Raw genomic sequence first — 110,081 nt, 5'->3', positions numbered from 1 at the left:
GTGAGCGAACCGCGCAAACTCGAAGTGCTGCGCGCCATCGTGGAGGACTACGTCCATTCGCGTGAGCCCGTTGGTTCCAAAGCGCTCGTTGAGCGGCACCATCTTGGCGTGTCCAGCGCCACGATCCGAAATGACATGGCGGCGCTGGAGGACGAAGGCCTGATCACGGCACCGCACACTAGCGCAGGCCGGATCCCCACCGACAAGGGCTACCGGCTTTTCGTTGACCAGATTTCAGCGGTGAAGCCATTGTCTTCGGCCGAGCGCCGGGCCATCCAGGCGTTGCTGGAAGGATCCGAGGACCTCGACGACATCCTCGACCGGACCGTGAGGCTCCTCTCCCACCTGACCAACCAGGTCGCCGTCGTGCAGTATCCGCTGCTCAGCCGAGCCAAGGTGCGGCACATAGAATTCGTGCTGCTGGCCCCCCGGAAGGTGCTGATTGTCCTCATAGCGGACACCGGCAAAGTGGAGCAGCGCGTCATCGACGTCGGGCAGGACCTTCCCGACGACGCCCTGGCGGAGCTGCGTACACGGTTCCTGGCGAGCCTCTCCGGAACGCCGTTGAGCCTGCTGCCCCAGCTTCTGCCCACGGTCGTCGCCAGTGGCGCGCCGGCGAGCCGCGGAGCGGCCCAGGCCCTGGCCCGCGGCCTTGAAGCCCTGGCCACGAGCAGTCGCGAAGAGCGGATGGTCATGGCCGGTACCGCGAATCTGGCACGCTCCAATGTGGACTTCCCGCTCAGCATCGGCCCCGTGCTGGAGGCGCTCGAGGAGCAGGTGGTCATGCTCCGCCTGCTCAGCGAAATGGCCGAAGACCCGCGCGGCGTAACCGTCAGCATCGGCCGGGAGAATCCGTACGTCGGTCTTGCCGAGGCCTCGGTCGTGGCCACTGCCTACGGGCCGGACGCCACGGCCAAGGTCGGCGTCCTTGGACCCACCCGGATGGACTATCCCACCACCATGGCCGCCGTCCGCGCGGTGGCCCGTTACCTTTCGAGGATCCTGGGGCCCTGACGGGCCCGGGACCGAACGCGACTTCTTGCCCCACAGGCAGTGCCCCACCGGCAGTATGAAAAGGAAGAGATACACACTTTGAGCAGCCACTATGACGTTCTTGGAGTCTCCCGCGACGCAACGGGGGAGGAGATCAAGAAGGCCTACCGGAAACTGGCCCGGACCCTGCACCCGGACGTGAACCCAGGAGAAGACGCCTCGGACCGGTTCAAGGCCGTCACCCACGCCTATGAGGTCCTCTCCGATCCGCAGAAACGCCGGGTGTATGACACCACCGGCAACGAGAACGGCACCGACAACGGCTTCGGTGGCGGCAGCTACTCAGGCCAGGGCTTCGCCTTCCAAGACATCTTCGAGACCTTCTTCGGGGCGGGCGGCGGCCAGGGCGGCCCGGCGTCCCGTGTCCGCCGCGGCCAGGATGCGCTGATCAGCGTCCGGATTGACCTGCGCGACGCGGTGTTCGGCGTGAACAAGAAGCTTGAGGTCGACACGGCTGTCGTCTGCCCCACCTGCGAAGGCTCCTGCTGCCGCGAGGGCACCCACCCGGTGCGCTGCGACATCTGTGGCGGCAGTGGCCAGGTCCAGCGCGCTGTGCGCTCCATCCTGGGCCAGGTCATGACCTCGGCGCCCTGCGGGTCCTGTGAGGGCTTCGGCACCGTCATCAAGGACCCCTGCAACGAATGCAGCGGCCAGGGCCGGATCCGCAGCCGCCGCTCGCTGACCGTCAAGGTACCGGCCGGCGTCGGCACCGGCACCCGCATCCAGCTGTCCGGCCAGGGCGAGGCAGGGCCCGCCGGCGGTCCGGCGGGGGACCTGTACGTGGAGATCCGGGTCAACAACGACGCCACGTACGTCCGCGACGGCGACGACCTGCACGCGAGCCTCAACATCCCCATGACGGCCGCCGCACTCGGCACCGAAATTAGCCTCGACACCTTCGACGGGCAGCAGGAGATCGACGTCAGGGCCGGCACCCAGTCGGGCGAGATCATCACACTGCGCGGCCTTGGTGTCACCCACCTGCGAGGCCACGGGCGCGGTGACCTGAAAGTGCACCTGCAGGTCGAAACACCGGGCAAGCTCGACGCCGCCCAGGAAGACCTGCTCCGCCAGCTGGCCAAGCTGCGCGGCGAGCACTTCACGGCCGGAAAGCTCGCGGCCAGCGGCGGCGTCTTCGCTAAACTCCGGGACAGGCTCGGTAACCTGTAGCGGTGAGTAACCCGGTCTTCTTCACCGCCCCCGGCACCTTGGACCAGCAGGTCCCCGGCTCCGCCTTCGTCCTGGAGGGCCCTGAGGCCCGCCACGCCGTCACCGTCAAGCGGATCGCCGTCGGCGAGGCCGTCGACATCGCCGACGGCGCGGGCAAGCGGCTGACCGGCACGGTGACCGCCGCCCTGCCCGGCGAGCTGACCGTCGAGTGCCTCGAGGTTGCCAACGAGCCGCGGCCCGGGACCCGGCTGGTCCTGGTCCAGGCCCTCGCCAAAGGCGACCGTGACGAACTTGCGGCCGAAACGGCCACCGAGCTGGGCATCGACGCCGTCATTCCCTGGCAGGCGGAGCGGTCCATTGTGCGGTGGAAGGCTGAACGGGCCGCGAAGGCGCACGCCAAATGGCAGTCGGTGGTGACAGCAGCAGCCAAGCAGGCGCGCAGGGCCTGGATACCGGAGGTCCGGGCGGCAGTGGACGGCGCCGGTCTGCAGGCGGCCGTGGCGGCCGCAGATCTCGCGGTCATCCTGCACGAAGATGCCGTCCGACCGCTGCGGCACGTACTCGAATCATGGCTGGCAACCGCGCAGCCCGGCGACAGCGGGTCCCGTGAAGTGCTGCTGATCGTGGGCCCTGAAGGCGGCATCAGCCCGCGGGAGGTGACCCGGTTGTGCGACGCGGGGGCGGTCACGGCCCTGTTGGGCCACCATGTGCTGCGCTCGTCCACCGCGGGGCCCGCCGCCACCGTACTGGCCAGCGACATCCTCGGCCGCTGGTAACCGGCGGCCGGCGTCGTCGCTTCTTGACGCGCAAGACCATTTGACGCGAAAGACTATTTAACCGTGAAGCCGCGGGTGTCCTGGAACACTTCCTTGGCGCTGTCCGACGCGTCCACCTGGGACACCCGGACCTCGTAACGGCCCGGGCCGAGGTTCACGGACAAGGTAAACAGCCCGGACTTGACGGAGTCGGCCGAGGCCGTGGCGTTGCCGTTGAGATAGGCCGTCTTGTCGTTGTCGCCGTCACCGTCGACTTTGAGGATCGCCCAGCGGAGCTTCCCGCCCTGGACGGTGCTCCGGCCGCTGATCTTGACCGAACCGTCAGCCACGGAGGTGCCTTCCTGCGGATCAATGATCCACACAGGTGCCACCATCCCGGCGCTGCGGGACGTCGGCTCGCCCAGCCGGACATGGTTGAAGGCCACGTAGTCCGTGTGACCGTCAACCAGCACAACCACCTGGATCTGCTGTCCGGCATCGATAAGGCCTGCGCTGGCCGCGGCAGCCGTCGCCGTGTAGACGAGCTGCTGGATGGCGCGCTCGGCCATGGCCGCATCCACGTTGCTGTTGAAGGCATCCGCCGAGACATCCACCGTGATGACATTCTTGCCGGAAATCGACGTCGCGAGCTTCTTCGGGTTTTGCCAGGGCGTGAAGAAATCCGGGTCCAGCGGCTTCTGGGACATCATCACCCGCAGGGCGCGGGTGACGGGGTTGTCCTGGTCAGGGACGTCACGGAACTCGCGGTAGAGGAACGCGTTGTCATTGCTCCGGCCGATCCAGTACACCGGAGCCTTGTTCGACGTCTGGGCTGTTTCGAGCGGAGCGCTGGTGGTGGGCACACCCGACGCCGGGACGGGAATGAGCTCCGACGGGCTGCTGGAGTTCGTGATGCCGCTCTGCGGCGTCGCCACGCAGCCGGACAGGAGGAGGGCGGCGGGCAGCGCCAGCGCCAGCGCGGCGCGGCGGACGCGCCCCACCGATGAGTGCTGAACTTCACGCTTCCTGATGCCGCTGTCCCTTCTTATGCCCCGCGTTCCGCGGCGATGATCCGTTGTAGCCGTCGTAGACCGCTCGTGACCGCCCCATCCTTCACCTGCCGGAGAGCAGCCCGGCGATCCTGGGACAGCCGGATTCCAGCATGGCACACCGGCACGGCGCGACAGCCGGGTTTCGGTCCCGGCGCCGGAACTGCAACGGGAACGATATGAGGCCGATACAAAGTTGATACCTAATTCGTTCGGTTCTGTCCTGCAATGAGCTCCCGGACTGGCCCCTCGTGCAGGGCCAGATAAACATCGTCCCGGATCTGATTCGCCTCTGCATCCGTCATGGTCCGAGCGAGGGGACGCAGCACCAGACGTATTAGTGCGTTGGCCTGCCCATCGCAGATGCGAAGTCGTTCCTGCGCTTTTACCGGAAGGTCTCCATACGAAGTTAGGGCCAAGAGTTCGACGCTTTCCAGGTCCTCGGCCTTTTCGCCTAATGCTGTTCGCACTCGGTCACCGAGCACTTCGGTATCCATGTCCGCGGGAACCACGATGGAGATGTCCCTGCGGATGGATGGCATCTGGGAGACCGGTTTCCACCGGGACAGGTCCAGCATCTGCTGTTCGATTCTCTCGTCCGTCGACCTAAGCAACCTGATGTCGGGGATGCCTTTGCGGAGCATCAGGGCCCGGTCCAAACCCATCCCAAGAGCCAGGCCAGACCACCTTGTGGGATCCAGGCCGGCTTCGGAGAACAGATGAGGTGCCATGAGCCCGCATTCTGCGAGTTCGAGCCACTCTCCCTCCATGAGGACATCGACCTGCAAGCCTTCTCTGGTGTAGGGATGAACGGCTGGAACTGCGCGCCATCGTGCCCCTGGAAGCACCGCCTTCACCAGCGATCCGATCATGTCCTGCAGGTTCTCTGCGTCCAGTCTTTCTAGCGAGCTGACGCGCCACAGGTCGACCTGGTGGGGAGTTCCCACGTGGGTGCGGTCGACGCAGTCGCGTCGATAGACCAGACCGGGGACGGCCCAGAGTTCGTCCGTGGATGCGTCGTCGTCCAGTGCCCGCAGCTGCGACGGGATGGATGCCGACGTGTGGCTGCGGAGCATGACCGTTGGACTGAGGTAGCGGGAGTACCTTTGGTCCCGCGTGACGTCCGATGCGTTGAACCCCAAACGATCGTAATTGTCGGCCACACTCACGAGGGGGCTGTGGCGGACGATTCGTCCTGGCACTGCCCATTCATGGCAGAGAGCGTCGATGATGCCCTGCAACAGCGGCTGCATCGCATGGGGCCGGCCGTCCGGATCTGAAAGATCGCGGATGGTCAAAGCGTCGTGGAGCTCGGAGGGACGGAGATGTGCTCTGTCTGGCTTGAGCAGCCCTCGAAGGCCCGGGCGAATGGATCACTTTCGCGGCAGCCGGCACAGAGACGATCCGCAAGAATGTTCAGGGGGCCTGGGTAGCCCCGGTTCTGGGAGGCGCGTCTTTCCGAAGAACAATGGCTGCGACTGCGCCGGCAGATGCGATGAGGACCAATGGAGTTTGGAAGACGGCGGCCAGAATGGCGAAGCCTGAATCTGCTGCGGGTTCCGACGACGAAAATATCGACGCCACGTCGATCATCAACGCAACCGCATATCCGGCGTAGAAGCAAAGCCGGATGGCCATGGCGTCAGTATGGCATTGCTCGTAAAGTGGCTTCCCTCGCGGCCCTACTTTTACTGCGGGTCCCGGCCACGGAACAACAGGGTCAAAGCTAGGCTGGGCAGATGGAATACCAGATCCGCCAGGCCGCGGTTGAGGATGCTGATGCCGTAGTTCGGATGCACACCCTGGCCCATGAGGAATGCTACGGGCACCTTTTGCCCTCGGAATTCTTCGATGCGCGCCGTGCCAGCATCCCGGAGCGCGTGGAAAAACGTCGAGCGTATCTGGACAGCGCTCAGCCTCGAATCATCGCCTTGGACGCGAGCGATGAAATCGTTGGATTTGCCGACGCAGGTACGGGACGTGACCATGACTTGCCCGGAGAATTTGAGCTTTACTCCATCTACACTCTGAGGCGCACGCATGGCACTGGGCTCGGTGTCGCGCTGCTGAAGGCCGCACTCGGCGATTTACCCGCCTATCTGTGGGTGCTCGAGGCCAACGCCCGCGCCCGGGCCTTCTATGCCAAGAACGGTTTTAGGCCCGATGGGAAACGCAAGTTGCTTTCACCCGACTGGGAGGAACTACCTGAGATACGGATGGTCCGGTCTGACATATAACCGGGCAACGTGCCACGCTGGGCGTCAACTGAGGTCACCCGCCGTCCCGTGCGTTACCAGGTGGTGTTGACCGCTGAAAAGACGAGAGAATCCCGCCAATGCCCACGAATGATTTTGTCCGCCCTCCGCAATCCGACCTGGACCATACCCATCTTTTCCAGCACCCTCGCCGAAGCGGTGGTCTGCAGGTTGCGGTAACGTCCCGCAGTCTGAGGGTTTCTTTGCCGAATCTGAGGAGGGAGGCTGCGGCCTCAGTGGCATACCCGCGGCCCCAGTGGTCAGCATCAATCACGTACCCGAGTTCGCCCCGGCCCTGATCAACGGCGAGCCCGACAGAACCAAAAGGGTAGCCACCCGGAAAGGTGACAGCGAGAGTGAAGTTTGTCCGGCTCGCGCCGCGTTGCGCCCCCACGCACATTTCGAGGAATTCCTGAGTTTCGCCGGTTGTATTCGGTCCCCAGTCCACGAAATCGGCGATTCTCACATCAGAAGCGAACGAATGTACCGCTGCGAAATCATCCATCGTGTACTCGCGCAGCAGGAGACGCTCAGTCTGCAATTCCATGTCTTCATCATTCCGTAGCCGACGCATCGGCCTCGCTGAAGGGGAGCAGGTCTGGATTCACACGGACTTGCAACCAGGAAACCTTATGATTGCCGACGCGCGGCTCGCCGGTGTCCTCGACTGGGGAGGCCATTGGCGATCCGGCGGTCGACCTCATCGTCGCTTGGAACCTGCTCGAGGATAAAGGACGCGCCGCATTTCGCGATGCAGTAGGCGTTGACCAGACGACGTGGGAACGCGGCCGCGCTTGGGCACTGTCGATTGGAATCATCACCTATCCCTACTATGTCCACACCAACCCGGCCCTTGCGCGGGTTTCCAGGTATCAAATCGATCAGGTAGTTGCGGACATCTCGCGAACGGCGTGAGGCCGGGCACCTGCCAGCCGAGTGTCAAGGAAGGTAGCCAGCCGGTTTGGGCATCAGCTAGCACTCCGTAGCCGGCGCCTTCGTCTTCCTGGAAGCAAGGACCCCTCCAAAGGGTTCGCCAATTCCTTATTGGAGGGAGGCTGTCAGGCGCGCCAGGTTGTCGAATACTTTTTGGGCTATGGGCCGCCGGAGCCAGTCCGCGAGCTGCAGCTCACGGCTTTCCACGCGGTACCCGTCTTCGATCCCTCGAATTGCGTCCACAAAACCGCGCCCGTGCACAAGTACGGATACCTCCATGTTGAGGCTGAAGGAACGGACATCCATGTTGCTGGACCCAATTACCGCAACCTCCTCATCGATGGTGAAGTGCTTCGAGTGCAGCACCTTGGGCGACCGGTATAGGTAGATCCTGACGCCGGCGCGGAGCAGTGCCTCGTAGTAGGAACGCTGAGCATGGTAGACCATGCTCTGGTCTCCGACCTCGGAAACAAAGAGCTCGACGCTTAGCCCCCGCGCGGCTGCCGTGACAATAGCCATCAGGATGGATTCGTCCGGGACAAAGTATGGACTGGTGATGCTGACACGCCGCTCAGCTTTGTGGATGAGCGTCGCGTAGAGCTTCAAATTGTTGTCGTTGTCGAAGCTGGGACCGCTGGGCAGGACTTGTGCGTCAATGAGTGCAGAACCGTGGCTGGCGCCTATGGGGCTTGAATCCAGTGGCAGTATCACATCCGTTTCGCTGTACCAGTCCGTCGCGAAGACCGCATCCAGTTCCCGGACCACAGGTCCCTCAACGCGCATCATCAGCTCGTGCCACTGGAGCCCGCGCTTCAGGTTGGCCTTCGTGTCGTAGCTCGCGTCGATGACGTTCTGGGATCCAGTGAATCCCACGCGGCCATCGACGACCAAGATCTTCCGGTGATTGCGCAGGTCAGGCCTCTGCCATTCGCCGCGCCATGGCCGCACCGGCAGCATGGGGCGATATTCCGCCCCTATCTCCTGGAAGAAGTCCAGGGTTTCTTTCCGGCCGGGGAACTTCAGGCCAGCCAAATGATCGGACAGAACCCGGACGTCGACGCCGCGTCGTCTTGCCCGGGCCAACGCTTGAAAATACGGCGTCGTCGTTGCGTCCAGCACCAGGATGTAAAACTCCACGTGCACGTAACTGGTGGCCGAATCAATCTCAGCGATCATGGCATCGAAAGTGCCGTTGTAGTCGCCCAATAGGGTCGCACTATTGCCCGACACCATAGGGAGCGCCCCAAGGTTGCTGTTCAATACCACCGCAGAATGCAGCCACTCCGGCCAGTCAAGGCCGCGGCTAACCAGCGGGCTGCCTTCAGTCCGCGCCAGGACCAGATTGTTGACTTCGCGCTGTTTGTCCCGGCGCGCCTTGGGCAGTTTCGAGTAACCGACAAAGAAAAACGCGATTGCACCAAGGATCGGTATGAAGATTATGGCGAGCACCCAGGCAATAGCAGAGGATGGACGGCGATTCATCGACACGAGGACAGTTGCGACGGTCACGAGCAGTATGTGGGCCGCCAGCAGGAGCAAGGCGAACGTTTCAATATCCTGGAAGAATCCGCGCACTGCTGCCTCAACGTTCTTCGATGCCGCGAACGCCGTCAGACGAGCACACGGTTCTTGATTCTTTCTAACTCTTCAGCGCTGCCGGTTCCAGCGTCCAGGAGTTCCTTGGCTTTGGAATGGTTCAATTCCTGAGCGCGAAAGAGGTCACCGATGAGCGCAAAAACACCAAACAGGCAGGCAAAGAATACGGACGCTGTGAGGAACCACCAGAAAATATCCCAAAAGTTTCCCGGGAGACTCATTTGTGATTCCTGCTCTCAAAGTTGCGGCGTCTCGGTGCGACGCCTTCTCGTTTCCGGGACGGTCCGTCCTTCAGCCCTGCCAGTGGAAGGTATGACTATTGTTGGCGTCATGCGTGGCATGGGCCTCACCCGCTGCGGGTGAAATCCCTACGAGGGGACGGAGGGCTTGTCGACGAGGATGGCGGCCTGAGGGTCTTTCTCCATGGCTCTCGGCGAACGCACAAGCTGGGCGCGCATCACAAAACCTTGCTCGGTGAACCGCAGCGCCACGTCGTCGGGGGCGTGCCGTTCTGCACGGAGTTGGACGTCGTGTCCGTAGGCACGGTCAATAGTGCGGTGGCCGCTGCCGGCGTGGAATCCGATGAGGGCCGAGCCGCCTGGGCGGAGCGTTCTCCAGAACTCGCGCGCGATCGCCGGCAGGGCCGTCGGGGGAGAGTGGATGATCGAATACCAGGCCAGGATGCCGTCTGCAGCGGCGTCGGCTGCCGGCAGGTCAGTCAGCTCTCCGACTTCGAACGACAGCTCGGGATGCAGCTGCTGCCCGACCCGGACCATTTCGGGCGACAGGTCGACGCCGCTGACGTTCAGCCCGGCGTGGCTGAGGTAGCTGGTCATTCGTCCGGCACCGCATCCGACGTCGATCAACTGTGTCATACGCGGATCTGACGTCCAACAGGTTCTCGGAGTTTGGCATCGACCGAGCCTAGCGGCCATGGCCGGCGAACCCCAGTTACCCGGATGCCGCCGGCAGCCCGCGGTCCAGGTCCCTACGGTCCGCAAGGTTCCCAGGCGGTGCCGAATTTTTACGTCATGCAACGGGTCCGTGACGCGCTGTGTCGCTGCGCGACTGTGCGTTGCAGCCGGGCTTGGGAAGCCGGGTCCGCGGTGGTTGATTGGGGTTTCCAGCGTCGAAAGGACCCGCCATGACGGAACAAACTGATCTCAGCCCGAGGACACTCCGCCACATTCTCGGACACTTCGCCACCGGCCTGACGGTGATCACGGCAGCAACGAAGCACGGGCCGGCCGGGTTCACGTGCCAGTCCTTCTCCTCCCTGTCCCTGGAGCCGGCCCTTGTCACCTTCAGCCCGGCACGGACGTCCACCACCTGGCCGCTGCTGCGTGAGGCGGGCCGGTTTACCGTGAACATCCTGCCCGCAGAACATCAGCATCTCGCGGGGCAGTTCGCGCGGTCGGGAACGGAGAAGTTCGCCGGCGTTGAGCACTCGCCCTCGCCCTTGGGCAACCCCGTCCTGGACCAGGCACTGGCCTGGGTGGATTGCGAACTGCACCAGGAGTACGACGGCGGGGACCACACGATCGTCGTCGGCGCCGTCCGCGCCCTGGGCGCACGACCCGGCGCCGAGCCCCTGCTCTTCTACAAGGGAGACTACGTCGGTGTCCGGTCCGGCGCCGGCGCGCTGGAGAGCGTGGCATGACCATGCTGCAGTCGCTGTCCCGCTTGTGGGCAGCCTGGGCCTTGACGGCGGCACGGCCGGCTCGGCCCGGCCGCGGGGACGATGCGGAGCGGGGGAGCGCTGTACAGCCGTTCCCGGTTACCGGCGCCCACTGGCTGGATGGGTGGGTCGGCTTCGGAAACACCGACGTGTAACGCCCGACGCCGGTTCCCCGTACGGCGTCGGGCGCGCCGCGCTGGCGTAAGATGGAAGCACCCGTTGACCCGGGCCGCGGGCGGTGCGAACCGCCGTCGGTACGGATCACGGCGACCGACCATATTCATACTGGAGGGGACCAGAGGCCCGCGGGCCAACACCATGACTGAAGCAGCGAACGGCAAGGCCCGGTTCAGCGCCCGAGAACGCACCGCAGGGGAATTCCCCCACTCCCTACCAGGGCTGCGGACGGAGGTGGTCGTGTTCGACGACTCAGAACAGATGGTCCAGTCGCTGGGCAGCCATGACGAAGCCTTAAGGTTCATCGAAAACCAGTTCCCCGCCGTCGATTTCCATGTCCGCGGGAATGAGCTTGCCATCAGCGGTCCTGCCGCCGACGTGCCGCGCATCATGCGCCTGCTCAACGAGGTGCGCGGGCTGGTGGCCAGGGGCACCGTCATCACCCCGGCCGTCCTGCAGCAGCTCGTCTCCCTGCTCCGCAGCCAGTCACTGCAGAACCCCGTGGAAGTGTTGACCACCAACATCCTCTCCACCCGCGGGAAGACCATCCGGCCCAAGACGCTGAACCAGAAGAACTATGTGGACGCGATCGACGCGAACACGGTGATCTTTGGGATCGGGCCGGCCGGTACCGGCAAGACCTACCTGGCGATGGCCAAGGCGGTCCAGGCCCTGCAGCAGAAGGAAGTCAGCCGCATCATCCTGACCCGTCCCGCCGTCGAGGCGGGGGAGCGGCTAGGCTTCCTGCCGGGCACCCTGAGCGACAAGATCGACCCCTACCTGCGGCCCTTGTACGACGCCCTGCACGACATGATGGACCCCGAATCCATTCCGCGCCTCATGGCCGCCGGCACCATCGAAGTCGCCCCGCTGGCCTACATGCGCGGCCGGACGCTGAACGACGCCTTCATCATCCTCGATGAGGCCCAGAACACCACGCCGGAACAGATGAAGATGTTCCTGACCCGTCTGGGCTTCGGCTCCAAGATGGTGGTCACCGGGGACATCACCCAGGTGGACCTGCCCTTCGGCACCCGCTCGGGGCTCAGGATCGTCGAGGAGATCCTGCAGGGGATCGAGGACGTCAACTTCTCGATCCTGGATGCCTCCGACGTCGTCCGGCACCGCCTGGTCGGGGATATCGTCAACGCCTACAGCATCTGGGACGAAGTCCAAAGGAACCGGGTCAAGCACTCCGTTGCCCGGGAAACGCGGGGAGAACACGCATGAGCATTGAGGTCAACAACGAATCCGGCGTCGTCGTGGACGAGTCGGAGCTCGTGGCTCTGTCGCGTTTCATCTTCGAAAGCCTCTACATCCACCCGCAGGCGGAACTGTCCATCCTGCTGGTGGACGAACCGGCCATGGAAAAGCTCCACCTTGAACTGATGGACGAACCCGGCTCCACCGATGTCCTTTCCGTGCCTATGGACGAGCTCACCCCGGGCACGCCGGACAAGCCGACGCCCCAGGGCATGCTCGGCGACATCGCCATCTGCCCCCAGGTGGCCGAGGTCCAGGCCCGCAACGCCGGCCACTCCACCCAGGACGAGATGCTGCTGCTGACCACGCACGGCATCCTGCACCTGCTGGGCTATGACCACGCGGAGCCGGAAGAGAAGGAAGAGATGTTCGGGCTGCAGCGCGAACTGCTGACCGCCTTCACCGGCAAAGCGGCCCCGTCCGAGACGGTTCAGTGACCCCACTGATCCTGGCCGGCATGGCGCTGGTGTTCCTTAGCTTTGCCGCGGTGCTCACCGCTGCCGAGTCCGCTTTCAACTTCCTGCCCCGGCATGATGCCGAGCAGGCGGTCCTGCACAGCAGGGGCACGTCGCTCAAACGCATCCTGGCGCAGCCCGTGGGGCACATGCGCGCCCTCCGGTTCTGGCGGGTCTGGTTCGAGATGGCAGCCGCCGTCGCCGTGACCGTCCTCCTCTACAGCATGCTGGACAACGTCTGGCTCGCCGGCCTGGCGGCCACCGGCATCATGGCGGTGGTCGGCTTCGTGATCGTGGGGGTGTCCCCGCGGCAGCTCGGCCGGGTCCACTCAGCCGCCCTGGTCCGGTTCAGCGCCCCGCTGGTCCGGTCCCTCTACGCCGTGCTCGGCCCGATCCCGGGCTGGCTGGTGCGGCTTGGCAGCGTCGTCGCCCCCGGCGCGCCGGCCGACAGCGAGGCGTTTTTCAGCGAAGAGGAATTCCGCGAACTTGTGGACCGGGCCACCGAGTCCGACGTGATCGAGGACAACGAGGCCGAGCTGATTCAGTCGGTCTTCGATTTCGGGGACACCCTGGTCCGCTCAGTCATGGTGCCGCGGACCGACATCCTCACGATCGACTCCGGGTCCAGCCTGCGGCGTGCGATGTCGTTGTTCCTGCGCTCCGGGTACTCGCGGATCCCGGTCATCGGCGAAAACACGGACCAGATCCTGGGCATTGTGTACCTCAAAGACGTCGCCGCCTGCCTCCACAACCTCGGCCCGGACGAGGACCCGCCGGCGGTGGACGAACTCGCCCGCGAGGTCCGCTACGTGCCGGACTCGAAGCTTGTCAGCGACCTGCTCCGCGAACTCCAGAAGGAATCCACGCACGTTGCGATCGTCATCGACGAATACGGCGGAACGGCAGGGCTGGTCACGCTTGAGGACCTCATCGAGGAGATCGTCGGCGAGATCGTGGACGAATACGACACCGAAAGCGCCGAGGCCGTGGCCCTGGGCGACGGAAGCTACCGGGTCAGCGCCCGGATGAGCATCGATGACCTCGGAGAGCTCTTCGACCTCGAGCTCGACGACGACGAAGTGGACACCGTGGGCGGCCTGCTCGCCAAGGCCCTCGGGCGGGTGCCGATTGTCGGCAGCGCCGTCCAGGTCCACGGGCTGTCCCTCCGCGCCGACCGGCTCGAGGGCCGGCGGAACCGCGTCAGCCACATCATTGCGGCCGCCGTAGCAAAAGAACAAACTGACCTTGAAGACCTTCTCGACGAGGCCGCACCAATCCAACAGGGAGTCTCACGTGAGCAAGCAGAATAAGTCCGACGGCGAAGCAGCCTACGGCGGCTACCGGGCCGGGTTCTCGGTGCTGGTGGGGCGGCCCAACGCGGGCAAGTCCACCCTCACCAACGCCCTGGTCGGCCAAAAGGTCGCGATCACCTCGGCCAAGCCGCAGACCACCCGGCACACGATCCGTGGCATCGTGCACCGGGATGACGCCCAGCTGATCCTCGTGGACACCCCGGGCCTGCACCGCCCGCGCACGCTGCTGGGGAAGCGGCTGAACGAACTCGTCGCCGACACCCTCGCCGAGGTTGACGCGATCGGTTTCTGCCTGCCGGCCAACGAGAAGATCGGCCCGGGAGACAAGTTCATCGCCGCCCAGCTCGCCGCCCTCGGCAACAAGCCGATCATTGCGATCGTGACCAAGGCCGACACCGTGGACCGCCAGGGCCTCACCGAGCAGCTGCTCGCCGTCGCCGCCCTGGGCCGCGAGGTCCTCGGCGAGGACGGCTGGAAGGACATCGTCCCGGTCTCCGCCACCGACGGCTTCCAGGTCGAAACCCTTGCCGACGTGCTGATCAGCCACATGCCGGCGTCGCCGCCGCTGTACCCGGACGGGCACCTGACGGACGAACCCGAAGCGGTGATGATCGCCGAACTCATCCGGGAAGCCGCCCTCGAAGGCGTCCGCGACGAATTGCCGCACTCCTTGGCCGTCGTCGTCGACGAAATCGTTCCGCGGGAAGGCCGGCCCGAAGACCGGCCGTTCCTGGACGTCCGCGTCAATCTCTACGTTGAGCGGCCCTCCCAGAAAGCCATCATCATCGGCAAGGGCGGCGCCCGGCTCCGCGAGGTCGGGACCAACGCGCGCAAGGCGATTGAGGCGCTGCTCGGTGCCCGGATCTACCTCGACCTGCATGTGAAAGTCGCCAAGGACTGGCAGCGGGACCCGAAGCAGCTCGTCAAACTGGGCTTCTGAGCCGGGTCCCGTTTAGGCCCTATTTCGGCCGTCGGCAGGCTCCGCCGCTCCCAAGGCGGGGCCCATCGGCGTTTTCTCAGATTCGGACTCTAAAATGGGCTGACTCCCCGTTCGTTTAGGAAGGCTCAACAAGTGGTTCGACCCCGTGACAACCGTGCCGACGGATCCGCCCCGCCGGCTCGGTCAACCGCCGCTGCCCGGCACACGGCCGATCCCGCCGTTGGTCCGGCCCGCCACCTCGGCGCTGCCCGCCGGACCCCCACCTGGCTGAAAGTCTTCACGGGCGTGGTGGCCGTGCTCCTGGTCGGCGTGATCGCTTTCGGCGCCTACTGGGCCCTCCGGCTCCAGGGCAACCTCACCAAGGCCCCGCTGAGCGCCGGCAGCACCAAGACCGAGAACGCCGTGAACGATTCGACGGACCGGATGCAGATCCTGGTCCTTGGTTCGGACACGCGCGACGGGAAGAATGCGCAGTACGGAACCAGCGATGACGCGACCGGCTATGGGCACTCGGATGTGATGATGCTGATGGACATCTCCGCGGACAACAAGCGGGTCAATGTGGTCAGCTTCCCCCGGGACCTGCTGGTCGACATTCCCAAGTGCAAGGATCCGAAAACCAACAAGGAGTACCCGGCCCAGACGGGTGTCATGATCAACTCGGCCATGTCCGAGGCCGGCATCGGCTGCGCCGTGGACACCGTCAACAAGCTCACCGGCCTGGAAATCGACCACTTCATGATGGCCGACTTCAACGCCGTCAAGGAACTCTCCAACGCCGTCGGCGGTGTGTCTGTGTGTGTCAGCGACGCCGTGTACGACCCCGACTCGAAGCTGCGGCTGCCCAAGGGCACGTCCACCGTCCAGGGCGAGCAGGCACTGTCCTTCGTCCGCACCCGGCACGCCTTCGGCGACGGCGGCGACCTCGGCCGCATCAAGGCCCAGCAGGGCTTCCTGTCCTCCCTGACCAGGAAAATCAAGGACGACGGCACCCTCACCAACCCGGCCCGGATGCTCGGCATCGCGGACGCGATCACGAAGAACCTGACCATCGACGACGGTCTGGCCTCGGTGCCGACGCTGCTGACCGTGGGCAACCGGCTCAAAAACATCGACGTTGGCAAGGTGGCTTTCGTGGCCACGCCCACCGTCCCGGCCGAAGCGGACCCCAACCGGCTGCAGCTGGCCGAGCCCGCGGCATCCCAGCTGTTCAATGCCATGCGCAACGACGTCGACCTGACGGATCCCACCGCAACGCCGAGCGCTTCCCCGAGTGCCAGCGCCACGCCGACGCCCAGCGCCACGGTACCGGCCTACGACAAGACGCTGCAGCCCGTCACTGTGGCCAACGGCTCGGGCGTTCCGGCCCGGACCCAGGAGATCATGCAGGCCATCAAGGGCGCCGGCTTCACACAGGTGGGACAGTTGACGGCTCCGCCCGTCGCGGCGACGGCTGTGTACTACGGTGCGGACTACGCTGACGTGGCCGCGGACGTCGCGGCGGCGCTGGGTGTGGCGCCGGGCCGGGTGCTCCCGGCCGCCGGAGTTGCGGGAGTCCAGGTTTACCTGGGCAGCGATTTCGCGAACGGGACACCGACCGCAGACACCACGCCGCAATTGCCGGCGGACATCGTCAACCAGACAGCCGGCGACACCGTCTGCCAGCAGGCGAACCCGGCGCTGATCACCGGCTGACTATGCGCTGAAGCGCAGGGTCCCGGCAGTGACTGAAACCTGCGGCGACAAACTGGCGCCAACGACGGAGGGCCGGCCCGGGAAACCCCGTGGCCGGCCCTTTTAGCTTTGACAGCCGCCGGTCACCAGATGCTGACGCGCTCCTGCGGTGGCATCCACATGCCGTCCTGATCGGTGACGTCGAACGCTTCGTGGAAGGCATCGAGGTTCTTGGCGATCGAGTTGGTGCGGAACTCGTTGGGGGAGTGCGGGTCCGTCGCCAGCCGGCGGACGGCCTCTTCAGTCCGGATGACCTGCCGCCACCCCGCGGCCCAGGACGCGAAGAAGCGCTGGACCCCGGTCAGGCCGTCGAGCACCGGGGGCTCCTTCCCGTCGAGGCTGATCAGGTAGGCCTTGTAGGCGATTGTGAGGCCGCCGAGGTCGCCGATGTTCTCGCCCAGGGTCAGCTTGCCGTTGACGTTGTGGCCGGGGGCGGCCGTGGGGGAGAGCGCGTCAAACTGCGCCACCAGCCGGGAGGTCAGCGCCTCGAAGGCGGTGCGGTCGTCCTCGGTCCACCAGTTGCGGAGCAGGCCGTTGCCGTCATACTGCGAGCCCTGGTCATCGAAGCCGTGGCCGATTTCGTGGCCGATCACGGCACCGATGCCGCCGTAGTTGACGGCGTCATCGGCGTCGGCGGTGAAGAACGGAGGCTGCAGGATGGCGGCGGGAAAAACGATCTCGTTCAGCAGTGGGTGGTAGTAGGCGTTGACCGTCTGCGGGGTCATGAGCCACTTCTCGCGGTCCACGGGCTTGCCGACCTCGTCGAGGTGGCGGTCGACGTCGGCGCTGTGCGCGCGCTCCACGTTCCCCAGCAGATCGGCGGGATCGACCTCCACGGCGGAGTAGTCGATCCACTTGTCCGGGTAGCCGATTTTGGCGCGGAAGGTGTCCAGTTTCTTCAGGGCCTCGAGCTTCGTTGCCTCGCCCATCCAGTCCAGTCCCAGGATGGAGTCCCGGTACGCCGCGATGAGGTTGGTGACAAGGGTCTGCATGCGTGCCTTGTTGCCTTCCGGGAAATGTTCGGCCACGTAGATCTGGCCGACCGCCTCACCGAGGCCCGCCTCGACCACCGCGACGCCGCGCTTCCAGCGGTCTTTGATCCGCGGCGTACCGCTCAGGGTGGTGCCATAGAACGCGAAGTTCGCGTCCACGAACGCCGCGGACAGGTAGGGGGCGGCCGCGCTGACCACGCGCATGGCGAGCCATTCCTGCCATGTGGCCAGCGGTTCGGTGGCCAGCAGGGAGGCCGCGCCGGAGAAGAAATCTGGGGTGCTCATCACGAGTTCGGCGCGCTTGTCCGGCTCGATGCCGGCGGCGTCGAACCAGTCGGCCAGCAGCGGGAACAGCTCCGCGGCCTCACCGGCTGACTTCAGGTTGTACGTCTTTTGCGGATTCCGCAAAGTCACGTTGTCCCAGTGGTGCGAGGCGAGCGAAGTTTCCAGCGCCACCACGCGTCCGGCCGCGCCCTCCGCGTCCGCCACATCGGCGAGGCCCAGAATGGCCTGAACGTGTTCCCGGTAGGCCCGGACCATCGGGGCGAACTTCTCTTCCCGGTAATAGGACTCATCCGGCAGGCCGAGGCCGCCTTGGCCGGTGTAGAGCAGCACCCGGTCCGGGTTTCCGGCGTCCGGGGCGGGGTAGATATAGAAAAGCCCCGAGACATCGGCGCGGAACAGGCGTCCGGCCAGCGTCACGAGTGCGGGCACCGACGTCGTGGCAAAAACCTCCGCCAGCCGCGCGCGGAGCGGGTCCAGGCCCTTGGCTTCCACCGCCGCCTCGTCCATGAAGCTGTTGTACAGGTCCCCGATCTTCCGCTCGATGCCGGTAGCCTCGGAACCACGCGCGGCGGCCCGCTCGATAATTTCCTTCACGGCGAGCTCCGAAGCGTCGCGCAGCGCAGTAAACGTGCCCTCCAGGGGCCGGTCGTCCGGAATGACCGTGCTGTCGAGCCAGCCGCCATTCACGTGCTGGTACAGGTCATCCTGAGGACGGACGTTGGCGTCGATGGTGGACAGGTCGATTCCCGAAAGTGGCACGGATGCTCCTTTGAGAGGCAGTCCGGCGCCGGAGCGTTTGTCGGCGCACAGTCTGCATGGTGGACGTTACGGTGGTCTGGCTCCTTCATCTTACGCACCCGTGTTACTGTGAAATTGTGCGCGCAGAACTGCTTCTTCTTAGCTGCCGCGGCGAGGCCTCAGACGCGATCTAGCGCAAGGCCCACCCTCGCTGCGGAGTTTGTGTTGCCCGGCCACCCTTTCACCAAGAACCACAGAAAAGGCCCCGATTGTAATGCAGAACGCACAGAAGCCCTCAGGAATGCCGGTCCACCGTTACATCCCGTTCCAGGACCAGATCACCGTTGAACTGCCGGACCGCACCTGGCCCGACAAAGTCATCACCAAGGCCCCGCGCTGGTGCGCCGTGGACCTGCGCGACGGCAACCAGGCCCTCATCGATCCCATGAGCCCGGCCCGCAAGCTGAAGATGTTCCAGCTGCTGGTCCGGATGGGCTACAAGGAGATCGAAGTCGGTTTCCCCTCGGCGTCGCAGACGGACTTCGATTTCGTCCGGCAGCTGATCGAGGGCAACCACATCCCCGACGACGTGACGATCCAGGTGCTGACGCAGGCCCGTGAGCACCTGATTGAGCGGACCTATGAGTCCTTGGTCGGCGCGAAACAGGCGATCGTCCATCTCTACAACTCCACGTCCGTCCTGCAGCGCCGCGTGGTCTTCAACCAGGACGAAGACGGCATCCTGGACATCGCCCTTCAGGGCGCTCGGCTGTGCAAGAAGTACGAGGAAACCCTCGTCGATACGCACATCACCTACGAATACTCGCCCGAGTCCTTCACCGGAACCGAGCTGGAATACGCCATCCGCGTCTGCAACGCGATCGCCGACGTCTTCGAGGCGTCCGCGGACCGGCAGGTCATCATCAATCTGCCCGCCACGGTGGAAATGGCCACCCCCAATGTCTACGCCGACTCCATCGAGTGGATGAGCCGGAACCTGCACCCCCGGGAGGGCATCATCCTCTCCCTGCACCCGCACAATGACCGCGGCACCGGCGTTGCCGCCGCCGAGCTCGGCTACCTGGCCGGCGCAGACCGGATCGAGGGCTGCCTCTTCGGCAACGGCGAGCGGACCGGCAACGTGGACCTGGTGACCCTGGGCCTGAACATGTTCGTCCAGGGCATCGATCCGATGATCGATTTCTCCGACATCGACGAAATCCGCCGCACCGTGGAGTACTGCAACCAACTGCCCGTGGCCGAGCGCTCCCCGTACGGCGGAGACCTGGTCTTCACCGCGTTCTCCGGCTCGCATCAGGACGCGATCAAGAAGGGCCTGGAGGCCCTCGAAAAGGATGCGGCCGCGGCGGGCAAGGACGTGGCCGACTACACCTGGCAGGTCCCGTACCTGCCGGTCGACCCGAAGGACCTTGGCCGCAGCTACGAGGCGGTCATCCGCGTCAACTCGCAGTCCGGCAAGGGCGGCGTCGCGTACCTGCTCAAGAACGAACACAGCCTGGACCTGCCGCGCCGCGCCCAGATCGAGTTCTCCGGCGTCATCCAGAAACGGACCGACACGGTGGGCGGGGAAGTCAGCGGACCCCAGCTGTGGCAGGTCTTCCAGGACGAATACCTGCCCTCGGGTTCGGCCGACACGCAGTGGGGCCGCTACGCCCTCGGCTCGATCAGCACCGAAACTGACGAGGACGGCGCCATGACCCTGACCGCCGCCCTGAAGGTCGACGGAAACCAGGTCCGCCGGACCGGGACCGGCAACGGCCCCATCGCGGCCCTGCTGAGCATCCTGCGCGAGGACGGCGTGGACGTACGCGTCCTGGACTACAGCGAACACGCGCTCTCCGAAGGCGGCAGCGCCCTGGCCGCCGCGTACGTCGAATGCGCCGTGGGGGAGCGCGTGCTCTGGGGTGTCGGGATCGATGCCAACACCAGCACGTCCGCCCTCAAAGCCGTCATCTCGGCCGTGAACCGCGCCATTCGGGACGCCCGCGCCTGATCCGTCCGCCGGCACGGCGTCCGCCAGAACGGCAGACACAGCCACGGAAGACACTGACCTGAGACACACTGCGCCGCCGGAACACTCCGGCGGCGCAGTGTTTTACCTCGGCGGTGCTGCCCATGCCGTGATTCCGTAAAGACAGTGCGAAGATTAACTGTGGCCCAACAATCCTTCGCAGCGCGCGCCTACCGTGATGACGCCGTCGTACTGCGCACCCATAAGCTGGGCGAGGCCGACCGGATCATCACCCTGCTGACAAAGCACCACGGCCAGGTGCGAGCGGTGGCGAAGGGCGTCCGACGCACCAGCAGCCGATTCGGCGCCAGGCTGGAACCGTTCATGGTGGCCGATCTCCAGCTGATTTCCGGGCGCACGCTGGACGTCGTCACGCAAGCCGTGGCCAAAGGCGCCTACGGCGGAAACATCGCGGCGGACTATGGCCGCTACACGGTGGCGGCCGCCATGACCGAGACAGCAGAGAAGCTCACGGACGTCGACGGCGAAGCCGGAACCGCCCAGTACAACCTGCTGGTTGGTGCACTCGCGTCCCTGAGCCGGGGTGACCACGCCTCCGAACTGATCCTGGATTCGTACCTGCTCCGCGCCCTTGCGACCGGCGGCTGGGCGCCGAGCTTTACCGACTGCGCCCGGTGCGGTGCGCCCGGGCCGCACACGGCCTTTTCCGTGCCGCTGGGGGGCATGGTCTGCCCCGAGTGCCGGCCGCCGGGGTCCCCGGCGCCTGCCCCGGAAACCGTGGTCCTGCTTGGTGCCCTGCTCACCGGGAACTGGACGACGGCGGATGCCTCCGAATCCGTTCACCGCCGGGAAGCGGCCGGCCTGGTGGCCAGCTACCTTCAGTGGCACCTGGAGCGAGTCCTCAAATCCCTCAAACATGTGGAGCGAACGTAAAAGTGGCATTGGGAAGAAGCTTGGGAAGAAACCTGGAGAAGAGCCAGGGGAAGCAGGCCATTGTCCGGCGGCGGACCGCCCCGGTGGTGGCTCCCTATCCGCATCCATCCGGCGCTGTTCCGCCCGCGATTCCCGCGGAGCTCATTCCGAGGCATGTAGCGATCGTCATGGACGGCAACGGACGCTGGGCGAACCAGCGCGGCCTGCCGAGGATCGAGGGCCACAAGGCGGGGGAGCCCGCCCTGCTGGACGTCATGGCCGGCGCGATCGAGCTGGGAATCGAGCACGTCAGCGTATACGCCTTCTCCACCGAGAACTGGCGGCGGTCCCCCGAGGAGGTGCGCTTCCTGATGGGCTTCAACAAGGACGTGCTGCGCCGTCAACGGAACCAGCTCGATGACTGGGGGGTCCGGATCCGCTGGTCCGGGAGGCGTCCGAAACTGTGGGGCTCGGTGATCCGCGAACTCGAAGAGGCCGAGGACTACACCCGCGGCAACAGCACCTGCACCTTGAACATGTGTGTCAACTATGGCGGACGCGCCGAGATCGCCGACGCCGTCGCCGCGATCGCGGAGGAAGTGGCGCAGGGCCGGCTCAAACCGGGCGCCATCACCGAACGGACCATCCAAAAGTTCCTGGACGAGCCGGACTTGCCCGACGTTGACCTGTTCCTGCGCAGCTCCGGCGAGCAGCGGCTGTCCAATTTCATGCTGTGGCAGTCGGCCTACGCCGAGTTCGTGTTCATGGACACCCTGTGGCCGGACGTGGACCGCCGGACGCTGTGGGACGCCGTCGAGATCTATGCCCAGCGGGACCGCCGCTACGGAGGAGCGGTCGACGCCGCTCCCGTCGCAGGCAATCAGGGCACCTGACCGGCCGGCCGGACCGGGCTTCTGCCTGCCGGAGGCGGGCCGCTGCCGCCGGCGCCTAGTTCGCGTCAGCCGAATACGTACGCCCTGAGCCACCGGGACAGCCGGGCATAGGCGTCCGCGCGGACCCGGGGTGCGGAGAGGAAGACGTCATGCAGGGCCCCGTCAATCCGCTCCAGCGTGACGGTCCGGCCCAGGCTAAGCGCTCGTAGGGCGATCGTGTTCACGTCGAGGACCGCGTCGGTGCGGCGCATGGACTCCTTCCAGAACATCCCGTTGGCGCTGGCGCCCGAAATCAGCACGAGGATGGGCACATCGATGTTCAGGCCGCGCGCCACCTTGGACTGACCGCTCAGCACGGCGCTGAGCCAGCCGGCACGGACCGGAAAGGCATGCGGCGGACGGTAGGCATCGTCCAGCGCCCATTCGCCCTCCGCCGCGCTGCTGATGCTGCGCCAGTAGAAGGCACGCTCTGGCAGCCGGATCACCGACTCTGGCCAGAACCGGGCGAACGGCTCCACCATGGTCCGCGCGGCCCGGCGCAGGGCGGGGCTGCCGTGGACCTCCAGCCACGGGCTGTCCAGAACCAGCTGCGATGCCACCCCCGGGTGCCGGTCGGCCCACAGCGCCGCGATGAGGCCGCCGGTGGAGTGGCCCATGAGTATCAGCCGCGGCGCCGCGCCGGCCGGCCGGAGCGAGCCGATGATGCCGATCGCTGCTGTGATTTCGGCGTCGTAGTTGTCCAGGTCCGCGACGTAGCCGCCGTGGGTGCCCGGCCGCAGGCTGCGGCCGTGGTTGTGCATGTCGAGTGCGAAGAACTCAAATCCCTGCCGGGCCCAGAATTCCGCGAGTTCCTCGTTGAAGAAGTAGTCACTCCAGCCGTGCAGGAACAGCACGGCCCGGGCCGGCAGGGCAGATGGTGCCGGTCCCAGCGGGGTATGGCGGACCAGGGTGGCCGTGCGCAGCACGCCGTCAGGTCCGGTGGCCTCGAAGGCGCACGCCTGGAAATCATCCCCCAGTATGTCGGTCCGCCACTGCATCGACTTTCCTCCTGCGCTGTTGCCTGCGCCGCTGACTATGCTGCGGACGCCGCGGAGCGGCCGGCCGAACGTCCGGAGAAGAGGCACCCGCCCAGGAATGTCCCCTCGAGGGCCCGGTAGCCGTGAATTCCGCCGCCGCCGAACCCTGCGGCTTCACCGGCGGCGAACAGCCCGGGTACGGGCTGCCCGGTCACGTCCAGGACCCGCGACTGCAGATCCGTGTGCAGGCCGCCGAGGCTCTTGCGTGTCAGGACGGAGAGCCGGACGGCAAGCAGCGGACCGTGGCGCGGATCCAGCAGCCGGTGCGGTGGCGCCACCCGCATGAGCTTGTCGGTGGCGAAACGGCGCGCGGCCCGAATGGCCGCCAGCTGCGGATCCTTGCCCAGCCCGCTGGAAAACTGCCGGTCCCGGTCGCGGATCAGCTGGTCCAGGGTCCCGGGGTCAATGAGCTGTCCGCCAGTCAATTCGTTCATTTGGCCGGCCAGCCCGGCGGGGTTGTCCGCCTGCAGGAAGTCGACTCCGCGGTCCAGGAAACGCTGCAGCGGCGTGTCGCTGCCGGGCTTCAGCCTGGCGGCCAGCAGGCGGACATCCTTGCCCGTGAGATCCGGGTTCTGCTCTGATCCGGACAGGGCGAACTCCTTCAGGGCGATGGTCCTGTTGAGGACGAACCAGGAATGGGCATGTCCGGTGGCCAGAATGTGGCGGAGGGCGCCGAGGGAATCGAATCCGGGAAACAGGGGAGGGGGGAGGGCCCGCCCCGTAGCGTCCAGCCACAGGGCCGACGGCCCTGGCAGGATCCGGATGCCGTGCCGCGGCCAGACCGGGGCATGGTTGTGGATGCCCTCCGGATAGTGCCACATCCGGTCGCCATTGATGAGGTTCCCGCCGGCCCGACCCACGGCCTGCAGGAAGTCCCCGTCCACGGAAGCGGGTACGCCGCTCAGCATCCGCTCCGGCGCAATGCCGCCGGGCCACTGCCTGCGGACCGAATCGTGGTTGCCGCCGATCCCGCCGCTCGTCACCACCACCGCCGCGGCCATGGCCTCGAAACTGCCTGCCGGGCGCCTTGAGGATCTTTCGCCCCGCCCCGCGCTGCTGGCCTCGAGCAGTTCGCCGCGCACGCCGCTCACCCGGCCCGCGGTTTTCACAAGCTCAGTGGCGCGGTGTCGGAAATGAAAGGACACGCGCCCGGCGGCTTCGCCCTCGCGCAGTTTGGCAAGGAAGGGAGCCACCAGGGCAGGTCCCGTGCCCCATGCGACATGGAAGCGCGGGACAGTGTTGCCGTGGCCGTCCGGGCCGTAGCCGCCGCGTTCGGCCCACTGCACCAAGGGAAACAGCCGGACGCCCAGCGACGCGAGCCACGCACGTTTCTCCTCGGCGGCAAAGTTCACGTACGCCGCCGCCCACTCCTTCGCCAGCGCGTCCGCCGGCCTGTCGAATCCTGCGGACGCATGCCAGTCGGTGAGGGCCAGTTCTTCGCTGTCCCGCACCCCGAGCCGCCGCTGTTCCGGGGAGTTGACCAGGAAGAGGCCGCCGAAGGACCAGTGCGCCTGGCCGCCGACGGAGGCCTCGGGTTCCTGATCGAGCACGGCCACCCGCCGGCCGGCGGCATAGGCCTGGGCCGCCGCGACGAGCCCGGCCAGGCCCGCCCCGACCACCACGACATCGGCCTCGATCCCGCGCGCCGGCGCCCCGCGGCCGTCCGTTCCGACACCATCATTGCTGGTCATGGCTTCATGCTAACTCTCCCCGGCGCTGTTCGGCCGCCGGGTCCACGGCGCTGGGCGCCGCAGTCACAACCGCAGTCACACCGACAGTCACAACCGCAGTCACAACGGGCGTCCGCCCGAGCGCTGGTTTGGTCTGCGCGGCCCGAACCGGAAAACTAGAGGCATGCGCGTATATCCCACATTCTTCCGGCTGGCCTTCTCATGGATGGACGCCGAACGCGCCCATAAGATCGGTTTCAAGGCCATCCGGCTCGCCCACAGTTGCGGCGCCGGGCGGCTGCTGCAGAAGGTCACGGCCCCCGCAGCATCCCTGCAGACCCAGGCGTTCGGCCTGACCTTCCCCTCCCCGTTCGGACTCGCTGCCGGCTTCGACAAGGAAGGCCACGGCATCGAGGCGCTGACCGAGCTCGGCTTCGGCCATGTGGAAGTCGGCACGATCACCGGTCAGGCCCAGCCCGGGAACCCGGCGCCGCGGCTGTTCCGCCTCGTGGAGGACAGGGCCGTCGTCAACCGGATGGGGTTCAATAACGACGGCGCCGCGGCGGTGGCCCCGCGCCTGAAGTCCGCCCGCGCCGCCCTGCAGCGCCACCAGCCCGGCGTGCGGCCCGTGATCGGGGTGAACATCGGCAAGAGCAAGGTGGTTGGGCTCGAAGATGCGGTGTCCGATTACCTCATCAGTGCGCGCAGCCTGGCCCCGGCCGCCGACTATCTGGTGGTGAACGTCAGCTCGCCCAACACGCCCGGCCTCCGGCTGCTTCAGGACGTGGAGACGCTGCGCCCGCTGCTGACCGCAGTGGGCGAGGAAGCGGACAAGGCCGCCGGCCGCCACGTTCCCCTCCTGGTCAAGATCGCGCCTGACCTCAGCGATGAGGACATCGACGACGTCGCGCGCCTGGCGCTGGACCTCAAGCTGGACGGCATTATCGCAACCAACACCACGATCGCCCGCACCGGGCTCGTCTCCAGCCCGGACAAGGTTGAAGCGTGCGGGGCCGGTGGCCTTTCCGGCGCGCCCCTCAAGCAACGGTCCCTGGATGTCCTGGCCCGGCTCAAGTCCGTGACGGGCGGAGCGCTGACGCTCGTCTCAGTGGGCGGTGTCGAAACCGCGCAGGATGTGCAGGAACGGCTGGACGCCGGCGCCACCCTCGTCCAGGGCTACACGGCATTCCTCTACGAGGGACCCTTCTGGGCCGCCCGGATCAACCGGCTGCTGGCCATGCACCCGAGCCGGCGCTAGGCATCACGGGGCGATCAGGCCCCGGACAGATCGCAGCAAACGAGAAGCCCCCGGCAGATGACTGCCGGGGGCTTCTCGTTTGAAGACGACTGGGAGGGAATGTCAGACGGGGAACTGGCCGCGGTTGACCTGGGGCTTGGGCAGGCGCAGGCGGCGGAACTGAAGGGAGCGCATGGAGCCGTACCAGACGGTGCCGCGCTCGACGTCGCCGAACTTTTCGCCAAGACGCTTCTTGAGTTTGCGGGAGAGGATGAAGACGTCCACGAAGACCGCGAGGAACATGACCCAGAAGCCGCCCAGGACGTAGACCATCTGCGCGCTGGAGGCCGGCACGAGCAGCGAGATGATGACGAAGAGCAGGGCACCGAACATGAGGTACTCGCCCAGGCTGAAGCGTGCATCGACGTAATCACGGGCGAAACGCTTCTGCGGACCCTTGTCGCGCAAGGGCAGGAACTTCTCGTCACCGCTGTCCATGGCTTGCCGCATCTTGAGCCGCTGCTCCGCGACGGCGGCGCGCTCGGCCGCCTTGGAGGCCTTGCGGTCCTCCGGCACGAGGGGCCGCTTGCGGGCCGCTACCTGGGCGCTGCGCTTGGGCGTGGGTGCGCCCTTGCCGGTCACGGTGCCCCGGGCTGCTGCCTCGGCTGCCTGCTGGTCAACTATTTCCTGCGCCGATGGCGCTTCCTTTTTACGTCCAAACACCCCTAAAGAATACCCCGCAGACACGGGTCCGAGACCCAGCCCACACGGCGCAGGCCCGGCGACGATGCTGTTTGTCGTGATCCAGCGCACGGGTAGTCTTTTGGCCATGACTTCATCAACCGCGGGGAACCCGCTGACCACTATGGACCACGACGGCACCATCGATGCCGAGGCCCTCCGCCAGGCCGTTGCCGAATCGTTCGACGAAACGATCGGCCAGCTGACGGACCTTGTTGCCATTCCGGGCATCGCCTGGCCAAGCTTTGATCCTGCCCCGCTGAACCGCAGCGCCGACGCCGTCGCCGCCCTCGTGCGGGCCAGCGGTTTCGACGACGTGCGGATCCTGCGCTGCGACAAGGAAGACGGGACACCCGGCGGCCCCGCCGTCGTCGCGCGCCGTCCAGCTGCCGAGGGCAAGCCGACAGTTCTGCTCTACGCCCACCACGACGTCCAGCCCACGGGTGATCTGGCGCTATGGGAAACCGACCCCTTCACCGCCGTCGAACGCGACGGGCGGCTCTTCGGCCGCGGTGCCGCCGATGACAAGGCCGGCATCCTCGCCCACATCGCCGCCTACTCGGCCGTGACGCGCGTGCTCGGAGACGAGCTGGGCCTCGGCGTGACGTTCTTCTTCGAGGGCGAAGAAGAGGCCGGCTCGCCAACGTTCCGGCAGTTCCTCGAGACGCACCGCGAGCTTCTCCGCTCCGACGTGATCGTCGTGGCCGACTCCAGCAACTGGAAGGTGGGCATTCCTGCCCTGACCACCAGCCTGCGCGGCCTGGTGGACGGCACCATCGAGGTCAAGGTCCTGGACCACGCGGTGCACTCGGGCATGTTCGGCGGCCCGGTGCTGGACGCGCCGACCCTGCTGGCCCGCCTGATCGCGACCCTCCACGACGACGAGGGCAGCGTCGCGATCAAGGGCCTGGTGAGCCGCGACGACGTGGTGGTCGACCTCACCGAGGAGGAGTACCGCGCCGATGCCTCCGTGCTCGACGGCGTGAAGCTCGCCGGGACCGGGAGCATTGCCTCGCGCATGTGGACCAAGCCGGCCTTGTCCATCATCGGTTTTGACGCCCCGGCCGTGGACGTAGCCTCCAACACCCTGCTGCCGCGGGCCCGGGCCAAGTTCAGCCTGCGCCTGGCCCCCGGGCAGGACCCCGCAGCCGCCATGGATGCTGTCCGCAAGCACGTCGAGGAGAACGCGCCGTTCGGCGCGCAGGTGGTGTTCACCCCGGGGGAGAGCGGCAGCTCCTTCCTGACGGACACCAGCTCGAAGGCCGCGTCCGTGGCCATGTGGGCGCTGGGCGAGGCCTGGGGCGTACCCGCCGTCGAAATGGGGATCGGCGGGTCCATTCCGTTCATCGCGGATCTGACCGAGCTCTACCCGGACGTGCAGATCCTGGTCACCGGCGTCGAGGATCCCGATTCCCGGGCCCACAGCGCCAACGAATCGCTGCACCTGGGCGACTTCCGGAACGCGATCGTCGCCGAGGCCCTGCTGCTCGCGCGCCTCAACGACGAAGGTGCGCTCTAGCCGCCCGGCCCCTCCGGCCCCCGGGGGAACATCCAGCCGTCTCACACGGTTACGTCAGAAGTTAGAGCTAGAAGGCTGCGCGAAGTAGCATGTAGCTATAGCCCATACCGTTTAAGTAGGGGCGGGCACCGTGCTAGCGGGGCCGCCACCACCGTTGCAAGAAGGTAGGCCATGAGCACTACAACCAATGAAAACAGCGCCGACACCACAGCCGCCCAGGCCGGCGAGCTGGCCACGCACGAGGTCAAGCTGACCGACGTCGCGGCCGGAAAGGTCCGCAGCCTCCTGGAGCAGGAAGGCCGCACCGATCTGCGCCTCCGCGTTGCCGTGCAGCCTGGCGGTTGCTCCGGCCTGATCTACCAGCTCTACTTCGACGAGCGGCTGCTCGACGGGGACGCGGTGCGCGACTACGACGGCGTTGAAGTCGTCGTCGACAAGATGAGTGTTCCTTACCTCAGCGGTGCCAGCATCGATTTCGAGGACACCATCGCCAAGCAGGGCTTCACGATCGACAATCCCAATGCCGGCGGGTCCTGCGCCTGCGGAGATTCTTTCCACTAATTCCTTCCACTGAGGCCGGGCATTTTGCCCGGCCTCAGTGCCGCAGGATCCTCAACGAGCGGCACCGGCAAAAAGCTCCCGACGCACGGTGCGGACATGTGGGCGAAAACTCCTGGAGAGCGGTAAGCTCTACACCGAGTAGTAAAACTTTTCGTTTGCCCTGCCCGTAATCTGCGGGGCAACAGCAACAAGTAGGAAGGGCCGTCTGTGAGTTCGCAGAACCGAACCGGCAGCCGACGCAAAAAGATCACTACGATCACTGGCTTGGCACTAGCCGGCGCGTTGGCTTTGACTGGATGTTCACCAGAGGTACAGAAGGGCTGGTTGCCCACCGAGCGTGGCACCACCAATCACACTGACCTCATCATGGACCTCTGGGTCAACTCATGGATTGCCGCGCTGGTCGTCGGCATCATCACCTGGGGCCTGATGATCTGGTGCGTCGTCGCTTATCGCCGCCGCAAGGGCACCGTGGGCTTCCCCCGCCAGAACAGCTTCAACCTTCCGCTTGAAGTGTTCTACCTGACGATCCCGCTGTTCATGGTCCTGGTGTTCTTCTACTTCACCGACCGCGACCAGGCATCGATCGATGACCGCTCACAGCCGGCCGACGTCGTCGTCGACGTCCGCGGCAAGCAGTGGGCATGGGACTTCAACTACCTGAAGGGCGACGTCGTCACTGAGGACGTCCACGAAGCAGGCGTCCAGGCGCACCTGACCGGTAACGACGTGGACAAGGAAAAGCTGCCCACCCTTTACCTGCCGGTCAACAAGTCCGTTGACCTCGAGCTCAACGCACGCGACGTCATCCACTCCTTCTGGGTGCCGGCCTTCCTGCAGAAGCGGGACATGATTCCCGGCAAGACCAACTACATCCGGTTGACTCCCACCCGGGAGGGCACCTACGACGGCAAGTGCGCCGAACTTTGTGGCGAGTACCACTCCGAAATGCTGTTCCGCGTGAAGGTTGTCTCCGAGTCGGAGTTCCAGGCGCACATGAACAAGCTGCGCCAGGACGGGAACACCGGCCTGCTCGGTGAAGAGTACGACCGCAACCCGGCCCCGACCGAAACCAAGTAAGGGGAGCGACGTGGCAACTTACACTCAATCCGCCGGGACCCTCGAGGCTCCCGTTGTACCGAAGTCCAAAGGACGCATCGTCGTCAACTGGATCACCTCGACCGACCACAAAACGATCGGGTACATGTACCTGATCGCGTCGTTCATCTTCTTCTGCTTCGGCGGCATCATGGCGCTGCTGATCCGTGCCGAGCTCTTCGAGCCCGGCATGCAGATCCTGCAGACCAAAGAGCAGTACAACCAGCTGTTCACCATGCACGGCACCGTGATGCTCCTGATGTTCGCGACGCCGCTGTTCGCCGGCTTCACCAACGTCATCATGCCGCTGCAGATCGGTGCCCCCGACGTCGCGTTCCCGCGACTGAACGCACTGGCCTTCTGGTTCTTCCTCTTCGGCTCCACGATCGCCGTATCCGGCTTCATCACCCCGCAGGGTGCCGCGTCCTTCGGCTGGTTCGCTTACGCGCCGCTGTCCAACACGACGTTCAGCCCCGGCGTGGGCGGTGACCTCTGGGTCTTCGGCCTGGCGCTCTCCGGCTTCGGCACCATCCTTGGTGCGGTCAACTTCATCACCACCATCATCTGCATGCGCGCCCCGGGCATGACCATGTGGCGGATGCCGATCTTCACCTGGAACGCCCTTGTGACCTCCATCCTGGTCCTGATGGCCTTCCCGCCGCTGGCCGCCGCGCTGTTTGCCCTCGGTGCCGACCGCCGCTTTGGTGCGCACATCTTCGATCCTGAGAACGGCGGTGCCGTCCTCTGGCAGCACCTCTTCTGGTTCTTCGGCCACCCTGAGGTCTACATCATCGCGCTGCCGTTCTTCGGCATCGTCTCTGAGATTTTCCCGGTCTTCAGCCGCAAGCCGATCTTCGGCTACAAGGGCTTGGTCTACGCGACCATCTCCATCGCCGCGCTGTCCGTGACCGTGTGGGCACACCACATGTACGTCACCGGCTCGGTCCTGCTGCCGTTCTTCTCCTTCATGACGATGCTCATCGCCGTTCCGACCGGCGTGAAGTTCTTCAACTGGATCGGCACCATGTGGCGCGGTTCCATCACCTTTGAGACGCCCATGCTGTGGAGCATCGGCTTCCTGGCGACGTTCCTCTTCGGTGGGCTCACCGGCATCATCCTGGCCTCGCCGCCGCTGGACTTCCACGTCTCGGACTCCTACTTCGTGGTGGCGCACTTCCACTACGTGGTCTTCGGTACTGTCGTGTTCGCCATGTTCGCCGGCTTCTACTTCTGGTGGCCCAAGTGGACCGGCAAGATGCTCAACGAGCGCCTCGGCAAGATCCACTTCTGGATGCTGTTCCTCGGTTTCCACGGCACCTTCCTGATCCAGCACTGGCTGGGTGTCGAGGGCATGCCCCGCCGTTACGCCGATTACATGCCGCAGGACAACTTCACGTGGATGAACCAGTTCTCCACCATCGCCTCGTTCGTCCTCGGCGCCTCGCTGATTCCGTTCTTCTGGAACGTCTACATCACCTGGCGCAGCAACGAGCGCGTGGAAGTTGATGACCCGTGGGGCTTCGGTGCCTCGCTCGAGTGGGCCACGTCCTGCCCGCCGCCGCGCCACAACTTCACGTCCCTGCCCCGCATCCGCTCCGAGCGTCCTGCCCTGGACCTGCACCACCCGGAGCTCTCCCAGTCCTACACCGCGGATTCGCCTGCTCCAGCAGCAGCGGCCCTCGGTAACGCCGACCAGAAGGACACTGCCAAGTGAAAATCGAATCAAGGATCTTTGGCTACGGCGTCTTCTTCTTCGTGCCGGTGGCATTCATCTACGGTTACCTGACTAACTGGACCGAATGGGTGGGCGCGCTGGCCATCCTGCTGGTTGGCGGGCTCGCCGGCATGATCGGCGCCTACCTGGGCTTCACCGGCCGCCGCGTGGGCATGCGCCCCGAGGACCGCAACGACGCTGAAATCCACGAAGGCGCCGGCGAACAGGGACACTTCAGTCCCTGGAGCTGGTGGCCGCTGATGCTCGGCCTGTCCTGCGCCGCCGGGTTCCTCGGCCTGGCCGTGGGCTGGTGGATCGTCTTCATCGCCGGCGGAATGGCAGTAGTGGCTCTCGTCGGCTGGGTCTACGAGTACAGCCGCGGTGACCACGCGCACTAGCGTCCACGTCCACCCGGACTAAAATTCAGATTGCACGACGGCGGGCCCCACCATTGGTGGGGCCCGCCGTCGTTTGTGCCCCAGTACGGGCCGCGGCGCGCGCCTGCGCGGGTCTAGTGTGCCTGCTGCGCGGGCGTGTGGTGCGGGAGCGTGGTGCGGTGCGGGTCTGGAAGGCTCAGGCTGCGGCTGCCGACTCCAGGAGGATCCGGAGGTCCTCCAGCGCACCCTCGGCCTCCGAAAGGCTGCAGAACGCCGGGAGGGCCTCCGCCGCGACGGCCAGTTCCACTTCGCAGCCGCACTCGAAGTCTTCCGTCATGACCTCCAGCAGCGAGCGGGCGTCGACGCCGGGCCTGCCGTCCTTGCTGATGGTCACCGGGAGGCCGGTGGCCGTGACGGCCCGGACAAATACTGCCGCCGGCCGGGCGTGGAGGCCGATGGCGGCCGTGACAATTGCCTTGCGAACTGGCAACGGGACTCCCTCATGCTGGTGTTGGTTCAGTAGGTGGTGCTGGTCTATAGGTGGTGCTGCGGGACGGGCTGTTCCCTACGGCAGGCGTCCGGTTAGGCAGGCGTGCCCAGAACTGGCGTTCCAGCAGACTGGGCGGGCGCCATTGCCCCGGTTCCGGTCTGCAACTTCAAGGGTAGCCGCGGGGGCGGGGCCCGCACGACTTGAGTCGACAGTGGTCTAGACCTGCCGGGCCGCGGGCTTACCCTTGAGATATGAGTGTTTTTCCCGCGTCGTGCCCCAATCGGAGGCTGAACCATGGCGTCCTCTAACGCATCCAAGATGATCGGCGAGATCGACCGTCAGAGCGGGGTGCCGATCTACGTGCAACTCCGGGAAATCCTGCGGGCGCACATCGCTGCCGCCTGCCCGCCGGGATCCGCGCTGCCGTCCGAACGAGACCTCGCCCAGCGCTTCGGCCTTGCCCGGATGACCGTCCGCCAGGCAATCGATGCCCTCGTGGGCGAGGAAGTCATCGAGCGCGTCGTTGGGCTGGGCACGTTCGTGCGCAAACCCAAACTGGATCTCCAGGTAAAGCTGACCTCCTACAGCGAAGAGATGCAGCGCCGCGGCATGGTCCCGGCCGCCAAAGTGCTGAGCTTTGAGCAGATTAGCGCCAGCGCCTTCCTGGCCCGGGAGCTGCAGTTGGAGGAGGGGACGCCCCTGGTCCGGTTCCGGCGCCTCCTGCTGGCCGACAGTGAGCCAATGAGCGTGGACGAGAACTTCATCCCGGCCCACCGGGTCCCCGGCTTGCTCGACGGCGAGCCGCCCACATCCCTCTACAACGTGCTGAGCGAACGCTACGGGCTGGTGATGGAATGGGGGGAGGACATGATCGAGGCGACGGCCGCATCCCCGTCGACAGCCCGGCTCCTGAATGTCGAGGTTGGAACTCCGCTGCTGAAGATCCAGCGCCATGCGTTCGTGGCCCGCGCCATGGTGGACTACTCCGTGTCCTATTACCGGGCTGACCGCTACAAGCTCTGGGTGCCCCTGCAGCGCCCCGGCGTCCGGCCCACCCGCAACTACGCCTCGGGGTACCGTCCGTAGCCACAACAACGCAGCTGTTCGATAGGCAGCAGAAACACAGGAAGGCCCGGTCCCCAAGGGGACCGGGCCTTCCTGTCTAGCTGTCTTGCTTGGTGCTGCTTAGTGGCTCAGCGTCTTCTGAGACTCTGCCGCCTCGACGGCCTCGTGGGCGCCGTGGTGGCCGTGAGCGGCCTCCAGTTCTGCGGGAGTGGCCGGGGCAACACGGTCTTCGAAGAACCAGCGGGACAGCTTCGCGCGGCGCTTTTCCTTGCGGTCCACGACGCCGTGCTCGTTCGGCACCGCGGGCAGCGGGGCCGGCGACTCGAAGCCGACCAGCTTGTAGCGCTTGTATTCATCCAGCGGGGCGTGGACCTCGATGAACTCTCCGTGCGGCAGGCGCACGATGCGGCCGGTTTCGCGGCCGTGCAGGGCAATCTCGCGGTCCTTGCGCTGGAGCGCCAGGGCAACGCGCTTCGTGACGATGAAGGCGATAACCGGGCCGATGAAGAACAGCGCGCGCAGCCAGTAGGTCACATCGTTCAGGGCCACGTGGAAGTGGGTGGCGATGAGGTCCGAGCCGGCGGCTGCCCACATGACGCAGTACCAAACGAAACCGGCCATGCCGATTGCCGTACGGGTAGGAGCATTGCGGGGACGGTCCAGGACGTGGTGCTCGCGGTTGTCCTTGGTGATCCAGCGTTCAATCCACGGGTAGGCGAACATGACGGTGAAGAGGATGCCCGCGGGGACGAGGGCCGGCAGCAGCACGTTGAAGGTGAACATGTAGCCGAACCACACCTGCTCGACCTTCCAGTCACCGATCGTGCCCGGCATCAGGCGCAGGGCGCCGTCAACGAAGCCGATGTACCAGTCAGGCTGCGTGCCTGCAGAAACCGGGGAGGGGTCGTACGGGCCGTAGTTCCAGATCGGGTTGATGGTGAAGAACGCCGCCATGATGGCAACGACACCGAACACGATGAAGAAGAAGCCGCCGGCCTTCGCCGCGTAAACAGGTCCCAGGGGGTAACCGACGACGTTGCCGTCATTGCGGCCGGGGCCGGGGTACTGCGTGTGCTTGTGCACAACCACCATGAAGAGGTGCATCACGATCATCAGCAGGATGAGCGCGGGAACCAGGAGGATGTGGAGCATGTACAGGCGGCTGATGATCATGGTGCCCGGGAACTCGCCGCCGAAGAGGAAGAACGAGGTGTACGTGCCGATGACCGGGATGGACTTGATGACGCCGTCGATGATGCGCAGGCCGTTGCCGGAGAGCAGGTCATCGGGGAGTGAGTAGCCGGTGAAGCCTGCGGCCATGGACAGGATGAGCAGGACGCTGCCCACCACCCAGTTCAGTTCGCGGGGCTTACGGAATGCGCCGGTGAAGAACACACGGAGCATGTGCACGGACACGGACGCGACGAACAGCAGGGCTGCCCAGTGGTGTACCTGGCGCATGAACATCCCACCGCGGACATCAAAGGAGATGTTCAGGGAGGAACTGTACGCCACGGACATTTCGACGTTCTTCAGCGGTGTGTACGAACCCGCGTAGTGCGTCTCCGCCATGGACGGGTCGAAGAAGAACGTCAGGAACGTGCCCGAGAGGAGCAGGATGACGAAGGAATAGAGCGCCACTTCGCCGAACATGAACGACCAGTGGTCCGGGAAAACCTTCCGGCCGAATTCGCGGAGGATTCCGGAGCCGCCAACACGCTGGTCGACGAAGTCGGTGATGCGGCCGCCCGACGTCTTGGCGACGAAGACAGAGGCATCAGGCGTTGCGTTCGAGGACATGCTGCTCACGCTCCCAGTAGGTCGGTCCGACGGGTTCATGGAAGTCGCTCGTGGCGACAAGGTAGCCCTCGGAGTCCACTGCGATAGGCAGCTGGGGGAGAGGGCGGCTGGCAGGGCCGAAGATAACCTTGCACTGCTGAGTCAGGTCGAAGGTTGACTGGTGGCACGGGCACAGCAGGTGGTGGGTCTGCTGTTCGTACAGGGCAACAGGGCAACCAACGTGGGTGCAGATCTTCGAGTAGGCAACGATTCCGTTGTAGGCCCAATCTGCGCGGCCAGGGGAGGGATTGAGCAACTCGGGGTCCAGACGCATGAGCAGGACGACCGACTTGGCCTTCTCGTTCAGCTTTCCCTCGCTCAGTTCGTTCAGCCCCTCAGGGATGACGTGGAACGCAGAGCCCATGGTGACGTCCGCGGCCTTGATGGGTGTGCCGTCGGGGTCGCGGGCCAGCCGCTTGAGCCTGCCGTCCGGGGCCGGTGCCCACAGGGTGTGGGCCAGCTTGTCGTCCGGCCGGGGGCCGAGGTCACCGAAGATGGCCAGGGCCGGCAGGGGGGCGAGGGCGACGGCGCCGAGCAGGGTGTTGCGGATCAGTGGCCGGCGCTTGATACCGGTTTCCTCGACGATGTCATCGACGATGCGCACGGCAGCCTGGCGGTCTTCCTCGGTGCGGATCGCGTGGCGCTCTTCCGAGACCTCGTGGTCCGGCATAAGTGCCTTGGCCCAGTGGACGATACCGGTGCCGATGCCCAGCATCGCGAATGCGGTGCCGATGCCCAGCAGTGCATTCTGGAGACGGATCGTGGCGATCGGGGAGTCGTGCCCCAGATCGATCGCGAAATACGCCACCAGGAATATCAAGGTGCCAACGACCGAGATGCCGAACAGAAGGGCTACCTGCCGTTCTGCTTTCTTGGCGGCCTTCGGGTCCGTGTCAGCCAGGCGCAAACGGTGCGGGGGAATTCCAGGATCCTGGAACTTCTCCACCTCATTCTGACCAGCCGTAGCTACGGTGCCCGAGTCGTTCGGACCGCCGTCACTATGGTTGCCCATAATTCGCCTCATCCTTCTCTCGTCTCGGCGAGTGCCGAGTTAGGTTTCAATTCAAACTGCTGACGGGTCAGCAGAAAATTCTTACAGGTGCAAGGTCCGCCTATGACGTGCGGGATGTCAGCCAAATGGTGAACGCGATGATGACGCCCAGCCCGGCGATCCAGACAAAGAGACCTTCGGAGACCGGTCCCAAAGCACCAAGATCGGCGCCGCCGGGTGAACCGTTGGCCTCAATCTGCTTCAGGTAGGTGATGATGTCGCGCTTTCCCTCGGGGGAGATGTTCGCGTCACTGAAGACCGGCATGTTCTGGGGGCCGGTGACCATCGCCTCGTAAATGTGCTGCCCGGAGACACCTGCGAGGGCCGGGGCAAACTTGCCCCGAGTAAGTGCACCGCCGGCGGCGGCAGCGTTGTGGCACATGGCGCAGTTGGTGCGGAAGAGCTCCCCACCGTTGGCGGCATCGCCCTTTTCGTCGAGCACACCGGCCTCGGGGATGGCCGGGCCGGGGCCGAGGGAGGCAACGTAAGCAGCCAGCTGCTTGGTCTGTTCCTCATTGAACTGGGCGGGCTTCTTGTAGGCCTGCGGGCCGTTCATCTGCATGGGCATGCGGCCGCTGCCGACCTGGAAGTCAACAGCGGCGGCGCCGACGCCCACAAGCGACGGCCCGGCCTGCGAACCGCTGGCACCCATGCCGTGGCAGGTGGCGCAGTTGGCGGCAAAGAGCTTGCCGCCTTCCTCTACGTCGCTTGCGCTGTAGGTGGTGGTGTCGGCCTTGGCCTGGTTGACGGTGGTGGCAACGGCGTACAGCCCACCCGTGACCAAGAGGCCCATCAGCAGCAGTGCAATTGCTGCCAGTGGGTGACGTCGCTTCTGCGAGAGTGCCTTCACGTGGTGGTTCCTTTATTCGATCCTGCGGTGGCTCCGGGAGCCGCTTCTTGAAATTCTGCCTCTTGTAGAAAAAGAGTCAAGTCTGACTACTTGAGGACGTAGATGACCAGGAAGAGGCCAATCCAGACGACGTCCACGAAGTGCCAGTAGTACGAGGTGACAATCGCCGAGGTTGCCTCAAAGTGTCCGAACTTCTTCGCGGCGAAGGAGCGGCCAATGATGAGCAGGAAGGCAATCAGGCCGCCGATCACGTGCAGGCCGTGGAAGCCCGTCGTTATGTAGAAGGCTGAACCGTAGGCGTTGGAGGACAGCGAGACATGCTCGGAAACGAGCATGGCGTACTCGGTCGCCTGGCCGGCGACGAAGAAGGAACCCATGAGGAACGTCAGGATGAACCATCCGTTCATCCCCCACTGGGTAAAGCTGAAGCGTCCGCCGGTTCGGCGCGGCTGGAGCCGCTCGGCAGCGAAGACGCCCATCTGGCAAGTAAAGGAACTTGCCACGAGGACGATCGTATTAACGAGCGCAAACGGGAAGTTGAGCTTGGCTGTCTCTTCGGCCCACATCAGTCCGGAAGTCGAACGGAGTGTGAAGTACATGGCGAAGAGACCGGCGAAGAACATCAACTCACTGGACAGCCACACAACGGTTCCAACAGAAACCATGTTCGGGCGGTTCAGCGTCGGGTGCGCCGGGGTACTGGGGGCATGGGTCGCAGATGTCACATAGACATTATGTCTATAAAAGTCCGTACTGCCCAACGCAAACCGCGTTTTCGGAGGACTTTTTCTACAAAGACGCGAATTCGCGCGGAAAAGTTCCCGGAGGGGTTCACATTGGTCTTTGCGGGGCGGACCTCGATAGCATCGGGAGGTGACTTCACAGGCATCTGCACAGGCGGCAGGCAACACCTGGCCGCGGCTCATCAACGCGCTCATCAGCGGCGCAGACCTTACTGCCGGGAGTACTGAGTGGGCCATGAACTCCATCATGTCCGGCGAGGCGACGCCGGCCCAGGTGGCGGGATTCCTGGTGGCGCTGCGCTCCAAGGGCGAGACCGTGGATGAGCTGGCTGGCCTGGTAGAGGCGATGATCGCCAACGCCAACCCCATTGACATTGCCGGTGAGAAGCTGGACATCGTCGGCACAGGTGGCGACCAGCAGAACACCGTCAACATCTCCACGATGGCCGCCCTTATCGCCGCCGGCGCGGGGGCCAGGGTGGTCAAGCACGGCAACCGTGCGTCGTCGTCCTCGTCCGGATCCGCCGATGTCCTGGAGGCCCTCGGTGTCAGGCTGGATCTTCCCATTCCCCGCGTGGCGCTCAACGCCGAAGAGGCGGGAATCACGTTTTGCTTCGCCCAGGTGTTCCACCCCTCGATGCGTCATGCTGCCGTCGCCCGCCGCGAAATCGGCGTTCCGACGGCGTTCAACTTCCTGGGCCCCATGATCAACCCGGCACATGTCCAGGCCTCGGCCGTGGGCGTCGCCAATGAGCAGATGGCGCCCCTGGTGGCCGGGGTGCTGGCCAAGCGCGGCAGCCGCGGCCTGGTTTTCCGAGGGAATGACGGCCTGGATGAGCTCACCACCACCGGCCCGTCGCGCGTGTGGGAGATCCGCAACGGCGAGGTCACGGAAGAGATGTTTGATCCGCGCGACCTCGGCATCCGGACGGCCACGTTGGAGGAGTTGCGCGGCGGTGACGCCGTGGCCAATGCCGCCGTCGTCCGCGCTGTCCTTGGCGGTGCGCCGGGGCCGGCCCGTGATGCTGCGCTGCTCAACGCCGCGGCCGGGCTGGTCGCGTTCGACCTCGACGCCGTGGGCCCGCTGGCGGAGCGGATGGCCGCGGCGTTCAAACGCGCCGAGCAGTCCATTGAATCCGGTGCCGCGGCCGCGGTGCTGGACAGGTGGGTCGCTCTGTCGCAGACCGCCTAGGCGCCGCCAGGCTGGTACAGAAGGCACAGACCAAGAAGGACGGGCCCGGCAGATTATGCCGGGCCCGTCCTGCGTAGCGCTGAAGCTGCTTGGTTGCCCGCTACTGCTCGAACCCGAGGGCAAAGGCGGCGTCGAGGTCGTGCTGTGAGTAAGCGCGGAAGGCGATCTGCGTGGTGGTGTGGGCGACGCCCCGGACCTTCGAGAGCTTGTCTGCGATGACTTCTGCCAGGTCTTCATGCTTGGCGACCCGGGCGATGGCGATCAGGTCCCACTCGCCCGTGACGGAATAGACCTCGCTGATACCGGCGATGGCGGAGATTTCCTCGGCGGTCTCCGGGATGCGTGAAGCGTCTGTCTTGATCAGGACGAATGCGGTGACCACGTGTGAGCCTTTCCGGATCGGTTGCGCCGTTTGCGGGCCTGTCGGCGGCCCGTGTCCGGGCGCTGCCATCTTCTGCAAGCCTAGTGCATCAGCCCTGGCGGCGGCGTGAACGCAACCGCCGCACCCCTGCGGCCACAAGGCGGTAACCCAGGAGGAAAACGCCCAGGCTCACCAGGGCGACGATGATGAAAGGCAGCACCACTGTCTGCCCGGTGACGGCTCGCAGGATCATGCCGACGCCGACAGTTCCGAGCCAGACGGCGACGCCGGCGGGCCACACCCGCAGGGGGTCATGCCACAGCCGGAGGGCGAGCCATGCCAGTGCCGCGCCCACCAGGAACGGCCACGCCGTCGCAAAGACGCCGGTGATGATTTCCCCCCGCTGGTGCGCGTCGCGCCCAATCGCCGCGAAGAGCAGGATCAGGAGCGCATCAGCGGAGGCGGCCAGTGCGGCTGTCTGCGCGGGCCGAAGGCCCGTACTGGAAGCATCCTGGGCGGACGGACGGGGGAGTCTGGGTGTTGGAGAAGGCATACAACCAAGCCTAGTCCCGTCCGGATGACGTCCGGCCGGCGGAAGTCGTTGTGCGTGAAATCACCGTGGGGCTAGGCTCGGTCCCATGCCGCTGATCGCCGCCGGAGCCAGCCGGTGGCACGGGCGAACGCAAGGGGAGCGCTGTGAGCGAAAAAATCACCACCTGCCTGTGGTTCGACAGCCAGGCCGAGGAAGCCGCCGAATACTACGTCTCCGTCTTCGACGGCGGCAAAATCCTCGACGTCTCCCGGTATGGCGAGGGCGGTCCCGGGCCGGCCGGCCAGGCGATTACCGTCCGTTTCCAGGTTGACGGGCGTACCTTCACGGCATTGAACGGGGGACCGGCCTTCACCTTCACGGAGGCGGTGTCCTTTGTCATCGACTGCGCGTCGCAGGAAGAAGTGGACCGGTACTGGTCGGCCCTGACCGACGGCGGCCAGGAAAGCCAGTGCGGTTGGCTCAAGGACCGGTACGGGGTCTCGTGGCAGGTTGTGCCGGCCGTGCTGGGACAACTGATCGGTGGCCCCGACCCCGACGGCGCCCAGCGCGCCATGCAGGCGATGCTCGGAATGCGCAAGCTGGACATCGCCGCCCTTCAGTCCGCTTACGACGGCGACTGACGCCACTTATGCCCCCGGCGCCCGGCGCCGGTTGGTCCGCCGCGCCGTATTCCGGTGCGGCGGACCGGGCCAGGCCCGCCCTGACCCCCGGTCGGCGTGGCCCGCGGGCTCCGGGGCGGTCCGCACATATGATCGTGGCATGAGTAGCGACGCCGTTCCGGAGGCTGTTGTCCCGGTGCAGCTGGATCCTCAGCTGGACGGCCAGCTGAGCATTAACGACATCCTGCTCGAACTGGGCCAAGCTCCCGTGGTGCATCCTTCCCCGGACGCGGCCAGTGAGCTGCACTTCTTCTAGGCCCGCCACCTCGGCAAATTCAGGCCTTATGGTCCTTACAGCGGATATGCCGGCGGACTACCTTGGCGCGTAAGGAATGCCAGCAGGGCTTCCTCAGAACGAAAGGATGGCTCCCGTGGAGCAATTCTGGAGCGTCATTTGGCTGTTCTTTTGGGGATTCGCGTTCGTCGCCTACCTTTTCGCGCTGTTTGCAGTTATCACCGACATTTTCCGGGACCACGAGCTCAACGGCTGGCTCAAGGCCGTGTGGATCATTTTCCTCGTCTTCGTGCCGTTCCTCACGGTTCTTGTGTACCTGATCGCGCGGGGCCGCAGCATGGCCGAGCGCCAGGCCAGGAGTGCACAACAGGCCCAAGCCGCCACTAACGAGTACATCCGCTCCGTCGCCACAGCATCCCCCACCCAGGAAATCGCCAAGGCCAAGGAGCTCCTCGACGCCGGCACGCTGACCCAGAGCGAGTTCGACGCTGTCAAGGCCAAGGCGCTGAGCCAGGCCTGACCGGCCGGCCGTCCTGAGGGCGCATTTTCGCCCGTGTCATCGCCCGACGAGGCCCATATGGAGGTCGTTGTAGCGGTTCCCCTGCACACCGATCCGGCGTGCCACCGCATTCAAGTCGGCGACCTCGTCGGCAGAGAGCGCGACGGCGGTAGCGGCCGCGTTTTCCTCGAGGCGCCCGCGCCGCCTGGTCCCGGGGATCGGGACGATCCACGGCTGCTGGGCCAGCAGCCAGGCCAGTGCCACCTGGCCGGGGGTTGCACCCTTGGCGCCGGCGAGACCGGCGACGTGGTCCACGAGGGCCTGGTTCGCGGCCCGGTTCTCGGCGGTGAAGCGGGGGATAGTGCCCCGGATATCGCCGTCTGCGAATGACGTCGAGGGGTTGACGGTGCCGGTGAGGAAGCCCTTGCCGAGCGGGCTGAAGGGTACGAACCCGATGCCCAGTTCGGCCAGCGTTGGCAGCACCTCCGGTTCCGGATCCCGTGTCCACAGGGAGTACTCGCTCTGCACGGCCGTCACCGGGAAGACAGCATGTGCAGCCCGGATGGTGGCGGCGGAGGCTTCGGAAAGGCCGAAGTGGCGGACCTTGCCGGCCTCGACCAGTTCGCCGACGGTGCCCGCGACTTCCTCGATAGGCACATTCGGGTCGACCCGGTGCTGGTAGAAAAGGTCGAGGGTGTCGACGCGGAGCCTGCGCAGCGACTCGTCGGCGACCCGTTTGATCCGCTCGGGGGAGCTGTCGAGTCCTACCGATTTGCCGTCCTCGATCCGCCAGCCGAACTTGGTCGCTATCACCACCTCGGCCCGCACCGGGGCGAGCGCCTCGCCGACGAGTTCCTCATTGACGAAGGGCCCGTATACCTCTGCGGTGTCGAAGAAGTTGATTCCGATCTCGACGGCGTTGCGGAGCACCTCGAGCATCGTCTGGCGGTCTCCGGGGTTCGGACCGTAGCCCTGTGACATGCCCATGCAGCCAAGACCGATGGCCGAGACCTGCAAGCCCTGTCCGAGAGTTCGCGTGTGCATCTTGTCTCCTTTGATCGTTGTGCGGGGAGTCGGGTTCAGCGTCTCCAGTCAACTTGCCGTTGCGGCCACGTGGGAGACCCTGGTGAAAGGTGTACCGGCAGGGCACCCCTCAAGGGATCCCGCAGCCCCAGGCCGGAGCTCAGTGAAGTGCAAGGACCAGGTAGGTGGCTGCGAGGGCCAGCGCTGTGGGGGTCATGACGAGGCGTTCGGGTTTGCTGCGGGAGATCCCGTTCATGACGACGCCGAGCGCGAAGTATGCCGTCATCACCCACACAGTGATTGAAGTAAAGGCTTCGCTGACCAACGGCAGGACAAGGCCGGCCTTGGCCAGCGCTACATAGGCGAAAAGGGCATACGCAGCTATGGACAGGGCGCTCCCGATTCTGAGTTTGGCAGGCAGGATACGGTGTTGTCCGCCCCACGCCATCCTCCCGAGCGGAGCTCCACCGATGAGTGCGGCCTGGAAGATGGCCAAGCCGGCTAGAAGGGCGCAGGCGAGTGTTGCGAAAAGCTGATCAACTGCCATCAAAAACCAGTCCCCTGTCCAGTCCCAAGCAATCTCGCGAGCGGCGGGCACACGGCTGTCACTGCCGGTTCGTCCCGGGAAGCGCGTCTTGCGGCAAAACTAGCACTCCCATCACGAGATCGAAGGAACGCCGTCCCGAATTCCTCGACTGATCCCCGGCCCCCGTGCGTACGTGCAAACCGGGGTACTGTAAGGCGCATGGAGATGCGCCTCGAGGTCGTGCAAGTACCCGTCAGTGATGTGGACAAGGCCAAGTCGTTCTACACAGACCGGCTCGGGTTCGCCCTGGACCATGATGTCGAATACATACCGGGCATGAGGGTTGTCCAACTCACGCCGCCCGGCTCCGCCGCCTCCATCGTCATCGGCACGGGAATGACCAGCATGCCGCCGGGCAGCCTGGAAGGACTGCAGTTGGTGGTCCCCGACATGGCATCGGCACGGGCTGAGCTACTCCGGCGGGGAGCAGAGATCAGCGACGTCCAAGACATCGGTGGAATCGCCTTCGCCTACTTCAGCGACCCGGACGGCAACCGCTGGGTGATACAGGAAGCTACGCCGCCGGACGTTCGGGAAGCCTTTCAGCGCTAGGCGGCTGGAAGCGGACGCGGCCGGCGCGCTCGACGGCGTGCTTCTGCCTTTCCTTCTGCCGCTACGCGCCGACCGTTAGTAGGTGATGGCGCGGGAGCGCGTCGGCCGCCAGCGTCCTTCCTGCTTCGCGAACGGCGTCGTCATTTCCAGGGGCCACGTCGCCCGTGACCCCCAGATCGTTGCGTCGACGAGATTTCTGGCGACAAGGACGGCCGTATCGCCGTGGACCTCAACCTTGACCGACTGCTCACGGATGCCGTGGTAGGTCATTTCGCCGGAGTCAATCTGCGCCAGCCACTCGGCCTTGGACTGCACGTACCCGGTGATATGTACAAGGACGAAGCCGTCGTCGAGCAACTCCTCGAGCCGGTCAGTGCGTCCCTGGACCATCCAGCGGTTCAGATCAGCGTTGGCCTTCTTGATGGCCGCTGCGGCATCCGAAGGCTCGTAGTTGCCAGTGTCGTTTGTCATGGTGTGCTCCGGTTTGATTGAACGGGTGTCAGCAAGGGGCCCTTGGAAGGGGCGGACCTGGCACGGGCGGCGCGCCGGGCCGATCGCTCGGCCGGGACGATGAGGATGAGGACGGCCGCCAGGGCCGCTGCCAGCATGCCGGAACCGCCCGTGTAGGCGACCGCCGCGCTGGCGGCGAGCGAGCCGGCGTTGGCCGAGAGCGCGACGAGGACACCGACGCCGAGGGCGCTGCCGAGCTGGTGCGAAGTGTTGACGAGCCCCGAGGCTGCTCCGGCGTCCTTGGCGGTGACTCCCGCGAGCCCCGCGGCCGTGAGCGGGGCGAAGGCGAGGCCCTGGCCGATTCCGATCAGCACCAGCGGCATTGCAACCCCGGTGAGGTACGGGGTCGCGGCGGTGATCCTGCTCAGCCAGAACACGCCGCCAAGGGTTACGGCAAGCCCGGCAGCGAGCAGAATCGCGTTGCCGAACCGGTGGGTGAGCCGCGGGACGCCCAGCGCGACGAAGAAGTTCACGATCGTCATGGGGAGGAATGCGACGCCGGCCTGGAGCGGGTTGTAGCCGTAGACGCCCTGCAGGAACTGGGTGGTGAAGAAGAAGAAGCCGATCATAGTGCCGGCGAAGAGGAGGCGCGCTGTGTAGTAGGCGCCGGCCCGTTCCCGGCTGGCGAAGAGGTGCAGCGGCATGATCGGCTGCTTGACCTTCCATTCGTTGAGGACCAGCAGGCCTAGCAGCAACGCTGCCACGATCAGGGCCGTGGCCGTTTCGGGCGCCGCCCAGCCGGCGTCGACGGAGTTGACGATCGCGAAGACGAGGGCGCCCATGCCAAGGGTCGACGCCACGGCGCCGGTGAAATCGAAGCGGCCGGAGGCCCGCGGGGATTCCGGGATGAACCTGACCGCGGCGATGATCATGGCGATTCCGATGGGCACGTTCACGTAGAACCCCGCCCGCCAGGAAACCCATTCGGCAAGCGCGCCGCCGACGACGAGGCCCAGGCTGGCCCCGATTCCCGCGACGGCGCCGTAGGATGCCACGGCGCGGGTGCGCTCCCGGCCGGCAGCGAACGTAGCCGTCAGCAGAGAGAGCGAGGAGGGGGCCACGACTGCTGCGCCAATTCCCTGGAGTGCCCGAGCAGTAATCAGCCACTCGTCGCTGGGGGCGGCTGCGACCAGAAGGGACGCAAGGGCGAAGACCGCGAGAGCGCCGATGAACACGCGACGGCGGCCCAGAATGTCGCCGAGGCGGGCCCCGAGCAGCAGCAGTCCGCCGAACACCAGCGTGTACGCGTTCTGGACCCAGGACAGTGCGGTGGCCGAAAGGTCCATTTCAGCCTGGATTCTGGGCAGGCCTGTGAAGATGATCGAGTTGTCCAGGATGATCATGAAGTAGCTGACAAGGATGATCGCCAGGATCGCCGTCGGGCGGACCCGGGTGGCGGACGCGGCTGTGGTGGTGGGCACGGTGGTCCTTCGTGGTCGGATGGTGTGGTGTTTCTGAGAGTCAGTCAGGCGGCGGCCCGCACTATCAACAACACCGCAGAAAGCCACGGAGCGGGAGTCACTGCTGGTCCACGCACTCCCAGACCACCCTTCAGCCCCGGTTCCCGCGCCGAGAGGTGTACTGACAGGCCCTCCCACACTTCCATCACCGGCCGTAGCCTGAGAGCATGGAGAGCCGAAATGACGTGAGTGAATTCCTGCGCACGCGCCGCGCGAAAGTGACACCGGAACAGGTCAATCTGATCGTCGGGAGCAACCGCCGCGTCCCGGGGCTGCGCCGCGAGGAGGTGGCGACCCTGGCCTCGGTCAGCGTCGACTACTACGCGCGTTTGGAACGCGGAAACCTCAGCGGGGTCTCCGATGAAGTACTGGAATCCATTGCGCACGCCTTGAGGCTGGACGAAGCCGAGACTGCACACCTGTTCGCTCTCGCCCGTGCCGCGCAGCCCGGGCCGGCCCGCCGCCGGCGTCCGGCGAAGCCGCAGGAGGTGCGGCCCAGCCTGCAACGGTTCGTGGACTGCATTACCGGTGCGCCCGTCTGGGTGCGCAACGAACGCATGGACTTCATCACCGCCAACGCGCTCGGCCGTGCACTGTACGCGCCCCTGCTGACCGGCAGTGCCCGGCCCGCCAACAGCGCCCGCTTCGTGTTCCTCGATCCGGAGGCCCGGAGCTTCTTTCCCGACTGGGAGCGGAGCGCCAACGATATCGTCGCCGTCCTGCGCAGCTCCGCGGGCCAGGACCCGCACGACAAGGGACTCTCGGATCTGGTCGGGGAGCTTGCGACGCGCAGCGAGGACTTCCGTACCCGCTGGGCAGCCCACAATGTCCGGCTTCACAGAACCGGCTTCAAACGTATCCATCACCCCGTGGTCGGCGATCTCGAACTCACGTACGAGGCGATGGAGCTGCCGACCAACCCCGGCTGGACAATGTTCGCTTACACCGCCGAACCCGGCTCCGCGACCGAGGAACGCCTGAAACTGCTGGCCAGCTGGGCTGCGACGTCCACCGCCGAGATTCCCGTCGTCGCCTCCCACTCCGACTGAAGGAAAGATCCCGCGTTGCGGGACGCGGGTGTTGGTTTCCCCAGCAACTCGTCGCACTATTCATGTTTGACCCCTAAAATCTAAATAGCTAGGGTGGCTATTTAGACTTCCGGAGGATCCATGACCCGTTGGCCCGCGCACGGCAGCAAGACGATGCCGTGGAAGTCGTCCGGGCGGCCGCCGCGCGAAGACCGGGAATTCACCGAGGTTGTCGTCTCGCTGCCACCCATGATCGCCCGGAGCTGGTTCGATCCGGGGCGCGAGACCATTGTCGCCCTTGAAGAGGCCGCCGTTGCCATAGCGTCCCTGGACGTCACGGCCGGCACCCGGATGGCCGCCATCAGCGGGTTCCTTCTCCGCAGTGAGGCCGTTTCCTCCTCTAAAATCGAGCACGTCAACGCCAACCGTGACGACTACGCCCGGGCCATGATCGGGCTCAAGGCCAGTGATGACGCCCGCTCCATGGTAGCGGCAGCCGACGCCGTACAAGGGATGATCGACGACGCCGGGCGAACCGGGGAGATCCGGCTGGAGGCAATGCTGGGTGCCCATCACACGCTCATGAAAGACGACCCGATGGACGGCCCACACGCCGGCAAATTCAGGGACGTTCAGAACTGGATCGGCGGCAGCGACCATTCGCCGCGCGGCGCCATCCACGTCCCGCCCCCGCCGGAGCTCGTGCCGGACCTGATGGAGGACCTGATGGTCTTCTGCAACCGCCGCGATGTACCGATCATGGCGCAGGCGGCAATCGCGCACGCCCACTTCGAATCCATCCACCCCTTCACCGACGGCAATGGCCGGATCGGCCGGGCCTTGATCGGCGCGATTTCCCGGCGTCGCGGGCTCACAAAGAACACGGTCACCCCGATCGCGTCGGCGATGGTCGCCGACGTCGACACGTATTTCAGCCTCGTCAACAACTACCGCTCCGGTGACGCCGATCCGTTCGTGCTCTACCTGGCCCGTTCCGCGGTCCGCGCCTCGGACGCCGCCCGGGAATCCGTGGCCGCACTCGATGCCCTGCCGGCGATGTGGCTGGAGCTGGCCAGGCCACGCAGGGGATCCGCGGACGAGAAGATCATTCCGTGGCTTCTGGTGCGGCCCGTGTTCGAGGCCCACAGCGCTGCCCATATTGCCGGCGTCGCCGAAAGCTCCGTCTACGCCGCGCTGCAGAGGCTCTCCAGTGCCGGGGTCATCACCCCGGTCACCCAGTCAAAGCGCAGCCGTGCCTGGGCGGCGACTGAAGTCCTCGACGAGGTGGACCGGCTCAACAACCGGCTGGCAGACGCCGGAAAGACTGGCTGAGGGGGCGACGACGTCCCGCTGCCGGCCCGTGGTTTGGCGGTGCTTTTTGATGGTGGCGGATGCAGAATGAAAGGAAGCCGGGCTGTTTCCCGAGCCCCCTCCAGCGTCGAGGACGGCACATCATGACAACCAATAACACACGGACTGCACTTGTGCTGGCCACGGTCCTGATCGGGCTGAGCGGCTGTGCCGGAGGCGGTGGAACACCGGCGTCGGCCCCTGCCACGACGGCCGGGACCTCTCCCAGTATGTCGATGGAACCGTCCGCCCCGGCGGGATCTACCGCTTCAGGGCCGGCAAACGCCGCCGCCGCGACAATCACGATCAGCAACTTCGCCTACGAGATCCCTGGCTCGGTCGCGCCCGGTGCTGAGGTGAAGGTGGTGAACATGGACACTGCCGAGCACACGGTGACCGCAGACCAGGATGCGACGCTCTTCGATGTCGAGGTCAAGGAAAACGGCGGTACGGCCACATTCAAGGCGCCTTCCGTGCCGGGCACATACGCGTTTCACTGCACGTACCACTCCAACATGCACGGCTCGCTGACCGTCAAATGAGGACGACGCCGGCGGGGGCGCGTTCTTGACGGTCTCGATCGAGAAAGGTGCCTTGGCGTGGCTATCAAGACCCCCTCACCGTCGCTTGACCCATCCGTCGTTGAGGACTTGAGTTCGGCTCTCCGTGGCCGGCTGCTCCGTCCCGGAGAATTCGGCTACGACGAAGCCCGGAAGGTCTTCAACGCGATGATTGACCGCCGTCCGGACGTGATTGTCCGCCCTGCTGACGCCGAAGATATCCGCCGCGCGGTGACCTTCGCCCGGGAAAACGATCTCCCTGTTTCCATCAAGGGCGGCGGTCACAACGTGGCAGGGAACGCCGTCGGCGCCCATGGGCTCATGCTGGAGTGCTCTGGCATGAACAACGTGCGGATCGATGCCGAACGGCGCGTCGCCGTGGCTGGAGCGGGTGCGCTCCTGGCCGACCTTGACGTCGCCACTCAGGCATACGGCCTAGCCACGCCGCTCGGAGTCGTCTCGGTTACCGGCATCGCCGGCCTGACCCTCGGCGGTGGCATCGGCTGGCTCAACGGCAAGCACGGGCTCGCCTGCGACAACGTGCTCGCCGCCGACATCGTGACTTCCGATGGCAGGCTCCTGACGGTGAGCCCCGGCGAACACGCAGACCTTTACTGGGCCATCCGGGGAGGCGGCGGCAACTTCGGCGTCGTTACTTCGTTCACGTATCGTTTTGCATCCCGTCGGGCCGGTCCTTGCCGGGGCGCTCTCATTCCCGGCCGAACGGACGCGGGAGGTCCTGCGGTTCTACCCCGGGTTCGCCGCCTCTTGTCCCGATGAACTCTCGATGTCGGCCAGCCTGGGGCCCGACGGCTCGGGGCGCCCTGTCTTCGGCGTCGGCGTCTGCTGGAGCGGCGAGCACGATGAGGCGGAGCAGGCTCTCCGACCGCTGCGCGATCTCGGCCCAGCCCTGGATGTGGTGGTCCCAACGGACTACGTCGTTCTGCAGAGCGCTCACGACGCGGACTTTCCGTCGGGCCAGAACCACTACTGGAAATCGAGCTTCTTCACCGACTTCACCGCCGACGCCGTCGATGTCCTGCTCCGGTTTGCGTCCGAGATGCCCTCGGCGGCGAGTGGCATCGGAATGCAGCAACTGCACGGTGTGGCCGCCCGGGTCGACCCGGCAGCCACGGCATTTCCCCATCGCCGGTCCCAGAGCGAACTCCTCATCCTGGCCCAGTGGTCGGACCCGGCAGCGACGGAGCGCCACATCGGCTGGGCCCGCGCCTTCTTCGAAGCGATGCAGCCCTTTGCCGCAAGCGGGGTATACGTCAACGACCTGGGCCAGGAGGGGGAGGAGCGCGTAAGAGCAGCCTACGGCGCCAACTACGATCGCCTGGCCGCCGTCAAAGCCACACACGACCCAATCAACCTCTTCCGATCAAATCAGAACGTCCGCCCGATCGCCTAGGAACTTCGCCGGTGTGATGGACGCTGGGCGACGCCAGAGAGGGGCCGGGGCAGCTCGACCTTGTCGAGTCTTTCCAGCAGCGTTTGACGGCATTCCAGTAGCCTGCAGGGATGATCGAGGACGAGCAAGAACTAGCAGGTGGGTCTTCATCGATTGGGATGGTGCCGGCCCCAGCACACGGCTGTGGGATCTGGCGTACGCCGCGCAGTCGTTCGGCCTTGCCGCACGGTCAGCTCTGCTGGCGGTGCTGCTCCAGGACGTCCCGGGCGGTGGTCCATTTCCGGCTGCCGTACCTGTCGTTGTGGACGTAACGCAGATTCGCGTCGCCACTGAACATGCTGGCGAAGTACTGCATGCCCTGCCACGGCGGGAACGGCTCGGTAGAGGCCGGCATGAGGGCTCTAACTGCCCTGCTCATAGCAGTCAGGGAACCAACGCTGCCCGCGTAGAGGAGCCGGAATTGTGTGCCCGTCAGGTCGGTCATGGTGGATGCCAGGGTCCTTGCCGTGACCTTGTCCCCGGCGATCTGGAGGACACGGGGCGCCCGCTCGTCGAGGGCGGCGGCAGCAGTGTACGTGGCGGTGTCGTCTTTGGTGGTGAAGTCGAGCACCTGGTCGGGGTCGGACCAGAACAGCACACGGCGCCGCGAGAACAGGATCATTGGTGCCTGCCCGGAGAGCATGTCGGTGAAGGCGCCGTTGAGGATCGATGTGGCCTGGATTTCGGTTGCGTCCAGTCTCTGTGCGAAGTCTCTGCGGAGCTGCAAGTTCCGGTTGCTTCGGGGCCGGATACCGCGGTAATCGATGGAGAAGTCGGAAGGGATGAAACGGGGGACACCCACGGCGGCCGCCGCCTCCAGCAAGCGCGATTGACCATCCAAGATGGCGCTGTCGAGGCCGTTGATCGCGGAGACCACGCAATCAACATCCGTGCACGCCCTTCGCAGGCCGTCCGAATCGTCGTAATCCGCCTGGATCACCTCGGCGCCCTGGGCGCGCAGCTGTGCAATCCGCGATGTGTTGGTCTCCGGTCGTGTCAAGACCCGAACGGTGGCCCCGAGGACGACCAGATTCCGCAGGATAAGCCCGCCGAGATCGCCGGTGGCACCGGCGAGAAGGACGGTGCCCGGAGGGGGTGTCGTCGCGGTCATGGATTGCACCTCAAGTGATGTCCGGTGGAAGGCGATAGTCGGCTAAGACTACCAACCGTGCCACATCCTCGGGGGCTTACCCCTCCAAACCAATGTCCCTAAGCGTCAGCGCCGGCGGCGAACTTCCGTCGATGTCCAGTACGCCGAACTCCTTCGCAACCGCGGCGGCGATAAGCACCTGACCGGTCCGCGCCATCAGGTTCGGATCGTGGAACAATGCGTTGATCACGCGGCCGATGAATTCTGGGCTTTCGCTGGTCGAGAGATCGAACGCGCCACTTTTCGCCGCTGCCACGACCGCTTCGGTTCGAACCAGCCCGGGGTAGAGCGAGATTACCGGAACAGCGAACGTTTTCAGCTCGACGGCCATGTCGGACGTCATCTTGTCTGTCGCCGCTTTTGCGATGCCGTAGATCGTGTTGCCGAGGTGACGCTGCGCCGACCAGAAGCTGATGTTGATGATCAAGCCGCGGTGCCGCGGAGTCATCATGCGGGCCGCGTGCGCCGAACACACAAATGCGGCGCGGACGCCGGCGTCCATCATGCCGGTCCAGCGATGCGGCGGTTGATCCCAAAACGGCGCAGGCCACGTGAACGTGCCACCTTCCACCATCTTCTCGTAGCCGCCCCAGGCGCAATTGACGAGGAGATCGAGGCGGCGGCTCTCGGACCGGATCGTTTCAAACACGCGCGCCGTCTCTTCGTCGTTGAGATGGTCGCAACGCAGTCGCCGTATCTCCTGCGGCAGGTCCGCCTGGTCGATCGAGCGGCCCGTGCCATAAACCCGAAACCCCGCTGCCAGAAGGCCCAGTGCGATGCCACGGCCTACCCCTCGGCTTGCGCCGGTCACGAGCGCAACGTTTCCCGTTGGCCCTTCATTGCGTTCGCGTTCGTTGGTCATGCTAAGCGGCCCCCGGTTGCGTTCGGTTCCGTGATCCCCATGATAGGCCGGTGCTGGCGCCCGGGCGCCGGGCGCACTCACCTCTTTTCGCGCCGCTCTTTGTGCTCGCGCGCGCAAAGCCCACAGAACGATGCGCTCCCGTACAGCTATCTATCGAGGAGCCTGGTACGGCGAAGCCAGGATTCGACGGCGGCTCCGGCATCCCGGACTTCCTCGCCCCGCACGGCTAGTCCCTCGCCGATGGTCGCCCCGGGGCAGGATCTCGCGTAGTCCCGTTCGGTGGTGCCGAGTCCGCTCATGGCGTGGGTGGTAACCGGATGGACTGACTTGCCGGTGAAGTCGTAGCTCTCGGCGAACGTCGCCATGATCATCGGGGCCCGGACGTTCCAGATCCCGCTGGCCAGGAGCACGGTGTCGTACTGGTCGATCGAGGGCATCGGGGAGGCGATGGCCGGGCGGGCGTCACCGTCCTGTTCACGGACGTTGCGAGCGACGGTTGCGTCGTAGTCCGCGGCGTAGGGGTCGGCGGCTTCGATGCGGTGGACATCGCATGTGATGCGCGTGCGGATCATTCCGACCAGGACCTCGGTGTTGCCGACGTCGAGGTCGGTGCGGCCGCCGTAGTGGTAGTTCTCCCCGGCCCGTGAGAAATAGGCGAGCAGGATCTGCCTGCCGTCGGGGCGGGGTCCTGGACTGCTTTGTGGCATGGGAATGTTCCGTTCTTTGGGGGCGCAGCCGGACGTTCCGGCGGTGATCATGGCAGCACCGAAACCGGCGACAGCCGAACGCAGGACGGAGCGCCGGCCCATAGTGCGTAGGTTCGTGGTCATCAGGGGTCTTCCGGTCGGGTTTTCTGGTTAGCTGTACCGGCGTCCACCCAGCCAGCTCACCATCGCGGGGTCGCGGTGGTCAAAGAAGAGGCTGGCAGCGGTGTCCAGCGTGGCGATCTGGCTCATTTGCGCATCGGTGAGAATGAAGTTGAAGACATCGAGGTTCTGGGCCATCCGCTCGGGCCGGACTGATTTGGGGATGACGACGACCTCGCGCTGGATGAGCCAGCGGAGCACCACCTGGGCGACCGACTTGCCGTGCGCCTCGGCGATGGCGCTGAGGAGCGGATCGGTGAACAGGGTGTTCTTTCCCTCGGCGAACGGTCCCCAGGACTCGATCTGGACGCCCCGTTCGCGCATCAGGGCCTGGTCGGCGGCGCGCTGGTGGAACGGGTGGGTCTCGATCTGGTTGACGGCCGGGACGATCTCGTTGTGATCGATGAGGTCGACGAGCCGGTCGGGGTGGAAGTTCGAGACGCCGATCGCGCGGGCCAGGCCTTCCTTGTGAAGATCCTGCATGGCCCGCCACTCGCTGTAGTAGTCCCCGAGCGGCTGGTGGATCAGGTACAGATCCAGGTAGTCCAGTCCCAGCCGGTGGAGCGAGTTTTCGAACGAACGCCTGGTGTCGTCTTGTACACTGCCGGTCGGGGTGTGCTGGATCCAGAGCTTGGTGGTGACGAAGAGTTCCTCGCGAGCGATGCCGCTGGCCTTGATCGCGGCACCGACGGCCGCCTCGTTGCCGTAGGAGGCCGCCGTGTCCAGGTGGCGGTATCCGGCTGCGATGGCGGCCTCGACGGCGGCCTGGGTTTCGTGGTCGGGGATCTGGAAGACGCCGAAGCCCAGGATCGGCATCTCGACGCCGTTATTTAGGGTGACGGTATTCATGGTGTTTCCTTTGTTTGGGGGTGGTAGGGGCCGGATCGTAGTCGCAGGGACGCGGCGACAAGGATCTGAACTCCTTCAAGAAAACCAGCCATATCCTGCGCGCGGGAGTGCCTGCTGTGCGGTGTACTGCCAGTTCCTGTCAGGCCGGGCCGGGGCGTCGTAGCGTAGAGGCCATGGAGAACAACAACGACGTCCGCGAGTTCCTCATGAGCCGGCGGTCGCGCATCACTCCGGCCCAGGCCGGGCTGCCCGCCTACGGCGGAACAAGGAGGGTGGCCGGCCTCAAGCGCGAGGAAGTGGCCATGCTCACCGGCGTAAGCACGGAATACTACGCCCGGCTCGAACGGGGGAACCTGCGGGGAGTCTCCGAGAGTGTCCTCGAGTCACTCGCAGGCGCCCTGCACCTCGACGAGGCTGAACGAGCCCACCTGCTCGACCTGGCCAAGGCCGCCACGCCGGCGCCGGCATCACGAACACGCCGGGCACGTGCAGAAGTGCGCCCCAGCGTTCAACGGATCCTGGCCGGCATGACAGGCACACCCGCATACGTCCGCAACTCACGCATGGATGTCCTCGCCGCCAACGGCCTCTGCTTCGCCCTCTACGCCGGCATTCTCAGCCCCGAGAGCCTGCCGCTGAACCTCGCACGGTTCATGTTCCTCGACCCGCGCTCCCAGGAATTCTTTCTCGAATGGGACACGATCGCAGATGATCTCGCCGCCGCCCTCCGCGCCGAAACAGGACGCAACCCGCACGACAGGGCATTGAACAGCCTCATTGGTGACCTTGCCACTGGAAGCACGGAATTCTCGACACGCTGGGCACGGCACAACGTCCGCTTCCACCGCTCAGCCCGCAAGACACTGCACAACCCACTGATCGGGGACATCGAACTCACAGGCGATTCGTTGGAGTTCCCGGGAACGGGTCTGACTCTCATTGCCTACACTGCTGAACCGGAAAGCCATGCCCAAGAGCAACTCGACTTCCTCAGCAGCTGGAGTACCACCAACAAGCGTCCGATCGAAACGGCTCCAGCCCATCCGCGGACCGCAGCAATCATCCCGCCAGATGGCGACTCCCGGGACTGAACCTGAGCACCAAAGACCGCAGCAAAATTTAATCATGACTTTTACGGGGGTGGCAGACTTTCTGGCATGGAGCCCATGGATTGTCTGGTCATCTACGTCCCCACCGAAGCTGCGCACGCGGTCCGGCAGGCCATTGGCGACGCCGGGGCGGGCAGGCTGGGCAACTACTCGCACTGCTCGTTCAGCCTCGACGGCACCGGGCGCTTCACGCCGCTGCCGGGCGCGACCCCGACCATCGGCGCTGTCAATGAGCCCGAGGAGGTGCCGGAAACCCGGATCGAGGCGATTTACCCGCGCTCCCGGCGCGCCGCCGTCGTCGACGCCGCGCTGTCCGCGCATCCATACGAGACGCCGGCGTTCATGACCTTCCCGGTAGATGCCAGCCTGCCGGACGGTACAGGCTCGGGGGACTAACGCCGCCGACGGAACAGGAGGCTCCCGACGCCGGAGTGGCCAGGTCAGGGGTGTCGGGTGGCCTGCACGACGACGTCGTGCAACGGAATGGCTCGGCCACCGGGACCAAGGAGTATGCGCGTGATCTCCTCCCTAGTCCTGATGCTCCATGCGGCCGAATCCAGGCTCCGGGTGATGTCCGCGAGAGTGGCTGTCGCCTCGGCTGGTGGGTGATGTCCGTGTCCGGTGGAGGCGGTGCGGTGCTGGTTCGGCTCCACAGCGCCGGTCCCGTCGAATACCTCGGCCTCATCGGAAGGCAAGGCCAACGCGCCCACGTCCGCGCAGCACCCAAACTGGATAGCTAGGCCTATCTTCCGATGGGCTCAGGACTCAGACCGCTGCCGGTGCCATCCGGAGTGCCAGCATCCCGCCTTCGAGGAGCTCAAGTTCGACGATGTGCAGCGTGTGCCGGGTGCCGTCCTCCGGCAGCATCTTCTTGCCATGCCCGAGCACGATGGGGGAGACCAGCAGAATGTACTCGTCGACGAGGCTCTCCTTCATGAGCGTCTTGACGAGCGTCGGGCTTCCCCAAACGATCACGTTCTCCCGTTCGCGAAGCGCGCGGACCCGGCCGGGTATGTCGCCGGCGATAATCGTGCTGTTGTTCCAGTCCGCGTGGTCCATGGTGGTTGACGCGACATACTTCGGCATGGCGTTGAACTTATCGGCGGTGAAGTCGCCCGACCGCGACGGCCAGGAGGCGGCGAATCCGTCATAGGTGACCCGGCCGAGCAACATTGAGTCCGCCGCGGCCAGCACTTGTTCATTGAAAGCCGCGGTGGCGTCGCTGAAGAACGGGCCTGTCCAGAGCTGGGGCTCCTCGGCGACGTTGTCCAGGGTGGTAAAAGCGGTGACAGTGAGCTTGCCCATGAAGATCTCCTTCAGGTCGGTGGCGCTTGGCTGTTATCCGCACCCGTCGTCGAACTGGCGGCAGCGACTATCAGCCACAATCTACCGCCGATGCCCATCGCCGGGCCAGGCAGTCCAGATCACTCCCGCCGGGGTGTGACCATGCAGAACCCCGTGCTGCGACCGTCAGTTCTGTACTCGCTGACGATAGTCCCGGGGTGTTTCGCCGGCGTCGTTGCGGAAATGCCGGTTGAAATTGGAAAGGTTCGTGAAACCCACTTCGTAGCAGATGTCGGAGATGGATTTGTCGCTCTGCTCCAGCAGGCGGCGGGCGTGGGCCAGACGAAGTTTGCGCACGAGGTCGCTGAAATTCTGGCCGGTTGCGCGCTTGAAATACTTCGAAAACGTGGGCTCCGACATTCCCACCAGCGCCGCAGCCTCGGACATCCTGACGCTGCCGGCGTGATTGCTGAACACGTACTCGAGGACTATGTCCACCACGGCCGCGCCCTGGCCGTCCAGCTGAGGCCGAAACCATTCGTCGGCGAGGTAGCGCCGTTCCTCCTGCGGCGCGCGCGAAAGGATCGCCAACACGTCAAAGAGATGGTGAAGCCGCTGCAACCCGGTGGAAGTTCCCATCGCTTCGAGGGAAGCCGCGGCGGCCGTGGCTGATCGCCCCAGGAACTCGATGCCGCGCGAGGACTGTTCCAGCAGGGGTTTGACCTCGGCCATTTCCGGGAGAATCGAGGCAGCCTGCTCAACCCATTTTCCGTCGAACTGAATGAGGGCGTCCCTGCCCTGAAGCACTTCTCCGGGCTCGAGGTCGCTGACCCAGTCGTGCGGCAGCCCCGAACCCACCAGGGCGAGGTGTCCGGCCTCGAAAGTGCCGATGTGGTCTCCCACGATGAACTTTCCGGTGCCTTTCCGGATCAGGTGCAGTTCGTATTCAGGATGGTAGTTCCAACGTGCAACCGGGCTGGGGTAATCGTGCTCGTGCCAACGGACGGAATGGTTGGGGTCTTCCGGAATCACCTCCCGGTTGGCCCGCATCCCCAGCAGTCTTTCGGCAAGCCTGGCCGTTGCGCCGTCGCTCGGGTCCGCCGTGCTCATCCTGGTTCTCCCATGAGTTCGGATCATGAATTATGGACGGCACCTTGGCCGCCCCCTCCCAGAGTAGCGCCCCGCCCGGGACCGTTCAGGAAAATTAGTATCAGAAACCAGCAACCACGACGCTAGTTGTGCCCTATGCCACAAGCCTAATCTTGAGGAACATCAGCGGGGCACCCGGCATCAAGCCCCTAGTCCCGCTCACCGCCCCGCACCTGACACAGCAGTCGGAGTAGGGCAGCATTGCACCCCCTGAAGAACAAAGGAGTCCTTGAATGCGCGCAAAATTACGCGTTCCCGCATTGGCCGCAGGTGCCCTGTGCGTGGCGCTGAGCGCCTCGGCCTGTGCAGGCGCCGGCGGCGGCAATTCCGCAGGCGATCCGAACAGCATTAATGTCCTGATGGTCAACAACCCGCAGATGGAGGACCTGCAGCGGCTCACCGCTGCTAACTTCACGAAGGACACCGGCATCCGGGTCAACTTCACCGTCCTGCCGGAAAATGACGTCCGCGCCAAGATCAGCCAGGAATTTTCGAGCCAGGCCGGACAGTACGACATCGCGTCACTTTCCAACTATGAGATCCCGTTCTACTCCGCCAACGGGTGGCTGGCGCCCTTGGACAACGTGGCCCAGGATGCCGAGTTCAACCAGGCGGACATCCTGCCGGCCTACACCGCTTCCCTGACCGGGAAGGACGGCAAGCTCTATGGCGAACCGTTCTACGGCGAGTCCTCCTTCCTGATGTATCGGAAAGACATTTTCGATGCCAAGGGCCTGACCATGCCGGAGAAGCCGACATGGGACGAAGTCGCGGCCCTGGCCGCCAAGGCTGACGGCGCAGCGCCCGGGATGAAGGGCATCTGCCTGCGCGGCCAGCCGGGCTGGGGCCAGGTTTTCGCGCCGCTGACCACGGTGGTGAACACCTTCGGCGGGACCTGGTTCGACAAGGACTGGAATGCGAAGGTCAACGCTCCCGAATTCACTGCAGCCACGGAGTTCTACACGAAGCTGGTGCGAGAGCATGGTGAAGCGGGGGCCGCGCAGGCCGGTTTCACCGAGTGCCTGAACAACATGAGCCAGAGCAGGGTCGCCATGTGGTACGACGCCACCTCCGCAGCCGGCGCTTTGGAAGCCGACGCCTCCCCGGTGAAGGGAAAGATCGGTTACGCACAGGCCCCGGTGAAAGAGACCAAGTCCTCGGGCTGGCTGTGGACCTGGTCCTGGGCCATGCAGGCGGCCTCGAAGAAGCAGGACGCTGCCGGGAAGTTCATCGCCTGGGCCAGCTCGAAGAAGTACGAGGAGCTCGTCGCGTCCAAGCTCGGCTGGTCCAAGGTCCCGTCCGGCAAGCGCATCTCCACCTACGAGAACGCCGAGTTCCAGAAGGCCGCACCGTTCTTCAAAGCCGAACGCTTTGCCATTGAGAACGCCGATCCGACTAACCCCGGTGTCCAGCCGCGGCCGGCCGTCGGCATCCAGTTTGTCGGTATTCCCGAGTTCGCCGCCCTGGGCACACGGGTGTCCCAGGGCGTCAGCTCCGCCATCGCCGGCCAGGGCTCCGTCGCCGACGCGGTGGCCAAGGGCCAGGAAGCCGCACAAAAAGTCGGCGACAAGTACAAGTAGCAACAACCGAACCGCAGGAGAACATCATGACTACCGCAACGGCGCGCGTCTCCCGCCACGGGAGCGAGACAGCCAAACCTTCCAAGAACGCCAGGGCGCGGGAACGCGCCATGGACTGGGCACGGCGTGCACCGCTGCTGCCGGCCCTGGTCATCCTCATCGTCGTCACCCAGCTTCCGTTCGTGGTGACCCTGATCATCTCGTTCATGAACTGGAACAGCCTGAGCCCAGACAAGACCGGATTCGCTGGTTTTGAGAACTACATCCAGGTTGTCACCGACCCTTACATGCTGCAGGCGATCGTCACCACCATCATCGAGACCGTCTCGGTGGTTCTGGCCAGCCTGGTCCTTGGCCTCGGCCTGGCCCTGCTCCTGGACAAGAAATTCATCGGCCGCGGCCTGGCACGGACCCTGCTGATCGCACCGTTCCTCATCGTTCCGGTTGCCGCGGCCCTCATCTGGAAGCATGCCATCCTCAACCCCGTCTACGGCCTGATCAACGGCACCCTGACCTGGGTTTGGTCGCTCTTCGGCAGTGACACCCCGCCCCAGCCTGACCTGCTGTCCCAGGCACCCCTGATGGCCATCATCTTGTCGCTGGTCTGGCAGTGGACCCCGTTCATGATGCTTATCCTGCTTGCCGGTCTCCAGTCCCGCCCGATGGATACCGTCGAAGCCGCACAAATGGACGGGGCACGTCCCTGGGATATTTTCCGCCACCTCACGCTGCCGCACCTGCGCCAGTACCTGGAACTCGGCGGACTGCTCGGAGCCATCTACATCGTGCAGAACTTCGACGCCACCTTCGTCATCACCTCCGGCGGCCTGGGCACGGCCAACCTGCCCTACGCCATCTACGAGACGTTCTACTACGCCAACGAATATGGCCTGGCCTCAGCCGCCGGCGTCGTGGTGGTCATCGGCACCATCGTCGTGGCGACCTTCGCACTCCGCACCGTATTCTCGCTCTTCAAGAAGGAGGCAGCACGATGAGCACCCTCACCCCGGCCGAGCCCAGGTCATCAGTCCCCGCCCCGCCCGCTCCGACCACGGATTCCCGGCGCCGAGGCAAGTCGCGCATGGACCCCACCCGCAACAACACGGCCGCCGGGATCGCAGCCTGGCTCCTGGCCCTGCTGTTCGCAGTACCGGTCCTGTGGATGATCCTGACATCGTTCCACTCGGAAATCGACGCCGCGACGAACCCGCCCTCCATTGCCGCCGACCTTAACCTGGACGCCTACAAGGAGTTCTTCGGAGCCACATCCGGCGTCAGCCCGTGGCCGTCGCTGATCAACTCCGCCACCGCCTCGATCTTCTCCACCGTCCTGGTTCTGCTGCTGGCCATTCCGGCCGCGTACGCCCTGTCCATCCGGCCGGTGAAAAAGTGGACCGACGTCATGTTCTTCTTCCTCTCCACGAAGATGATGCCCGTCGTCGCCGCTGTCCTGCCGCTCTACCTCTTCGCCAAGACCGCCGGCGCGCTGGACAACATCTGGTTCCTGGTGCTGATGTACACCTCGATGAACCTGCCCATCGCCGTATGGATGATGCGCTCCTTCCTCGCCGAAGTGCCGGTCGAAATGCTCGAAGCCGCCCAGATCGACGGCGCCACCCTGCTGCTCACGCTTCGGAAGGTCATCGCCCCCGTGGCAATGCCGGGCATCGCGGCCACCGCCCTGATCTGCTTTATCTTCAGCTGGAACGAACTCCTCCTGGCCCGGGTCCTCACCGGCGTCGTGGCCGGCACCGCCCCGGTTTTCCTCACAGGCTTCGTCTCCGGCCAGGGCCTGTTCCTCGCCAAAGTCTGCGCCGCCGCCGTCGTGATCTCCCTGCCGGTGCTGTTCGCAGGCTTCGCCGCCCAGGACAAACTCGTCCAGGGCCTCTCCCTCGGCGCCGTCAAATAGCCGGCCACCTCTTCGATTAGTAAAGGATTCCTTCGATGACAACATCAACCACGCAGTCCCGCACCGCCGGACATCCGGACGTGCCCGCCACCATGCGCGCCGCAGTCCTCCAACGCCAGGGCGACATGGCCATGGAAACCCTGCCGGTCCCGCAGCTGGACGCGGATCAGGTCCTGGTGCAGGTCTCCGCCGTCGGCGTCTGCGGCAGCGACGTCCACTATTACGAGCACGGCCGGATCGGGGACTACGTCGTGGACCATCCGCTGATCCTCGGCCACGAGCTTTCCGGACGGATCGCCGCCGTCGGAAGCGCCGTCGACCCGTCACGTGTGGGCCAGCGGGTCGCCGTCGAACCCCAGCGGCCCTGCCGCAAATGCAAGCAGTGCAAAGCCGGACGCTACAACCTGTGCCCCGACATCGAGTTCTACGCCACCCCGCCGATCGACGGAGCCTTCGCCGAATACGTGAAGATCCAGAGCGACTTCGCCTACGACATCCCGGACAGCGTCAGCGACGAGGCGGCAGCCCTCATCGAGCCGCTCTCCGTCGGCCTTTGGGCCTGCGAACGCGCCCAGATCAAGCCCGGCAGCCGGGTCCTGATCGCCGGGGCTGGCCCCATCGGCATCATCGCCGCTCAAGCAGCCCGCGCCTTCGGCGCCACCGAAATCTACGTCTCGGACATCGCCGAAGACCGGCTGGCGTTCGCCCTGGAACACGGCGCCACCCATGCCCTGAACGCCTTGACGGACCGTGTCGAAGGGCTCGACGTCGATGCGTTCATCGACGCCTCCGGGGCCCCGCAGGCCGTCCGTTCCGGAATCAAAGCCGTAGGACCGGCCGGCCGGGTCATCCTGGTGGGACTCGGGGCCGACGACGTCGAACTCCCCGTCTCCTACATCCAGAACCGCGAAATCTGGCTCTCCGGCGTCTTCCGCTACACCAACACATGGCCGCTGGCCATCCAGCTGATCGCGGACGGGAAGGTGGACCTGGACATCCTGGTCACCGGCAAGTTCGCCCTCGCCGATTCCGAGGAAGCACTCAAAGCGGGCAAGCAGGCCGGACAGCTCAAAGCCGTCGTGTACCCGGGCCGCTGATGTACGCCACGGACGCCTCGCCCGCACGCCTCCCCGCTGCGGGGGACAGCAGGCTGACGGTCATCGGCGAATCACTCGTCGACATCATCAGCGACCCCCGCGGGCCTGCCGGAATCCAGGCCCACCCCGGCGGCAGCCCCCTCAACGTGGCAGTAGGAGCTGCGCGCCTCGACCTCCGGACGAACCTGGTGACCCACTATGGCGCCGACCCGCACGGGCTCATGCTCGAAGAGCATCTGCAGGCGAACGGCGTCCAGGTGATCAACGGCGGAACCGCACTCACATCAACGGCCCTCGCCACTCTGGGTTCCGACGGTGCCGCCGAATACACCTTCAAGATCACGTGGGCAATTAATGGGGCATCCCTGCCAGCCCTCGCCGCCGTCAAAGGGTCCACCCACGTCCACACGGGATCAATCGCCACGGTGCTCCCGCCGGGGGAGCAGGCCACCCTTGTCCTGGTACAGGCCGCCCGGGAGCACGCTACGGTCAGTTACGATCCCAACTGCCGGCCTGCAATCAGCCCCGATGCGGCTGCCGCACGCCGGCAGGCGGAAATGTTCGTAGCAGCCAGCGACATTGTCAAAGCGAGCGACGAAGACTTGAGCTGGCTCTACCCGGACCGGACCCCGGAGGAATCCCTGCAGGCCTGGCTGGAACTGGGACCGGCGGTCGTGGCACTGACGCGCGGAGCGGCCGGACCGATCATCCTCTCCGGGAAGGGGCGGGTGGAGATGGCAGCTGAACCCATCCAAGTGGCAGATACCGTGGGGGCCGGCGACTCCTTCATGGCAGGGCTTATTTCCGGACTCGCCCAACTCGAAGCGCTCGGGGCGGAGGGAAGACAAAAACTGCAGACCCTGGCCCTGGATCAGCTGCACGCACTCGCCTCGTACGCCAACCGCGCGGCGGCGATCACGTGCTCCCGGAAGGGCGCAAATCCACCGCGGTCGGCAGAACTCGGGCCGCTGTAGGCAGGCAGGATGGCTGATGGGGGACAGCTACCGAGGCTGAGCGAGCACTAGCCGGCGGCAGGAGCGTTCTGAAGGCCGCCGGTCATGGCCCCTGCGTAACGGCCGGATCCTCCATCGTGACAGTGCCGGCGTCGCCGTCCACGCGGATCCGCTGGCCGCTGGTGAGCCGCTGGGTGGCCACCCCGGTGCCGAGCACGGCCGGGATGCCGTACTCCCGGGCCACGATCGAACTGTGGCTCAATGGTCCGCCGACGTCGGTGACCACGGCGGAGGCCATCGCGAACAGCGAGGTCCATGCGGGGGTGGTGATGCGGGCGACCAGGACGTCTCCGGGCACCATCAGGGAAAAATCCTGGGGCCCCCTCAGGACGCGGGCCGGCGCGGTGACCCGGCCCGCGCTGGCGCCGATGCCTTTGATGATGTCGCCCAGCTGGTCCTGAGAGCCTGCGGGCATCATTTTCCCGAAGGCCCCCTCCATCCACCGGCTTTCCGGGAGCAGTTGCGGGGCGGCGGCCCTGGCTTGGCCTCGCCAGAGCATCTTGCGCTTCTCGACGGCGTCGGCGCGGACGGGCCGATCCGCTCCGGTAATTGCTACTGCCGCTGGTGCGCCCGGCGCGGCGAGGCCGAAATCGACGGCGCTTTGCAGCTCCTGGCGGCGCAGCCAGAACACATCGGCAGGCTCGGCGATGACGGCGGAGTCAACCAGCCGTCGACCCAGTTCGAGCAGCATCCGCCGCAGCAGCGGCCACGCCAGGCCGACGTCGGCCAGGGCGTCCTCGCGGATCGGGGCGGCGTTCTGAGCCCACCGGAGCAACCGGAGGAACGCGGCCTTGCGCTTCGGCCCGAGCCGGGTGACCGCTTGGTTGGTTTGGTCCTCCCGGCGCTCGGCCGACAGCCGTTGTCGCGCGTGTGGGTCATTGCCCTGTCCCCGCAGGTAGAACTTCACCGTCTCCAGCAGGGCTGAGGGATCGTCGGCCGGCACCGGGCTGACGAAGTCCAAGTTGTAGACCGCATGGCCAAACCGGCCGAGGTGGTCTTGGAAGCGGGAATGCCATTGCTGCCAGAGCGCCTGGTCCACACCTGCCGGCGGGATCCCGGTGCGCTGCGACTCCACCAGTGCCGCTGTGGGTTCGTTGAGCAGCGTCGGAGCCAGCTCCGGAACTTCCCGGGCCCAGGCTGCGAGGTCGTACAGCGACTTCTCCGCCCGGATGGGTTCGCTGTCGTAGCCGAGGAGGAACGTCTGGGCGGGGGGATCTCCGTTGCGCCGTACGAACCTGTCGTAGTACGTCCGGAAGGAGATTTCGCTTGTCGCGGCGATGGGAATGATTGACTGCACGGCCGTGTAGTACACGGTGCCTGCGTCCAGCAACGCCTGCACACCCTCGAACAGTTCCCCTCCGGAGAGCTCCTCGACGGGCGTGGCCGACCAGTCCTTGATCACCTGCTCGTAGCGCGGATGCGAAAATTCCCGCCAGCCGGCCACACCCATGTGCGCCTTGCCGCGGACCAGCGCCCGTACGGCGGTCAGCGATTTGCCCATCACCCGCCACATTCCCGAGGTGCGGTAGAAGTAATAGGCATAGCCGTTAATGGTGGGCAGTCCCACGTCGTCGTCGCGGATGACGTTCTTGCCGACGGCCTCGGCCATCAGGGCTCGCAGCGAACGGGCCACCGAGCCGTCAATGAGGTCGGCAAACAGCGGCGAGAGCGGGTCGGGCAACTGTTCCACGATGCTGGCCCGGAAGTACAGCCCCTTCGGGTAGGGCACCGTCCAGACGTCCGGGGTGTCAGCCGCTGGTTCAGGCAACGCCGTGATCGGCCGGGATTGCAGGATGAAGAACTCGCCGCCGGCCCGTGCCCACTCGATGTCCTGCGGCGTCCCGAAATGATCAGTAATCCGTGTCCCATAGCCGGCCAGTACGGCCGCCGCCTGGTTGTCCAGGACGGGCTGACGACGCCGCGCCGCCGGCACCGGCTGCTCCCGCGTGCCGTGGTCCGCATAGACAGTCATGACCTCCTTGTCAGCGGTACGGCGCGACAGCACCCAGCCCGTACCGGCTTCGACGACCACGTCATCCGTGGTCACCGTACCGCTGACCACGGACTCACCCAGACCCCACGCGGCACTGATCACGATCTGGTCGCGGCGCCCGTTCGCCGGATTGGCGGTGAACATGACCCCGGCAGCCTCGGCCTCGACCATCTGCTGGACCACCACCGCGAGGCGCACCGCGTCCGGGCCGATGCCCTCACGGGCCCGGTATGCCATGGCACGCGCCGTCCACAGGGAAGCCCAGCAATCGGTCACGGCCGCGGCCAAAGCCTCCGCTCCGCGGATGTTGAGGTAGGTTTCCTGTTGCCCGGCGAAGCTGGCCGAGGCGAGGTCCTCGGCCGTGGCGGAGGAGCGCACCGCCACAGCGGAATCCCCGTTGCCGAGGCGACTGTAAGCAGCGCTGAGTTCTGTTGCGATCCCTGCGGGCACGGTGCCGCCGGCGAATAGGGCGCGGATCCGCTTCGAGGCGTCCTCGTAGTCCTGTGGCGCAGCCTGCGGCGACAGCGAGGCCAGCTCACGGATGCCCGCCTCGAGGTGGTTGGCGGCCACAAAATCCTCATAGGCTGCGGTGTTCAGCACAAACCCCGGAGGAACCGGCAGCCCGGCCTGCGTGAGGCCGCCCAGTCCGACACCCTTGCCGCCGGCCACAGCGACGTCGCCTTGTCCCACATCGCCGAAGTTGTTGATGTAGGTCATGACCGTGCGTCCCTTCTGCCCGGGCCGGGGTGTCTTGATTGAGCCTGATGCCCAACATACTGGCACTGCCACAGGCAAGAGGCCATAGCTGGATCGGAGGGCCCGGGGGAGAGCCCCGCCAGAGCCGCCCGAAGGCCAGACGAGCCCGGGTCTAGTTCTTGTCGAGTTCGTCGAGGAGGGACTTAGCTGCTTTGGCGATGTCGTTGTGGTCGTTCTGGGCGGCTCGGCTCTCGATGGCAAGAATCGCGCAGCGGTGCAGCCGCCGAAAATCTCCAAAGGGAAAGCTGCAACGTCCCTTGGTGTCGTGTGTTTCTTCCGTGTCTTCGCCCAGATGCCACGAGCCGTACTCTGTGTAGCCGTACTTGTCGATGAACGCGTTTTCCTGGTCGGCGTCGGGGGCATGCTCGCTCCAGTCGTCCCGGGTATCCCGGGCAAGCCTCGCGTCCTTGATCAGCTGCCGGGCATGACGTAGACCCGCGTTGTTGACCTTGATTGTCATCGGGTTGCTTCCGCTCTGTCGTGCGGGTCAGGTCACGTAGTTTCGGGTGCTTCCGGTGACTGGGCTCCACCGCGGGAGACGTGGACTTTCGTGGCGGACGTTTCGGACTGCTCCGGAAGCTGGGCGCGGATTTCGAGGACACCGTCGATGTAGCTTGCCTCAACAGCCTCAGGGTTCGCGCCGCGGGGCAGCGGGACGCTACGCGAAAATTCGCCGTAGCGAACTTCGCTCCGGTAACCCGGTTGATCCTTGTGGGCGGGTTCCGTGCGCCGGGCAGCAATCTGCAAGGTGCCGTCGGTGACGGTGATATCGATGTCCTTGTCGGGGTCGATGCCGGGAATATCGGTTCGGACGACCAAGGTGTTTCCGTCCCGGTACTCCTCGACTCTTAGCCAGGCATCTGTCTCGCCCTGCAGGAAGCGCCGGACTGGTTCGGGCACGTCGATGCCGGTGCGGCGGAACAAGTTTTCCATGTCTATCTCCTTGCTCTGGTTCCCGAGGTGGCTGCGGCGCGGAGCGGCGGGGGTGGCGCCGGCCAGCCGGCGTTGCGGTTCTGTAAGACCCTGTTGCCGGGGTCTTACAGAACCAGCCAGCAGCAGTCTACGGAGCCCAAGAACGCCTTAGCGGGAGGACTTTGCGGCCCGAGCCTGCTATGCCCTGCTTCGGCGGCCGGCAAGGGCCCCATAGACCAGGAGCACAATAACGGCCCCGAGGATGGCGAGGAGCCAGGTCCGCAGGTCAAAGAAGTCAGCGAGGCCTCCGCCGAAGATCAACGAACCTATCCAGCCGCCGAGGATTGCGCCTACGACGCCAACAACGAGTGTGATCACCCAGCCGCCTCCCTGCCGGCCGGGAAGGACCGCCTTGGCGATAGCTCCTGCGATAAGGCCGAGAATGAGGAACGCGAGAATTCCCATTACTGTACTTCCTTTCGGTAGACCGGTCGTGGAATGCGGCCGTAACCGCGATTTAATCAGCATGCGTACTGTCGTGCAATACCCGGTCTCGCTGCCTGCTGCTGCGGCTGTCCCGTCGCCCGTCTTGCCTGCAATCGAAGCGGGCGCTGGCCGTGCGTACCAGGGGCGGCAGGCCGAGCGGGATCCAGCCGCGGGAGGCTAGTTCAATGAAGCTTCGGGGCCAGGCTTGGGCGCCGAGGGGGCGCTGGAGCCTGGAATTCCCGTTCGTGGAGTCTGGAAGAAATCCACAAACCGGGCGAGTTGTTCCGACAGGGTCTCCCACCCGTCGAAGTCCGCAGGCACGGCCGCACGCTCAGCCTCGGAGGCCGCTTGCAGGGCGGCGTTTCCGGCCTCGGAAATCTGGACCTGAAATTGGCGCCGGTCGGCGGGGTTGCGTGTCCTAGTGACCAGCCCTCCCTCCTCCAGGCGCGCAAGAACGCGCCCGAGTGTCTGGCTTTGAACATGAACCTTTGCGGCGAGCTGTTCCTGGTACATGGGCCGGGGTGCCACGGCTTCCAAGGCGATGACAGCGGCACGCGTCAGTCCCAACGGTGCCAGCGCATCGTCGTGGAGGCGTTGGACCAGACGGGCCGCTGCGGTCAGAAGCCGGTAAGCGTCCCGGGCGTGGGGCTCAGGGGCGAGGATCACTAAGAGAGCCTTCCTGATTGGGGTGGCGACGAAATCGCGGTGTCAGGGACGGCGCCAACTAAGCCGGCGTCCACCTCCACAGTAAGCACGCCGTGCATCTATTTGGCAAGTATGCTTACTACTTTCACGCACAAGACCGCACTCTGCGCGCTTTTCGCGATAAGCCCCCGTTTGAAATTCGGCAAGGCCTTGCGATCAGCATAGGAAGTGTGCTTACTATCTAGTTAGTAACCGTGCTTACTAATTTCATCCGGTACCGCTAGACACGATCACGATCCCACGCGGACCCCTCCTGAAAGAGAGCAACGATGACACAGAACCCATGGGCCCAGGCAACACCCCAAGCATCCACGGACCAGTACACCGGCGATGGCGTGGTGCCCCCTCAAGATGGCGTGGCGCCCCCTCAAGTTGGCGTGGTGCCCGCTCACGGTACGGAACGTGCTGTCTCAAAACAGGAGACAGCGAGGGAAGAAGCGGCGGACGTAAAGCGCCACGCAACAGATGCGGCCCAAAACGTCGCCGAGACGGCCAAGACGGAAGCAGTCCACGTCGCCGCCGAGGTCAAGACCAATGCCCGGGACCTGCTGCACCAGGCCAAGTCAGATCTCACTGAGCAGGCCGGAACCCAGCAGCAGAAGGTTGCCGAAGGCCTCAGAGCCGTCGCTGGCGAACTGCATTCCATGGCTGCTGCTTCCGAGCAGCCGGGCGTGGCCACCGACGTCGTCCGCCAAGCCGCCGAGCGGTCCGCCGCTGTTGCGTCATGGCTCGATGACCGGGATCCGGGTTCGCTGCTGACCGAGGTCAAAACCTTTGCACGCCAGCGCCCGGGCACGTTCCTCCTGCTCGCGGCCGGAGCCGGTGTACTGGCCGGGCGTCTCAGCCGCAGCCTGAGCGCCGGAGCCCCCGAAACCACGGGCACCACCGCTACCGGAACGTCCGCCGCCGGCCGGATCCCCGATACCGGCGTAGCGGTTCCGCCGCCGCCGGTGCAGATGCCGGCTCCGCAAACCACGACGGCGGGCTTCGCGGACACCTACCCTCCGAATCCCCTGGACTCCGAGTTGGGCACTGCCGATCCACTCCATGACGCCGGGCCGGGCCGCAGGGCCACAGAGCCCATGGTCGGCGAGCCCCTTCGGTCGGCTGATCCGTTCCGCGATGACCCCTTCGACGGCGGCCGTCGATGAGCAGCGAAATGCCTCCCACCGCCGCCCACGCGAAGGCGGAAACGTCTTCCCTAGGTGACCTGCTGGGTGAAGTCACCCGGGACATGTCCACCCTGATGCGGCAGGAAGTGGAACTAGCCAAGGTCGAACTCAAGCAGTCCGCCACCCGGGCCGGCAAAGGCACCGGCATGCTGGCCGGCGCCGGCGTCGCGGGCCACTTTGTGCTCCTGTTCCTGTCTTTGGCGCTCTGGTGGGCGCTGGGGAACCTGATGGGGCTGGGTTGGTCCGGTGTTGTTGTCGCAGTCATCTGGGCAATTGCCGCCGCCGTCCTGGCAACCATGGGCCGCAAGGAACTTAACGCGATCAAGGGCATGCCGAGGACCGCCGAGACCCTGCAGGAAATCCCGCCGACACTTAAACCCAACTCTTAGATCCAGCGAGGAAACACGATGAGTGAAAATCCGGATGTCATCCGAGCAGATATTGAAGCAACCCGCGCCCGCCTGGGCACAAACGTGGATGCCGTCGCTGACAAGGTCACGCCGTCGCACATCGTCCAGCGGCAAACCGACAGAGTCAAAGATGCCGTCTTCGGAGTGAAGGAGAAAGTCATGGGAGCCGCCGACCACACCGCCGACCACGTCCACTCCGCCACCGGAAGCGCGGGCGCGCACGTGAGTGACGCGGGTTCCGCAGTCGCGGCCGCGCCGACACAGCTGAAGGCCAAGACCCAGGGGAACCCGCTGGCTGCCGGGCTGATCGCCTTTGGCGCCGGACTGCTGGTGTCCTCCCTGATCCCGGCCAGCCAGAAGGAGCGTGAAGCTGCTGATGCCCTCAAGTCCGCCGCCGAGCCACTCACGACGGAACTGACGGACGCCGCCAAGCACGTGGCCGAGGGACTCAAGGAACCCGCCCAGGAAGCCATGGAGAACGTCAAGGCCACTGCCGCGGACGCCACCGATCATCTCAAGGCGGACGGTCAGACGGCTGTGGCGGACGTGAAGGATCGGACCGCAGAAGCCAAGGGCAACGTTCAGCAGGCCTGAGGCCACATCTGAATTCGGCCGGCTGCCCTCGCTGATGCGCTGGGCGGCCGGCCACTTCGCTTAACCCCAAGAAGGATTTTCCATGGCCAAGAACCCTGCCAAGGCAGAAAATGACTCCATGACCGACGCCGAAACGGACGAGAGCAGCACTGCCAAGGCCCGTACTGCGCCCGCTCCGGACGACTCCCGCAAACCGGACAGCCCCGCCGACGTCACCAAGCCCTCCTGGAAGTACATCGCCAAGAAGACCCTGCGTGAATTCACGAAGGACCAGTGCCCGGATCTCGCCGCAGCCCTGACCTACTACTCGGTGCTCTCCATTTTCCCGGCGCTGTTGGCCCTGGTGTCTTTGCTGGGCATTTTCGGGCAGGCCGAGAAGACCACATCCGCCCTTCTGGAGATCGTCCAGGGATTCGCGCCCGGTGACACGGTGGACGCGATCCGCCAGCCGGTCGAGCAACTCAGCAGCTCCTCCGCTGCCGGACTCACCCTGGTTATCGGCATCCTCACCGCCCTCTGGTCCGCGTCCGGCTACGTCGGTGCGTTTGGCCGGGCAATGAACAGGATCTACGAAATCGACGAGGGCCGGCCCTTTATTAAACTTCGGGGCACGATGCTGGGCGTCACGATTGCCACCGTTCTGATCGTCCTCGTGCTCTCAGCAATGCTCGTGCTGAGCGGGCCGGTGGCCGAGGCCGTCGGCAACGCGATCGGCCTCGGCGGGGCCGTCCTGACGGCGTGGAATATTCTCAAGTGGCCCGTGATCTTCTTGCTCGTGATCCTCGCGATCGCCATCCTCTACTACGCCACCCCGAACGTAAAGCAGCCCAAGTTCCGCTGGATGAGCCTGGGATCCGCAATCGCCTTGGTGATTTTCCTGCTTGCGTCCCTGGCCTTCGCCTTCTACGTGGCCAACTTCAACAGCTACGAGAAGACCTATGGTGCGATCGGCGGCGTCATCATCTCGCTGCTGTGGCTCTGGATCCTGAACATGTCTCTGCTGTTCGGTGCCGAGTTCGACGCCGAGATGGAGCGTGGACGGCAGCTCCAGGCCGGCATCGAGGCCGAAGAGACCATTCAGCTGCCACCACGGGACACGAAACAGAGCGACAAGCTCCAGGCCCGCGAGGAAGAAGACATCCGCCGCGGGCGGGAGCTGCGGGAACAGCACGGGAACGGCCATGAACAGCCGGAAGGCAGAAACCATCCCGGAGAGAACGATGGAGTGGACCGCACCTAGCTCACGAAAGTGTCAGGCTTCGCTTATGACGGCGAGTTTGACGTTGTCCTTTTGTCCTTCCCAGCTGCCGGTCAGCGTGAGCCGGCCGGCGGGTTGCCCGTTAAGGTCCAGCCGCCGGATAACGAGCAAGTGGAGGCCGGCAGACTCGACTACCGTGCCGGCGTCGGTGTCGCACGGTGTGGCCGAAGAGACCTCAGGAACTGCATCGAGTTTCGGTCCGGTGGTTTGCACGAAGACCGATTGGGCCAGGCGTTCTTGTTTCCCCCCTTTTTGGAGGTATTGCTCAGCTTGCGGCCGGCCCAGCATGATGCTCGCCGCCAATGCCGCCACGTAGATGGGATCGGCGCAGGCATCGTAAACCCACCTCGTTCCGAGAACCGAATGCTGCATCGTTCCGACCAGCCATGGTTCCGCGCCGGCCAGGGGCTGGGCCCTGTACGTGAGAGGAACTTGAACGGTGGAGCTGCCCACAGACACGATGATCGTTTCTATGCCGACCTCGCCGGCGGGGTCGTCGAACCGATAGGAACCCACTTTGCGCAACCCTGCCGTGCCGGGCTCCTTGAACCACGGCTGGCTGGGCAGCCACTTTTCGAGAAGTTCAAGTTTCGTCGGCTGCAATTCTGCCTGGTGGATGATCGCCATGTCTGCAAGCCTAACCGCAGCCCCGGGAGTTCCGGCAGAATGAGCCCATACTCGATCTTCATCCGGTCGTCTTGGTGGCTGTGCCAGGTCGTCGCCTTCAAATTGTTGGCGACTGACTGGTGCTGATTCGTGAGGTAACTGCATGAACTATCCTTGGAGCCCGCGTCCTGCAGTCTTGAGCACGGCAGGAGTGCGGATACCAGACCCGTGCCTAGCCCTCCCGGTCGATCTGAAGGTAGCTGAGTCCACTGACATCGAGCCAGAATTTGGTCGGAGTCTCTACGAGACGCAGCAGGACGCCCCCGCAGGAACTGCAGCGCACAACTATTCCCGGGGCGTCGGCGTAGACCGCTGCTTCCCCGAAGACCCTGACCGCGCCACAGTTCTTGCACCGACCGATCGCTGCAATGATGTCAATGCGGAACAATTCCCATAACGGTCCTGCTGCCGCGTTCCCGTCAAGGTGTGGTACTGGATTGCCCGCGGTTCCGGCGATGTCCGGGTCCTCGAAGCGCGGGTCCTCAGCACCCGGGGAAGCGGAGCCGTTGTTGCCAGTCACCGTATTCCTCCCGTTCCGCCGAAGCGTTCGGTTTTGATCGAGCCGGTCGGATAGCCCGCCTGCACCATCCACTCTGTGGCCGTTTCGACAAACATCGTCTGACCACAGATGAAAATGTCGGGGGCAGCGTCCGCGGGCAGGATGTTTGCCAGCAGTGTTTCAGCGGTGAGTCGCTTCGGGGCGCTTGGCCAGCCCGCCGGAACTTTGCGTGTATAGAAATGGTCGACGGTCAGCTTGGGGGATTCCTGGCCCAAGGTGAGCAGCTCCTCCCGATAGAACCCTGTTTCGGGCGATTTGAGCGAGTACAGCAACCGGAACTGTGAAGGATTCTCGGATGCCTCGTGCGCGCGGATCATGGACATGAGCGGCACGATGCCGGATCCGCCGGCGATCAGCTGAACCGGGTTCGGGTCGGTCGGACGCCAGACGAACCAGCCGCCGACGGGGCCCCGGATCTCCAACTGGTCTCCAACCATCAGGTCTCTGACCAGATAAGGGGAGACCTCCCCGTTGGCCAATTCGTCGACCGTGATCTCCAGGATTTCGTCCATGCCGGCGGTGGCCACGGAGTAGGACCGTACCGCCGTGTAGCCGTCGTCCGCCGTGAGCCGGATATCGATGTGCTGGCCGGCAAGGTTGCCGTTCAGACCGTCCACGCGCAGCCCGATGGTTCTGGACGATTCCGTTTCGGGAACGCCGCTGACCACCTCGGCGACGCGCCACAAGGTGCTCATGCGTCCTGCCTCATGAGTAGCGCTCCTCGCGCCACGGGTCGCCGTTGATGTGGTACCCGTTAGATTCCCAGAAGCCGGCAACATCGTGCGGCATCAGCTCGATGCCATTGATCCATTTCGCGCTCTTCCAAAAGTACAAGTGGGGCACCAGCAGGCGGGCAGGGCCGCCGTGGGCCCGTTCCAATGGCTCACCGCCGAATTCCCAGGCCACCCATGCCTGGCCGTCCAGCAGGTCCTGCAACGGGACATTGGTGGTATAGCCGCCATAGGAGTGAGCTGTAGTGAACTCGGATGTTGTTTCCACGTCCTCGAACAAGGTGTCCAGGGACACCCCGCGCCACGAGGTACCCAGCTTGGACCAGCTGGTCACACAATGAATATCGGTCTGGATATCAACCTGGGGCAGCGCCAAGAACTCCTCCCAGGACCAAGCACGGCGCTGCCCCGTCTCCGTTCTAATGAAGAACTCCCAGTCAGCGTTGGCGATATAGGGTGCAGGGCCTGCCGTCAGCACGGGAAAGCTTGCTGTCTCGTATTGGCCGGGTGGTAACGCTGGATTGCCGGTGCGCCGTTTTCCATGAAAACCAGACGAGATGATTCCCATCTTGTACCTCCGATGCGGAGTTCCGCCGGTCGACTCTTATCGGTGCCCCAACGATATGGCAATGGCGGGACCGAGACCAGACCTTGCCCCTTAGGCCTCCTTGCTAGCGGGGGATCCGGGGGCGAGGAGTCCAGCGGTGGTCGCGGTGACCCACTCCTTCAGCGGAATGCTCTGGTGGTGGTCCCAGCGGGAGTAGGTGATCCACGCCTTGCCCTTGCGGTCAAAGTCAGTGTTCACCAGGTTGTCCAAAGCGGTCCGGGGCCAGCGGGCGATGGCGTGGTTGCCGCTGAATTCGACAAGGCGCTGGGGGGAGGTCATCCAGGCCGGCTCCTTGCCCGGTTTGCGGGCCGGCAGCGAGATCACACGTCCCGACGCCGGGACCAGGCCTTTGGGGCTGACCAGCCTTTTCGTGTCGCTGCCGCCTTCGAACGTGCTCAGAACGGTGTCGACGCTTAGGAATTCGTCCCCGCCGAAGGTCGTGGACTGGCGGTAAAAGCAGATGCGGCCGTCGACAGTCAGGAAGGCAGCGCCGTCGTCCTCGTTTTCCAGGGGCCAGCCAAGGGACTGGGCCACGAAATGCCATGTGCTCCAATCGGTGCCTGTGGTGACGGCGGCAAGACTGGTCGGCACGGATCGCTTGAGCAGCCGCGTGCTGGCATGTCCCAGGATGCGTTCCATCCGGTCCGCGGCGGCGCGGCGGGCCGACTCATAGATGCCCGGGACGGACTCTTTGGCGGCTCTGCCGGCGACATCCGCTCGGGCCACCTCCGCTTGCGTCCTATTCATCCCATCCTCAAACGACATCGCAGCTCTCCATCGTTGATGCTTCGCGTGGCCACGCGAGCCTGGGCGCATTCTGCTGTGGTTTCGTCCCTTGGGGTTACCAGGGTTGGCCGGTTCGATCGTTGAGGCGGAGACTCCCGCCCCCCATTTTAGGTCCCCGGCGACAGCCGGAAGCTGAAGGACATCCAATGTTCATCGAACGATCACCAGCTCGGGGCGCGGGCCGGGTACCGACCCAACAGCCGCCGTCGTCTGGTACTGCCTTGCGTGAGTGTGTCCCGGCTTGGGTCCGGCAACCGCGGGTGTTAACTGGGAGAGTGAGTTCCCTACCGTCGACGCGTACGCAGAGGCTCGTGCTGTGGATCGCGATTCTCGCGTCCTTCGTGTCGTTCCTCGACAGCAGCGTCATCAACGTAGCGCTGCCCGCCATTTCCCGTGAACTGGGCGGCGGACTAACAACGCAGCAATGGGTAGTCGATGCCTACCTGATCACCCTGGGTTCACTCATCCTGGTCGCCGGCTCGCTCTCTGATTTGCTCGGACGCGTCGTGGTTCTCCGGGCAGGCCTCATCGGGTTCGGCACCACGTCAGTGATGTGTGCACTGGCACCCACAGCGGACGTGCTGGTCTTGGCCAGGGCGCTCCAAGGCGTCGCGGGCGCCTTGCTGGTGCCCAGTTCCCTGGCCCTGATCACGTCCAACTTCGACGAGGCCCCCCGGGCGAAGGCGATCGGCCAGTGGACGGCTGGTACAACCGTGGCTTTCATCGCGGGCCCCCTGCTCGGCGGGGTGCTCGTCGATTCGGTGGGCTGGCGTTGGGTCTTCGGAATCAACGTCCTGCCCATTGCTGTGACCCTGCATCTGTTGGGCGAGCTGCGGGCCAGGGATGTTCGCAAGGAGGGGGTGCGCATCGACTACCCGGGCGCCGTACTCTGCGTGCTCGGGCTGGCGGGGCCGGTCTACGCGCTGATCGAACAAGGCAACTATGGATGGGGGAGCCCGCTCATTCTGATGCCCTTCGTCCTCGGCATCCTGTGCCTCGCCGGGTTCATTTGGCGGGAACAGACCGCACAGCGGCCGCTCCTGCCGCTCAGCCTCTTCTCCGTCCGAAACTTTGCCGTCGGCAATGTGGCGACGGCCTTCGTCTACGCTGCGCTGTCGATCGGGGGATTCATCATCGTGCTTTTCCTGCAGCAGGTTGCCGGGTTTCCGGCGACGGTGGCTGCTCTGGCTTTGCTTCCCGTCAGCATCGTCAACATCCTCCTGGCGTCATGGTTTGGCTCACTGGCCGGGCGGTTCGGCCCGCGGTGGTTCATGGCATTCGGACCGGCTCTCGCCGGAGCTGGCTACCTCTTGATGCTCGCGTCTGAAATCCCGGTGAACTATTGGACCCAGCTGATGCCTGGGATCCTCCTGTTCGCAGTCGGGCTCTCGGCGACCGTCGCACCGCTCACTGCCGCCATTCTCGGTTCGGTTTCGGAACAGCAGGCCGGCATCGGCTCGGCAGTGAATAACTCTGTCAGCAGAGTTGCCGGTCTGATCGGCATCGCGCTGGTAGGCCTCGTCGTGGGCGGCAAACTTGATCTCGACGGATTTCACCGGATAGTGACCGTGACGGCCGTGCTGCTCATCCTCGGGGGCATTGTTTCCGCCGTCGGTATCCAAAACCCGCGCAAGGGGCCGGCAGGCCGGACAGGGCAGGGAGCCCCAACGCACAGCACGCGGAGCCAACGGATTTTCAGACCTGGCCCATAGGGGGAACTTCAACCACGAGGCGACCCTAGCGGGGATGAAGCCCTGAAATCCGGAGTCGGGCTCCGCCCGCGACCTTGCCCGGGCATGAGGCTCCTGCGACGATGGCAAGGTGAACATGCCCATTGGCTACTGGGTCCGGCGCCTGGATGCGTCGCTGCAGGCACAGCTCGATTCCACGCTGGCCGGTGTCCATCTGTCCAGAAGGCAGTGGCAGGTCCTCAACACGTTGGGCTCCGCCCCCGTCACGCCGGCGGAAATGCGGGATATCCTGCGGCCTTTCAACGCAGCGGACGGCGGCGGAGGGCAGGAGCGGGACCTGGCCGCGTTGGTTCGGCGGGGGCTGGTGCTCCTGCTGGATGGTCGCCTCGCCCTGACCGAGGCCGGCTCCGCTCTGCATTCGGAGGCAACCGGGCTGGTGGAAGCTGCCCGCCGTGAGCTCACGGCAGGCATCGGAGCGGATGAGTATGCCATGGCTGTCAGCGTCCTCGAACGCATGAGCAACAACGCGGACCGGCTCGCCTCGCGATAGGAGCGGTTGGGTGTGCCTCCGCGCACGCTCATTCCTCCCCGGCGCCGCAGCCGTCGGGGAGGTCAGTAACCATGTGGGCGTCGAGGTCTCCGCCTTGACGCACTAGGCTTCAGCTTGTGATCTCGAGTTCTGTCCAGGGCCACGCAGCGGTCCGACGCCGGCGCGTCGGACTGGCCGCTGTGGCGGGGATGGTGGGGGCAGTCCTTTTTGTCTCCGTTTTCACCGTCTACGGGTGGCTGTGCCCGGGCTACACGCCGAACTCCATGTTCGTCAGCGAACTGTCGCTTGGGCCCTACGGCTGGGTCCAGATGCTCAACTTCGTGCTGACCGGTGCCTTGGTGGTGGTGTTCGGTCGCGGCCTCGCCGCCCACTTCAGCACCGGGGCTGCTTCCCGGGCCGGGCCGGTGCTGGTGGAGTGCATGGGAGTCAGCCTGATGGTGTCAGGACTGTTCACCACCGATCCGTCGGCGATGTTCAGCCAGGCCACCGCGCAGGGTGTCGTGCATAGAATCTTCGGGGCGCTCTTCTTCACGCTAGCGCCGGTTAGTTGTTTCGTTTTCTACCGGCGCTTCCGTGGCGACCGGTCCTGGCGCCCCATGGCGGGGTGGACACTGGCCGCCGGCGTTGTCCTGACTCTCGGGATTGGCCTGCTCAAGTTAAGCCAGCAGCCCGACAGCGGTTTGTTCGAGTGGAAGGGCCTGGTGCAGCGCGTCATTCTGGTGACGGTGATGGCCTGGATTTTCGCTGTCGCGTCCCGGTTGCGCCACATCTATCGGGACGGGGCACCCAGCCAACAAGCGCCGCTGTAGTACCGGGCCTCGGCCTGACTGGTGCGGTCAGGGGTCTCTCGGACTGCATGATGCGCTGGGTTCGACAGGCCGTCCACTTCAGACTGACGGCAGCCCGGCCCCGGCTGTGGGATATGGCTTCAGTCATCGTTGCCTGAGCGCTTGTCGTCGCCAGGCTCGGGCCCCGATCATCGTTGTCAGTGCACGGGATGAAGAGATCGACCGGGTGCTGGCGTTGGAACTGGGCGCCGACGACTATCTGGTCAAGCCTTTCGGCATGCGGGAACTCATCGCCAGGATCCGGGCAGTGGCCCGCCGCTCCGAAGAGCGGCTCCCGGACGGCCGTCCCGAGACGGACATCAGCAGGACAATCGGCGGCCTGAGCATTGACCAGCGGTCCCGTCGCGTGGTCCTCGACGGAGTGGAGGTCTCTCTGACGGCAAAAGAGTTCGAACTCCTGTACTTCCTTGCAGCCGAGCCTGGTGCGGTGTTCGAGCGTCGCGAAATCCTTCGCGCTGTGTGGGACGGCGACTGGTACGGCACCACGAAAACCGTGGATGCCCACATAGCCGGGATCCGCAAGAAGCTCGGTGATCCACGCTGGATCGAGGCCGTCCGGGGCGTCGGGTTCAGGCTGGGAGTGCCTGGATGAGATGGAGGCTGATCGGCGCGTTCATGTTCATCACGTTGCTCGTGGTCCTGGTGCAGGACATTCCGCTGGGGAACTATCTGGTCCGCGGTGAACGTGAGCGCCTCACCACCTCCCTTGAACGCGACGCATTTCTGCTTGCCGGCCGGGCCGGCGACGCGTTAAGAGCTGGCGGCCCCCTACCCGCGGAAGTAGCCGCTGACGTGCGGCGATACGGGGAGGCGGGCGGCGCCCGTGTGGTGATTATCGACGCCGGGCGGGACGGCCTTGGCGACCTCCGATGACGATCAGGCGGCCACCGGATCAACCTACAGCTCACACCCGGAAATAGCCGCGGCGCTGACCGGACAGATCAACGCCGGCCAGCGGTATTCCCAGACATTGGGCCTCGATCTGCTCTACGTCGCCGTCCCTGTCCTCAGCGGTGAGACGATCTCCGGCGTCGTGCGGCCGACGTTCCCTGCGTCGGTGGTGACCGAGAAGGTAAACGGCCAGCTGCCTACCATCTGGACCGTCGCCGGCACCACGGTATTGCTCGCCGGCATCCTGGCATACTTCTTGGCGGGCGCCGTAACCAGAAGACTCCAGAGGCTTCGGACCGCCACAGAGCTACTCGCCGATGGCAATCTGGACACCCGTACCGACGAAGGAGGTGCGCCCGAGCTCAAAGCCCTCGCCGGTTCCTTCAACCGGATGGCGGACCGGCTGAAAGACCTGCTCGAGCAACAACGGGGATTTGCCTCCGATGCCTCCCATCAACTCCGTACCCCCCTGACGGGGCTGCGGCTGAGGCTCGAGAATGCTGTCGACACGATCCCCATCGACCCGGAAGCGGGCCGACGCATGGTGGCTGCCTCCCTTGACGAGACGGACCGTTTGCAGCGGGCCTTTAGCCGCTTCTGGCGCGGCACGCAGAGCGGCGAGGGCAGCGGCCTCGGCCTGTCCATCGTGCACCAACTGGCCCGGGCCAGCGGCGCCGAGGCCTCGCTGACGCCCAGAACTTCCGAGACGGCAATGGGAGCCACCGGTCTGGATGCCTGCGTGAAATTCAGATCAGCCTAGATCACCGGCGCATCCCAGACACAAAGGGGCACCTTCGGCGGAGGACGTCGCTCTCGGTGTGTCGGCAAGGCTGACCGAGCGGACAGCCCAAATCCCGGTTGGACGAGGCCAATAGTTAGGACAGAGAGATGCCGCTTATGGGTGTGCCTGGCGGGAGCATCAGAACTTGTTTGTGGATTTGTCCGGCGATGTCCAAAGCCACGACGAAGTCACTGACTTCGATATTACTGACGTCGGTCGAACCTCCCAGCACGGGCGGGACGCGGAAGCTGTAAACCTCACACTCGCCCGGTTGCAGACCGGAGCTCTCAGCTTGGCCGGCCAAAGTGATCATCAAGTACTCATCCTGCCCTGAACGAGATTTCAGTTCGGCGTTCAGCTCATCCTGGTTCGACCATTGATGACGCAGTTCACCCGCAAGCACATCAAGGAACCAGAAGCCGTTGTCTGCCTGGAAAAAGACGTCGCCAAAGGGTGATGCGAAGAGCGGACTTTTGCCAGCGAGGTCGAGAAACGACCACGGCTCGAGGGCAGCCGAGTAAAGGGCAGATGAGAATCGACGGATGGGCTCCATGTGGCGACTCTAGCGGAGGTGCTGCGAGCTGCGACGGAACCCGCTCACAAAAAGCCGCGCCGCCAGGGTGATCGGAGCCCTGGGACAGGCAGCACTACACCCAACAGTTGGCCGCTCCATCGGTGTGCTAGGAGGAACTGTTTGAATCCCTGCGGCGGGACTGGCACCACAGAGAGCATTAGTCGCAAGCCCCTGGACCTTCATGGAATGCTGGGGTCATGACCTCCCGTTCCTCCGCTGTCCCCGCTTTAATGACTGCCGGCGTCGGCTCTGAAACCTTCAGCCTCCGGCACGCGACCAAAGCTGACCTGCCACAAATTCTGCAGCTACTCGCCGATGATCAGCTGGGATCAACCCGAGAAAGGGCCGACGATCCGGACCCGTATTGCCCGTCGGGGACGATTTAGCGGCCTCTACCGTTGGTAGTAGTAAGCGGAGGCTGCGGCGCACCCAGGAGCCCGCTACGTCCCGGGCCTTGGACTTTTCACACGACCGTCCGCCTTTACCCTCGACGCCGCCCTGTCATCGGGAAAGGCACCGGGTGCCTCACCCGGGCACGAACACCGCCACCACCAGAAGGAGCCGGATTGCTGATTGTCTTGACGGGAATTGACGGATCGGGGAAAACCACCGCCGCACAGGCAACGGTTGCCGCCGAACGGCGGGCGGGCAAGAAGGCGCTGCTGCTTAGAAACTACGCAGGCCGGCGCAGGATGTCACTGCTGAGCGCACAGTTCGGCATACAACTTCACCCGCGGCTGGCCGATGCCGTAGAGACAGCGATCCGCACGGCGAATGTGGTGGTTTCCCACGCCAGGGCGCACAGGCATCCGGGCCTGGTCATCATGGACCGCCACTTGCACTGCCAGCTTGCGCTACGCCAGGCGCGGGGCCTTCCCCGTGGCCGGCTGCTTCCCTTCCTTCTGACGAAGTTTCCAAAGCCTGACGTGGTGGTCCACCTCGTGATCGACCCTGAACAGGCGCATCAAAGAGTGTTGGCGCGCGGCACGGACATGGAAACGCTCGGTGAGCTCCACTCGTTGAGGGCCGCCTACCGATCGATGCCCGAATACGCGCACTTCACCGAACTGGCTGCGTCCGGTACACCGGAGGAAGTGTTCTCCGAACTGGCCATCGCCATCGCCGACGCCGGCAAGAGCCAAGGCGAGCGGCTGGCCCAGGCCCCCTAGACCGTAGTCATCCCATCCATGACGGCGCCCGCATCGAATAACCGGCATGAGCAAGTCGGAGAAGAAGAACCTGCGCTACTGCGATTACTACTGCTTCATGTCACTGAAGGACTTCGCGGCCTGGGTGGAAGCAGACGACGACCGGGAACCCGTCATGTCGTACGCCCCGCCTGCTACCAGGTGAGTTCCTGGGCCTTGATTTCGTAGTGACCGTCACGCTGGGTGAACGTGGCCCGATACCCCCGTTTGACCCCGTTGACCACCATCTGGCAGTCCGTATGCGTGTTCACCTTTATGTTCGGGAAGTTCTTGCACTCCACATCAGAGATCGTGATGCCGGGCTCCTTGGGTTTGGCGCGGGCCTTGATCCGCTCGGCCAGAACCTTGCCGCTGGTCTGCGGATCGAAGACCACCACCGATGGCGGGGGAGTCGCCGTCACTGTGGTCGTCGGTCCCGGCGTGGCGACAGGTGCAGCGCATCCTGTCATGAGGAGTGCCCCGCCCAAGGAAGCTGCGCATGCAGTTCTGAATAAGTTCATGGCCGATCATGTCCATCCGACGCCCGTCCACAGAGCTGCCCGAGACCCAGGCTGCCCAAACCAAACGATGCACTGCCCGGCTTGGGGAATCCTTGGCCTTTAGGCCACGGTGCTACCGGCGGGAGCGGACGGCGCGAAGAATGCCGCGGATCGAAATGCCGACGGCGCACACCAACGGGGCCAGCGCCGCAAGCACCACCACGGTGTTGGGCCGGAAAGTCATCTGGCCGGCCGGGCTCTTGGCATAGACACCCAGGGGTAAGACGAAGCCGCCGCCCCCGCCGCCACTTCCCCCGCCGGTCTGGGCGTCTTCGGTGCTGCTGCCTCCGCCGAAGCCGAAAGTAACCACCGCGACGGGGATGACCTCTTCCCCTGCGATGTTCATGGCGGGGCCGTACGCCCGGGAAACACCCACATTCTTGAACGTGTCCACGAGGGACGAGAAAGACTCAGACATAGGACCCACCATAGGCAACCGCATCCCCAAGCGCCAGAGCCGGCAGGGCCGCCCCGCCACGATGGGAAAAGCGCGGTGGGCAAGGAATGGGGACCTAAGCTCTGGTTGAGGGCCATGTTCCGCCCTTATGTTTGGAACTGCCGGGCGCAGACCACGGCATTGGAGACGAGTCACGAGAATCGAGGCACTGGACATGGGGACATCCACGAATGCGGCTTCACGGCTGGCCGACGCACTGGCGATCATCCTTGGCACCGACGGGATTCCCCTGAGGCTGAGGGCGTGGGACGGCTCGGAAGCCGGCCCGGAAAATGCTCCCCTTGTCGTATTCCGATCCCGGAGGGCACTTCGCCGGATGCTGTGGTCCCCCGGGCAGCTCGGACTGAGCCGTGCCTATGTGGCCGGTGAAATCGACGCACCCGGCGACATCTTCGCCGCCTTCGCCGCCCTCAGCTCGGCCGGAAAATTCGCCGAGCCCGGACCGTTCCGGCCGCCGTCTCCCCGCGAAGGGTTCGCGCTGCTCAAGGCTGCCGTCCGTCTCGGCGCGCTCGGGCCCAACCCGGCACCACCGCCGGAGGAAGCCCGCGTGGGCCGGTACGGCAGGCGTCACTCCAAGGGGCGCGACGCCGCGGCCATCTCACACCACTACGACGTCGGGAACGACTTCTACGCGCTCGTCCTGGGCCTGTCCATGGTTTACTCCTGCGCCGTCTGGGAATCGGACGAAGCCGGGCTTGAAGCCGCCCAGGCCGCCAAGCTCGACCTGGTCTGCCGCAAGCTGGGCCTCAAGCCGGGTATGCGCGTGCTGGATGTGGGGTGCGGCTGGGGCAGCTTCGCGCTGCACGCCGCCCAACACTTCGGGGCCGACGTCGTCGGCGTCACGCTCTCAGTCGAGCAGGCGGCACTGGCCCGCAAAAGGGCCGCGGACGCCGGGCTGACGGAGCGGGTGGACATCCGGGTGCAGGACTACCGCGATGTGGACGACGGGCCGTTCGACGCGATCAGCTCCATCGGCATGTCAGAGCACGTAGGGCGCGAACAGATCGAGCACTATTCGTCCCGGCTGCACCGGCTGCTCCGCCCGGGCGGCCGGCTGCTCAACCACGCGATCTCCTGGAACGCCGGACCTACATCACCGGACCCGGACTCGTTCATTCCCCGCTATGTCTTCCCCGACGGCGAGATGCTCAGCCTTTCGGACATGGTCGAGGCGCTCGAATCAGCAAGCCTGGAAGTCCTGGACGTTGAGGCGTTGCGGCGCCACTATGCCCTGACGCTCCGGGCCTGGGTGCGGAACCTGGAGGAGCACTGGGACGAGGCCGTCCGCTCCGCGGGCGCGGGACGGGCCCGGATCTGGCGGCTCTACATGGCCGCGAGCGCCCTTGGCTTCGAGGCCGGCCTCACCGGCGTGAACCAGATCCTGGTCCAGCGCCCGGGCGGTGATGAACCCCCGTTGCGCCGCTCCGCGTGGATCTGAAGCCGAGCGGCCAGGCGCCGGGCATGTCATGGCGGCTGACCTGCGGACCGTGCGAAGCTAGGCTGTCATCATGAGCAATACCGAAGTTGCGCCGCAGGAAATCCTCTGTGAAACAGACATGACATGCGTCGGCGTCGAGATACTGGTTCCGCGGCAGGTCCCGTTGGGCGGCCCACGCGCGATGGACGTGCGGCGCACCCTGCCGCAGCGCCAGCGCAGTCTGATCGGCGCCTGGTGCTTCCTGGACCACTATGGCCCGGACCCGGTCAGCGATTCCGGCGGCATGCAGGTCCCGCGCCACCCGCACACCGGGCTGCAGACCGTCAGCTGGCTGTTCACGGGGGAGATTGAACACCGGGACTCGGCAGGCTTCCACGCAACGGTGCGCCCGGGCGAAGTGAACCTCATGACCGCTGGCGCCGGCATCAGCCACTCGGAATTTTCCACCCCCGACACAGCGGTCCTGCACGGCGCGCAGCTGTGGGTGGCGCTCCCGGACGCCGCACGCCACATGGCACCCACGTTCGAGCACTATCGCCCCGAACCGGTCACCGGAATCGGCTGGACCATGCGCGTCTTCCTGGGCACGCTCGCCGGGTCCGCCTCGCCAGTCGCAACACACACGCCCCTGCTGGGCGCGGAGATCCTGCTCGAGGCAGGGGCGGAACTGACCCTCGAATCCGACGTGTCCTTTGAACATGGCCTCCTGGTGGACTCGGGCAACCTTGTCCTGAACGGACACGCCGTCGCCAAGGACCACCTGGCGTACCTTCCGGCCGGTCATGCGTCCCTGACCCTGGCCGCGGGCAGTGACGGTGCCCGTGTCCTCCTGATCGGCGGCGAGCCGCTGGGCGAAAAGATCGTGATGTGGTGGAACTTCGTCGGACGCAGCCACGACGAGATCGTCGCGTTCCGGGACCAATGGCAGGCGGAAATCGGTGCCCCGGACGGTTCTGGCCCAGCCTCGGCCGCGGGGGCAGGCACGGACCTGCGGTTCGGCCCGTTTCCGCCCGGGCAGGCTGCGGCTCTCCCGGCTCCGGCCCTGCCGAATGCCCGCATCCGGCCACGCGGCTGAACTGTCCACACCGGCAAGTCCTGCATCCACAAGCCCGCCTGCCGGGCCAATCCGCCCCGCTCAAGGAGACCATATTGACCACGATCACGATCCGACACAACCCGGAACGCAGCCGCTTCGAAGTGTTCGACGCCGACGCACTGATCGGACAGGCCGCTTACGTGGATGACATCGCGGCAGACCAGCGGATCTTGTACCACACGGAGGTCAACGAGGAATATGGCGGCCGCGGGCTGGCCGGGATGCTGGCCGCACAGGCACTCGATGAAACTGTCGCCGCGGGCCTCACGATCGTTCCTGTGTGTCCCTACATCAAGAAGTACCTTGGCAAGCACTCCGGCTACGCGGCGAACGTGGTACGGCCCACCCCGGCGCATCTGCGGTTCCTGAGCGCCTCGCTGGCCCAACGCGTCCGGCAGTAGCCGCCTCGAGACTCACGTGCGCCTTGAGACTCACGTGTGCGCGACAAACCGCTCCACACGCCGGTCAGGGATCAGCCAGATCGCGGCGACCACCGTGTAAGCGGCGATCCCCAGGAGCGGATTCACAAAGGTCAGCCCCATCCCCACGATGTACAAGAGAGGCGATCCCTTGCCTTTCCAGTCCTGTCCCATGGCCTGATCCAGGGCACCACCGCGTCCCTGCTGGCTGATCAGCGCCGTTTTTAGGATGTAGTAGGCAATGGCCGCGAACAGCAGATTCAGTCCGTAGACCAGGACGGGGACCTGTGCCAGGCCGGCGTCGTTCATCCATCGGGTGGTAAACGGGATGAGGGAGAGCCAGAACAGCAGGTGCAGATTTGCCCAGAGAACTCCACCGTTGATCCGCCCGGCCAAATGCAGCATGTGGTGGTGGTTGTTCCAGTAGATCCCCACATACACAAAGCTCAGCAGATAACTCAGCACCGTTGGAAGCTCGTGGAGCAACGCCGACCATGTGGGTTCCGCCGGGACATGAAGCTCCAGCACCATGATGGTAATGATGATGGCCAGCACGCCGTCGCTGAAGGCCTCCAGACGGTTCTTATTCACAGTGGCACCCCTGGATCCGGGCATCGTGACCGATGCGTCGCAGGGACCAGCGACGCCGGCGAGCGCGCAGTGCGGGGGCCGGCACGCCAGTCCGCTTGTTTGCGAGGAGTCTACGCCGGGAGGCAGCCAGAGTCAGACATTACGGCGGCTATCACCACCTGGCGGGTCAGTCCTTGGGCTGGGCGTCGGCCTCGGCTGCCTCTAGCTCGGCTTCGAGCTCAGCCTCGGCTACTGCTATCGCGAAGCCGAGCGCAGCGGCGATGTTGCCGGCCGCCGCCACAACACGGGGGGTGCCGACAATGGGCGCAACGGCGATGAGGATTCCTTGGACATCCTCCGCCGTGATGCCGACGTCCACCGCCGTGCCGGCGTTGAGGAGGTATGAGGCGGCAGGGGCTTCGACGGCGACGAGTACCGCGATCCGGGCCAGCATCAACTCGCGAGGCTCGAGCGTGGAGCGTTCGAGCGAGACGGCAGTGATGTCGGCGAGGGCGTCGAGGACGGGGGTATCTTGTTCGGCCATGATCATTTCTCCAACTGTTAGCGGGGGTGTGCGCCGACTGACGCGACGTGAGCGGATCGGCCCGACTCGTCATGAACGTAACCCGCCACGACCCGGGGTGGCATCACCCGAACAGCATGAATCGATGGTAAGCCGCCTGGCACAAGAACAGATCGTGTTTTTGTGCCTGCGCTGCAGGCTCGTTCGGCGGTGCGTTGACGATGGGCCGGTTCGGGGCCAGAATCGCAGTAGCTTGAGCCGAGGCGCATTGGCGCGCTCGGCGGGGACTGACCCAGGCAAGCAGTGCCGGTGGCGGTTCCGGACCTAATAGGGAGGTCGCCGATCATGGCCGAGACCAAAAAAGTCAAGCATCCGAGCGTCGAGGAACGTGCTGCGAAGGGCAAGGGCCGCCGGGAAAAGACGCCCGTCTCCAGCCACACCGGGTGGAAGCCTGCTTCCGACCGGCCCGATCCGGTCGCGCTGCTCGAGGAACAGAACCTCACCCGGGAACAGGACCTCGTGCCGGTGCGTCACGGCCGGATGCTGGTCTCACCGTTCACGTTTTACCGGGGCGCAGCCAAGATCATGGCAACCGATCTGAAAGACACTCCCAGGGCCGGCCTGGTGTCCCAACTGTGCGGGGACGCCCATCTGTCCAACTTCGGTGTCTTCGCATCTCCTGAGCGAACCCTGCTGTTCGACCTCAACGATTTCGACGAGACACTGCCCGGCCCCTTCGAGTACGACGTCAAACGGATGGCGGCGAGCTTCACTATCGCGGCCCGCAACAACGAGTACACCAAGGAAGAGACGCATGATGTCACCCTCGCTGCCGTACGGGCGTACCGGGAGGCGATGGCAGAGTTCGCGCAGATGGGCACCCTGGACATCTGGTACGCCCGCCTGTCCGAGGAACAGCTAATGGAAACCCTCGAGCTGGCCGTCGCAACTCAAAAGGGCAAGGCCCTCAAGAAGGCAGCCCACGGGATGGAAAAGGTGGCGAAACAGAACGTCGCCAAGGCCCACACCCGCGACAGCCTGCAGGCACTCTCCAAGCTCGCCGAGCGGGTGGACGGGGAGTACCGGATCGTCAGCCAGCCGCCGATCGTCATTCCCGCACGGGAGCTGGGTGAATCATTCGGCATGTCTGCGGATGGGATTCAGAAGGCGGTTCGTGAGCAGCTCCGTTCCTACCGGGCGACCCTGCCAGACGACCGACGTATCTTGCTGGAGCGCTTCGAAGTCATCGATGTCGCCCGCAAGGTGGTGGGCGTCGGCAGTGTCGGCACGCGGGCGTTCATCGCCTTGCTCCAGGGCCGGGATGAGCAGGATCCGCTGTTCCTCCAGGTCAAGGAGGCCACAAGGTCGGTGCTCGAGGACCACTTGCCGAAGAGCAGGTTCAAGCAGCCGGGCGAGCGAGTGGTGCAGGGCCAGCGGATGATGCAGGCCGCGAGTGACATCTTCCTGGGGTGGACCAAGGGCGTGCAGGACAACCGGTACCTGTATTGGCGCCAACTGCGTGACATGAAGGGCTCAGCCATTGTGGAAGGCATGAAACCGCTCGGCATGAATTTCTATGCCAACGCATGCGGGTGGACCCTCGCCCGTGCCCACGCCCGGTCCGGGGACCCGATCGCAATCGCCGCCTACCTCGGCAAGAGCGACAAATTCGACGTGTCGATCACCGACTTCTCCGAGCGGTACGCGGACCAGAACGAAAAGGACTACCAGGCGTTCGCCGACGCGGTTCGTTCCGGCCGGCTGGAAGCAGTCGAGGGCCTCTGATTCCGGAAGTTCAGGGGAGGCACCGCCGTGGGTGAACGGCTCGAAGGACGACAGGTTTCGCTCTGGGTCGCCACGGCCGGCGGCACTGGCTATCCCTGCCTGGACTCGGATCTCGAGGTCGACGTGGCCGTAGTTGGGGGAGGGATCGCCGGGCTGACTGCGGCGCTGGCCCTCAAACGTGCCGGCCACACCGTCGCGGTCCTCGAGGCCGCGCGCATTGGCACCGGCGTCACGGGGCACACCACCGGGAAGGTCACCTCCCTGCACCGGCTGGTCTACACCGAACTTGCTGACCTGCATGGACCCGACGTCGCAGGCAGGTACGGGCAGGCAAACCAGGCCGCCATCGAGCACATTGCGCGCGTCGTGGCAGAGGAGGGCATCGACTGCAACTTCCGCAGGGTGTCCAACTACACCTACGCAGAATCCGACGACGCACTCACCCGCGTCCGCGACGAGGCCGCCCTGGCCGCACGGCTCGGCCTTCCTTCAGTCTTTACCTCTGACACGCCGCTGCCGTTCGCTGTCCGGGGCGCAGTCCGGTTCGACGGCCAGGCGCAGCTTCACGCGGTCAAGTACCTGCAGGGCCTCGCCCGCGCAGTGGACGGGGGCGGAAGCCACGTGCTCGAGGACTCGCGCGTCACCTCGGTGCGCGATGGTGTGCCCGCCGTCGTCGAGACCGGGCGCGGCACGGTCCGGGCACGCGAGGTGATCATTGCCACCAACGTCCCCGTCGGCGACGGAGGTCTCTTTGCCGAGCGCTGCTACCTGCACCGCTCGTACATCGTTGCCTGCCTGGCACCTGCGGCGCCCCTGGACGGGACCTTCATCAGTGTCGACGAGCCGATGCGCTCAATCCTGGCGATCGACGTCGACGGTTCCCGTTACGTTCTCACCGGCGGCGAGGGCCACCGGGCCGCCGAGACCGCCGATGCTGCCGTCCGGTACCGCCGCCTCGCGGTATTCTCCCGTGAGCGCCTCGGAACCAGGGAGACCAGCTTCCGCTGGTCCACGCAGGACACCATGCCCGTCGACGGGTTGCCCTATGCCGGGACTTTGACCCCGACGGCGGCGCACGTTCATGTGATCACCGGGCTGCGCAAGTGGGGCCTGACCAACGGCACCGCCGCGGCGCTGGTCCTGGCCGACACGCTCACGGGGCGGCACAACCCCTGGGCGGCGGTCTTCGACACCAACCGCATTCCGGCGACCGGCCAGGCCGTCGGGAAGAGCGGCCACCCGGACCAATCGCAGCCGGACCAACCTCAACCCCAGCAACCGGAACAACCGACCGTCGCCGGGCTGCGTCCGGGCGAAGGTGCCGTAGTGGAGATCGACGGCGAAATGACCGCCGTCTACGCCGGCCCTGCCGGGGAGCTCCTCGCCGTCTCGGCCATTTGCACGCATCTGGGCTGCACTGTCGCGTTCAACGCGGACGACTCGACCTGGGACTGCCCCTGTCACGGCTCGCGGTTTGCCGCGGACGGCGCAGTCATACAGGGCCCTGCGGCGGTGAACCTGGCGCCGAGACCCGCACCGCGTTAAGTGCCCGCCGGGGTGTCGGCGCATGAGGCGGGGGAGCTGGCCGCCGCGTTGAGGGCCGCCCGGCGGAGCCGTTCCAGCTCGACGACGTCCCGCCCGAATGAAAAGGCCAGCAGCCCAAGCGCGGCGCCCAGGACCATGGCTCCCAGGGCCGGAGGGACGCCGGGCAACAGGGCGAACAACAGGGCCGCGGGCTGGGTGGCTCCGATGATCCTGCGTACGGTGCTGGACGGCAGCGGATTCTTCAGGGACGGCCGGAACCAGGCTGCTGCGAGGAACGCGTAGTACATCAGCCCGATGCCCAGGGGCCACAGGCCGAACGTTCCCGCCGCCGCGCAGGACAGCACTAGAACAAGCGCGGCGTCCGTGTCCGAGTCCAGCCGTGAACCCTCGGCCGTCGCTGACCCCGTCCACCGTGCTACCCGGCCATCCACGGCATCGAGCAGGAACGCTGCCGTGCCCAGGAGAACCACCAGAGAGCTTGCCGCGGCTCCGGCCATGAAGCCAACCACAGTCTCTGCGGCGCAGCACGCCACGATGGCGGCCCTGGCCAGGGTAACGCGGTCCGCGGGGGTGGAAAACCGGGGTGTCCGCCGCAGAACGGAGCCAGCTGCCCTTACGATCACCGCTGCGCCCGCCGCCAGAGCCAGGAACCAGGGAGCCGGGCCAGTGAGGACTGTCGAGCCGAGCGAGGCCCAGGCCACAAGATAGGCGGCGACAGCGGTCCCGGCATCCGCAACGGCACGGCGGGCGGCCGCTGATGCCAGGCCAGACTGCCCTGCGGCATCGGACTCAGTGCCTGTCGACGAGACTGTCAGCGGGACTGAAGGCGGGCCAGTGGAGGCCGTGCCTGTAGACGTCGTACCCTTTTGTCGCGTGCCCTGTGTCATCGGCTTCAGCCTGAACCACCCCGCCCACATGCTAGCAAGTCTGCTGTACCGGCTTGCTTACTGCGGGGACGTGGTGCGCCGCGGCGTGCGCCGCCCGGCCCGGGCGAAGCCGACGGCGGCCAGAACGGCTCCGGCGCCTTCGGCGACGGCGCTGAGGGACTTCTCGAAAAACCAGATGGGCTCGTACATGGCCGGAAATGGCCCGAACGCGGGGATATTCACGTAGCGGTACGCCACCACTGCGGCAAAGGCACTGAACGCAACGACGAACGCGACGGCGTAGGCGGCCCTGCTGCCGCGCAGCAATACGTACAACCCGGACAGCACAGCCGCGGCCGATTCCAGCAGGAAAAGATTGCCTTGGCCGATACCCGCGGGGTTCCCCGCCTGGTAGCCCGGGGCCAGATGGATGTGGACGGCGGCGTCAATGAACAAGGCGGCGGCCGTGAGGACGCGCAACGTCATGCCGGATCCATAGACTCGCACTGACTGTTCGGGGCTTTGGGCGCTCATTGACGATCAACACCCCGTGCATGCCCGGATGGAACGTGCAGGTGTACGGGTAGGTTCCGGGCTTCGTCGGCGCGGTGAAGTCGGCGGTGACAGCGTCCGGCGAGCATTCATAGCGCACCACTCCGAGCAGCTTGTGGAAAAAGAGCGGATGAACGTACTAGTTTCATTGTGCTCCTACTAGGCAGGAATGGGACCAGATCACCGTGAACGCCGGGCGCGGGAGATAGCGTAGTCACTGGCATGCATTCCACAGCCACGGGAGGGAAGATTGCGTGAAGCGTGACAGCAAGAAGTCCTGGACCGCATCGCTGACAGTGCTCATCGCCTTTGCAGCGAACGTTCTGGTCGCGGTGGCCAAAACCGTGGCCGCGCTCATCTCCGGCTCGGCGTCCATGGCTGCAGAGGCTGCCCACTCCTGGGCCGACACCGGCAACCAGGTCTTCCTGCTGATCGCCGAACGGAAGGCCGCGAGGAAACGGGACAAGGCCCACCCAATGGGGTACGGGCGCGAGGCCTACGTGTGGTCCATGATCGCCGCCTTTGGCCTGTTTACGGCCGGGGCGGTGGTGTCGGTGATGCACGGCATCCAGCAGTTGCTCACCCCGGAGCCGGCAGGAGACTATGCGATCGCCTACGTGGTGCTGACGGTCGCGTTCGTCCTTGAGGGCGTGTCCTTCATCCAGGCGTTCCGGCAGACCCGGAAGGCGGCGCGCGAGCTGGACCGGAACACCCTCGAACAGGTCCTTAAGAGCTCCGATCCCACGCTGCGCGCGGTCTTTGCCGAGGACGGGGCTGCGCTGATCGGCCTCCTCATCGCCTTCGCCGGGATTTTCCTGCACCAGGTCACGGGATCTTCAGTGCCGGACGCCGTGGGGTCCATTCTCGTGGGTATCCTGCTGGCCGGCGTCGCCGTCGTACTGATCGAGCGGAACCGGCGCTTCCTGGTGGGTCAGGCAGTGACCAGCGATATCGAGGGCAGCATGGCCCGCCGACTCCTGGAGCACCCCGAAATCGAGCGCATCACCTATCTGCATCTCGAGTACGTCGGCCCGCGCAAGCTTTACGTCGTGGCGGCAGTGGACATACTGGGGGACCTCCGCGAACACGACGTGGCCGTGGCCTTGCGCCGCGTTGAACGCGAACTTGAGGACCACGAAACCGTCGAGGAGGCCGTCCTGACACTCGCCACCGCGGACGAGCCCTCGCTGGACTTCCCTGCCCTTGAAGGGCAACGCTAACTCAGGCTCATACGCCGTTCGCCGGCGCGTCCAGGCCGGCCGGTGGCTGCAGAAGAGCCCCCGAGGCCAGCAGCGCCTCGAGAACAGGGGACGGGCTGGGACTGGCAAGGAGGAAGCCCTGCCCCATGTCGCAACCGAGGGAGCGCAGGAGATCCAGCTGCCCGCTGTCCTCGATGCCTTCGGCGATGACGGCCAGGTCCAGTTTCCGGGCCACTTCCAGGATCCCCTCAAGCATCGCTGTGGCCGGGGCGTCCCCAGGCAACCCGGACAGGAAGGCGCGGTCGATCTTGAGAATGTCCGCAGGTAGCACCGCGAGCGTGCTGAGCGAAGAGAACCCGGTCCCGAAGTCGTCGATTGCGATTCGTACGCCGAAGCTCTTCAGCCGGTTAAGGGCGGCGACTCCGCCATCGGCGCTCGTGGCCAGGGCGGATTCGGTGACCTCGAGGATCACTTTGTCGGCCTGCGAAGCGGGGTGGGCCAGGATGCGCTCAAGGGCTGCCAGGTTCCGGTCGCTGGACAACTGAAGCGTGGAGAGATTGACCGAGACCCAGAGGTCCCCGGCCGTGCCAGGGGAGCGGCGCCAGCCGGCGACGTGACGGCTTGCGGTGTCCAGCACCCAGCAGCCGATGGAACCGATCTCGCCGGTTTCCTCGGCCAGGGGGATGAAGTCGGCCGGTCCCAGCCGGCCCAGGGTCGGGTGTTCCCAGCGGACCAGGGCCTCCACTCCGGCGATCTCACCGGTGCCCAGGTTAACCACGGGCTGGTAGTCGAGGCGCAACTGCCCGGCCTGCACGGCTGTGGCAAGGTCCGCCCGGAGGGCGGCACGGAAGGTCATTTCGTCGTAGCCCCGGGCATCGAAGAGCTGGTAGCGGCCCTTGCCGCCGTGTTTGGCCATGTACATGGCGAAGTCGGCCTGCCGCATCAGCTCGGCTGGATCTGCAGTCCCGGCGCCGCGCTGGGCGGCGCCCATGCTGACGGATACCTTGAGCCGGACCTCATCGATGCTGAAGGTGTCGCGCAGCGCGTCCTGGATACGCCCGGCGACGTCGTCCGTCGCCGTGCCGCAGTCATCCATCACGACGATCGCGAATTCGTCCCCGCCCAGCCGGGCGACGAGGTCATGGGCGCGCACGCAGCCCCGGAGGCGTTGGGCTAGCTGAATAAGCAACGCGTCGCCGCCCTCATGGCCCAGGGAATCATTGACGTCCTTGAAGTCGTCGACGTCGATGATCAACAGGCCTTCGCGGTGGTCGCTGCGCCCGGCGCCAAAGCCTTCCTTGCCTTCCGGGTGAGGAGCCCCGGGGCCAAACACGGCGGCGAGGCGTTCGGCGAGAACCGCCCGGTTGGCCAGCCCCGTGAGGGGGTCGTGCGTGGCGCGGAAGGTCAGTTCCAGGTGACTGTCATGCACCGTGGCGGCCATGGAATTGAAGGCCTCGGCCAACTGGCCGAGTTCGTCGTCGCGGACAACGCTGATCCGGTGGCTATAGTCGCCGGATTGCAGCTTCACGACCCCACGGTACAGCCCCTCCACCGGGCGCATCAGGTACCTGGTCATCCGTCGGCGGAATAGGAACACGCCGCCCACGGCCAGCGCAAAAAGGGCTATGCGGCCGGTCGACACCATCCGCTGGAGCTCGGCACCGTGAGCGACGCCGTCGTCGAGCGCGTCAAGCGAGGCGCGACGGACGTTAGCCAGCAACGCGCGGGCCCTCGCGCCCGATGCGGCAAACGCCGGCGCCTCCGCCACGCGGTTGCCGTGGAGACTGGCCACCTGGCTTCCCCAGAGACCGTGCGCGGACAGTCCCTCCTGCCACGCGGTCCGGGCCTCGCGGACTGCGTCCCGCATGCCGTACGCCACCGGCAGGATCCCGGCGGCGGCATCGAACTGGGCGGAGACGTCCTTTTGCTGCTGCAAAAAGGCGGATGGATCCACTGCCCCTGCGGACAACAGTTGGAGCCCGGCTTGTTCGTGGGCATCAAGGCCGGCCCGCAGTTCGGCGACGGCCTCCGACTCGTCGCGGTGCTGCGCGGCGGCGTGCTGCATATGGTCCGTGACAACACGGACGCCGACGAGGGTTACCGCGGCCCCGGCGACCAGGGCCACGAGTACCAGCGTGAAGGCCCTGGACCATTCACGCTGCAGGCTCCGCGGGCGGGCGGGCATCCCGATCCGCGTCCGCGGGCCCGTCGGTCCATCTGCCGGCTCAGCCGCCCCAGCGTGGGAACGTCCCGGGGAATTTGCGGGGGCCGACGACGACGCAGCAGCAGGGTCCGCCAACCTGCTGTTGGACTTACGCATACTCAGCCTCCGGCCACGTGCCGGCACTCGCCGCATCGTCAATCAAGGAGCGTAGCCGACCTGGCCCCGGCGGGTCATGTCCGGCTACCTCCTGACACTATTGTGAAGCATGTGACAGCAGTGTAGTCGGCGGACGGCCGACACTGTAGCGCAGCGTGCCGGAACTTCACCTGCCAGGTTCGAATTCTCCTGCCTGGCTGGGCCTCCTGCCGGGGGCTAGCTGAGGCAGTCGGCGCAGTACGCGTGGCCGGCCTTCTCCTTGGCCAGTTGGGACCGGTGCCGCACCAGGAAACAGGAATAGCAGGTGAACTCATCCTCTTTTTGCGGAATGACCGTGACGGTCAGTTCCTCGCCGGAAAGATCTGCTCCCGGAAGCTCCACGCCTTCGGAGGTATCGGCCTCGTCGAGTTCGCGGACAACGCTGCGGGCGTCAGGCGCATTCGCCGAACGGAGCGCCTCCAGGGAAGCGTTGCGGGATTCCGCGACGTCGGAGCGTACTTCGTCATAATCGGTTGCCACCTGGTGGTACTCATTTCAGTTGCTGGGGGTGTGATTCAGTGTCTCTCCGGAGATCCGGATCTCCGGATCTCCGGGATTGAACGGTACAGCATGACGCCGTGTAAATGCTGGGGACCGGGGGAGTCGTGGCAGTGACTCTCGCGACACCCGGAGGCGCCCGCCCGCGGCGCTGCCCTGCACGCTTCGTTCGCCACTGGTCACCGGGGCGTCACGTGCTGTTAATTTGCGTGCCCTAGCCTGATTCTTTAGGGACCATCCACCTTGGGCACCATCCGCACCATTCGTCGGGAGGGATTCACCATGGCCGATATCGCTGCAGTGCTGGGACGGCTCACGCAGGACGAACTCAATGAACTGCGGTCCCTGGGCCCCAGTGGGCACCTGACCCGGCGCCTCACCGACGCGATCGACCGCGCCGCCGGCGGTCCCGGGGCCGGGCGCGGCTACTACGTCCCCAACGGGAGTGTCAGTTCCACCGGAGGACCCCATGTGATCCTGCGCAGCGATGTCTCGGGCTGGCTGTTCGGGCCGGCCCCGCAGGCCTAACCGGACGGCAATTAGCACCACCCTCTCACTAGACGCACCGGATTCCTTCCAGCCCGGCCCATCAAGGGCCATACTGGCTCAAAGGGAGGGGGCCGGATTGCGGATTCTGATGGTCGAGGATGAGCATGCCCTGGCGGAAACAGTGCGCCGCGGACTGAAGAATGAGGGGTTCGTGGTCGACGTCGCCCACGACGGCGTGCGGGGACTCTCTGCGGCGCTGGAGAACGCGTACGATGCCATCCTTCTGGACCTCATGCTGCCGCGGATGAACGGCTATGACGTCTTGAAGGAATTGCGGCAACGCAAAGTCTGGACCCCGGTTCTGATGCTCACGGCCAAAGACGGCGAATACGACCAGACCGATGCCTTCGACCTGGGCGCTGATGACTACCTCACCAAGCCGTTCAGCTTCTTGGTCCTGGTGGCCCGGATCAGGGCGCTGATCCGGCGCGGAGCACCAGCCCGGCCCGTCATCATGACTCTTGGCACCTTGTCGCTGGACCCCGTCAGCCACAGTGTGCGCCGCGGCGATACCCTCATCAGCCTCACGGCCAGGGAGTACGGGCTCCTGCACTACCTGATGCGACGGCACGACCAGATCGTCTCAAAGGCGGAGATCCTGCAAAACGTCTGGGATCCGGCTTTCGAGGGCGCGAACAACGTTGTGGAGGTCTACATCGGCTACCTTCGGCGCAAGATCGATGTCCCGTTCGGAATCCACACCCTGACCACCGTGCGCGGCATGGGCTACCTGCTCAGCGCCGACCCGATCCCTGGACCCCGTGCCGCCGGGATTCGCGAGGAATGACGTCCACCGGCTCCGCAGTCTGCGTAGGTTCCGGAAGGGGAAAGGCCATCTCAAACCTGCAGTAACCTGCTGGTCCGTCCGTCGGCCGGATGCTCCCGTGATGGGCTGCCACAATTCCCGCTGCGATGGCCAGGCCAAGTCCGCTGCCACCGCCCTCCCGGGAGCGGCTGCCGTCGAGCCGGACAAATCGTTCGAAGATCCGCTCCCGGTCCGCCTCCGGAATGGGGTCGCCGTCGTTGTCGACCGTGATGACGACCCGGTCCCCGGCGGTGTGCAGGTTCACGGCAACCCGGGACAGGGCATGGCGGTCGGCGTTGTCCAGGACGTTCCGGAGGACCTGCGCCAGCCGGTGGGCGTCGCCGCGGATCCGTGCCGGAACGAGCTCCACTGTGATCTGGTTCCGGCTGGTGGACCGCAGCCGGCGGATCTCCTGGTCCAGTACGTCGTCAAGATCGACGTCCTTCTGCTCCACCTTCGGGCCGCCATCATTGGCTTTGGCCAGCGTCAGCAGGTCCTCCACGAGGAAGCTCATGCGGGACGTCTCCTCGGCGAGGACATCCTTCATCTGCAGCCACATCGCCCCGGTCGGGTCCGCAGCGGCGATCTCGATTCCGGCCCTCAGCGTGGCCAGCGGGCTGCGCAGCTCGTGGCTGGCGTCCGAGACGAACCTGCGCTGTTCACTGTCCGAGGCCTGCAGCCGGTCCAGCATCGTGTTCATGGTCAGCGCCAGGGCCTGGATTTCATCGTTGGTGGGCGGCACATCAACGCGCCCATCCAGCCGCTCGGCGTTGATCCGGGCCACCTGGCCACGGATCCGCTCCACCTGGCGGAGGGAACGCCCCACCAGGAGCCACACGGACGCTGCCACGGTGACCAGCAGCAGCGGCGTGGCTCCCAGCATGAACCACGCGACCGTGGAAAGGGTGTCGGCCTGTATCTGTGAGGCCTGGGCCACCACCACCGTATAGCTCAGCGTGCCGGTCCGTGCTCCCACGGTGACGATGTGGTAATCGTCGGTGTCCCCGATGCTCGGCAGGCTCGAGACGTCTTGCGTCATGGTCTGGCCCGGGCCGGGCCGCTGGGCTGAGAGCGGGGCGTTGGCGACCTCGGGATCCGAGCTGGCCAATACGTACCCGGCGGTATCCAACACCTGGACGAACTGGCCGGCATGCGCTGTATCAACGATGTAGGCGCGGGCATCCGCGACGTCCATATCCTCCATTTCGGCGACCACGTCCAGCGCCTTCTGCTGGGCTGCGGCGTCGCTCGATCGCGCCAGGGATGCCTGCAGCAGGATAAGGAGGACCACACCGCCGAGCAGCAGTGCCACGGCAACGACCCCGACGGCTACCGCCGTCGACTGCTTCCGCACGCCCCAACGGATCTCGCCCCTGCCGGGACGGCTGGATGAGGCTCGTTTGCCCACTGCCATGCTCCAAGAATGCGTCAATACGCGGATCCGGACAACCATCACGGCGGCATTGCCGTGGTCTCCCGCCCGGGCCCACACCCCCGGCGGCGGCCGGAGCGGTCCGCGGGCGCGCACGGTCCCCCCGGAAGAGGATGCTCTCAGTCCATTCTCAGCCGGATGCGGGACAGTGGAAATAGGCCGAAGAAGGTCGGCCGCCGGCCATCACGGGGCCGTTCGTCCATAGATTCCGGCCGCACGCTCTCCTCAACCAGTGTGCGGCCGGACACGACATTCCTTCGCTACGCCGCAACTTTTGACCACCACGGCTACGTCCCGGCCCGTCAGGCCGATGAGCCGCGGACCAGGACCTCACGGCCGGGGCGTTACCCGGAGCCAGAGGAACTGCTGGGCCTGCAGGACAAGCCCCGCGTCGAGGCGCAGCCGGGCGCCGGTCAGGATGTCCACGGCGCCGGCCGCGAAGCCGGAAAACGTCACAGCCGCTACCTGCTGCGGGCTGTCGGTGAAGTTGGCCAGCGCGAGGACCAGCGTTCCATCTCCCGGACGCTGGTACCCCAGGACACCCGGGTTGTTCGTGGCGAACCCGACCAGCCGGGTGCCGGCCAGTTCCGGCGTCACGGACCGTACGGAAATCATCCGGCGCAGCCCGGCGTAGACCGCCCCGGCGGGGGTTTCCTGGTCCGCACGCTGTGCGTAGTCGTCGGCCGGGTAGTGCGGCCGGTGCACCCAGCGGCTGTCCGTTCCGTGGCCTTCCTCGACGGCGTACTGGTAGTCGTTGGACTGTCCCACTTCGTCACCGAGATACAGCAGCGGAATGCCCCCGGTGCTGAAAGCCACCGAATGGGCCAGCAGGATCCGGTTCACCGCCGCAGCTGTTCCACTCTCCAACCCGCACAGCGACGCCGTGGTGCCGGAAATCCGGCAATCGCCGGTGCGGGGGTTGTCCTGAAAGGGCACGCCGCGGGCGAAGCTTCCCGGGAAACGGTTCACGTAGAAGGAATTGAGGAACCGCCGGTGCTCGAAGGCATTGATGCCAAGCTCGGCGGCGTCCTCATCCGCAAACGTCCAACCGATGTCGTCGTGGCTGCGGACGTAGTTGACCCAGGACGTGCCGTCCGGGATATTGTGACGACGCTCCAAGGCCTGGTTGAGGAGCGAAACGTCGCGGGTGGCCAACGCCTCCCAGATCAGGGCCATCTGCAGGGGATTGTAGGAGAGCTGGCACTCGGCGGGGTCGATGTACCGGGCCACCTCATCGGGGTGGACGATCGCCTCGGATTTGAACAGCAGCGACGGCGCGGCCAGCCGGCACACGGCATTGAACGCCTGCAGCAGCGTGTGGGCTTCGGGCAGATTCTCACAGGGCGTGCCGAGCTGCTTCCAAATGAAGGCCACGGCGTCCATCCGGAGAATGTCCACGCCCTGGTTGGCCAGGAACAGCATTTCGCCGGCCATGGCCCGGAAGACGTCCGGGTTGGAGTAGTTGAGGTCCCATTGGAATGTGTGGAAGGTGGTCCAGACCCACCGTCCGTCCGGCAAATCGACAAAAGAACCAGGGTGGTCGTCCGGAAAGATTTCGCGCACAGTTTGCTCGAACGCGTCCGGCATCGACCGGTCCGGGAAGATCCAGTAGTAGTCGCTGTACGACGGGTCGCCCGCGGCCGCCTTCCGGGCCCACTCGTGTTCGTCGGAGGTGTGGTTGAAGATGAAATCGACGACGAGGCTGATGCCGTTCGCCCGCAGCTCGGCGGCAAGCTCACGCAGCTGGGCCATGGTGCCGAGCTTAGGATTGACGTCGCGGTAACTGGAGACGGCGTAGCCGCCGTCGGAGTGCGGTTCGGGGGCCAGGAACAACGGCATCAAGTGCAGATAGGTGAGGCCCAGTTCCTTGAAATAGGGGATCCGGGCGCGGACACCCGCCAGGTCCTCGGCGTACCGGTCGACATAGCAGACGCCGCCGAGCATGGTGTTGGCCTGGAACCAGCCGGTGTTGTGTTCCCGTTCGGCGTCGAGGCTCTTGAGCTCCGCCGGCCTCTCGGCCCACGACCGGGCGGACTGCATTACGAGGTCCGTGAGCTGATCCAACCAATCGTGCCGTGCGCCGTAGAGATCGTGGAACAACCGGAACAGGGCCGGGAAATGGCGGTCGAAGCGCTCTTCGAAGACCGCCCGGTCCGGCCAGTCCCACCCGATTCCTGTGCCCGGCGCCAACGCCTGGAGCACATGCCGGCGGGCCTCTTGATCGATCAGGGCGGGTTCAACCATGGAGGTCTCCTTTGACGAACTTCGGCCCCCGACGGCGCCGCGACAGTTGACATCCTTGCAGACGGACGGACCGGTGCCCAGTGCAGGAGCCACGTATCCCCAGGCGCCGTCCGGCTTACGCAGGCACCCGGATGACGAGTGGGTCCATCGCCTGGCCGTCGGCGTACTGGCCGTCGAACAGTTCCGAACCGGCCTGGGATACGGCCACCTCGACGCGCTCCCAGACCAGGAACCCTTCCATGTTGCGGGGCGCGGCAGTACGCAGGGTGCCGACATCCGAGCGGTCCGTCCCGCCGCCGTCGCCCGTGCTGATGGACAGGACCCCGTGCCCGGCCGTGAACTCGACCCACGGATCCAGCAGCCGGACGAACATCATTCCGTGGTGTCCGGCAACGCGGACATCGCCGCGGAAGCGCAGCACGCCCGTGCCGCTGGCGGGGTCGTACTCGGAGCCGGCGGGGGCGAAACAGAACTCCCCGGACGCGGTCACCGTGGCGCCGTCGGCCGCGGAGACGGCACCGTCAGGCAGTCCCGAGATGTAATCCATGAAGCTGCGCTTGATGCCCCAGGTAAGGCCCGGCGGGGGCAGCGGAGCGGGGGAAGCGGACGCTGGTGTCACGTAGGTTCTCCTGGGCTGTCGGGCGGATCTACGTCCGAGCCTAGCCGTGGATCCGCGCCGGGCTGAACTGTTGCTCCGCAGCCGCTTCATCCGGCGTATTTCTCTGACGGCGTAGGCACTCCAGGACTACTGCCGGGGCGGCGGTGGTTGACTTGGATGAGTACCGGTTTGCAGGAGGTGCACAGTGGCCGCGTCCATCAGCAGGGTATCCGGATCCGAGGTGTCCGAAGACCCCCTGGATTCCTATTCCGCAACGGTCATCCGCGTGGCCGAGGCTGTCACACAGCACGTCGCAGCGCTCGAAATGACCGGCAACGGGCGCAACGGCAGGCTCAGGGTCGGTGCGGGTTCGGCCGTGCTGTTCACCTCGGACGGGTATCTGCTCACGAATGCCCACGTGGTGGGCGGCGCCCAGTCCGGCCATGCCGTCTTCGCCGACGGCACCAGCACGGCTGTTGACGTGGTGGGCGCCGACCCGCTCTCCGATCTTGCCGTGGTCCATGGCAGGGCGCCCACGGCGGCGCCGGCGGAAATGGGCGACGCCGAATCCCTTCGGGTCGGCCAGCTGGTTATCGCCGTGGGCAATCCGCTCGGGCTCGCAGGCTCCGTCACCGCCGGCGTGGTAAGCGGGCTTGGCCGTTCCATCCCCGTCTGGTCCGGGCGGAGCCGGCGCGTGATCGAGGACGTCATCCAGACCGACGCGGCCCTCAACCCCGGCAGTTCAGGCGGGGCGCTGGCGGACGCCCGCGGCCGGATCGTCGGCATCAATACCGCCGTGGCCGGAGTCGGGCTCGGCCTGGCGGTTCCAATCAACGCCACGTCCCGGCGGATCATTGCTTCGCTGCTCAAGGACGGCCGTGTCCGCCGGGCGTACCTGGGTCTGGTTAACACGCCGATCCAGCTGCAGCCAAGCGCCGTCGTCCGGACAGGCCGCAGGGAGGGCCTGCTTGTGGTCGAAGTCCTGCCGGGGTCGCCGGCCGAGCGCGCCGGGCTCCGGGCCGGCGACATCCTCCTGAAGGTCGGACAGATGTACGTGTCCAACGCCGAGAGCCTGCAGAAACTGCTGTTCGCCGAAGCGATCGGGGAGCCCTTGGAACTTGCCGTGCTCCGTGACGGCTCGGACCTCAGGCTGGTGGCGGTGCCCGCGGAGATGACCGACAACCAGTAGGGAAAATCCCGCCCAGAGAGGGCGATTTTACCCGCTGAAATAGTCCCGCCGAGGCCGAATTCCTGCCCTGCTTAACTACTTGGGTCCAAATTGCGGCCGCCCGCGGAATTACTTGTTTGGCGCCGCAAATACCTGCCCGCCGCTCCACGTCCTTACTCAACGGTACTGACGCCTGTACCCGTCTTTCTTTGGGCGAAAGATCGGGTAGCGGCATGCCTTGTTGCGCCCGGCCGGGCGTGTCACGGTGTCATTGGAAAGCCGGAGGGAACAGTGTCTCAGTACGGCCTGGTTTCGATGTTGATCCGGCTCTTCGCAGACGATTGAGTTCGTTTTACCTGGGGAAATCGGAGAACATCGTGGATAGCCCAACGGAAATTACACCCTCCATTTCGGTCCGCCTATTCGGATCATTCGAAGTGCGCCGGGACGGCGTGGCGCTGACGGCCGCCGACATGGGGGGATGCAAACCCCGGCACATACTGGAAATTCTTCTGCTGAACCTTGGCACGCCCGTGTCCAAGACCCGCCTGATCGATCTTCTCTGGGGCGCCGGCGCGAGTGATGGCTCCGTGGCGACGCTCGAGAGCTATATCAGCGGTATCCGGCGTGCCATACAGCCAGGCCAGACCAAGACCGGTCCGCTCCGCACGGCCAACAGCGGTTACGTCCTGGACCCCACCCTCGTGGATCTGGATTTGTTCCGGTTCCGTGGACTGGTCCGCGACGCCGGTGAGCTGGCTCCGGATGAGGCGTACCCTTTGATGCTCGAGGCCCTGGAGATTTCCGCCGAGCCACTGCTCGGGTTCGAGCTCGCCTCTGACTGGGCGGAAGAGGCTCGCGCACGCCATGCAGCCGAGAAAGTGGCGCTGCAGATCCTCGCGGCCGAAACGGCGGCCCTGCTGGACAAACCGGACGAGGCCGTCAACCTGGTTCAGGCTGCCATTCGGGCGGAACCCTTGAACGAGCGGGCCTGGACGGTTCTGGTGACAGCCTATGAACAGGCCGGCCTGCCGGCGGAAGGCCTGGCGGCGTATGACCGTTGCCGCAGGCTCTTTGACCGCGATCTTGGCTGCACCCCGGGCCCGGCCCTGCAGGAGGCTCATCTGCGGCTCCTGCGCCAGCGTGCGGAAAGTAATTCCGAACTCTCCGAGGTATTGGCGGCGCTGCTCTACCTGGGTGAGCGGTTGAACGCGCCCAAGAGCCGGCAGCTTCCGGCGGCGGAGTCGCGGCGCATGCATGAGAATGCCGGACGGGTGCTTGATTCCTTCCTCCAGCGCGTCCGGGCCGCGGTCTGACGCCCCGCATCCCCGTCCCCGGCGGGCCGGCAGCGCCAATTTGAAGGGCACAAAAGGCTGCCACCGCCGGGACGAGGAGTTAGCTTGGTCACGTGGCCGGGATTCTCGGGAAATTCCGTCGTGCCGGGCCCCATACTTGGAATGACCCTGGCGGGCAGTCCCACCGCCGGGTGTGAGGAGGGCCCATGGAAACCTTGAAGAAAGTCGTCACGAACGAGTACTTCCCCGCAGCTGCAGTGCTGTCCGGGGTCATCCTGTTCTGGATCCTGGGCCTCTTCGGCGGACTGTCGCTCCTGAGCACCCGCCAGGCCCCGGTGACCACCCTGACCTGGATGATGTTCGTCTATGCCGCAGCGGTGCTCTCGCCCCTGGCCGGGCTCGTCGCCGCCATCGACCTCGTCCGTCGGTGGCTGCGGAACCGGCAGACGAGCGCGGCGGAATCCGCCTAGCTCGCCACGATTAGCCGGCACCGCACCCAGCCCGCAGCGGACCCGGCCCGCAATGTACGCTGTGCCGTCGCCGCCGGGCGTCTTCCGCTACTCGAAGCGGGAAGGATCGCCCATGCCGCGCCGGACGACTTCCGCGACGCCGCTGGAGAAATCGATCACCGTGGTTGGCTCAGCACCGCAGTCGCCGGAATCGATCACGGCATCCACTACGTGGTCCAGGCGCTCCTTGATCTCCCACCCCTGCGTAAGAGGCTCTTCCTCGTCCGGTAGCAGCAGCGTGCTGGACAGCAGGGGTTCGCCGAGCTCGGCGAGAAGTGCCTGGACCACGTGGTTGTCCGGGATGCGCACGCCGACTGTCTTCTTCTTCGGGTGCAGCAGCCGCTTGGGGACCTCCCGGGTGGCGGGCAGGATGAAGGTGTAGCTGCCGGGGGTGACGGCCTTGATGCTGCGGAAGACATCGTTGTCGATCTGGACGAACTGGCCCAACTGCGCGAAGTCCTTGCAGACGAGCGTGAAGTGGTGTTTGTTATCGAGTTGGCGGATGCTCCTGATTCGGTCCAGCGCCTCCTTGCTTCCCAGCTGCGCGCCGAGGGCATAGCAGGAATCTGTGGGGTAAACGATCAGGCCGCCTGAGCGCACGATCTCTACCGCCTGGAGGATGGAACGCGCTTGGGGGTTCTCGGGGTGCACATCGAAGTATCTCGCCATGGCACGAGCTTACGCCCGACGGCGGACCAGTCACCTACTGTGCGGCCCGACCAGGCAGCGGCTCAAGCCGTCCGCGGTCTCAAACATTACGGCCGTCAAGTCTGCCCGAAAGTGTGCCCCGCCGAGGCGTGCTTCAGTCGGGTGCGAACCGCAAGCTGGATGCGTAGTGGGCCAGACCCCTTTCGCGCAGGGATTTCAGCAGGCGAACCGTCTACGAGCGGAGCGGGACACAATATGGGTACTCGTCGTGGATGCGCTGCTTGCATCGGGTTGCTCATCCTGCTCCAATTTGGCGTTGCGGGCTGTGGCCCGCCCACAGGGCCGCTTGATCCCTTTGCTCAGCAGACCGCTCAGTCCTCCGGTTCCGCCACTGCGCCCAGTCCGCCGCCGACTGGGTCCAGTGAGTCGCCTAGTCCGCCGCCGACTGGGTCCAGTGAGTCGCCTAGTCCGCCGCCGACTGGGTCCAGTGAGTCGTCCACTCCGACACCGACAGAGTCCACTCAGACGCCCACTCCGACCCCCACTGAGACTACGCAGTCCCCGACACCAGCCTGCACGTCCCCAACGGCGGTACCAGGCACGCCGCCGCCGCCATGCGTGACGTGTTCGTCGGCAGCGCCGAATGGAACACCGGCAACCTGTGTGACGTGTCCGCCGCCGGGGCCCGACGGGTCTCCTGCGCCGTGCGTGACCTGTCCGGCGGCCTTACCCGACGGACCCCCTGGATCTTGTGTGACGTGTCCGGCGGCCGAGCCCAACGGAACGCAGGCACCATGTGTGACGTGCCCAACCTTGGAACCTGACGGGAGTCCCTCGGGGTGTGTGACGTGTGCACCAGTGGAATCTGGCGGGAGTCCGGCTTCCTGTGTAACGGCCGCAGGACTCGAGCCGAAGGAATGCGCCGTGCCTCAGACGACGCCGACACTCGGAGCGGGGCCGGCAGAGACTCAAGGGGTGACCCCGTCTCCGACTGCTTCGCCATGTTCTTCCTAGTCCGGTTCTCCGCCGGGCTGGGTCCGTCAGCGGCCGTGCTCATCCGCCGATGATGACGGTGGGGCACCCCGGACCCGGAGCAATGGGTGTCCCGTGCAGGCTCAGGTCGCCCACACGAGCGGCGGGAAAGCCGCCGATCATCACGGTCAGGCTGCCGCTGGCGATGCCGTTCGGTGCAGGGGAAACGCAGACGATGCCACCGGGAATGGAATTGGCGACTGCGGCCGGCATCCCCCCGATGAGAACGGTCACCACGGCCGCGGCCGGGGTGACGGGTCCGCCGGCATGCGGTTTGGGGCCGTCGAACAAAGGGCAGAGCGCGGTGTCTCCTGCGCGGAGAGCTGGCCCAGTAGGCATAGGGCGCCTACAGCCGAACCGGCGCAGCGGATGTCTGGCTGGCCGATGCTACGGGGTCGTTCACCCCGGCAGCCCGGGTTACCCCGGGAGGATCGCGGAGCACAAACGACAGGGCCACCAGGATCAAGACGAAAAGCATAAGGATGAGCACGGCTTTGACGATCCACCGCGGCAGGACAGGCTCCTGCAAGTGGGTTCCATCCAGCACAACAGGGGGGCCGTCCGCCGGTTTGGCAGCCACCGTGAAAGAGTGCACGGCAGGCATCCCGCGCCAGATCGTTCTTCGCGCGCGCACTCGAACACGGGGGAATTCGACAGTTCCGGCAGCAATGGTCAGAGTCGGCTCACGCATGGAAATATGTAGCAAATCGCCTGGATCGGAACCGGTGAGGGTGACGGTGATGGGCACATTTCCATAGTTGTCTACGGCGACCCGGTGCCGGGCGCCGAAACACTCCCGGGACTGCCGGGGCAGCAGTTCAGCCGCCGTCTCGTGGAACGGAAGAAGCTGGAAAATGCCCTCAGGAGAAACCGCGTCCTCCGGATGCTCGGTCGGCAGCACCTGCACCGCGTAGGGGAATTCCCCGGCCGGGACTTCGGAGGACCGCGGCGGCCGGAACTCCACGGAGGCGGTGGCGTCTTGGCCCGGGTAGAGGGACACGATTCCGGGCACCACTTCCGTCCAGGAGCCGCTCGGCCCCACAACTTGGAGCCTGTACTCCTCGACGATTTCGCCGTCGTTGCGGATGTGAAGCGGAACAGTCGCCCTGGCACCGGGCTCAAGGCTGACCAGCGGCGAATCCAGTGTTGCAGTGGTGCTCATGGCTCCTCCTTGCGGACCTACTCTGCGTCCAACGGCGAAAGGTCCTCATCCGTACTCTGAGGTTATGGGGGACGCGCGGGGGCACAGCACCACCGTCGGCCGGACTTGCGGGCATTGCTGCTGCCCGTTGAGCCTGTGTTGACTGCACGAAGAGCACCGCCCGCTATGGTCGATCTAGCGGGATGGAACAGGCAAGTACGGCAGACCGTGCCCCACCCAGTCAGCCCCGCATTCTCGATGGGAGGATTCATGGAACCAATAACTGTCCGGGTCCACGCGCGTGACCCGATCTCCGAGGCGGGCGTGGCCAGCGAGCTGCGGGCGCGCCCCGAAGTGCGGGTGGTCAGGGCGAACGACGCTGAGCCGGCGCAGGTGGTCGTCGTCGTAACGGACTCGGTGGACGACGACGCACTGACGCTGCTCCGCATTGTGCAGCGGCGCGGTTTGTCCCGCGCCGTCCTCGTGGCGGGCCACCTCGACGACGGCGACCTCGTCAAGGCAGTTGAAACCGGGGTGGTTGGCCTGGTCCGTCGCAGCGAAGCGACACCGGACCGCCTGGTGGCAGTGATCACGGCCGCCGCTGCCGGTGAAGGCAGCGTACCTCCGGATCTGCTCGGCCGTCTCCTGGACCAGGTCGGCAAACTGCAGCGGCACGTCCTGGGGCCGCGCGGAATCATGTTTACCGGCTTGGCACCCAGAGAAGTAGAAGTATTGCGGCTGCTGGCGGATGGGCTGGACACGTCCGAGATCGCAAACCAGCTGTCCTACTCGGAGCGGACGGTGAAGAACGTCGTTCATGACGTTACGACGCGTCTCCAGCTTCGCAACCGGTCCCATGCCGTCGCATATGCACTGCGGGAGGGCTTGATTTAGGCCCTGCCCCTAGCACCCGGATCTGTTGCCCGTAGGTGTGCCCGGACCCGGGTCCCGGACGGTGGTGTAGGCGGCCACGGTGGACTGTACGGTGCCGTGATGCCTGCCACGGGCTCCATAGGCAGGGAGACCGCTGCAACGTACGGGCTGGGCCGGAGCTCATTGGGAGGGATACACCGTGATTGCGCAGATTGACGATGCCTTGCGCACGTTGGTAAGGAACGGGGCCTTGGGCGGCTCTGAGGTGGACGTGGTGTTCGACGCGCCTACCAAGGACTGGGCCGCCCGGCGCAACGCTCCCACCGTCAACCTGTACCTCTATGACATCCGTGAGGACGTCCGGCGCAGGGAACGCGGCCTGTCCGAGCAGAGAGGAGATGACGGATACGTCCGGACGCGCCGGCCCGCTCCCCGCTATTTCAAGCTGTCCTACTTGGTCACGGCGTGGACACAGCGCCCGGAAGACGAGCACCGCCTGCTTGACCAGTTGCTGCGCTGCTTCCTCAAGTACGACGCGCTCCCCGACGATCTCGTGGTCGGCCCGCTCGCGGAGACCGGGTTGGTGGTGCCCGTAACGGTAGGGCTTCCCCCGCCCGAGGACCGTGCGTTCGCCGATGTGTGGTCCGCCCTGGGGGGAGAGCTCAAGCCGTCCCTCGACATCGTGGTCATCGCCCCGGTGGACACCGGCATTGTCTACCAGGCAGGGCCGCCGGCGTCCCAGGGGACTCAGCTGGATATGGCCGACCTGACAGGTGGCGCCGCCGACGTGGGCCGCCGCCAGCACACCCCTGCGCCTGCCGCGATCCGCGGCCCCCGCCGGACGGCCGGGTGATTGATCGGTGACGGCAAAGATGACAGCGAATCCCAGTCTCGCCCACGTGCTCGGCCGCGTCGGAGTGGTGGAGGAACGCATCCGCCTGCTCGTGGCGGCCCGCCGCGCCGAAGACCCGCAGCCGGATGACCCTTTCCGCGGGCTCTATCTCAGCGATGAGGCCGTGGACCGCCTGCTCGGGGAAGTTCCCCGGTCCGTGGACGGGGACGGACCCGAAGAGGGACCAGGCCGTGTCTCATCCCGGCAGCTGCACTGCGAACAACTAGCGGACGAGGCGCAGCAAGCAGGGCACCGGCTGCGGCTCCGGGAGCTCGGCGCCACCTTCGGCCTCTTGCCCCTGGACATCGATTTGCTTCTTGTCGCGCTCGCCGCCGATCTGGATCCGCGCTTCGAGCAGCTATTCGGCTACCTGAACGACGACGTCACCCGCCGCCGCCCCTCCGTGGCCGTCGCTCTGGCGCTCTGCGGCACACCCCTGTCCGCAGCCGACGGCAGGGCCCGGCTGCTTTCCGGCCCGCTCATCAGGGGCGGGCTGCTTGTCGTCGAGGACGCCGAGCGCCCGCTGCCCGGACGGGCACTGCGGGTGCCGGACCGCGTCGTCGGGCATCTGCTGGGTGATGACACCGCCGAACCGGCTCTCGAGGCTGTGCTGACCGAACGTCCGGCCGTGAGCTGGGGTGATGCTTCGCCGCTTTCCTGGGCACTGGGAGCCGGGGTCCTCCTCGCCTATCTTCGGGAGCCTGCCACTGGTTCCGGCCGTGTGCTGGCAGCCGAGGCGCTGCGGTCCAGGGGATGCGACGGCGTGTATGTGGACTTGGTGCGGCTGGCTGCCGAACGGGATCCGCTCCAGCTGGTGGAACTCGCCGTACGGGAAGCGAGGCTCCGGGGCACCGGCCTGGTGGCAGGGCCCCTTGCTGCCGTGGCGGACCGACCCGCCGTGTTGGAGGCCCTGCATGCCGAACCGCAGCCTGTGCTGCTCACCGGGGACGGCGCGTGGGACCCGGCGTGGACCAGGCATCCGCCGCTGCTGGTGGAGGTCCCGGTCAGCACGTCGGCCGAGAGATCGGATCTGTGGCGGGCCGCGCTAGGCCCGCTCGATGGGGTGGACGTGGCGGCAGCCACCTCGGCGTTCCGCTTGCGCCCGGAGCAGGTTGCCCGGGCCGCCGGATCCGCTCAGGTGCAGGCCACCCTGACCGCCAACGGCCGCATCACCGCTTCACATCTCAGTGCCGGGGCACGCGCCGAAAACGGATCGGCCCTTGACCGGCTGGCCCGCCGGGTGGAGCCGGTGGTGGGCTGGGATGACCTGGTCCTTCCCGATGCCGTGCTGCTGGCCCTCAAGGAGGTGGCGCTGCGGGCCAAGCACCGGGAAAAGGTCCTCGGTGACTGGGCCATGCGGCCGGGAGCCGGACGCGGGCACGGAGTGGCTGCCCTGTTTGCCGGAGATTCCGGGACCGGGAAGACGATGTCCGCCGAAGTGGTCGCCCGGGCGCTGGGACTGGACTTGTATGTCGTGGACCTGGCCACCGTCGTCGACAAATACGTGGGGGAGACGGAGAAGAACCTCGAGCGGATCTTCACGGCTGCGGCGGGCGTCAATGGGGTGCTGCTCTTCGACGAGGCTGATGCCGTCTTCGGGCGTCGATCCGAGGTCAAGGACGCCCATGACCGCTACGCAAATATCGAAAGCGCCTACCTGCTGCAGCGGATGGAGACGTTCGACGGCCTGGCCATCTTGGCAACGAACCTGCGGGCGAACATCGACGAGGCGTTCACCCGCCGGCTCGACGTCGTCGTGGACTTCCC

The 110,081-nt window shown here is 65.6% G+C and carries 117 protein-coding genes and 2 pseudogenes (1 of these 119 only partly in view); 66 read left to right on the top strand and 53 right to left on the bottom strand.

Annotated elements, in window-relative coordinates; genetic code table 11:
* From hrcA to MRBLAR12_RS03445, 3 genes are all read left to right on the top strand, one after another.
* Positions 1-1,014, top strand: coding sequence for a heat-inducible transcriptional repressor HrcA (gene hrcA / locus MRBLAR12_RS03455; protein WP_364743522.1), 1,014 nt, complete (start codon positions 1-3; stop codon positions 1,012-1,014).
* Between the two features lie 78 nt (positions 1,015-1,092).
* A complete protein-coding gene (gene dnaJ, locus MRBLAR12_RS03450; RefSeq protein ID WP_229993348.1) occupies positions 1,093-2,223 on the top strand; it encodes a molecular chaperone DnaJ in 1,131 nt (376 codons plus the stop codon).
* Between the two features lie 2 nt (positions 2,224-2,225).
* Positions 2,226-2,999, top strand: coding sequence for a 16S rRNA (uracil(1498)-N(3))-methyltransferase (locus tag MRBLAR12_RS03445; RefSeq protein ID WP_229993347.1), 774 nt, complete (start codon positions 2,226-2,228; stop codon positions 2,997-2,999).
* A 53-nt stretch (positions 3,000-3,052) separates the two neighbouring features.
* On the opposite strand, the gene MRBLAR12_RS03440 is transcribed toward MRBLAR12_RS03445, so the two are convergent.
* The 3 genes from MRBLAR12_RS03440 to MRBLAR12_RS03430 form a co-directional block, all read right to left on the bottom strand.
* Complete coding sequence (locus MRBLAR12_RS03440) at positions 3,053-3,979, bottom strand: GerMN domain-containing protein (RefSeq protein ID WP_229993346.1); 927 nt, start codon at positions 3,977-3,979, stop codon at positions 3,053-3,055.
* Between the two features lie 251 nt (positions 3,980-4,230).
* On the bottom strand, positions 4,231-5,325 hold the full coding sequence (locus tag MRBLAR12_RS03435) for a hypothetical protein (RefSeq protein WP_229993345.1): 1,095 nt from the start codon (positions 5,323-5,325) through the stop codon (positions 4,231-4,233).
* A 118-nt stretch (positions 5,326-5,443) separates the two neighbouring features.
* Complete coding sequence (locus MRBLAR12_RS03430) at positions 5,444-5,665, bottom strand: hypothetical protein (protein WP_229993344.1); 222 nt, start codon at positions 5,663-5,665, stop codon at positions 5,444-5,446.
* 101 nt (positions 5,666-5,766) lie between these two features.
* On the opposite strand from MRBLAR12_RS03430, the gene MRBLAR12_RS03425 reads away from it, so the two are divergent.
* Positions 5,767-6,264 (top strand): GNAT family N-acetyltransferase, encoded by a 498-nt coding sequence (locus MRBLAR12_RS03425; RefSeq protein WP_364743518.1) that lies wholly within the window; start codon positions 5,767-5,769, stop codon positions 6,262-6,264.
* Between the two features lie 34 nt (positions 6,265-6,298).
* Here MRBLAR12_RS03425 and MRBLAR12_RS03420 read toward each other — a convergent pair whose 3' ends face one another.
* Complete coding sequence (locus MRBLAR12_RS03420; RefSeq protein WP_364743761.1) at positions 6,299-6,787, bottom strand: GNAT family N-acetyltransferase; 489 nt, start codon at positions 6,785-6,787, stop codon at positions 6,299-6,301.
* 40 nt (positions 6,788-6,827) lie between these two features.
* Between MRBLAR12_RS03420 and MRBLAR12_RS03415 the strand changes: the two are divergent.
* A pseudogene (locus MRBLAR12_RS03415) lies at positions 6,828-6,914 on the top strand (hypothetical protein); the annotation flags it as partial.
* Positions 6,915-6,918: 4 nt separating this feature from the next.
* Complete coding sequence (locus MRBLAR12_RS03410) at positions 6,919-7,197, top strand: hypothetical protein (RefSeq protein WP_229993340.1); 279 nt, start codon at positions 6,919-6,921, stop codon at positions 7,195-7,197.
* A gap of 126 nt (positions 7,198-7,323) precedes the next feature.
* Here MRBLAR12_RS03410 and cls read toward each other — a convergent pair whose 3' ends face one another.
* The 3 genes from cls to MRBLAR12_RS03395 form a co-directional block, all read right to left on the bottom strand.
* Positions 7,324-8,790 carry a cardiolipin synthase gene (gene cls, locus MRBLAR12_RS03405; protein ID WP_229993339.1) on the bottom strand — a complete coding sequence of 489 codons (1,467 nt, stop codon included), beginning with the start codon at positions 8,788-8,790 and terminating at the stop codon, positions 7,324-7,326.
* A 35-nt stretch (positions 8,791-8,825) separates the two neighbouring features.
* On the bottom strand, positions 8,826-9,032 hold the full coding sequence (locus tag MRBLAR12_RS03400; protein WP_364743514.1) for a hypothetical protein: 207 nt from the start codon (positions 9,030-9,032) through the stop codon (positions 8,826-8,828).
* A gap of 147 nt (positions 9,033-9,179) precedes the next feature.
* Complete coding sequence (locus MRBLAR12_RS03395) at positions 9,180-9,746, bottom strand: class I SAM-dependent methyltransferase (protein WP_414645449.1); 567 nt, start codon at positions 9,744-9,746, stop codon at positions 9,180-9,182.
* Between the two features lie 209 nt (positions 9,747-9,955).
* Here MRBLAR12_RS03395 and MRBLAR12_RS03390 point away from each other — a divergent pair, with 209 nt between their 5' ends.
* The 6 genes from MRBLAR12_RS03390 to MRBLAR12_RS03365 all read left to right on the top strand — a co-directional run bounded on the left by MRBLAR12_RS03390 (position 9,956) and on the right by MRBLAR12_RS03365 (position 16,332).
* Positions 9,956-10,471 (top strand): flavin reductase family protein, encoded by a 516-nt coding sequence (locus MRBLAR12_RS03390; RefSeq protein WP_229993336.1) that lies wholly within the window; start codon positions 9,956-9,958, stop codon positions 10,469-10,471.
* A 336-nt stretch (positions 10,472-10,807) separates the two neighbouring features.
* Positions 10,808-11,896, top strand: a complete 1,089-nt coding sequence (locus tag MRBLAR12_RS03385) for a PhoH family protein (protein ID WP_229993335.1) — start codon at positions 10,808-10,810, stop codon at positions 11,894-11,896.
* Positions 11,893-12,366, top strand: coding sequence for an rRNA maturation RNase YbeY (gene ybeY / locus MRBLAR12_RS03380; RefSeq protein ID WP_018773095.1), 474 nt, complete (start codon positions 11,893-11,895; stop codon positions 12,364-12,366). Before MRBLAR12_RS03385 ends, ybeY begins: the two co-directional genes overlap by 4 nt.
* A complete protein-coding gene (locus tag MRBLAR12_RS03375) occupies positions 12,363-13,694 on the top strand; it encodes a hemolysin family protein (RefSeq protein ID WP_229993334.1) in 1,332 nt (443 codons plus the stop codon). The genes ybeY and MRBLAR12_RS03375 overlap by 4 nt, the downstream gene beginning before the upstream one ends.
* Positions 13,678-14,637, top strand: a complete 960-nt coding sequence (gene era / locus MRBLAR12_RS03370; protein WP_229993333.1) for a GTPase Era — start codon at positions 13,678-13,680, stop codon at positions 14,635-14,637. The genes MRBLAR12_RS03375 and era overlap by 17 nt, the downstream gene beginning before the upstream one ends.
* A 132-nt stretch (positions 14,638-14,769) precedes the next feature.
* A complete protein-coding gene (locus MRBLAR12_RS03365; RefSeq protein WP_229993332.1) occupies positions 14,770-16,332 on the top strand; it encodes an LCP family protein in 1,563 nt (520 codons plus the stop codon).
* Between the two features lie 122 nt (positions 16,333-16,454).
* On the opposite strand, the gene MRBLAR12_RS03360 is transcribed toward MRBLAR12_RS03365, so the two are convergent.
* Positions 16,455-18,407: a M13 family metallopeptidase gene (locus MRBLAR12_RS03360; protein ID WP_229993331.1), complete on the bottom strand. Its 1,953-nt coding sequence runs from the start codon at positions 18,405-18,407 to the stop codon at positions 16,455-16,457.
* 253 nt (positions 18,408-18,660) lie between these two features.
* On the opposite strand from MRBLAR12_RS03360, the gene leuA reads away from it, so the two are divergent.
* The 3 genes from leuA to MRBLAR12_RS03345 all read left to right on the top strand — a co-directional run bounded on the left by leuA (position 18,661) and on the right by MRBLAR12_RS03345 (position 22,184).
* Entirely contained in the window at positions 18,661-20,400 is a 1,740-nt protein-coding gene (gene leuA / locus MRBLAR12_RS03355; protein WP_229993330.1) for a 2-isopropylmalate synthase, read from the top strand.
* Positions 20,401-20,559: 159 nt separating this feature from the next.
* Entirely contained in the window at positions 20,560-21,312 is a 753-nt protein-coding gene (recO, locus tag MRBLAR12_RS03350) for a DNA repair protein RecO (RefSeq protein WP_229993329.1), read from the top strand.
* A 20-nt stretch (positions 21,313-21,332) separates the two neighbouring features.
* The gene (locus MRBLAR12_RS03345) at positions 21,333-22,184 is read left to right on the top strand and encodes an isoprenyl transferase (protein WP_364743505.1); all 852 of its coding nucleotides are present in this window, start codon (positions 21,333-21,335) and stop codon (positions 22,182-22,184) included.
* 65 nt (positions 22,185-22,249) lie between these two features.
* Here MRBLAR12_RS03345 and MRBLAR12_RS03340 read toward each other — a convergent pair whose 3' ends face one another.
* Positions 22,250-23,221 (bottom strand): alpha/beta hydrolase, encoded by a 972-nt coding sequence (locus MRBLAR12_RS03340; RefSeq protein ID WP_229993327.1) that lies wholly within the window; start codon positions 23,219-23,221, stop codon positions 22,250-22,252.
* A gap of 35 nt (positions 23,222-23,256) precedes the next feature.
* Positions 23,257-24,951 carry an FAD-binding dehydrogenase gene (locus tag MRBLAR12_RS03335; protein ID WP_364743502.1) on the bottom strand — a complete coding sequence of 565 codons (1,695 nt, stop codon included), beginning with the start codon at positions 24,949-24,951 and terminating at the stop codon, positions 23,257-23,259.
* A 163-nt stretch (positions 24,952-25,114) separates the two neighbouring features.
* Between MRBLAR12_RS03335 and MRBLAR12_RS03330 the strand changes: the two genes are divergently transcribed.
* The gene (locus MRBLAR12_RS03330; RefSeq protein WP_229993325.1) at positions 25,115-26,188 is read left to right on the top strand and encodes a quinone-dependent dihydroorotate dehydrogenase; all 1,074 of its coding nucleotides are present in this window, start codon (positions 25,115-25,117) and stop codon (positions 26,186-26,188) included.
* Between the two features lie 102 nt (positions 26,189-26,290).
* Here the strand turns inward: MRBLAR12_RS03330 and MRBLAR12_RS03325 are convergent, their stop codons facing one another.
* The gene (locus MRBLAR12_RS03325; RefSeq protein WP_229993324.1) at positions 26,291-26,890 is read right to left on the bottom strand and encodes a DUF3043 domain-containing protein; all 600 of its coding nucleotides are present in this window, start codon (positions 26,888-26,890) and stop codon (positions 26,291-26,293) included.
* Positions 26,891-26,996: 106 nt separating this feature from the next.
* Here MRBLAR12_RS03325 and MRBLAR12_RS03320 point away from each other — a divergent pair, with 106 nt between their 5' ends.
* The 5 genes from MRBLAR12_RS03320 to MRBLAR12_RS03300 all read left to right on the top strand — a co-directional run bounded on the left by MRBLAR12_RS03320 (position 26,997) and on the right by MRBLAR12_RS03300 (position 32,198).
* Positions 26,997-28,427: a dipeptidase gene (locus MRBLAR12_RS03320; protein WP_414645448.1), complete on the top strand. Its 1,431-nt coding sequence runs from the start codon at positions 26,997-26,999 to the stop codon at positions 28,425-28,427.
* Between the two features lie 171 nt (positions 28,428-28,598).
* Positions 28,599-28,988 carry a HesB/IscA family protein gene (locus MRBLAR12_RS03315; RefSeq protein WP_090580934.1) on the top strand — a complete coding sequence of 130 codons (390 nt, stop codon included), beginning with the start codon at positions 28,599-28,601 and terminating at the stop codon, positions 28,986-28,988.
* 207 nt (positions 28,989-29,195) lie between these two features.
* Complete coding sequence (coxB, locus tag MRBLAR12_RS03310; protein WP_229993323.1) at positions 29,196-30,068, top strand: cytochrome c oxidase subunit II; 873 nt, start codon at positions 29,196-29,198, stop codon at positions 30,066-30,068.
* A 10-nt stretch (positions 30,069-30,078) separates the two neighbouring features.
* Complete coding sequence (gene ctaD / locus MRBLAR12_RS03305; RefSeq protein WP_229993322.1) at positions 30,079-31,800, top strand: cytochrome c oxidase subunit I; 1,722 nt, start codon at positions 30,079-30,081, stop codon at positions 31,798-31,800.
* On the top strand, positions 31,797-32,198 hold the full coding sequence (locus MRBLAR12_RS03300) for a cytochrome c oxidase subunit 4 (protein WP_026537311.1): 402 nt from the start codon (positions 31,797-31,799) through the stop codon (positions 32,196-32,198). The genes ctaD and MRBLAR12_RS03300 overlap by 4 nt, the downstream gene beginning before the upstream one ends.
* A gap of 175 nt (positions 32,199-32,373) precedes the next feature.
* Here the strand turns inward: MRBLAR12_RS03300 and MRBLAR12_RS03295 are convergent, their stop codons facing one another.
* A complete protein-coding gene (locus MRBLAR12_RS03295) occupies positions 32,374-32,667 on the bottom strand; it encodes an HPr family phosphocarrier protein (protein ID WP_229993321.1) in 294 nt (97 codons plus the stop codon).
* A gap of 294 nt (positions 32,668-32,961) precedes the next feature.
* On the opposite strand from MRBLAR12_RS03295, the gene MRBLAR12_RS03290 reads away from it, so the two are divergent.
* On the top strand, positions 32,962-33,753 hold the full coding sequence (locus MRBLAR12_RS03290; RefSeq protein WP_229993320.1) for a GntR family transcriptional regulator: 792 nt from the start codon (positions 32,962-32,964) through the stop codon (positions 33,751-33,753).
* A gap of 99 nt (positions 33,754-33,852) precedes the next feature.
* On the opposite strand, the gene MRBLAR12_RS03285 is transcribed toward MRBLAR12_RS03290, so the two are convergent.
* The 4 genes from MRBLAR12_RS03285 to MRBLAR12_RS03270 all read right to left on the bottom strand — a co-directional run bounded on the left by MRBLAR12_RS03285 (position 33,853) and on the right by MRBLAR12_RS03270 (position 38,197).
* A complete protein-coding gene (locus MRBLAR12_RS03285) occupies positions 33,853-35,532 on the bottom strand; it encodes a cytochrome b (protein ID WP_229993319.1) in 1,680 nt (559 codons plus the stop codon).
* A complete protein-coding gene (locus MRBLAR12_RS03280) occupies positions 35,510-36,583 on the bottom strand; it encodes a ubiquinol-cytochrome c reductase iron-sulfur subunit (RefSeq protein WP_229993318.1) in 1,074 nt (357 codons plus the stop codon). Before MRBLAR12_RS03280 ends, MRBLAR12_RS03285 begins: the two co-directional genes overlap by 23 nt.
* A 100-nt stretch (positions 36,584-36,683) precedes the next feature.
* Positions 36,684-37,472, bottom strand: coding sequence for a c-type cytochrome (locus MRBLAR12_RS03275; protein ID WP_229993317.1), 789 nt, complete (start codon positions 37,470-37,472; stop codon positions 36,684-36,686).
* Between the two features lie 86 nt (positions 37,473-37,558).
* On the bottom strand, positions 37,559-38,197 hold the full coding sequence (locus MRBLAR12_RS03270) for a cytochrome c oxidase subunit 3 (RefSeq protein WP_229993316.1): 639 nt from the start codon (positions 38,195-38,197) through the stop codon (positions 37,559-37,561).
* 148 nt (positions 38,198-38,345) lie between these two features.
* On the opposite strand from MRBLAR12_RS03270, the gene trpD reads away from it, so the two are divergent.
* Entirely contained in the window at positions 38,346-39,407 is a 1,062-nt protein-coding gene (gene trpD / locus MRBLAR12_RS03265) for an anthranilate phosphoribosyltransferase (protein WP_229993315.1), read from the top strand.
* Between the two features lie 100 nt (positions 39,408-39,507).
* Here trpD and MRBLAR12_RS03260 read toward each other — a convergent pair whose 3' ends face one another.
* Together MRBLAR12_RS03260 and MRBLAR12_RS03255 are read right to left on the bottom strand one after the other, a co-directional pair.
* Complete coding sequence (locus MRBLAR12_RS03260) at positions 39,508-39,789, bottom strand: Lrp/AsnC family transcriptional regulator (RefSeq protein ID WP_090580900.1); 282 nt, start codon at positions 39,787-39,789, stop codon at positions 39,508-39,510.
* Between the two features lie 88 nt (positions 39,790-39,877).
* Complete coding sequence (locus MRBLAR12_RS03255; protein ID WP_229993314.1) at positions 39,878-40,321, bottom strand: DUF3054 domain-containing protein; 444 nt, start codon at positions 40,319-40,321, stop codon at positions 39,878-39,880.
* A 143-nt stretch (positions 40,322-40,464) separates the two neighbouring features.
* Here MRBLAR12_RS03255 and MRBLAR12_RS03250 point away from each other — a divergent pair, with 143 nt between their 5' ends.
* The 3 genes from MRBLAR12_RS03250 to MRBLAR12_RS03240 all read left to right on the top strand — a co-directional run bounded on the left by MRBLAR12_RS03250 (position 40,465) and on the right by MRBLAR12_RS03240 (position 41,735).
* The gene (locus MRBLAR12_RS03250) at positions 40,465-40,941 is read left to right on the top strand and encodes a VOC family protein (RefSeq protein WP_229993313.1); all 477 of its coding nucleotides are present in this window, start codon (positions 40,465-40,467) and stop codon (positions 40,939-40,941) included.
* Positions 40,942-41,080: 139 nt separating this feature from the next.
* Positions 41,081-41,236 carry a hypothetical protein gene (locus MRBLAR12_RS03245; RefSeq protein ID WP_018773067.1) on the top strand — a complete coding sequence of 52 codons (156 nt, stop codon included), beginning with the start codon at positions 41,081-41,083 and terminating at the stop codon, positions 41,234-41,236.
* Positions 41,237-41,351: 115 nt separating this feature from the next.
* Positions 41,352-41,735 (top strand): SHOCT domain-containing protein, encoded by a 384-nt coding sequence (locus tag MRBLAR12_RS03240; RefSeq protein ID WP_414645447.1) that lies wholly within the window; start codon positions 41,352-41,354, stop codon positions 41,733-41,735.
* A gap of 36 nt (positions 41,736-41,771) precedes the next feature.
* On the opposite strand, the gene MRBLAR12_RS03235 is transcribed toward MRBLAR12_RS03240, so the two are convergent.
* Together MRBLAR12_RS03235 and MRBLAR12_RS03230 are read right to left on the bottom strand one after the other, a co-directional pair.
* A complete protein-coding gene (locus MRBLAR12_RS03235) occupies positions 41,772-42,758 on the bottom strand; it encodes an aldo/keto reductase (RefSeq protein ID WP_229993311.1) in 987 nt (328 codons plus the stop codon).
* A gap of 139 nt (positions 42,759-42,897) precedes the next feature.
* A complete protein-coding gene (locus tag MRBLAR12_RS03230; protein WP_229993310.1) occupies positions 42,898-43,284 on the bottom strand; it encodes a hypothetical protein in 387 nt (128 codons plus the stop codon).
* A gap of 198 nt (positions 43,285-43,482) precedes the next feature.
* Between MRBLAR12_RS03230 and MRBLAR12_RS03225 the strand changes: the two genes are divergently transcribed.
* Positions 43,483-43,875, top strand: a complete 393-nt coding sequence (locus MRBLAR12_RS03225; RefSeq protein ID WP_229993309.1) for a VOC family protein — start codon at positions 43,483-43,485, stop codon at positions 43,873-43,875.
* 75 nt (positions 43,876-43,950) lie between these two features.
* On the opposite strand, the gene MRBLAR12_RS03220 is transcribed toward MRBLAR12_RS03225, so the two are convergent.
* Complete coding sequence (locus tag MRBLAR12_RS03220; RefSeq protein ID WP_229993308.1) at positions 43,951-44,346, bottom strand: nuclear transport factor 2 family protein; 396 nt, start codon at positions 44,344-44,346, stop codon at positions 43,951-43,953.
* A complete protein-coding gene (locus MRBLAR12_RS03215) occupies positions 44,343-45,806 on the bottom strand; it encodes an MFS transporter (RefSeq protein WP_364743491.1) in 1,464 nt (487 codons plus the stop codon). The genes MRBLAR12_RS03220 and MRBLAR12_RS03215 overlap by 4 nt, the downstream gene beginning before the upstream one ends.
* A 206-nt stretch (positions 45,807-46,012) precedes the next feature.
* Between MRBLAR12_RS03215 and MRBLAR12_RS03210 the strand changes: the two genes are divergently transcribed.
* The 6 genes and pseudogenes from MRBLAR12_RS03210 to MRBLAR12_RS03185 all read left to right on the top strand — a co-directional run.
* Positions 46,013-46,894 carry a helix-turn-helix transcriptional regulator gene (locus tag MRBLAR12_RS03210; protein ID WP_364743489.1) on the top strand — a complete coding sequence of 294 codons (882 nt, stop codon included), beginning with the start codon at positions 46,013-46,015 and terminating at the stop codon, positions 46,892-46,894.
* A gap of 120 nt (positions 46,895-47,014) precedes the next feature.
* Entirely contained in the window at positions 47,015-48,205 is a 1,191-nt protein-coding gene (locus tag MRBLAR12_RS03205; protein WP_364743487.1) for a Fic family protein, read from the top strand.
* Between the two features lie 122 nt (positions 48,206-48,327).
* Positions 48,328-48,765 carry a cupredoxin domain-containing protein gene (locus MRBLAR12_RS03200; protein WP_364743484.1) on the top strand — a complete coding sequence of 146 codons (438 nt, stop codon included), beginning with the start codon at positions 48,328-48,330 and terminating at the stop codon, positions 48,763-48,765.
* Positions 48,766-48,822: 57 nt separating this feature from the next.
* On the top strand, positions 48,823-49,563 hold the full coding sequence (locus tag MRBLAR12_RS03195) for an FAD-binding oxidoreductase (protein WP_364743482.1): 741 nt from the start codon (positions 48,823-48,825) through the stop codon (positions 49,561-49,563).
* Positions 49,564-49,570: 7 nt separating this feature from the next.
* The gene (locus MRBLAR12_RS03190; RefSeq protein ID WP_364743479.1) at positions 49,571-50,197 is read left to right on the top strand and encodes a BBE domain-containing protein; all 627 of its coding nucleotides are present in this window, start codon (positions 49,571-49,573) and stop codon (positions 50,195-50,197) included.
* A 136-nt stretch (positions 50,198-50,333) separates the two neighbouring features.
* Positions 50,334-50,417 (top strand): annotated as a pseudogene (locus tag MRBLAR12_RS03185) (aminoglycoside phosphotransferase); the annotation flags it as partial.
* A gap of 9 nt (positions 50,418-50,426) precedes the next feature.
* Here the strand turns inward: MRBLAR12_RS03185 and MRBLAR12_RS03180 are convergent.
* The 4 genes from MRBLAR12_RS03180 to MRBLAR12_RS03165 form a co-directional block, all read right to left on the bottom strand.
* Positions 50,427-51,347: an NmrA family NAD(P)-binding protein gene (locus tag MRBLAR12_RS03180; RefSeq protein ID WP_364743476.1), complete on the bottom strand. Its 921-nt coding sequence runs from the start codon at positions 51,345-51,347 to the stop codon at positions 50,427-50,429.
* Positions 51,348-51,423: 76 nt separating this feature from the next.
* On the bottom strand, positions 51,424-52,248 hold the full coding sequence (locus tag MRBLAR12_RS03175; RefSeq protein ID WP_364743473.1) for an SDR family NAD(P)-dependent oxidoreductase: 825 nt from the start codon (positions 52,246-52,248) through the stop codon (positions 51,424-51,426).
* 146 nt (positions 52,249-52,394) lie between these two features.
* On the bottom strand, positions 52,395-53,078 hold the full coding sequence (locus MRBLAR12_RS03170; RefSeq protein WP_364743470.1) for a flavodoxin: 684 nt from the start codon (positions 53,076-53,078) through the stop codon (positions 52,395-52,397).
* Between the two features lie 27 nt (positions 53,079-53,105).
* Positions 53,106-53,963 carry an aldo/keto reductase gene (locus tag MRBLAR12_RS03165; RefSeq protein ID WP_364743467.1) on the bottom strand — a complete coding sequence of 286 codons (858 nt, stop codon included), beginning with the start codon at positions 53,961-53,963 and terminating at the stop codon, positions 53,106-53,108.
* Between the two features lie 173 nt (positions 53,964-54,136).
* Between MRBLAR12_RS03165 and MRBLAR12_RS03160 the strand changes: the two genes are divergently transcribed.
* Both MRBLAR12_RS03160 and MRBLAR12_RS03155 read left to right on the top strand, forming a co-directional pair.
* Positions 54,137-55,054 carry a helix-turn-helix transcriptional regulator gene (locus MRBLAR12_RS03160; RefSeq protein ID WP_229993295.1) on the top strand — a complete coding sequence of 306 codons (918 nt, stop codon included), beginning with the start codon at positions 54,137-54,139 and terminating at the stop codon, positions 55,052-55,054.
* Between the two features lie 66 nt (positions 55,055-55,120).
* Entirely contained in the window at positions 55,121-55,468 is a 348-nt protein-coding gene (locus MRBLAR12_RS03155) for a hypothetical protein (RefSeq protein ID WP_414645446.1), read from the top strand.
* Positions 55,469-55,837: 369 nt separating this feature from the next.
* On the opposite strand, the gene MRBLAR12_RS03150 is transcribed toward MRBLAR12_RS03155, so the two are convergent.
* A complete protein-coding gene (locus tag MRBLAR12_RS03150; RefSeq protein ID WP_364743464.1) occupies positions 55,838-56,377 on the bottom strand; it encodes a dihydrofolate reductase family protein in 540 nt (179 codons plus the stop codon).
* Positions 56,378-56,542: 165 nt separating this feature from the next.
* Positions 56,543-57,466, bottom strand: a complete 924-nt coding sequence (locus MRBLAR12_RS03145) for an AraC family transcriptional regulator (RefSeq protein WP_364743461.1) — start codon at positions 57,464-57,466, stop codon at positions 56,543-56,545.
* Between the two features lie 272 nt (positions 57,467-57,738).
* Here MRBLAR12_RS03145 and MRBLAR12_RS03140 point away from each other — a divergent pair, with 272 nt between their 5' ends.
* From MRBLAR12_RS03140 to MRBLAR12_RS03120, 5 genes are read left to right on the top strand one after another with little or no spacing between them, the layout of a single operon-like run.
* Complete coding sequence (locus MRBLAR12_RS03140; protein WP_229996213.1) at positions 57,739-59,085, top strand: ABC transporter substrate-binding protein; 1,347 nt, start codon at positions 57,739-57,741, stop codon at positions 59,083-59,085.
* Positions 59,086-59,111: 26 nt separating this feature from the next.
* On the top strand, positions 59,112-60,080 hold the full coding sequence (locus MRBLAR12_RS03135; RefSeq protein ID WP_364743458.1) for a carbohydrate ABC transporter permease: 969 nt from the start codon (positions 59,112-59,114) through the stop codon (positions 60,078-60,080).
* Positions 60,077-60,994, top strand: coding sequence for a carbohydrate ABC transporter permease (locus tag MRBLAR12_RS03130; RefSeq protein ID WP_364743455.1), 918 nt, complete (start codon positions 60,077-60,079; stop codon positions 60,992-60,994). Before MRBLAR12_RS03135 ends, MRBLAR12_RS03130 begins: the two co-directional genes overlap by 4 nt.
* A gap of 35 nt (positions 60,995-61,029) precedes the next feature.
* Positions 61,030-62,091 (top strand): NAD(P)-dependent alcohol dehydrogenase, encoded by a 1,062-nt coding sequence (locus MRBLAR12_RS03125; protein ID WP_229992200.1) that lies wholly within the window; start codon positions 61,030-61,032, stop codon positions 62,089-62,091.
* Entirely contained in the window at positions 62,091-63,065 is a 975-nt protein-coding gene (locus MRBLAR12_RS03120) for a carbohydrate kinase family protein (RefSeq protein WP_229992199.1), read from the top strand. Before MRBLAR12_RS03125 ends, MRBLAR12_RS03120 begins: the two co-directional genes overlap by 1 nt.
* An 82-nt stretch (positions 63,066-63,147) precedes the next feature.
* Here MRBLAR12_RS03120 and MRBLAR12_RS03115 read toward each other — a convergent pair whose 3' ends face one another.
* From MRBLAR12_RS03115 to MRBLAR12_RS03095, 5 genes are all read right to left on the bottom strand, one after another.
* On the bottom strand, positions 63,148-65,814 hold the full coding sequence (locus tag MRBLAR12_RS03115; RefSeq protein WP_229992198.1) for a PEP/pyruvate-binding domain-containing protein: 2,667 nt from the start codon (positions 65,812-65,814) through the stop codon (positions 63,148-63,150).
* A 151-nt stretch (positions 65,815-65,965) separates the two neighbouring features.
* On the bottom strand, positions 65,966-66,313 hold the full coding sequence (locus MRBLAR12_RS03110; RefSeq protein ID WP_229992197.1) for a hypothetical protein: 348 nt from the start codon (positions 66,311-66,313) through the stop codon (positions 65,966-65,968).
* Between the two features lie 32 nt (positions 66,314-66,345).
* Positions 66,346-66,786 carry an Hsp20/alpha crystallin family protein gene (locus MRBLAR12_RS03105; RefSeq protein ID WP_229992196.1) on the bottom strand — a complete coding sequence of 147 codons (441 nt, stop codon included), beginning with the start codon at positions 66,784-66,786 and terminating at the stop codon, positions 66,346-66,348.
* A gap of 177 nt (positions 66,787-66,963) precedes the next feature.
* Positions 66,964-67,230 (bottom strand): GlsB/YeaQ/YmgE family stress response membrane protein, encoded by a 267-nt coding sequence (locus MRBLAR12_RS03100; RefSeq protein ID WP_229992195.1) that lies wholly within the window; start codon positions 67,228-67,230, stop codon positions 66,964-66,966.
* A gap of 198 nt (positions 67,231-67,428) precedes the next feature.
* The gene (locus MRBLAR12_RS03095; protein WP_229992194.1) at positions 67,429-67,917 is read right to left on the bottom strand and encodes a MarR family winged helix-turn-helix transcriptional regulator; all 489 of its coding nucleotides are present in this window, start codon (positions 67,915-67,917) and stop codon (positions 67,429-67,431) included.
* Positions 67,918-68,225: 308 nt separating this feature from the next.
* Here MRBLAR12_RS03095 and MRBLAR12_RS03090 point away from each other — a divergent pair, with 308 nt between their 5' ends.
* The 4 genes from MRBLAR12_RS03090 to MRBLAR12_RS03075 all read left to right on the top strand — a co-directional run bounded on the left by MRBLAR12_RS03090 (position 68,226) and on the right by MRBLAR12_RS03075 (position 71,372).
* Positions 68,226-69,107, top strand: coding sequence for a hypothetical protein (locus tag MRBLAR12_RS03090; RefSeq protein ID WP_229992193.1), 882 nt, complete (start codon positions 68,226-68,228; stop codon positions 69,105-69,107).
* The gene (locus MRBLAR12_RS03085; protein WP_229992192.1) at positions 69,104-69,517 is read left to right on the top strand and encodes a phage holin family protein; all 414 of its coding nucleotides are present in this window, start codon (positions 69,104-69,106) and stop codon (positions 69,515-69,517) included. The genes MRBLAR12_RS03090 and MRBLAR12_RS03085 overlap by 4 nt, the downstream gene beginning before the upstream one ends.
* Positions 69,518-69,535: 18 nt before the next feature.
* Positions 69,536-70,132 carry a DUF3618 domain-containing protein gene (locus tag MRBLAR12_RS03080; RefSeq protein ID WP_229992191.1) on the top strand — a complete coding sequence of 199 codons (597 nt, stop codon included), beginning with the start codon at positions 69,536-69,538 and terminating at the stop codon, positions 70,130-70,132.
* A gap of 118 nt (positions 70,133-70,250) precedes the next feature.
* On the top strand, positions 70,251-71,372 hold the full coding sequence (locus tag MRBLAR12_RS03075; RefSeq protein WP_414645456.1) for a YihY/virulence factor BrkB family protein: 1,122 nt from the start codon (positions 70,251-70,253) through the stop codon (positions 71,370-71,372).
* Positions 71,373-71,384: 12 nt separating this feature from the next.
* Here the strand turns inward: MRBLAR12_RS03075 and MRBLAR12_RS03070 are convergent, their stop codons facing one another.
* The 5 genes from MRBLAR12_RS03070 to MRBLAR12_RS03050 all read right to left on the bottom strand — a co-directional run bounded on the left by MRBLAR12_RS03070 (position 71,385) and on the right by MRBLAR12_RS03050 (position 74,700).
* Positions 71,385-72,017 (bottom strand): CG0192-related protein, encoded by a 633-nt coding sequence (locus tag MRBLAR12_RS03070; RefSeq protein WP_229992189.1) that lies wholly within the window; start codon positions 72,015-72,017, stop codon positions 71,385-71,387.
* Positions 72,018-72,228: 211 nt separating this feature from the next.
* Complete coding sequence (locus MRBLAR12_RS03065) at positions 72,229-72,576, bottom strand: DUF6510 family protein (protein ID WP_229992188.1); 348 nt, start codon at positions 72,574-72,576, stop codon at positions 72,229-72,231.
* Positions 72,573-73,310 carry a ferredoxin reductase gene (locus MRBLAR12_RS03060; RefSeq protein ID WP_229992187.1) on the bottom strand — a complete coding sequence of 246 codons (738 nt, stop codon included), beginning with the start codon at positions 73,308-73,310 and terminating at the stop codon, positions 72,573-72,575. Before MRBLAR12_RS03060 ends, MRBLAR12_RS03065 begins: the two co-directional genes overlap by 4 nt.
* Before the next feature lie 10 nt (positions 73,311-73,320).
* On the bottom strand, positions 73,321-73,914 hold the full coding sequence (locus MRBLAR12_RS03055; protein ID WP_229992186.1) for a sulfite oxidase-like oxidoreductase: 594 nt from the start codon (positions 73,912-73,914) through the stop codon (positions 73,321-73,323).
* 90 nt (positions 73,915-74,004) lie between these two features.
* Positions 74,005-74,700 carry a hypothetical protein gene (locus MRBLAR12_RS03050; protein ID WP_364743445.1) on the bottom strand — a complete coding sequence of 232 codons (696 nt, stop codon included), beginning with the start codon at positions 74,698-74,700 and terminating at the stop codon, positions 74,005-74,007.
* A gap of 314 nt (positions 74,701-75,014) precedes the next feature.
* On the opposite strand from MRBLAR12_RS03050, the gene MRBLAR12_RS03045 reads away from it, so the two are divergent.
* The 6 genes from MRBLAR12_RS03045 (at position 75,015) to MRBLAR12_RS03020 (ending at position 79,479) form a co-directional block, all read left to right on the top strand.
* Positions 75,015-76,451 (top strand): MFS transporter, encoded by a 1,437-nt coding sequence (locus tag MRBLAR12_RS03045; protein WP_229992184.1) that lies wholly within the window; start codon positions 75,015-75,017, stop codon positions 76,449-76,451.
* Between the two features lie 115 nt (positions 76,452-76,566).
* Entirely contained in the window at positions 76,567-76,980 is a 414-nt protein-coding gene (locus MRBLAR12_RS03040) for a MarR family transcriptional regulator (protein WP_364743757.1), read from the top strand.
* Between the two features lie 116 nt (positions 76,981-77,096).
* Positions 77,097-77,789 carry a DUF998 domain-containing protein gene (locus MRBLAR12_RS03035; RefSeq protein WP_229992183.1) on the top strand — a complete coding sequence of 231 codons (693 nt, stop codon included), beginning with the start codon at positions 77,097-77,099 and terminating at the stop codon, positions 77,787-77,789.
* Positions 77,790-77,895: 106 nt separating this feature from the next.
* Positions 77,896-78,420: a response regulator transcription factor gene (locus tag MRBLAR12_RS03030; protein WP_364743442.1), complete on the top strand. Its 525-nt coding sequence runs from the start codon at positions 77,896-77,898 to the stop codon at positions 78,418-78,420.
* Positions 78,417-78,701: a hypothetical protein gene (locus tag MRBLAR12_RS03025; protein ID WP_229992180.1), complete on the top strand. Its 285-nt coding sequence runs from the start codon at positions 78,417-78,419 to the stop codon at positions 78,699-78,701. The genes MRBLAR12_RS03030 and MRBLAR12_RS03025 overlap by 4 nt, the downstream gene beginning before the upstream one ends.
* Positions 78,685-79,479: a HAMP domain-containing protein gene (locus MRBLAR12_RS03020; protein ID WP_229992179.1), complete on the top strand. Its 795-nt coding sequence runs from the start codon at positions 78,685-78,687 to the stop codon at positions 79,477-79,479. The genes MRBLAR12_RS03025 and MRBLAR12_RS03020 overlap by 17 nt, the downstream gene beginning before the upstream one ends.
* A 115-nt stretch (positions 79,480-79,594) precedes the next feature.
* Here MRBLAR12_RS03020 and MRBLAR12_RS03015 read toward each other — a convergent pair whose 3' ends face one another.
* Entirely contained in the window at positions 79,595-80,053 is a 459-nt protein-coding gene (locus MRBLAR12_RS03015) for a T6SS immunity protein Tdi1 domain-containing protein (RefSeq protein WP_229992178.1), read from the bottom strand.
* A 587-nt stretch (positions 80,054-80,640) separates the two neighbouring features.
* On the opposite strand from MRBLAR12_RS03015, the gene MRBLAR12_RS03010 reads away from it, so the two are divergent.
* The gene (locus MRBLAR12_RS03010) at positions 80,641-81,243 is read left to right on the top strand and encodes an AAA family ATPase (RefSeq protein WP_229992177.1); all 603 of its coding nucleotides are present in this window, start codon (positions 80,641-80,643) and stop codon (positions 81,241-81,243) included.
* Positions 81,244-81,289: 46 nt separating this feature from the next.
* Complete coding sequence (locus MRBLAR12_RS03005; RefSeq protein ID WP_229992176.1) at positions 81,290-81,427, top strand: hypothetical protein; 138 nt, start codon at positions 81,290-81,292, stop codon at positions 81,425-81,427.
* Here MRBLAR12_RS03005 and MRBLAR12_RS03000 read toward each other — a convergent pair.
* Together MRBLAR12_RS03000 and MRBLAR12_RS02995 are read right to left on the bottom strand one after the other, a co-directional pair.
* On the bottom strand, positions 81,417-81,731 hold the full coding sequence (locus MRBLAR12_RS03000; RefSeq protein ID WP_229992175.1) for a hypothetical protein: 315 nt from the start codon (positions 81,729-81,731) through the stop codon (positions 81,417-81,419). The genes MRBLAR12_RS03005 and MRBLAR12_RS03000 overlap by 11 nt on opposite strands.
* Before the next feature lie 163 nt (positions 81,732-81,894).
* On the bottom strand, positions 81,895-82,239 hold the full coding sequence (locus MRBLAR12_RS02995; protein WP_229992174.1) for a hypothetical protein: 345 nt from the start codon (positions 82,237-82,239) through the stop codon (positions 81,895-81,897).
* Between the two features lie 193 nt (positions 82,240-82,432).
* Between MRBLAR12_RS02995 and MRBLAR12_RS02990 the strand changes: the two genes are divergently transcribed.
* The 3 genes from MRBLAR12_RS02990 to MRBLAR12_RS02980 all read left to right on the top strand — a co-directional run bounded on the left by MRBLAR12_RS02990 (position 82,433) and on the right by MRBLAR12_RS02980 (position 85,213).
* Positions 82,433-83,716 carry an SAM-dependent methyltransferase gene (locus MRBLAR12_RS02990; RefSeq protein WP_229992173.1) on the top strand — a complete coding sequence of 428 codons (1,284 nt, stop codon included), beginning with the start codon at positions 82,433-82,435 and terminating at the stop codon, positions 83,714-83,716.
* Positions 83,717-83,786: 70 nt separating this feature from the next.
* Positions 83,787-84,791, top strand: a complete 1,005-nt coding sequence (locus tag MRBLAR12_RS02985) for a pirin family protein (RefSeq protein ID WP_364743435.1) — start codon at positions 83,787-83,789, stop codon at positions 84,789-84,791.
* A gap of 74 nt (positions 84,792-84,865) precedes the next feature.
* Positions 84,866-85,213 carry a GNAT family N-acetyltransferase gene (locus tag MRBLAR12_RS02980; RefSeq protein ID WP_364743432.1) on the top strand — a complete coding sequence of 116 codons (348 nt, stop codon included), beginning with the start codon at positions 84,866-84,868 and terminating at the stop codon, positions 85,211-85,213.
* A gap of 30 nt (positions 85,214-85,243) precedes the next feature.
* On the opposite strand, the gene MRBLAR12_RS02975 is transcribed toward MRBLAR12_RS02980, so the two are convergent.
* On the bottom strand, positions 85,244-85,822 hold the full coding sequence (locus MRBLAR12_RS02975; protein ID WP_229992170.1) for a TMEM175 family protein: 579 nt from the start codon (positions 85,820-85,822) through the stop codon (positions 85,244-85,246).
* Positions 85,823-85,988: 166 nt separating this feature from the next.
* The gene (locus MRBLAR12_RS02970) at positions 85,989-86,345 is read right to left on the bottom strand and encodes a carboxymuconolactone decarboxylase family protein (RefSeq protein WP_229992169.1); all 357 of its coding nucleotides are present in this window, start codon (positions 86,343-86,345) and stop codon (positions 85,989-85,991) included.
* Between the two features lie 324 nt (positions 86,346-86,669).
* On the opposite strand from MRBLAR12_RS02970, the gene MRBLAR12_RS02965 reads away from it, so the two are divergent.
* Both MRBLAR12_RS02965 and MRBLAR12_RS02960 read left to right on the top strand, forming a co-directional pair.
* Positions 86,670-88,109, top strand: a complete 1,440-nt coding sequence (locus tag MRBLAR12_RS02965; protein ID WP_229992168.1) for a DUF2252 domain-containing protein — start codon at positions 86,670-86,672, stop codon at positions 88,107-88,109.
* Between the two features lie 27 nt (positions 88,110-88,136).
* On the top strand, positions 88,137-89,654 hold the full coding sequence (locus MRBLAR12_RS02960; RefSeq protein WP_364743427.1) for an FAD-dependent oxidoreductase: 1,518 nt from the start codon (positions 88,137-88,139) through the stop codon (positions 89,652-89,654).
* On the opposite strand, the gene MRBLAR12_RS02955 is transcribed toward MRBLAR12_RS02960, so the two are convergent.
* Complete coding sequence (locus MRBLAR12_RS02955) at positions 89,651-90,541, bottom strand: CDP-alcohol phosphatidyltransferase family protein (RefSeq protein ID WP_229992166.1); 891 nt, start codon at positions 90,539-90,541, stop codon at positions 89,651-89,653. The genes MRBLAR12_RS02960 and MRBLAR12_RS02955 overlap by 4 nt on opposite strands.
* Before the next feature lie 57 nt (positions 90,542-90,598).
* Positions 90,599-91,006 (bottom strand): hypothetical protein, encoded by a 408-nt coding sequence (locus MRBLAR12_RS02950; protein WP_364743424.1) that lies wholly within the window; start codon positions 91,004-91,006, stop codon positions 90,599-90,601.
* A gap of 320 nt (positions 91,007-91,326) precedes the next feature.
* Between MRBLAR12_RS02950 and MRBLAR12_RS02945 the strand changes: the two genes are divergently transcribed.
* A complete protein-coding gene (locus MRBLAR12_RS02945; protein ID WP_364743422.1) occupies positions 91,327-92,292 on the top strand; it encodes a cation diffusion facilitator family transporter in 966 nt (321 codons plus the stop codon).
* A gap of 7 nt (positions 92,293-92,299) precedes the next feature.
* On the opposite strand, the gene MRBLAR12_RS02940 is transcribed toward MRBLAR12_RS02945, so the two are convergent.
* Together MRBLAR12_RS02940 and MRBLAR12_RS02935 are read right to left on the bottom strand one after the other, a co-directional pair.
* Positions 92,300-94,456 carry a putative bifunctional diguanylate cyclase/phosphodiesterase gene (locus MRBLAR12_RS02940; RefSeq protein ID WP_364743419.1) on the bottom strand — a complete coding sequence of 719 codons (2,157 nt, stop codon included), beginning with the start codon at positions 94,454-94,456 and terminating at the stop codon, positions 92,300-92,302.
* Between the two features lie 351 nt (positions 94,457-94,807).
* On the bottom strand, positions 94,808-95,110 hold the full coding sequence (locus MRBLAR12_RS02935; RefSeq protein ID WP_028276793.1) for a DUF4193 domain-containing protein: 303 nt from the start codon (positions 95,108-95,110) through the stop codon (positions 94,808-94,810).
* Positions 95,111-95,410: 300 nt separating this feature from the next.
* Between MRBLAR12_RS02935 and MRBLAR12_RS02930 the strand changes: the two genes are divergently transcribed.
* Both MRBLAR12_RS02930 and MRBLAR12_RS02925 read left to right on the top strand, forming a co-directional pair.
* On the top strand, positions 95,411-95,656 hold the full coding sequence (locus MRBLAR12_RS02930; protein WP_229992162.1) for a hypothetical protein: 246 nt from the start codon (positions 95,411-95,413) through the stop codon (positions 95,654-95,656).
* Positions 95,657-95,753: 97 nt separating this feature from the next.
* A complete protein-coding gene (locus MRBLAR12_RS02925; RefSeq protein ID WP_229992161.1) occupies positions 95,754-96,464 on the top strand; it encodes a response regulator transcription factor in 711 nt (236 codons plus the stop codon).
* Here MRBLAR12_RS02925 and MRBLAR12_RS02920 read toward each other — a convergent pair.
* The 3 genes from MRBLAR12_RS02920 to MRBLAR12_RS02910 form a co-directional block, all read right to left on the bottom strand.
* Positions 96,412-97,896: a sensor histidine kinase gene (locus MRBLAR12_RS02920; protein WP_364743415.1), complete on the bottom strand. Its 1,485-nt coding sequence runs from the start codon at positions 97,894-97,896 to the stop codon at positions 96,412-96,414. The genes MRBLAR12_RS02925 and MRBLAR12_RS02920 overlap by 53 nt on opposite strands.
* 348 nt (positions 97,897-98,244) lie before the next feature.
* Complete coding sequence (locus MRBLAR12_RS02915; protein ID WP_364743412.1) at positions 98,245-100,158, bottom strand: alpha-amylase family protein; 1,914 nt, start codon at positions 100,156-100,158, stop codon at positions 98,245-98,247.
* 115 nt (positions 100,159-100,273) lie between these two features.
* The gene (locus MRBLAR12_RS02910) at positions 100,274-100,777 is read right to left on the bottom strand and encodes an HtaA domain-containing protein (protein WP_364743409.1); all 504 of its coding nucleotides are present in this window, start codon (positions 100,775-100,777) and stop codon (positions 100,274-100,276) included.
* 184 nt (positions 100,778-100,961) lie between these two features.
* On the opposite strand from MRBLAR12_RS02910, the gene MRBLAR12_RS02905 reads away from it, so the two are divergent.
* From MRBLAR12_RS02905 to MRBLAR12_RS02895, 3 genes are all read left to right on the top strand, one after another.
* Positions 100,962-101,945 carry a S1C family serine protease gene (locus tag MRBLAR12_RS02905; protein WP_229992157.1) on the top strand — a complete coding sequence of 328 codons (984 nt, stop codon included), beginning with the start codon at positions 100,962-100,964 and terminating at the stop codon, positions 101,943-101,945.
* A gap of 356 nt (positions 101,946-102,301) precedes the next feature.
* On the top strand, positions 102,302-103,240 hold the full coding sequence (locus tag MRBLAR12_RS02900; RefSeq protein WP_229992156.1) for an AfsR/SARP family transcriptional regulator: 939 nt from the start codon (positions 102,302-102,304) through the stop codon (positions 103,238-103,240).
* 185 nt (positions 103,241-103,425) lie between these two features.
* A complete protein-coding gene (locus MRBLAR12_RS02895; protein ID WP_229992155.1) occupies positions 103,426-103,689 on the top strand; it encodes a hypothetical protein in 264 nt (87 codons plus the stop codon).
* Between the two features lie 87 nt (positions 103,690-103,776).
* On the opposite strand, the gene MRBLAR12_RS02890 is transcribed toward MRBLAR12_RS02895, so the two are convergent.
* The 3 genes from MRBLAR12_RS02890 to MRBLAR12_RS02880 all read right to left on the bottom strand — a co-directional run bounded on the left by MRBLAR12_RS02890 (position 103,777) and on the right by MRBLAR12_RS02880 (position 106,570).
* Positions 103,777-104,397 (bottom strand): L-threonylcarbamoyladenylate synthase, encoded by a 621-nt coding sequence (locus MRBLAR12_RS02890; protein ID WP_364743404.1) that lies wholly within the window; start codon positions 104,395-104,397, stop codon positions 103,777-103,779.
* Positions 104,398-105,429: 1,032 nt separating this feature from the next.
* Positions 105,430-105,747, bottom strand: coding sequence for a PAAR domain-containing protein (locus MRBLAR12_RS02885; RefSeq protein ID WP_229992153.1), 318 nt, complete (start codon positions 105,745-105,747; stop codon positions 105,430-105,432).
* A 7-nt stretch (positions 105,748-105,754) separates the two neighbouring features.
* Positions 105,755-106,570 carry a hypothetical protein gene (locus MRBLAR12_RS02880; protein WP_364743400.1) on the bottom strand — a complete coding sequence of 272 codons (816 nt, stop codon included), beginning with the start codon at positions 106,568-106,570 and terminating at the stop codon, positions 105,755-105,757.
* Between the two features lie 249 nt (positions 106,571-106,819).
* Between MRBLAR12_RS02880 and MRBLAR12_RS02875 the strand changes: the two genes are divergently transcribed.
* From MRBLAR12_RS02875 to MRBLAR12_RS02865, 3 genes are all read left to right on the top strand, one after another.
* On the top strand, positions 106,820-107,443 hold the full coding sequence (locus MRBLAR12_RS02875; RefSeq protein ID WP_229992151.1) for a response regulator transcription factor: 624 nt from the start codon (positions 106,820-106,822) through the stop codon (positions 107,441-107,443).
* Between the two features lie 178 nt (positions 107,444-107,621).
* The gene (locus MRBLAR12_RS02870) at positions 107,622-108,275 is read left to right on the top strand and encodes a DUF4255 domain-containing protein (protein ID WP_364743397.1); all 654 of its coding nucleotides are present in this window, start codon (positions 107,622-107,624) and stop codon (positions 108,273-108,275) included.
* Between the two features lie 19 nt (positions 108,276-108,294).
* A protein-coding gene (locus MRBLAR12_RS02865) for an ATP-binding protein (protein WP_364743394.1) crosses the window boundary here: on the top strand, positions 108,295-110,081 show its 5' portion. The gene runs 301 nt beyond the window's last position; the window shows 1,787 of its 2,088 coding nt (coding positions 1-1,787); the start codon lies at positions 108,295-108,297; its stop codon lies off the right edge, out of view.

Source organism: Arthrobacter sp. LAR12-1-1.1 (assembly GCF_040676555.1).
Taxonomy (GTDB): domain Bacteria; phylum Actinomycetota; class Actinomycetes; order Actinomycetales; family Micrococcaceae; genus Arthrobacter.
Note: the sequence above shows the minus strand (reverse complement) of the source record. Positions and strands in the feature narration are given on the sequence as shown.

What these genes read in the sequence shown, in the direction of transcription:
- MRBLAR12_RS03430 (WP_229993344.1), bottom strand. Translation starts at nt 5,665, where the DNA reads ATGGCCATCCGGCTTTGCTTCTACGCCGGATATGCGGTTGCGTTGATG.
- MRBLAR12_RS03425 (WP_364743518.1), top strand. Translation starts at nt 5,767, where the DNA reads ATGGAATACCAGATCCGCCAGGCCGCGGTTGAGGATGCTGATGCCGTA.
- MRBLAR12_RS03420 (WP_364743761.1), bottom strand. Translation starts at nt 6,787, where the DNA reads ATGGATGATTTCGCAGCGGTACATTCGTTCGCTTCTGATGTGAGAATC.
- MRBLAR12_RS03400 (WP_364743514.1), bottom strand. Translation starts at nt 9,032, where the DNA reads ATGAGTCTCCCGGGAAACTTTTGGGATATTTTCTGGTGGTTCCTCACA.
- MRBLAR12_RS03395 (WP_414645449.1), bottom strand. Translation starts at nt 9,746, where the DNA reads ATGGCCGCTAGGCTCGGTCGATGCCAAACTCCGAGAACCTGTTGGACG.
- MRBLAR12_RS03390 (WP_229993336.1), top strand. Translation starts at nt 9,956, where the DNA reads ATGACGGAACAAACTGATCTCAGCCCGAGGACACTCCGCCACATTCTC.
- MRBLAR12_RS03385 (WP_229993335.1), top strand. Translation starts at nt 10,808, where the DNA reads ATGACTGAAGCAGCGAACGGCAAGGCCCGGTTCAGCGCCCGAGAACGC.
- ybeY (WP_018773095.1), top strand. Translation starts at nt 11,893, where the DNA reads ATGAGCATTGAGGTCAACAACGAATCCGGCGTCGTCGTGGACGAGTCG.
- leuA (WP_229993330.1), top strand. Translation starts at nt 18,661, where the DNA reads ATGCAGAACGCACAGAAGCCCTCAGGAATGCCGGTCCACCGTTACATC.
- MRBLAR12_RS03340 (WP_229993327.1), bottom strand. Translation starts at nt 23,221, where the DNA reads ATGCAGTGGCGGACCGACATACTGGGGGATGATTTCCAGGCGTGCGCC.
- MRBLAR12_RS03335 (WP_364743502.1), bottom strand. Translation starts at nt 24,951, where the DNA reads ATGACCAGCAATGATGGTGTCGGAACGGACGGCCGCGGGGCGCCGGCG.
- MRBLAR12_RS03330 (WP_229993325.1), top strand. Translation starts at nt 25,115, where the DNA reads ATGCGCGTATATCCCACATTCTTCCGGCTGGCCTTCTCATGGATGGAC.
- MRBLAR12_RS03320 (WP_414645448.1), top strand. Translation starts at nt 26,997, where the DNA reads ATGACTTCATCAACCGCGGGGAACCCGCTGACCACTATGGACCACGAC.
- MRBLAR12_RS03315 (WP_090580934.1), top strand. Translation starts at nt 28,599, where the DNA reads ATGAGCACTACAACCAATGAAAACAGCGCCGACACCACAGCCGCCCAG.
- MRBLAR12_RS03290 (WP_229993320.1), top strand. Translation starts at nt 32,962, where the DNA reads ATGGCGTCCTCTAACGCATCCAAGATGATCGGCGAGATCGACCGTCAG.
- MRBLAR12_RS03285 (WP_229993319.1), bottom strand. Translation starts at nt 35,532, where the DNA reads ATGTCCTCGAACGCAACGCCTGATGCCTCTGTCTTCGTCGCCAAGACG.
- MRBLAR12_RS03280 (WP_229993318.1), bottom strand. Translation starts at nt 36,583, where the DNA reads ATGGGCAACCATAGTGACGGCGGTCCGAACGACTCGGGCACCGTAGCT.
- MRBLAR12_RS03255 (WP_229993314.1), bottom strand. Translation starts at nt 40,321, where the DNA reads ATGCCTTCTCCAACACCCAGACTCCCCCGTCCGTCCGCCCAGGATGCT.
- MRBLAR12_RS03245 (WP_018773067.1), top strand. Translation starts at nt 41,081, where the DNA reads ATGAGTAGCGACGCCGTTCCGGAGGCTGTTGTCCCGGTGCAGCTGGAT.
- MRBLAR12_RS03235 (WP_229993311.1), bottom strand. Translation starts at nt 42,758, where the DNA reads ATGCACACGCGAACTCTCGGACAGGGCTTGCAGGTCTCGGCCATCGGT.
- MRBLAR12_RS03230 (WP_229993310.1), bottom strand. Translation starts at nt 43,284, where the DNA reads ATGGCAGTTGATCAGCTTTTCGCAACACTCGCCTGCGCCCTTCTAGCC.
- MRBLAR12_RS03225 (WP_229993309.1), top strand. Translation starts at nt 43,483, where the DNA reads ATGGAGATGCGCCTCGAGGTCGTGCAAGTACCCGTCAGTGATGTGGAC.
- MRBLAR12_RS03220 (WP_229993308.1), bottom strand. Translation starts at nt 44,346, where the DNA reads ATGACAAACGACACTGGCAACTACGAGCCTTCGGATGCCGCAGCGGCC.
- MRBLAR12_RS03210 (WP_364743489.1), top strand. Translation starts at nt 46,013, where the DNA reads ATGGAGAGCCGAAATGACGTGAGTGAATTCCTGCGCACGCGCCGCGCG.
- MRBLAR12_RS03205 (WP_364743487.1), top strand. Translation starts at nt 47,015, where the DNA reads ATGACCCGTTGGCCCGCGCACGGCAGCAAGACGATGCCGTGGAAGTCG.
- MRBLAR12_RS03200 (WP_364743484.1), top strand. Translation starts at nt 48,328, where the DNA reads ATGACAACCAATAACACACGGACTGCACTTGTGCTGGCCACGGTCCTG.
- MRBLAR12_RS03190 (WP_364743479.1), top strand. Translation starts at nt 49,571, where the DNA reads ATGTCGGCCAGCCTGGGGCCCGACGGCTCGGGGCGCCCTGTCTTCGGC.
- MRBLAR12_RS03180 (WP_364743476.1), bottom strand. Translation starts at nt 51,347, where the DNA reads ATGACCGCGACGACACCCCCTCCGGGCACCGTCCTTCTCGCCGGTGCC.
- MRBLAR12_RS03175 (WP_364743473.1), bottom strand. Translation starts at nt 52,248, where the DNA reads ATGACCAACGAACGCGAACGCAATGAAGGGCCAACGGGAAACGTTGCG.
- MRBLAR12_RS03170 (WP_364743470.1), bottom strand. Translation starts at nt 53,078, where the DNA reads ATGACCACGAACCTACGCACTATGGGCCGGCGCTCCGTCCTGCGTTCG.
- MRBLAR12_RS03165 (WP_364743467.1), bottom strand. Translation starts at nt 53,963, where the DNA reads ATGAATACCGTCACCCTAAATAACGGCGTCGAGATGCCGATCCTGGGC.
- MRBLAR12_RS03160 (WP_229993295.1), top strand. Translation starts at nt 54,137, where the DNA reads ATGGAGAACAACAACGACGTCCGCGAGTTCCTCATGAGCCGGCGGTCG.
- MRBLAR12_RS03155 (WP_414645446.1), top strand. Translation starts at nt 55,121, where the DNA reads ATGGAGCCCATGGATTGTCTGGTCATCTACGTCCCCACCGAAGCTGCG.
- MRBLAR12_RS03150 (WP_364743464.1), bottom strand. Translation starts at nt 56,377, where the DNA reads ATGGGCAAGCTCACTGTCACCGCTTTTACCACCCTGGACAACGTCGCC.
- MRBLAR12_RS03145 (WP_364743461.1), bottom strand. Translation starts at nt 57,466, where the DNA reads ATGAGCACGGCGGACCCGAGCGACGGCGCAACGGCCAGGCTTGCCGAA.
- MRBLAR12_RS03140 (WP_229996213.1), top strand. Translation starts at nt 57,739, where the DNA reads ATGCGCGCAAAATTACGCGTTCCCGCATTGGCCGCAGGTGCCCTGTGC.
- MRBLAR12_RS03135 (WP_364743458.1), top strand. Translation starts at nt 59,112, where the DNA reads ATGACTACCGCAACGGCGCGCGTCTCCCGCCACGGGAGCGAGACAGCC.
- MRBLAR12_RS03130 (WP_364743455.1), top strand. Translation starts at nt 60,077, where the DNA reads ATGAGCACCCTCACCCCGGCCGAGCCCAGGTCATCAGTCCCCGCCCCG.
- MRBLAR12_RS03125 (WP_229992200.1), top strand. Translation starts at nt 61,030, where the DNA reads ATGACAACATCAACCACGCAGTCCCGCACCGCCGGACATCCGGACGTG.
- MRBLAR12_RS03120 (WP_229992199.1), top strand. Translation starts at nt 62,091, where the DNA reads ATGTACGCCACGGACGCCTCGCCCGCACGCCTCCCCGCTGCGGGGGAC.
- MRBLAR12_RS03115 (WP_229992198.1), bottom strand. Translation starts at nt 65,814, where the DNA reads ATGACCTACATCAACAACTTCGGCGATGTGGGACAAGGCGACGTCGCT.
- MRBLAR12_RS03110 (WP_229992197.1), bottom strand. Translation starts at nt 66,313, where the DNA reads ATGACAATCAAGGTCAACAACGCGGGTCTACGTCATGCCCGGCAGCTG.
- MRBLAR12_RS03105 (WP_229992196.1), bottom strand. Translation starts at nt 66,786, where the DNA reads ATGGAAAACTTGTTCCGCCGCACCGGCATCGACGTGCCCGAACCAGTC.
- MRBLAR12_RS03100 (WP_229992195.1), bottom strand. Translation starts at nt 67,230, where the DNA reads ATGGGAATTCTCGCGTTCCTCATTCTCGGCCTTATCGCAGGAGCTATC.
- MRBLAR12_RS03090 (WP_229992193.1), top strand. Translation starts at nt 68,226, where the DNA reads ATGACACAGAACCCATGGGCCCAGGCAACACCCCAAGCATCCACGGAC.
- MRBLAR12_RS03085 (WP_229992192.1), top strand. Translation starts at nt 69,104, where the DNA reads ATGAGCAGCGAAATGCCTCCCACCGCCGCCCACGCGAAGGCGGAAACG.
- MRBLAR12_RS03080 (WP_229992191.1), top strand. Translation starts at nt 69,536, where the DNA reads ATGAGTGAAAATCCGGATGTCATCCGAGCAGATATTGAAGCAACCCGC.
- MRBLAR12_RS03075 (WP_414645456.1), top strand. Translation starts at nt 70,251, where the DNA reads ATGACCGACGCCGAAACGGACGAGAGCAGCACTGCCAAGGCCCGTACT.
- MRBLAR12_RS03070 (WP_229992189.1), bottom strand. Translation starts at nt 72,017, where the DNA reads ATGGCGATCATCCACCAGGCAGAATTGCAGCCGACGAAACTTGAACTT.
- MRBLAR12_RS03060 (WP_229992187.1), bottom strand. Translation starts at nt 73,310, where the DNA reads ATGAGCACCTTGTGGCGCGTCGCCGAGGTGGTCAGCGGCGTTCCCGAA.
- MRBLAR12_RS03055 (WP_229992186.1), bottom strand. Translation starts at nt 73,914, where the DNA reads ATGGGAATCATCTCGTCTGGTTTTCATGGAAAACGGCGCACCGGCAAT.
- MRBLAR12_RS03050 (WP_364743445.1), bottom strand. Translation starts at nt 74,700, where the DNA reads ATGAATAGGACGCAAGCGGAGGTGGCCCGAGCGGATGTCGCCGGCAGA.
- MRBLAR12_RS03040 (WP_364743757.1), top strand. Translation starts at nt 76,567, where the DNA reads ATGCCCATTGGCTACTGGGTCCGGCGCCTGGATGCGTCGCTGCAGGCA.
- MRBLAR12_RS03025 (WP_229992180.1), top strand. Translation starts at nt 78,417, where the DNA reads ATGAGATGGAGGCTGATCGGCGCGTTCATGTTCATCACGTTGCTCGTG.
- MRBLAR12_RS03015 (WP_229992178.1), bottom strand. Translation starts at nt 80,053, where the DNA reads ATGGAGCCCATCCGTCGATTCTCATCTGCCCTTTACTCGGCTGCCCTC.
- MRBLAR12_RS03005 (WP_229992176.1), top strand. Translation starts at nt 81,290, where the DNA reads ATGAGCAAGTCGGAGAAGAAGAACCTGCGCTACTGCGATTACTACTGC.
- MRBLAR12_RS03000 (WP_229992175.1), bottom strand. Translation starts at nt 81,731, where the DNA reads ATGACAGGATGCGCTGCACCTGTCGCCACGCCGGGACCGACGACCACA.
- MRBLAR12_RS02995 (WP_229992174.1), bottom strand. Translation starts at nt 82,239, where the DNA reads ATGTCTGAGTCTTTCTCGTCCCTCGTGGACACGTTCAAGAATGTGGGT.
- MRBLAR12_RS02990 (WP_229992173.1), top strand. Translation starts at nt 82,433, where the DNA reads ATGGGGACATCCACGAATGCGGCTTCACGGCTGGCCGACGCACTGGCG.
- MRBLAR12_RS02985 (WP_364743435.1), top strand. Translation starts at nt 83,787, where the DNA reads ATGAGCAATACCGAAGTTGCGCCGCAGGAAATCCTCTGTGAAACAGAC.
- MRBLAR12_RS02970 (WP_229992169.1), bottom strand. Translation starts at nt 86,345, where the DNA reads ATGGCCGAACAAGATACCCCCGTCCTCGACGCCCTCGCCGACATCACT.
- MRBLAR12_RS02965 (WP_229992168.1), top strand. Translation starts at nt 86,670, where the DNA reads ATGGCCGAGACCAAAAAAGTCAAGCATCCGAGCGTCGAGGAACGTGCT.
- MRBLAR12_RS02955 (WP_229992166.1), bottom strand. Translation starts at nt 90,541, where the DNA reads ATGACACAGGGCACGCGACAAAAGGGTACGACGTCTACAGGCACGGCC.
- MRBLAR12_RS02950 (WP_364743424.1), bottom strand. Translation starts at nt 91,006, where the DNA reads ATGACGTTGCGCGTCCTCACGGCCGCCGCCTTGTTCATTGACGCCGCC.
- MRBLAR12_RS02940 (WP_364743419.1), bottom strand. Translation starts at nt 94,456, where the DNA reads ATGCCCGCCCGCCCGCGGAGCCTGCAGCGTGAATGGTCCAGGGCCTTC.
- MRBLAR12_RS02930 (WP_229992162.1), top strand. Translation starts at nt 95,411, where the DNA reads ATGGCCGATATCGCTGCAGTGCTGGGACGGCTCACGCAGGACGAACTC.
- MRBLAR12_RS02920 (WP_364743415.1), bottom strand. Translation starts at nt 97,896, where the DNA reads ATGGCAGTGGGCAAACGAGCCTCATCCAGCCGTCCCGGCAGGGGCGAG.
- MRBLAR12_RS02915 (WP_364743412.1), bottom strand. Translation starts at nt 100,158, where the DNA reads ATGGTTGAACCCGCCCTGATCGATCAAGAGGCCCGCCGGCATGTGCTC.
- MRBLAR12_RS02895 (WP_229992155.1), top strand. Translation starts at nt 103,426, where the DNA reads ATGGAAACCTTGAAGAAAGTCGTCACGAACGAGTACTTCCCCGCAGCT.
- MRBLAR12_RS02890 (WP_364743404.1), bottom strand. Translation starts at nt 104,397, where the DNA reads ATGGCGAGATACTTCGATGTGCACCCCGAGAACCCCCAAGCGCGTTCC.
- MRBLAR12_RS02885 (WP_229992153.1), bottom strand. Translation starts at nt 105,747, where the DNA reads ATGCCTACTGGGCCAGCTCTCCGCGCAGGAGACACCGCGCTCTGCCCT.
- MRBLAR12_RS02880 (WP_364743400.1), bottom strand. Translation starts at nt 106,570, where the DNA reads ATGAGCACCACTGCAACACTGGATTCGCCGCTGGTCAGCCTTGAGCCC.
- MRBLAR12_RS02875 (WP_229992151.1), top strand. Translation starts at nt 106,820, where the DNA reads ATGGAACCAATAACTGTCCGGGTCCACGCGCGTGACCCGATCTCCGAG.